Here is a 111,792-nt window from a genome sequence, read left to right on the forward strand (position 1 = left end):
CGGTCCAGGTCCACCCCCTGGGCCAGGAGCCGCAGGTTCATCGGGTAGCCGCCGAGGCCCGGCCAGCAGAAGACCGGGCTGCCGGGGCCGCCGTGCAGCGGCACCAGGCGGGAACCGGTCTCCGGGTCGCCGCGGTCGACGCGCGCGGCCAGGTCGGCCAGCTTCGGTGACTCGAAGATCACCTGGAGCGGCAGACCGGCGTCGAACTCCCGGTTGATCCGGTTGACCAGCGCGACGGCGTGCAGCGAGTTGCCGCCCGAGGCGAAGAACTCGTCCTGGACGGACACGTCCTCGTACTTCAGCATCCGGCCCCACTCGGCGGCCAGCCAGCGTTCCGTCGCCGTGGTGGGCGCGACGAACTCGGCGGCGCTGTGGATCGCGGCGACCTCCGGCAGCGCTGCCGTGGCCTTGGCGTCGATCTTCCCGTTGGCGGTCAGCGGCAGTTCGTTCACCACCACGACCCGGGCCGGGATCATGTAGTCGGGCAGGAACCGCGCGAGGTCGTCGCGGATCAGTTCCGCCGGACCCCGGGTGTGCACGGCGTCCTCGGCCATGCCCTCGTGCGCGGCCTGCTCGGTGCTGATCCGGCCGCCGACGAAGAAGTATGAGGCAGGCGCGGGCGGCGCTCCGGCGGCGGCGAGCAGATCGTCCAGGCGGCGGGCGGCCGGCAGTGGGTTGCCCGACTTGGAGGAGTAGCCGGAGGACATCAGGCCGATGCCCGCGGTGCGCTGGAGGCGGTGCAGCAGGGTGCCGAGGACGATGTAGTGCCGCCACGAGTCGGTGGCCCGGGAGACGGCGCTGATCCCGAAGGCGGAGCGCTCGTACACACTCTGGTTGATGGCGATGACGTGCCGCTTCTCCACGACCCCGGAGCCGGCCGGGTCGAGCCGTCCGGCCCGGTGGCGGTAGAGGCCCTCTGGCAGTCCCACCACCCGGTCCCCGTGGGCCTGGACGAACAGCTCGGCCTCGTCCGGCTGCTCCAGGTCCTGGTACGGGGTGATCTCGAAGGTGCCCAGGTACCGGTCGTCCTCGGCCGCGTCGAGCCGGTCGGCGACCGCCGGGTGGAAGCCCACCGGGGCGACGGCCAGGCCGAGTTCGGGCAGCACCTCCTCGAGGACGCCGAGCATATGACCGGCCTCGAACTCCAGGACCTCCAGGATGTTGTTCTTGTACACGGGCTCGATGGCCCGTGTCCGCCCGAGGAAGTGCACCCGCAGCACCGGCCGGGACGAGCCGTGGCCCGGGTCGCCGACGCGTACCAGGGTGTGGTCGGCGGGGTGGTGGTAGTAGACGCCGGACAGCCCGAACAGGCCGTCGATCTCCAGATACATCTGTGTGGCGTACAGGGCGCCGGGCGAGGCATAGGTGTACTTCGGCAGCAACCGTTCGTCGCTGCGGAACGGGCCGAACCAGCGCAGGACGCGGCCGAGTTCCGGCAGCGTGAGCTCGGTGAGCGGCCGGGGCGCGCGGGGCGTACGGCGGCGCGGGGAGAGCAGGGCGAGCACGTCGTCCGCGGTGACCGCGCCGCCGTCGTAACGGCGGTAGGTCTTGCGGGCGAAGGCCTCGCGGCGCTGCGCCCCGGTGGCCTGCCGGCCGGGCAGTTCGAGCACCGGGCGCCCGGCCAGTTCGGCGGGACCGCGCAGTCCCGGGTTGGACAGCTGGGCCCTGACCTGGACCTTGGACGCCTTGGACCGGTGGTGGGCGGCGTCGTCACGGCCCTGGTCCATCACCGCGGCGGTGCGCTCGTTCAGCTCCACTGCCGCAACGAGGGACTTGCCGCCGGTGCGGGGGTCGTCGGTGACGACGGCTGCCGCGCGCCGCACCCAGGTGTGCTCCTCGACCCGGGACGCCACCTCCTCCAACTCGACCCGGTAGCCACGCAGTTTGACCTGGTTGTCGGTTCTGCCGGTGAACTGGATGGTGCCGTCCGGGTTCCACTGGCACAGGTCGCCCGTACGGTACAGGCGTTCCGTCGGATTGAACGGCGAGGTGAGGAAGCGTCCGGCGGTCGCCTCCGGCAGGCCGATGTAGCCGCGGGCGACCTGGACGCCGCCCACGAACAGCTCACCGTTCTCGCCGATGTCGACGGGCTGCATGTTCTCGTCGAGGATGTAGCAGGTCACGTTGTCCGCGGGCACGCCGACCGGCAGGATCCCGGCCGGTGCGCCGTCGAGGGCGTCGGGGTCGATCCAGTGCGAGGTGGCGTTGATCGTGGTCTCGGTCGGGCCGTAGAGGTTGACCAGGGAGACGCCCGGAAGGGCCGTGAACAGCTCCTGGGCCAGCGTGCGGGTGAGGGCCTCGCCGCCGGAGAAGAGCCGGGTCAGGGAGGTGCAGGTGCCGAACTCCTCGGTGTCGACGAGGGCTTGGAGCAGGGTCGGCACGGCCTGGAGTGCGGTCACCTGGTGTGCGCGGACCATGGCGATGACGGCCTCGGGGTCCCGGAAGATACCCGGGGTTCCCATCACCACCCGCGCTCCGACGGCGGGCGCGAGGATCTCCCACTGTGCCGCGTCGAAGCTCATCGGCGTCTTCTGGAGAATGGACACCCCGGGGCCGAGGTGTCCGCAGTTGGCCAGCCAGCGCAACTGGGAGACGATGCTGCGCTGTTCGATCATCACCCCCTTGGGCCGGCCGGTGCTGCCCGAGGTGTAGATGACGTAGGCGAGATGGTTGCCGCGCGCCGCCGGCAGGGGTGCCGTCGGGTCCTCGGGGATGTCGTTGAGGTCGACGACGGTCGTGCCCTCAGGGGCCAACTGCCGCGCCTGCTCGCGCAGATGGGGCTGAGTGACGATCACCCGGGCGCCGGAGTCCTCGACCATGTGTCTCAGCCGGGCTTCCGGGTAGTCGGGCGAGAGCGGCAGATACGCGGCACCGGCGGTCAGGATGCCCCAGGCCCCGGTCATGAGGTCCGCAGAGGACTCGGTGTAGAGGCCGACGCAGGTGTCGGGCAGGACGCCGAGTCCGACGAGCCGGGAACCCAGCCGGTCGGCCAGGGACTTGAGCTCGCGGAAGGTCAGACTTCCGTCGACGGTGGTGACGGCCGTGTCGCCGGGGCGCAGTCCCGCCTGATGGGCGAGCAGGCCGCGCAGCGACGCGGGCTTGAAGGACACACCGGATATGGGTGCCTCGGTGTTCATGTGGTGATCCCCCCGAATCGTTGATGAGAGTCGATCAGACCCGGCTCGCCGCGCGTTCGGGCGGCGCCGGGTTGGGTCTCCGGTCTCGGCCTCTCGGCTGGGCGAGGACGACCGCGCCCACCACGGCGGCCGCGCCGAGGAGTTGGAGCGGGCGCAGGGTCTCGTCGAGGAAGAGGTAGCCGAGGACCGTCGCGCACAGCGGTGAGGCGAAGGACAGGAAGGAGGCGGCGAGGGCCGGCAGCCGGGACAGACCTCGGAACCACAGGACATAGGCGATGAGCGCGCCGATGACACTGAGGTAGAGGAAGCCGCCGACGTTGGTCCAGGTGAGATGGTCGGGCAGGCCCTCGCCGGCCAGGGTGACGGGCAGCAGGACAAGCCCGCCGACGGTGAGCTGCCAGCCGGTGAACGTCAGCAGTCCGACGCCCTCGGGACGGCCCCACCTCTTGGTGAGCACGATGCCGGAGGCCATGGACAGGGCGCCGAGGAGCCCGGCCAGGACACCGACGCCGTCGAGACCGGCGTGCGGCTGGAGCACGAGCAGGGCGACTCCGACGGCACCGACCAGGCAGGACACCAGGTGGACGGGCTGGATCCGGTCCTTCAGCAGCGCCGAGCCGAGCAGCAGCACGATCATCGGCTGGATCGTCATGACCAGCGCGGCCACTCCCCCGGGCAGGTGGTAGGCGGCCAGGAACAGCAGATAGAAGAAGGCGCCGATGTTCAGGACGCCCAGGACGACGGCCCGCCACCACCAGATGCCCCGGGGAAGCGTCCTGGTCATGAGCAGCAGGAGCAGTCCCGCGGGCAGGGCGCGCAGGGTGGAGGCCAGCAGCGGCCGGTCCGGTGGCAGGAACTCGGTGGTGATGAGGTACGTCGATCCCCAGACGGCCGGGGCGAGCGCGGTGAGGGCGGAGGTCGCGGCGAGGCGCTGACTGCTCACGTGGTGGCTCCGGAGTCGGTCGTCCCGAAGAAACGGTCGCCGAAGTCACCGATGCCCGGGATCATGAACGCGTGCTCGTTGAGCCGGTCCTCGATCGCGCTGGTGACGATCTTGACCTGCGGGCGCTCGACGCCCACCCGGCGCAGCCCCTCGGGGGAGGACAGGAAGTTGATCATGATGATGTGGTTCTCGGGCACCCCGGCCTCGCGCAGCACGTCGATCGCGGCGATCGCGGAGCCGCCGGTGGCGAGCATCGGCTCCAGCAGCAGTACGTGACCGTCGGCGATGTCCGCGGGCAGGTGCTGGTAGTACAGGTGCGGCAGCTTGGTCCGCTTGTCGCGCTGGATGAGGATCTTGCCGACGCGGATGCCTGGGTGGAGATAGCGCAGCTCGCCCTCCATGGCCTCGCCCGCCCGGATGACCGGCACCGCGCAGATCTTCGAGGCGAACTCAAGCCCCTGGTAGGTGGTGCCGACCGGCGTGGTGACGTCCTTCTTGGTGAACGGCAGGAGGTCGAGGCCGGCTTCGAGCAGCTGCCGGATGACGCGGCGCGAGTGGAAGACGAAGTCCTCCCGGGTGCAGCCCTTGTCCCGGATGATCGTGTGGATGGCGCGGAGCTGGTCGGTCTGCGGGAGCAGATGGACGTTGTGGCCCGTGGTCACGGCATGGGCTCCTTCGGGTCCGTTGGGTTCGACGGGTACGACTCGCTCGGCGAGGGCACGGCGAAGAGACGGGCGTCCGGGCCGGATCGCGGTCCGGACGCCCGCTTCGGTGCTGCGCTCAGCCGATCTCGTCGAATGCCCGGCGGGCCTCGGCGACGAACTTCGCGACCTTGGCACGGTCCTTGCGACCGTCGGGGCCCTCCAGGCCGGTGTGCGCGTCGACGGCGGCGGGTCGGACCGCGCGGATGGCGTCGCCCACGTTCTCCGGGTTCAGACCGCCGGCCATCATCAGCGGCTTGGGCGAACGCCGGACGAGTTCGGCGGAGACGTTCCAGTCGTGGGTGAGGCCGGTGGCGCCCTTGGCGCCGGTCCTCGGGTCGAAGGTGTCCGTGATGTACATGTCGACGAAGGCGTGGGTGTCGTCGACGAGCCTCAGCAGCTCCTCGGCGTTGTCCTGCTTGACGACGAGGGACTTGAGTACGAAGAGGTCCGGCCGGATCTCCTTGAGGCGGCGCAGCTGCCCCGTCTCCACGTCGCCGTGCAACTGCACGGCGACGACGCCGAGTTCGTGGCAGAAGTCGCTGATCTCCGTGGCGTCGGTGAGATAGCTGATGAGGACGCCGTCGTGCGGGGCGGCGAGGCCCTTGATGATCATCGCGGCGTCCTGCTCAGGAATGTCGTCCTTGCCGGACGGCAGACGCAGCGCGAAGCCGAGCCAGTCGGCGCCCTGCTCGATGATCATGTCCGCCTCGGCGGCGTCGATGACGCCTGCGACCTGGACGAGCTTGTTGACTGTGGTCACGAAGACCAACCCCCCCTGTTGGTGCGCGGTGTTCGCGCTTGGTTGTGATGTGGTGTCAGCGGCCGTACGTCTCGCTGAAGCAGGTCAGCGCGCGGTCCCTGCGCCCTGGGTGAAGCCGGCTCTCGGCCGGATGGCCCAGCGGCATGAGCAGGGCGATGTGCAGGTCGTCGCGGCCGTCGATGCCGATGGCCTTCTTGACCTCCCCCTCGTCCCAGCCGTTCATCGGGCTGGTGGCCAGACCCGCGGCCTCGGCGGCGATCATGAGGAAGGACGCGGCGATCATGGCGTCCTTGACCGCGTACTCCCGCTCCAGGCCCCGGCCCGCGAGGTCCTCGTAGAAGAGGCGGGTGTCGTCGGGCGAAGCTGCGGCGAACCGCTCGGACCACGCCCCACGATGCGTCGCGGTGTCCCACACGTCGCCGCGGTCCTCGCGCCAGGCGGCGGACTCGGCGACGAACACGAGCATCACCGGCGCTTCCTGCGGATGCGGCTGGCCGCCGGTGGCCGCGGTGAGCGCCCGGCGCCCCTCCTCCGAGGTGACGGTCACGACGGAACGGGCCTGCAGATTGAAGCTCGACGGCGCCTCCAGGGCCAGATCCACCAGCTCCGCGAGCAGCGCGCCCGGTACCGGATCGGGCCGGTAGTGGCGAATACTGCGGCGGGAACGGATGATCCGGGAAACGGTGGCGTGATCGACGCTCGATGCGTTCACGACCTTACCCCCTGACTTTTCGACGTCGAACTATCTGACACCGAGAAGCTATGTCATGAACTACACTTGCGTCAAACACTTCGCTGTCAAACTAAACCTGAACGGGAGGTGACCTCATGCGTGACTCCGTCGACGAGTTCATGGACCAGTGGGCCGCCCAGCGCACCGATCTCGACCTCGACGCCATGGGCACGGTCGGCCGCATCCTGCGGCTGTCACGACTGGTGAACGCCCGGCTCAAGGACTATTTCACGCAGTACGACATGGAGACGTGGGAGTTCGACGTCCTCGCCACCCTGCGCCGCAGCGGGCAACCGCTCACAGCCAAGGCGCTGGCCGGCAGCGTCATGATCGGCTCGGCCGCGCTCACCAACCGCATCGACCGGCTGGTCGCCCGCGGTCTGGTCACCCGCGAGTCCGTGCCCGGCGACCGGCGCAGCCTGCACATCGCCCTCACCGCCGAGGGACGCGACCTGGTCGACCGCACCGTGGAGGGACATGTCCAGAACCAGCTGAAGATCCTCGCGGGCCTGACTCCGGACGACCGCGAGGACCTCACCCGCGTCCTGCGCACCCTGCTGGTCTCGCTCGGCGACACCCGCTGAACCCACCGCACGCACAACACCTCGCCGCCGCCCGGCAGTTACGGGGCGGACGCCGACGAGGCAGACACGGGGCGTCAGTAGGCGACCGGCCAACCGGTGCTCCAGTTCAGCAGGTTGATGCCGAGCTTGGGGGTGCCGTTGTCGTTGCCGTCGTAGTAGTGGTACACGATCAGGTCGCCGTCGGAGTCGCTCATGATCGACTGGCCGCCGGGGCCGATGTACCGGCCGTGCGACTCCAGGACCGGGGTGCCGCCGTTGTTCGTCATCGCGACGCCGTCCTTGTCGACGTACGGCCCGGTGACACCGGTGGCCCGGCCGACCTTGACCTTGTAGGTCGAACTCGTGCCGGCGCAGCAGGTGTCGTAGGACGCGAAGAGGTAGTAGTAGCCGCCCCGCTTGACGATGTACGGCGCCTCGACGGCCTTGGTGCCGGTCGGGCGGGCGGCGATCGAGTACCGGGTGGTGTTGGAGGAGAGCTGCTTCCCGGTGCTCGGGTTGAGCTGGATCATCTTCAGGCCGGTCCACCAACTGCCGAAGGACAGCCACCACTTGCCGTCGCCGTCGACGAAGAGGTTCGGGTCGATGGCGTTGTAGTCGCTGGAGGTGGTGGAGGTGTACACCGTGCCCTGGTCGGCCCAGGAGCCGGGCAGGCCGGTGCTCGAAGTGGCCAGGCCTATCGCCGACTTGTTGGAGCCGAAGGTCGAGACGGCGTAGTACAGCAGGTACCTGCCGCCCTGGTACGAGATGTCGGGCGCCCACGCCTCGGTGGCGTACGACGACCACCAGCCCGGTTTGGTGGTGAACGCGTCGCTGCCCGCCGTGAACGCGGTCCGGTCGGTGGAGGTCCGGTAGCCGAGACCGCCGCCGGTGCCGTACAGCAGGTACCGGCCGGCCGAGGTCCGGATCATGGTGGGGTCATGGATGGTGGTGGCACCGGTGACGGTCCCCGGGTTGGGGTACGCGGAGGCCGTGCCCGGAACCAGGGCCAGCAGGAAGGCGACGGGAACTGCCAGAAGTGAGGTGCGGCGCACGCTGACGCTCCTTGAGTGGGGGGATGTTCGACATGTCGATCACCGATCAGAGCTTCGGACCGGACCGTAGAATCGAACCCCTTGCGCGTCAATGACCCGCGCGGCCCCAGGAGCCGCTGCCGGCCGGGGACTTCGCGTCAGTACCGTCCTCGGTACGGTTCAGCCGACCTGCTCGAAGACCATCGACCACCAGCTGTCCGGCTGTGCGAACGCGTACGGGTCGCGGGCCCTGAGGTACTCCACGAGCGTGTCCGTGTACGGTGCACGGTCCTGCGGCGCGGCCTGTTCCAGGTGCTTGGTGCGCAGTGCGAAGCGGTACAGGAACTCGACGAGGTCGGCGAGGGTGCGGTTCACGATCTCGGCGCGCGGCTCCGCGTCGAAGGACATGAGGATGACGTAGCCGCGGTCCATGTCGAGGCAGTACCGCATCGCGGGGTCGTCGGTGGGGCCGCCGAGGACGAGGATGTGGGTCTCGTCGCCGCCCGCGGCGACCGGCACCACGGTGAAGGGATCGGGCCCCTCGTCGGCGGTGTCGAGGGTGAACAGCACGTCGATGAACGCGGGCACACCGACGTCGCACAGCACCTCGGCGTCGGCCTCGGACAGTCCGCGTTCCTCGGCGACGGCACGGTCCAGCGTGACCACGCGGTCCGCACCGAACAGTTCCGTCATCTCGTCATGGGTGGCCATGCGTCCTCTGCTTCCCCTCGTACTCGGTGTGTTCGGTCGGCCTCTGTGTGTTCAGTCGGCGAGGCCGGCCCGCCGCAGCAGCTTCAGCCAGTCGTCGTACTCCACCAGCTCGTCGTCGACCAGGGCGAGCCGTTTGTACTCGTCGAACCTGGCCAGCCGATCCAGGAAGTACGCCTCCACACTGGGCGCGAGCTGGTCGAAGCGCTCCGCGTCGACCCAGTCCGCGCCCTCTTCCGGTGCGCCGAGGACGCCACCCGCGCGGTCGAGGAAGACCGGTGCCTCCTGGACCATCCCGACGCAGTAGAGCTTCTCTGGGGACAGGGGCAGCGGGGAGTCGACCACCGGCTCGCAGTAGAACTGGTGCTCCTCGGCCTCCTCCAGGCCGAAGAGCTGCACGGACGGCCCGCAGCTCGCGCCGTCCAGCACCCGGCAGAAGTCCAGGAACTCCCGCGGCACCCCGTCGGCCTCCGCGGCGGCGGCCGTCTCCTCGTCGATCGTCCCGCCGAGCGTGAACCCGAGTACGTCCGGGCTCTCCGCCAGCGCCGTCCGCAGGGCGTCCACGGTCGCGATCAGACGGGACGACGCCGGGCTCGCGCTAGTCATCTGGCCACCACTTGATGTCGATGTTGATCGGATTGCCGTCCGGAAGATCCTTGATCTGCGGACGTATCTGCTGCGTGCCGATGTCGTAGTTCGTCGTCCGGTCGAGCATCCGCAGGTTACGCCACGCGTCCGGACCACCTGTCTGGAGCTCGTTGACGTGGTCGGGCTGCATTTTACGGGCGGCCTGCGCGGCCTCCTCGGCGAACTCGGGGTCGTCCTTGTGGTTCCTGCGGATGAGCGCTTCCAGCGCGCCCTTGTACTTCGCGGTGATCTCCTTGTCGCGGTAGTCCTCGGTCCTGCCCTTGAACTTGAAGAGGCTCCCCTCCTCGCCGAGCCGCTGCAGGGCCCGCGCCTTCCGTTCGAAGGCCTGCTTGGGCATCCCGGGCTTCCACTCCAGGGTGACGGTGTGCGGGTCCTTGGTCGTGTCCGGCTGGTTCTTGCCGATCCCGCCGGCGTCACGGACGGTGTCCTGGTCGCGGGAGCGCTTGACGATGCTCTGGAGCATCGTCTCGATGTTCTTGTCGTTGCGCGCGTGGTTGTCGCCCATCGCCCGCACGCCCTTGGACACGTCCTGGAGGTGCTTGTGGAGCTGGTCCTCGGCCTCCTCGATGGCCTTGAGGATCTTCTCGGCACCGGTCTCGACGGCCGCCGCGAGGGCGCCCTTGCCGCGTGTCCGGTTCAGCCCGGCCCGGCTGCGGCGCAGGTGGGGGCGGGCGCCGGACTCGTGCTCGTCGGCCTGGGAGGTGATCCGGTCGGCGAGCCGTTCGTGCAGCTCCTGGTCGCTGCGCACGGTGTCGCTCACGCGGCGCCTCCCCCCTTCGCGCTGAAGGTCCCCGTGGTCCCCGTGGCGGCGTCCAGCCCCTCGGAGAAGCCCTCGCTGCCCGCGTGCAGGGTCTTTCCGGGGCTGTAACCGTCCTGCAGCCCCACGGCGTTGGCGCCGACCTGGATGACGAGGTCGGTGGCCATGTTGCCGAGCGCGGAGTAGACGGGCCCCATGGCGACGGACATGAGCTCCTCGACCAGGAGGTGCTCGGCCTCCTTCAGCAGCCGCCGCACGATGAGCCGGGTGGCCTGGGTTGCGCCGAGCGCGCCGACCTCGGACAGCCCGAGCGTGAAGGGCGCGGCGGCCTGGGCGGCGATGATCTCGGCGGCCAGGATGCCCAGTTGGACGATGGCGGCGACCTTGGCACCCGCCACCGCGATGGCGGCCCCGTCCAGGGCCACCGCACCGATGTCGGCCGCCTCACCGAGGCGCTCCAGATGTACGTCGCTGACCTTGCCCCAGTGCTGCTGGAACGCGGCGGTCGCGATGCCCTCGTTTCCTTCGAGGAACTCGCGCACGACACTCGTCGTCGCGTCCTTGCCCTGCCGCATCTGCGAGGCGAACGAACGCAGTCCGTCGGCCATGTCGCGGTAGTCGTCCTCGTCGACATTGGGCCACTCGACACCGATGAGGTCCAGCACCCAGGCCGCCTCGTCGGGCAGCACGACTCCCATCCCCGTTCCCCCTTCGCCTTGGCAGGACCATTTCAGGTCACGCGTGCGACGGCCGAACTTTACTACGGGAGGGGGGATTTGCTCAGGCTCCGGAAGGGAACGGGGCCAGTTCGCGGGGCGGGTGGGGCGGTTCCGGCTGATGAGACGGGGCATGAGCAGACCCGGTCGATGGAGGGGGATGAACGGGCCCCGGGTGCGGCGGCCGGAACTCGACTGTGACGTACGGGCCTTGGGGCACGGCGAGGGCCGGACCTCGGCGCTGACGCAGCGACCTTGGGGCGCTGGGCCGGGAACTCTGCGCTGACCGAGGACCCTTGCGGTACGAAAGCCAGAACTCAGCGGTTGCCGAAGGGACTTGCTGAACGGGATCCGCCAAGGCCTCTCGGTCCTCCCGGTCCGGAGTACCGCCAGGGCCCGGCTGAATCCCCGGAAGCCGCACGGGTCTCCGCGTCGGACCGTGACGCGCCCTGGTCTTCACCGTGCTCGCCCTCGGCACTCCGCGTACGCGCTTCCTGCCACTCCCCGAAGCGTTCGCCGGCCTCACGGGCCTCGGCGTCGGAACGCTGTTCCCCCGCGCGACGGACCTTGGCCGCCCCGGCGAACAGGGCGGTCGTGTACTCCGGGTCGGTGAAGGCCTGTTCCGCCGCGAGGTCGCCGCGCAGCACCCTGCCCGCCATCTCCCGCAGCTTCGGGTCGGGCCCGGTGCTCAGTGTGCGCAACGCGCGCAGCAGGCTGCGGGCCCGCTCCTCGTCCTTCGCGACGCCCAGCAACTCCCCCTGATCCACCTCACGCCCGTCCGCCACGCGAACCCTCCCCCTTCTTCACACCGGTCGCCCCAGTATCCAACAGCCGCCGGAGGGACGGGAGTCACCGTCGCCGACCGTGTGAGGACAGCGTGGCGGCGGTGGTGCCACTGGGCAGATCGACCTCGGCGCGCACCGTCTTCCCCGGCGGTGGCTCCCGGTCCCGCACCTCCCACCGGTCGGCGAGCGCGTCGACGAGGACGAGCCCGCGGCCCCCGTCACCGAGCAGCCGCATCGGCCGTACGGCGGGAAAGGGCTCGTCGCGGGTGTCGGTGACCTCGATACGGACACTGCCGGTGACGAGGGCGAGCCGCAGCTCGAAGTCCCGCCCGGGGACCCGGCCGTGGGTGACGGCGTTCGCGGCGAGCTCGGCGACGATCACGGCGACGGCGTCGGAGACCGGGGTGCCGTGCGGGATGCCCCAGTCGTGCAGCTGGTTCAGGGCGAGGTGGCGGGCGAGGCGGGCACCTCGCGGGGTGGGGCTGAGGCGCTGGGCGAACGTACGTACGGTAACCGGGGGTTGGTGGGGGTGAGGTGCGGTCATGGACCCAATCTGGGGTCCGGAAGGGCGCTTCACCAGGTGGGGCGCGCGTACGCTGCGGCAGCGTACGCGGTCACGGACTGGACAGTACGCGTGACGGACCGTGACCATGGGCGCGGGAGGTGACCGACTGTGGTCGATGGTGGCGGTGAGCCGGAGTCGTCGGACAGCATGCGGACGTTCGGGGCGGTGCTGCAAGCCCTGCGGGAGCATTCCGGGTTGAGCCGGGAGGAGTTCGGCGACCTGGTGGGGTTCTCCAAACACACCGTGGCGTCGGTGGAGTTGGGCCGCCGGATGCCGGATCTGGTACTCGTGGAGCGGGGCGAGGAGGCGACGGGGAACACGGGGGCGTTGCGGAAGTCGTTCCCGAAGCTGGCCCGGCAGCCGGGGTTGGCGGCGTGGTTTCGGCAGTGGGCGGGGCTGGAGGCGACGGCGATCACCCTGTACACGTATGAATGCCGGTTGATTCCAGGGCTGTTGCAGACGGAGGCGTATGCGCGGCAGCTGTTCACCGACGAACTCCCGCCGCTGGACGACGAACAGATCGAGGCGCAATGGGTCGCCCGGGCGGAGCGGCAACAGTTGCTGCGGGAGCGGCCGAACACCACATACAGCTTCATCATCGAGGAACACCTGCTTCTCCGTCGCACGGGCGGGACGGAGACGACGCGCAAACTGGTCGAACACCTGCTGGAGACATCCGAGTTGCGAAACGTCGAGATCCAGGTCATGCCATCGGTACGCGAGTCGCACGCCGGACTGCATGGCCCCATCCGCCTGGCGGAAACCTCGGAGAACCAGTGGTTCGCCTACAACGAGGGACAGTTGAGCGGCTTGTTGATCTCCGACCCGAAAGCGGTCAGTGTGCTCCAACGGCGGTATGCCAGGATGCGTTCACAGGCTCTCACCATCTCGGACTCCGTGAGCCTGTTGCAGCGGATGCGAGGGGACCTATGAGCACCAGTGAACTGGCCTGGTTCAAGAGCAGCTACAGCAGCGGCTCCGGTGACGACTGCGTCGAGGTCGCGCTCTCCTGGCGTAAGTCCAGCTACAGCAGCAGCGGTGACGGCGACTGCGTCGAGGTCGCCGCCTGCCCCGCCACCATCCACATCCGCGACTCCAAGAACCCGGACGGTCCCCGCCTCACCGCCTCCCCCGCCCCCTGGGCCGACTTCCTCGCCCACCTCACGAAGTGAGCGCGTCCCGCATCCTCTTGGCAGTGACCGCAGGGTCGTAGCCGTCGGGGACGCCCTCGACCAGGATGATGTCGGCTTCGATGTGCCGCGAGCGCAACGGGGCGATCTCCTGGTACGCGGCGGAGTCCCACCACGCCCGGGCCTCGGCGATTCCCGGGAAGCCGATGACGACCACGGGCCCTGTCCAGCCGCCCTCCCGCACCTCGTGCTCGGTGCCGTGCACCAGGAAGCGGCCGCCGTACGGCTCGAAGGTGCCGGTGATCCGCTCGATGTACTCGGCGATCTCCGGATGCGGTGCGACCTCACGCAGGTGGGCTATGGCGTAGGCGGTCATTGCTGTCCTCCTGGTCGGTGCGACTGGCTACGCCGGTGAGCCTGGCACGCTGCCGGACCGGGGTCGATGACCTCAGAGGTAACCGGCGTCCACGAAAACCGCCTCGCCGACCGTCGTACCCCCCGGGTACGTTCGCCCCGTGTGCCACTACGCCGAGACCTCGTACAAGCTGCACTACGCGTGCGTGTCCTGCCGCGTGGCGTTCAAGCGACACCCGGCTCGCGGCGGACACCGTTGCCCCAACTGCTCCCGGCCGATGGCCTGCGCCGGCCACGACTTCGCGGCACCCGGGCGCCGGGACGTCGAGGCGTGGACCGTGGTGGCCGCGGTCCTCGCCGCCGGGCTGCGCTACGAGGGCTTCGAGCCCTGCGGCTGCGGCCGTGAGCCGAGGTTCCGGCCCCGGACGCGAGCCCAGCTACGAGCGCGCCGCATCGTGGCGTCCCGGACCGGGACTCCCCTGGCCGACGTGCTGGAACGCCCGGACCCGCAGATCCCCGCGTGACCTGACCGCCGGGGGCCGCCCGCTCACCTCCATCCCGTGACGGAGGACGCGGGCGACCCCACGGCGGTGGTCAGCCAGGCGTCAGCCGACCGCTCGTTCCGGTCCCAGCGTGGCCTCCAACCGCTCCCTCCACCCCGCATCCGCGAGACCCGCCCCCACCAGCACGTCCCGCCAGTCCTCCTTGGCCAGCTGAACGGCGTCGAGGATCCGGTCCACCCGTCCCTGTCCGCACAGCAGGGTCGCGGCGGCGATCCGTTCCTTGTCCTCCTGATCCCCCCGGTCGGTCAGATGGTTGACCAGTTCGGTGAGGAGATCCCCGACCACCTCGCCCTCCCGACCGGGGAAGTCCTCGGCGATACGCCGTTCGACCCGCACGGTAAGCCCCATTCACCCTCCTTGTTGTCATACGCCCCGATAAGCTACCGCGTCCGCCCCGGAGCACCCGGCAACCTGTCTCGCAAGAAACTTGACGGTCCCGCACTTTGCCGAACCCACAGCTCACCGACAGCCACCGTCCTTGAGATGCCGTGTCCATGACAGACACCCCCATGAACGACGCCCCCATGAACGACACCGCCCCGCGGGACGCCGCCGACGCGCCACGCAACCCGATCGGCCGCCGGACCGTCCTGGTCGCCACCGGTGCCACGGCCGCCACCCTCGCCGTGGGCGCCGCCGTCGCCCGGACTCCCGCGGCCCGGGCGACGGACACGGCCGACACCGCCCCCGTCGCCGCCGCGGCGGTCTGCACCCTCACCAAGGAGATGACCGAGGGCCCCTACTACCTCGACGGACAGTACGTCCGCGCCGACATCACCGAGGGCAAGACCGGCTTCCCCCTCAAACTCGCCCTCACCGTCGTCGACGACGACACCTGCGCCACGATCAGCAACGCCCTCGTCGAGATCTGGCACTGCGACGCGCTGGGCGAGTACTCCGGTTACGTCGGCGCCAACGGCCACAGCGAGCCCGACAGCGGCACCTTCCTGCGCGGCGGAGTCCTGACCAACGCCAACGGGGTCGCCAACATCACCACGGTGTACCCGGGTTGGTACGTGGGCCGCTGCGTGCACATCCACGTGAAGGTGCACGTGAACGTCACGCTCACCTCCGACGGCTCCTTCACCGGCGGCACCGAACTCCACACCGGACAGCTCTTCTTCGACGAGACGGTCACCGCCAAGGTCGGCGCGCTGTCGCCGTACTCGGCCAACAAGGTCACCCGCACCACCCTCGCCCAGGACGGGATCTACGACGACCGCGGCGCCGCGTCCGGCCTCCTAACCCTCACCGCCCTCGGCAGTTCGCCCTCCGCCGGTTACACCGGCACGCTGACCCTCGGCGTCGAGCGCTGACGCGACGACTCATCCCCACGCGCCCTGGGCGACCGTAGGCCGCAATCACGGTGGCCCAGGGCGTGCGCCTCCGGCTTGATAACCTCCGCCTCCACGACGACGGGGAACGGGAGACGGGCGATGACGGAAGCTGGACCGGTGGGACCGGCGGGGCCGGCCGGGTCGGCGAGCGCTCCGGGAGCCTGGTCCGCGGGCATGCGGTCCGGCGTTCCCGTCGGGGGGCTGGTCGCCCTGGTCTCCGTCACCGCCATCGGCAGGGTGTGGGCGGACTGCGACACCGGCGTCAACACGGCGGCCAACAGTCTCGCCCTGCTCCTCCTCGCACCGCTCATCTGGATCGCCGCCGCCCTGCCCTGGGTCGTCCTGCACGGCACCCTTGGCAGGCGTCACCGCGGCGCGGCACTGGCCGCGGGGCTCGTCTTCACCGTGTGGTTCACCTGGTTCCTGGTGACCTGGCTCGGCATCCTGGACTCCTACCCGGACCCGATATGCCCGGGCAACGTCCCGCCCTGGTGGCCGAGTCACCTCCCCTCCTAACCGGCGGGGGCCGTCCGCCACCCCACCGGGTGGCGGACGGCCCCGTTCAGCTGTCCCGGCTCACTTGCCCGGGCACGGCTGCCACGCCATGTGGTACACGGTGCTGATGTCGCCGTCCGTCGAGTCCATCGTCATGAAGCTGACCTTGGACGGCGAGGAGGAACCCGCGTTGACGCGGATCTCCGTGTTGATGTTGAAGTTGCGCTGAACTCCACAGGGGGCCCAGACCAGTTGGGCCCAGTCGGTGGTGTCGGTCGCCTGCCAGTTGTCGTTGTAGACGCCGGTGAAGCTGTGGGTCTTGAAGGCCGTCTGCGAGGAGCCCTGGAAGTAGTACGAGGCTCTCTGCACGGCGCTCGCGCCGGACTGGAGTGCGGCGAAGCCGCGGTAGTCCGCCTGGGCGATGGCGTACGTGAAGCCCGACGGGACGTGCACGATCAGGTTGAGCTGGCAGTTCTTGCGGAACGCCGTGGGGTCGGAGTTGCCGCCGACCTGCGCGAGGTAGTCGCTGTAGGTGACCGTGAACGCGGTGTTGTCCTCGGAGACGGCGACGGCCGCCGTTCCCGCGGGACAGCCGGAGCCGTTCACCGTCGCGACGTTGATGACGATCTTGTCCGGGGGCGGGTCGACGAACCCGCCGGACGGGTTGTGCGCGGGCATCGCCGCGGTGACGAGGGCGGCGATGGCGCCGCCCAGGAGCAGTCCACTTGCCATGGGGGGTCTCTCCTCTGCGCTGAAGTGTTGAAGCGTGGAGAACCTGTGTGTTTTCTGTGGAGCACCGCGGCGATCGAATCGTAGGGAGCGCCCTGTGGCACAGCCAGGGCGAACTCCGGCCATTCACCCCGGCCCATTCACAACCCCACCCATGACGGGTGCCGCGCCACGCCCGAACTCGCTTGGAAACAGGGGTGGTTGAGCGCCACATCCCTCGGCTCTGGCGTCTCCGACGGGTACACGGCCACACTGACCGTCGGCGTCAACTCCGGCTGACCGGCGGCCCGTTCCGCACACACATGGGCGCGGCGTCCCGGCTGAGGCGCCACGCCCGCCCGGCGCCTCAGCCGCCCTCGACCTTCCGCAGCAGCCCCAGCAGCGTCTCCCGCTCCGCCTCCGCCAGACCCTCGAAGCACTCCGCGAGCACCGCGTCCGCCACCTCGTGACCGGCCTTCAGCACGCGCTCCCCCTCGACGGTGAGGTGGTGCTCGATACGGCGACCACGCCCAGGGCGCCGATCCAGCAGGCCCTGGGCCACCAGGCGTCCGGCGAGCGTGCCGAAGGCCTGCTCGGTCTGGAACGTCGCCGCCGCCAGCTCCCGCGCACTGGCGCCGGGCCGGCGGCCGATCGCCCGCAGCGCGTCCCACTGCGCGAGTGTGCTGCCGACGGACGCGAGGCGGTTGTCGAGCGTCCGGTGCTGGCGGTACTGGACGGCCTTCACGGCCCGCCCGAGGTCCTGCAGTTCAACGGCCATGCCCGTCAGCCTAACACCCTGACTAAGCTTGCTTATATAAACATCCTTAGTTATGGTTCCGGGCATGACGACGAACATCAGCACGAACACGATCACGACACTCACCGAATCCGGCCCCGCCACCGGCCGCCCCGTCCTCGTCCTGCACGGCGGCGGCGGTCCCGCGACCGTCGCCCCGATCGCCGAGCACTTCGCCCGGACCGCCTCCACCCTGCTGCCCACCCACCCCGGCTGGAACGGCACTCCCCGGCCCGACGACCTCACCACCGTGAGCGGCCTCGCCGCCGGCTACCTCCGCCTCCTGCGCGAGCGCGGACTGTCCGACGTCCTGGTCGTCGGCTCCTCGCTCGGCGGCTGGATCGGCGTCGAACTGGCCGCGGCCGACACGGAGGGCCTGATCAGCGGGCTGGTCGTGATGAACTCGGTCGGCATCGAGGTCGACGGCGAACCGGTGCGGGACTTCTTCGCCCTCGACGCGCGGGGCGTCGCCGAGTACGCCTTCCACGACTCCGAGCGCTTCTACGTCGACCCGGCGACCGTCCCGGCCGAGCGACTCGCCGTCATCCAGGGCAACATGGCGGCCCTGCGCGTCTTCTCCGGCGGGCCCGCCATGAGTGACCCCGCCCTCCGCCCCCGCCTCGCGGCCGTCACCGTTCCCACCCTCGTCCTGTGGGGCGAGAGCGACCGCATCGTGACGCCGGCCTACGGCAAGGAGTACGCCGCGTCGTTCCCGGACGCCCGCTTCGCAGTGGTGGCGGAAGCCGGTCACCTGCCCCATCTCGAACAGCCCGCGCGCACCTTCGCCCTGCTCGACGACTTCGCCGCGCGGACCGGGCGCAGCTGAGGTGCCGGGTCGGCCCGAGAGCGACCCGGACACCCGTGAGTCCTACGGGTTCTCCCAGGCCGCCGGCTCGGCCGCCAGCTGCCGCACCGGCTCGGGCAGCGCGTCCTGCGCGATGTCCGCGATGGTGACGCCCTCCAGGATCTTGCGGACGTTGGCCCGCAGGGCGACCCACAGCGGGAGCAGCGGCTGCGCGGAGCCCGTGTACTCCAGGCCGGTGGGCCGCTCGCCGCGCACCGACACGATGGGCCCGTCGACGGCCCGGATGACGTCCGCGACGGTGACGGCCGACGCCTCGCGGGCGAGCCGGTAACCACCGCCCCCGCCCCGCCTGCTGTCGACGATTCCGCCGCGCCTGAGGTCGCCGAGAATCCCCTCCAGGAACTTGTGCGGAATGTCCTGGACAGCGGCGATGGCCTCGGCTTTCACCGGCCCCGCGTCCTGCCTCACGGCAAGCTCCAGCACCGCCCGTACCGCGTAGTCCGCCCGTGCAGAGATCCTCATACGGCAATTGTGCGGCGTCCGGCCATAGAGAATGGCCACATCACAATGACCCCACCACTCACAGCACGGGCGAATCGGCCGGGCGGACGGGCCGGGGGCGGACACAAGGAACGGGCACGACCAGGAGGCGCTCCCTTGGAGCTGAGCAGACGTACATTCAGCGCCCTCGCCGGCACCGCGGCGCTCGGCTTCGCGCTGAGCGGCAGCGGTGGCGAGACCACCCGGGCGTACGCCTCCCACAGCGTGCCGACCGGGCCCGCGCCGGGCCCGCCCACCGCCGACCGGCTGCGGCACAAGGTCGGCTTCGACGAGTACTCGCTGCTGGTCGACGGCCGGCGCCTGGTGCTGTGGTCCGGCGAGATGCACCCCTTCCGGCTGCCCAGCCCGTCGCTGTGGCGGGACGTCCTGCAGAAGATGCGCGCCCACGGCTTCAACGCGGTGAGCGTGTACGTCGCCTGGAACTACCACTCCCCCGGCCCCGGCCAGTACGACTTCACGGGCGTCCGCGACCTCGACCTGTTCCTGCGCACGGCCACCGAGACCGGCCTGTACGTGATCCTGCGCCCGGGCCCGTACATCAACGCGGAGGTCGACGGCGGCGGCTTCCCGGGCTGGCTGACGGCCACCGCGGGCCGGGCCCGCACCTCCGACCCGACCTATCTGTCGTACGTCGACGAGTGGCTGGGCGAGGTCGACGCCATCGCCTCCCGGCACCTGTTCACCAAGGGCACCGGCACGGTCCTGCTCTACCAGATCGAGAACGAGTACGACGCCTTCGTCGACGAGCCCCTCGGTCGGGACTACATGTCCCACCTGTACAAGAAGGTGCGCGCCGACGGGATCGACGTCCCGCTGTTCCACAACGACAAGGGCAGGAACGGCTACTGGACGCCCGGCACCTTCAACACCGGCGGCCAGGAGCACGGTTGGCTGTACGGCTTCGACGGCTACCCGGTCCCGGCCGAAGTGCCGCCGGACTGGGGTCACTTCGGCGAGGGCGGGCTGAAGGGCGGGGCCACGGCCAGTCCCTCGACGCCCGGGTTCCTCCCGGAGTTCGGCGGCGGCTGGTTCGACCCGTGGGGCGGGGCCACCTTCGACGGCAAGGGATACGCCGAGGCACGGCGGACCCGGGACTCGGCCTACGAGCGGCGCTTCCAGCTCACCAACCTCGCCAACGGCATCACCGTGCACAACGTCTACATGACCTTCGGCGGCACCTCCTGGGGCTGGCTGCCCGCACCGCAGGTCTACACGTCGTACGACTACGGGGCGGCGATCGACGAGGCGCGCAGGCAGACCCCGAAGCTCGCGCCGACTCACCAGCTCGGCCAGCTCCTGCGTACCGTGCCGGACTTCGCCAAGCTCGACCGGGCGGACGCGGTCCGGGCCGCGGACGAGCGGCTGAAGGTGTACCACCTGACCAACCCGGACACCGGCTCCCATGTGTACGTCGTGCGCAACGACACCGACGCGCCGATCACGACCACGATCCCGGACGCCGGGATCGACGTGGCGTTCACCGTCGCCGCCCATGACGCCCGACTGCTCACCGCCAACCTGCAACTGGGCGTGCGCACGCTCAAGTTCGCCACCGCGCAGCCCATGATGTACCTCAGGGTCGGGCGGATGGACGTCGCCGTGTTCACCGCCCCGCACGGCGAGATGGCGCAGGTCCTGATGGAGTACCCGGAGGAGCCGCTGGTCTATCGGGGCGACGCGGAACCCGCGTGGAACTACGACCTCGGGATCCTGCGGGTCACCGCGCCCATGGGCGTCGGCGGACTGACCCGGGTATTCGTCGAGGGCGGTGGCAGCGAGACCCCGCTGCTGCTGGTCTTCGCCGACGACGCGACCTCGCTGCGGCTGTTCCCGCTGGACACTCCTACCGGCACGGTGCTGGTGTACGGCCCCTCGCTGGTGCGCGAGGCCACCCTGGACGGCACGACCGCCCACCTGACCGGCGACACCGTCGAGGCGACGGGCATGGAGGTGTGGGGGCCGCGCGGCATGGAGCGGATCACCTGGAACGGGCGCCCGCTGCGCACCTCCGCCACCCCCATGGGCAGCCTGCGGGCCGACATGCCGCCGACGCCGGGGCAGCTCCCGGTGCCCGCCGTGGGCGAGGTGCGGCTGCCCGCGCTGAGCGGCTGGCGGCGCCGTGTCGAGAACTTCGAGGCCGCCCCGGACTACGACGACTCCGGCTGGACGACGGCCGACCGCACGAGCTCGTACAGCGTGACCCCGGTCCCGGACGGCGGGCCGGTCCTCTTCGCCGACGACTACGGCTTCCACTACGGGGACGTCTGGTACCGGGGACGGCTGACGGACGCGGACGACCTGGAGTCGGTGTCCCTGGCGTACAGCACGGGCACGCAGGGACTGCTGATGGCGTGGCTGGACGGGAAACCGCTGGGCACGCACCGGATGCCGGTGCCGGACAAGGGCACCGCACGGAAGGGGAGTTGGGCGGCGAAGGCCGTCTTCGACGTACCGCCGGCCTCCGGAAGGTCCCCCCGGGTCCTGTCCGTCCTCGTACGGCGGATGGCGCACGACATGGACGGCGGGTCCGCCGACTCCCACAAGGTGGCCCGGGGGTTGACGGCCGTCACCTTCAAGGGCGGTTCCCCGAAGGCGAGTTGGCGCATCCAGGGCGAGTCGACACCCGACCCGGTGCGCGGGCCGCTCAACAACGGCGGGCTGTACGGGGAGCGCAAGGGCTGGCATCTGCCAGGGTTCGCCGAGAAGGGCTGGGAGGCGGCGGAGTTCCCCCGCGCCGACCGGCGCCAGGGTGTCACCTGGTACCGGACGACGTTCCGGCTGGCCGTCGACTCCGGTATCGACGCCTCCATCGGCCTCACCCTCGACGACGACCCGGAGCACGCCTACCGCGTCCAGATCTTCCTCAACGGCTGGAACATGGGCCAGTACGTCAACGACGTGGGCCCGCAGCACACCTTCGCCCTGCCGAACGGCATCCTGCGCACCCGCGGCACCAACACCCTGGCGCTGGTGGTGCTGTCCGACGGGACGACGGAGTCGGGGCCGAAGGACGTACGGCTGAAGGCGATGGGTGCCTCGGCCGGAGGAGTCCCGGTGACACCGGTGGACTCCCCCGGCCTCGGATCCGTCTAGGGGCGGTCGTCGCATTCCCGTCGTCCGCCCGGAGGGCGGGCCGCGCGGCGTCAGGTGCGTGCTCTCGGCGTGCCGGACGCAGGCCCTCGTACTGGTTGTACGTGGGTCTGTGGCCGGTGCGGCGAGAGGGCGTGCATGGCGTCGCGCGGCAGGCGGGAATGCGACGACAGCCCCTAGGCCAGCCGGATCACGTTCCAGGACAGCGGCTCCAGTACGGCGGTGAGGGTGCCGTCCTGGAGCGCGGTGCCCTCGGCCGGGTGCGGGGCGACCCGCTCGGGGGTGTCGAGGGTGTTGCGGGCGTCCGGGTCGGCGTCGGCGAGGACGCTGTGCTCGACGACGCTCGTCAGGTCGAGGCCGTTGAGGGCGACTTCGAGCGGCAGTGCCTCGCTCCGGCTGCGGTTGACCGCGAACACGGTGACCGAGCCGTCCTCGGCGCGGACCGCCGTGGCGTGCAGGAGGTCCGTCTCGCCGTACTTCTTCGTCTCGTGCGTCGGCGAGTCGACCCGCACGTCGAGGACCTCGCCCCGGCCGTACCGCGAGGCCTGGGCGAACGGGAAGAACGTCGTCTGGCGCCAGGCCGGGCCGCCCGGCTCGGTCATGATCGGGGCGATCACGTTGACGAGCTGGGCGAGGCAGGCGACGGTGACGCGATCCGCGTGCCGCAGCAGGGCGATGAGGAGGGAACCGAAGAGGACCGCGTCCAGGACGCTGTAGTTGTTCTCCAGGAGACGCGGCGCCTCCGCCCAGTCCCGCGTGCCGGAGTTCTCGATCTCGTGCCACTCCGAGATGTACCAGACGTTCCACTCGTCGAAGGAGAGGTTGATCTTCTTCTTCGACTTCAGCTTCGCGCCGATGTGGTCGGCGGTGGCGACCACGTTCTCGATGAAGGACTCCATGTCGACGGCGGAGGCGAGGAACGAGTCGACGTCACCGTCCTCGGGCTGGTAGTAGGCGTGCAGGGAGATGTAGTCGACGAGGTCGTACGTCTCCTCCAGGACCGTCGCCTCCCAGGCGGCGAAGGTCGGCATGGACTGGCTGGAGGAGCCGCAGGCGACGAGTTCGACGCCCTGATCGATCTGGCGCATCGCGCGGGCGGTCTCGGCGGCGGTCCTGCCGTACTCCTGGGCGGTCTTGTGACCGGTCTGCCAGGGGCCGTCCATCTCGTTGCCCAGGCACCAGAGGTTGATGCCGAAGGGGTCCTTGTCGCCGTGCGCGGCACGGAGGTCGGACAGGGCGGTGCCGGCGGGGTGGTTGGCGTACTCCTGGAGTTCGAGGGCCTCGGCGACGCCCCGGGTGCCGAGGTTGAGGGCCATCATGGGCTCGGCCTGGGGGCCGATCTTCTTCAGGAAGGCGATGTACTCGGAGAGACCGAAGCGGTTGGTCTCGGTGGAGCGCCAGGCCAGGTCGAGACGGCGGGGGCGGTCCTCGGCGGGGCCGACGGAGTCCTCCCACTTGTACCCGGAGACGAAGTTGCCGCCGGGGTAGCGGATGGCGGTGACGCCGAGTTCGCGGACGAGGTCCAGGACGTCGGTACGGATGCCGTCCTCGTCGGCGGTGGGGTGGCCCGGTTCGAAGATGCCGGTGTAGACGCAACGGCCGAGGTGTTCCACGAAGGAGCCGAAGAGGCGGGGGTTGACTTCGCCGATTTTGAAGGCGGGGTCGAGGGTGAAGCGGGCGGTGCTCATGTGGGCCTTTCGGGTTCAGATTCGTCTGCAGGTGGTTCGTGGCTGGTCGCGCAGTTCCCCGCGCCCCTAAACCGGTTCTGGCCAGCCGTTTCTTGTCCAGTTCAGTTTGTTCAGGCCCAGCTTCGGGGTGCCGTTGTCCTCTGCGTCGTAGAAGTGGTACGCCAGCCAGTCCTGGCCCCTTGCCCTGAACACCGACTCGCCTCCTGTGCCGACGTACCTGCCGTGGCCTGCCAGCAGCAGGTCGCCGCCGCCCTCCAGGAGCGGCTTGCCCGTGCTGTCCACGTACGGGCCGGTGATCGTCGTAGACCTTCCGACTCTGATCTTGTACGTGGAGTTCGCTCCCGCACAACAGGCGTCGTACGACGCGAAGAGGTAGTAGTAGCGGCCGTGCCGGACGATGGCCGGTCCCTCCACCGCGTACGGGGCGTCCGGGCGGGTGGCCAGGTGGTGGACGGTGGCGTCGGGGCGGGCCTTGCCCGTGACGGGGTCCAGCTCGACCATGCGGATGCCGGTCCAGTACGAGCCGAACGACATCCACAGCCGACCGTCCGCCCGGACGATCGCCGGGTCGATGGCGTTGAAGGAGTCGCTCGTCCCGGAGGTGAAGACCTTGCCGTGGTCGGCCCAGGTGCCGGGGAGGCCGGACGGGGACGTGGCCACGCCGATCGCGGAGTGGTTGGTGCCCCAGGACGAGACGGCGTAGTAGAGCCAGTACCGGCCGGCTCGGTACGACACGTCGGGCGCCCAGGGATCACCGGTGCCGTTGTACTCGTACCACCAACTCGGCGGCTCGGCGAAGGCGTTGCCCGCGTCGTTCCAGTGGCGCAGGTCCTTCGAGAGCCGGGCGCCGATCACGCCGCCGGTCGAGTAGGCCACGTACTGGCCGGACTTGAGCCGCAGGACGGTCGGGTCGTGGATGATCTGCTGGCCGGTGATCGGGAGCGGGTCGGGGTAATTCCCCTCGGCCTGGGCCGTGTTGGGGAGGAAGGCCAGAAGGACCGCCACCGCCACGGCCGTCATCGCTCTGCGCGCTCTCACTGGCCCGCCAATCCCGTGTGGGCCACGCCCGCCACGATCTGGCGTTGGAAGAAGACGAACACGATGATCAGGGGGAGGCCCGCCATGAGGCCGCCGGCCATGAGCTGGGCCCACTGGATGCCGTAGGAGTTCATGACGGTCGCGATGCCGTTCGGCATGGTCATCAGGTCGGGGTTGTTGGTCACCATGTAGGGCCACAGGAAGTTGTTCCAGGAGGCGATGAAGGTGAAGATGCCGACCGCCGCGAGGGAGGGCCGGGAGAGCGGCAGGACGATGGTGAAGAAGACCCGCCAGCGGCCCGCGCCGTCGATGAAGGCGGCCTCCTCCAGTTCGCGCGGGATGCCCTGGAAGAACTTGTAGAGGATGTAGACCATCGCGGCGGGCGCGCACTGGGGAAGGATCATGCCCCAGTAGGTGTCGACCATCCCCATCTGCTGGACCGTGGTGAACAGGGGGACGCCCAGGACGGCCGGGGAGACCATCAGGCCCGACATGACGAGACCCATGAGCGCGTTCTTGCCGCGGAACTCGGTGCGGGCGAAGCCGTATCCGGCGAGGGCGCTGACCGTCAGCACGACGGAGGTGACGCAGACCGACACCACCAGGGAGTTGACGAACCAGTTGCTGACGTTGCCGGTCTCCCACAGCGCCTTCCACGCCTGGACCGTCCAGGCCTTCGGCAGCCAGTGCGGGGGGATCTCGGCGGCCTCCGCCTCGGACTTGAGCGAGGTGAACAGGGCCGCGGCGATCGGCGCCAGGAAGACGGCGGAGACGGCGACGCCGATCAGGGTGAGCACGATCTGGCCGGGGGTCCAGGTACTGCGGGGCTTGAGGCGTATCTCGGTGCCGCTCATCGGGTGCCCTCCTCACGGGTGCGCAGCAGCCACATCCGCGCCAGGGCGACGACTGCGATGATCACGAAGAAGATGATGGACATCGCGGAGGCGTAGCCCACGCGGTAGCTGGTGAAGCCCTGTTCGAGGGTGTACTGGACGAAGGAGCGGGTGCTGACTTCCGGTCCCGGTCCGAAGTCCATCATCACGACGGCCTGGTCGAACAGTTGCAGCGAGGCGAGGATCTGGAGCGCGATCACCAGGCCGGTGATGTTGCGGAGCATCGGCAGCGTGATGTGAACCATGCGGTGCCAGGCGTTGGCGCCGTCCAGTTTCGCGGCCTCGTACAGGTGGCCGGGGATGCCCTGGAGGGCGGCGAGGTAGAGCAGGAAGCTGAAGCCGACCGTCCACCACAGGGTCTCGATGACGATGGCGGGCATGGCGTACGACTTGTCGGTCAGCCAGGGTGTGTCGAGCCCGAAGGTCTCGTTGACCAGGCCGATGCCCTGGGTGAACAGCCACTGGAACATGTTGGCGGCGACCGTCGAGGGCAGCAGGAACGGCACGAAGAAGCACAGCCGCCACAGCCACTTGCCGCGCTCGATGTGGTGGGCGAGCATCGCCAGCAGGAAGGCGAGGGCCGTGATGCACGGGACGACCAGCAGCGTGAAGTACGCGCTGTGGCCGAGCGCGTCCCACATCGCCTGGTCGTTCAGGGCCTCGCGGTAGTTGTCGAGGCCGACGAAACTCGTGGCGTCGCCGGAGATGTTGGCGTCCGTGAAGCTGAGGTAGACGCCGCGCAGCAGGGGCCAGATCACGAACAGCGCGAAGAGCGCCAGGAACGGGGCGACGAACCAGCCGCCGTGCTGGAAGCCCTGCTTGCGGCGGACGGTCGCCGTCGCGGTGGCGGTCCTGGCGCGTGCGCCCGTGAGAACGGTCTGAGCGCTGGTCGTCATGCGACGGCACCTCCCTGCGCGGCGGTCCTGCCGTCCATGGGGTTCTTCGAGGCGAGGAGCTTGGTGAGGTGGCTCTTCATCGTCTGCGCGACCTTGTCCGGCTTGGCGGAGCCCATGGTGGAGGAGACGACGACCGGGCCGAGGTCCTGGGCGAGGACGCCGGTGGAGCCCGCGAACCACACCTTCGGCTCGGTGGCCTGGTGGTCCATGGCGCTCGCGTACTCGTTCTGCGGGGTGAGCTTCTTGTACGCGGCGGTGGAGAGCGTCGGCGTGTACGCGGGGATGTGACCGCCGGCCGCCCACTGCAGGGCGTGCGTGACGACGTAGGCGGCGAGCTGGTGCGCGCCCTCGTTGGTGGCGCCGCCTCGGTTCGCCTGGTGGGGCAGGACGAAGGCGTGCGACTCGGCGTGGGTGGCCTGCTTGCCGAAGACGGGTGGCAGCGGGGTCGCGCCGTAGTCCAACTTCGCTCCGGAGAAGACGGGCACGGACCAGTTGCCCTCCCAGGTGAAGGGGGCGCCGTTGATGAACTGTTCGCCGGTGGGGGCGCCGGGGATGACGTACCCGTCGGTGACGTGTCTGCGGAGGAACTCCAGGACCTGGGTGGCCTTGTCGGTGTCGAAGAGGACCTCGGTGTTGCCGTCGTCGAACCACTTGCCGCCGAGCTGGGTGTAGAAGGCGACGAAGAACCACCACTGGAAGTTCTGGTCGTTGGTCCACAGGCCGATCGTCTGGAGCCCCTTCTTCTGGACGGCCTTGGCCTTCTTCAGGGCGTCGAACCACTCGTCGGTGGAGGTGACCGGGATCATCCGGCCGTCGTCGCCCAGGAGGTCCGCCTTCTTCAGCACGTCCTTGCGGTAGAAGCAGAGCTGGACGTGGATGTCGAGCGGGAGGGCGTAGAGCCTGCCGTCGATGACACCGCGCTTCCACAGCGCGGGGTTGTAGTCCTGCTCGCGCACGCCGTACTTGGCGAGGAGGTCGACGTCCCAGGGGTCCAGGAGGCGGCCGGGCGAGAAGCCGGTGACGCGGCCCATGTGCATGACGCCGAGGTCGGGTGCGCGGTTGCCGGCGGCGGCCATGGCGAGCTTGGTGTAGAAGGGGTTGCCCCACTGGAGGGTGGAGTCCTTGACGTCGATGTCCGGGTTGGCCGCACGGAAGGCGTCCAGCATCGCGATCATGTTCGCGCCGTCGCCGCCGCTGAAGAGGTTCCAGTAGCGCACCCGGGTGTCCGCGCCGGAGGCGAGCGCGTCGGCGCCGGTGCCGAGGGCCGCGAAGCCGAAGCTCGCGGCGACGGTCAGGCCGCCGGCCGCGGCGAGAAGTTGCCTGCGATTCAGGTCAGGTCGTCCCATTCCCTGCCCTATCTGTCCGAGATCTCGAATTGCGCTCGTAACTTCGAACGGACCGTAGGCAGGAAGCGCTTTCTAGTCAATGGGGTGCACAGCAAAATCGGATCGCGTGACGGGGACAGTTCAGGGCGCGTACTCTCGAACGGCCCGTCCTACGGCGGCGGGAGAGCCCAGGGGGTGGGATGGACATCGCGGGCGCGCGCAGAAGTGCGGCCCGGATCGCCTCGGCGCTGCGGCGCACCCGAGCGACCTCGGCCATGCGCGATCTGGTCACCCACCTCACCACCGCGATCCGTGCGAGACCCCGCCCCCCGGCCGGCGTGCCGGAGCTGTGCCGGGCCCTGTGCCAGGAGATGAGCGCCCGCCGCGGAGGCCGGCCCGTCGAGCTGCGCTTCGAGCGGTTCCCCGACGAGATCGCGGTCACCGGACTGTGGGTGGAGTTCCAGGACTTCGACCTGGTCATCGTGGAGGAGCGAGCCGAGGAGATGCAGCAACTGGTCATACTGGGCCATGAGTTGTGGCATCTGCACGCCAGGCACGCCCACCATCACACGGCCGCGGCGGACGTGCTCGCCGACCGGCCCGGCTGGAAGTCCGTCGCCCTGACCGTGGCCGCCCGCAACGGCTCCCGCGAGACGGACGAGGCCGAGGCGGACGACTTCGGGCACCGGCTGGCGGCGGCGTTCCGGCCGTTGGTGCCGGGGCCCGGCTCCCCGGTACGGCCCGACACCGTCCAGCGATCCCTCGGCTACCGCGGAGGCGGAGCGCGGTGACCCACCTTTCCCTGGCGCAGCACGCGGCCCCCTCCATCACCGGCCTGTACGTCTCCTTCTGGCTCCCCGGCCTGGTCCTCGCCGCCGCCCTGGTGATCAAACTGCCCAGCATCCTCAAGCTGTGGCGGGACCCGCTGCTGCGCGCCGTGGCCGGCCTGCTGCTGTTCGCCTGCGCGGTGTTCGTCTTCGCGGCCCCCAGCACCATCGCCTGGACGAACCGCGTCACCGGCGTCCCCAACATCGCCGCGCCCTGGGTGTACTCACTGCTCACCGCGCTCTGCGCGTCCTGGCTGCTGCTGGTGGTGCACTGGCGCAACGGCCGTGCCGAACGCAACGCCCGGACCCGGCGGGCGACCCGCTGGGTGGTCTGCGCGTACGCGGGTGTGGTCGTCCTGCTGTGGGTGCTGTTCGCGCTCGCCGACGTGCCCGTGGAGCAGATCCGGAACCTGGACACGTACTACGCCACCACGCCGTACATGCGGGAGATGATCCTTCTCTACCTGCTCGGGCACATGGTGGCCAGCCTGATCACCTCGCGCCTCGTGTGGAACTGGATCCGCACCGACGGCCTCGACGCCTGGCTGCGCTGGGGGCTGCGGTTCCTCGGGGCCGGCTTCGCGACGAACCTGCTGTTCAGCGTCGCCAAGCTCACGGCGGTCGGGGCCCGCTGGACCGGCCACGACCTGGACTGGCTGAACACCAACATCGCGCCGTCGGCCGCCTGCATCGCCGCCACGCTCGTCGCGGCCGGCTTCATCGTCCCGCACTCCGGCCAGTACCTGCACGAGCGCTGGCTGGTGCGCCGCCGCCACCGCGCGCTCAGGCCCCTGGCCCGGCTGATGCGGACCGTCGCGGGCAGCCGCGAACCGCTCGCCCTGCGTGCCACCCCCGAGATGCGGCTGATCCGCCGCGAGACATTCATCCGCGACGCCCTGCTCCAGCTGGCGCGCTTCCTCGACGAGGAGCTGCGCGTCCGCGCCCACCAGGCCGCCCTCGGCCTCGGCCTCGACCGTGGCCGGGCCCAGGCCCTGGCCGCCGCCGTGACGATCCTGGACGCCGTCGAGACCAGGCGGAACGACTCGGACGCCCCCGGCACGGGCGACACCGACACCCTCTACCTGTTGCAGGAGATCCAGGCCGTGTCCGAGGCCCTGCATCACACCGATGAGATCAAGGCGGTCCGCGCCGCAGCGGCCGTCCCGGCAGAGAGCATGTCCACGCATGAGTGAACGCCCCTCCCCCGCCTCGGTCGCCGTAGTCCTCGGGGGATCCCATACGGGCATGCTCGCGGCGGCCGCGCTGGCGGGCCTCGCCGACCGGGTCGTCGTGGTCGAGCGGGACGACCTGCCCGAGGAGGCCGCACCCCGCAGAGGCCTGCCCCAGGCGCGGCACGCCCACATGCTGTGGTCGGGCGGCGTACGGGCCATGGAGGAGCTGCTGCCCGGCCTCACCGGGATGTTCCTGGACGCGGGGGCCCGCCGGGCGCCCGTCACCACCGACATGGTCGCGCTCTCGGCGTTCGGCTGGTTCAGGCGCTGGCCCGAGTCCCACCACGTGATCCTGGTCGGCCGTGACCTCCTGGACGCGACGGTCCGGGCGCGGGTCCGCACGGACAAGCGCGTCGAGGTGCTCGGCGGCACCGAGGTGCTGGGGCTGACCGGCGACGCGCAGGCCGTCACCGGGGTCCGGGTGCGGGAGCGCGACGGTGGCGAACGGACCATCGAGGCGGACCTGGTCGTGGACGCGACCGGGCGGGGCTCCGGAGCGACCCGCTGGCTGGCCGGGCTGGGGCTGCCCGCACCGGAGTGCCGGGAGGTCGACTCCGGCCTGGCGTACGCGAGCCGCCTCTACCTCGCCCCCGAGGCCGCCCGCGGCGGTTTCCCCGTCATCAACGTCCAGCCCGACCCGCGGGAGCAGGGGCCGGGGCGAGCGGGTTTCCTGCTGCCGATCGAGGACGGCCGGTGGATCGTCACCCTCAACGGCACCCGCGGCGGCGAGCCCTCTCCCGCCGACGACGACTTCCTGCGGTTCGCCCGCGAGGAGCTGCGGCATCCGCTGATCGGTGACCTGATCGCCCGGGCCGAGCCGCTGTCCGGCGTCTCCTTCACCCGCACGACCGTCAACCGGCGGTACTTCTACGAGCGGATGTCCCGCTGGCCGGAGAACTTCACGGTGCTGGGTGACGCGCTGGCCGCGTTCAACCCGGTCTACGGGCACGGCCTCGCGGTGGGTGCGCAGAGCGCGCTGGCCCTGCGGGACCTGACGCGAAGACATGGGCTCGGAGCGGCCGGGCTGTCGCGGCGGGTCCAGAAGGCGGTGGCCCGGCCGGTCGGGGCGGCGTGGGACCTGGCCACCGGGCAGGACGTGTTCTATCCCGGAGCGACGGAGGGCGGGCCCACGGTGCGGGACCGGATCGTGTCCGCGTACGTGTCCCGGCTCATGTACACGGCCACCGGGAACGGGCGGGTCGCCCGCCGCGTGACGGACGTGACGTCACTGGAGCGGCGCGCGGAGGTGCTGCTGACGCCGGCGGTCGCGCTGGCGGCGGCGGTCGGTCCCCTGAAGCCCTCGCTGACCGAACCGCCGCTGACCGCCGAGGAGTTGAAGAAGGCGGGGCTGCAGTAGTCAGCCCGCGAAGAGCGGCTGCTCCAGCCCCTTGCCCGCCCCCGGCACCACGAGCAGCGAGCCCGCCACGGGGTGCGGGGCGGCCAGGCCCACCCGTGCCGTCGTGATGTACAGGTCGGTGAGGTCGGGGCCGCCGAACGCGCACGCGGTGACGCGCGGGGCGGGAAGGGTGATCACGCGGTCGAGTTCCCCCGCGGGCGTGTACCGCCGTACCGCTCCCCCGTCCCACAGCGCGACCCAGACACAGCCGTCGGCGTCGACCGTGAGGCCGTCGGGAAAACCGGCGCCGTCCTCGATTTCGGCGAAGGGGCGGCGGTTGCCGATACGGTCGTGGTCGTGGTCGAGGACGTCGACGCGGCGGGTGGGCGAGTCGACGTAGTACATGAGCCGGCCGTCCGGGCTCCAGCCGGTGCCGTTGCTGACGGCCACGTCGTCGAGGACGACGTCCACCGAGCCGTCGCCGCCGATCCGGGACAGGGAGCCGCCGCCCGGCGCCTCGTCGTAGCGCATGGTGCCCGCCCACAGGGAGCCGTCGGGGGCGACGGCCGCGTCGTTGGCGCGGCGGCCGGGGACCGGCTCGTGGTGCAGCCAGCGGAAGGTGTCGTCCGGGTCCAGCAGGGCCACGCCGTCCCGCAGGTTGAGGACGAGGCCGCCGCCCGCGCGCGGCTTGACGGCGCCGATGTGCTGGTCGAGGGTGCGGACCGTGCGACGGCCGGAGACGGGGTCGTAGGTGTGCAGGCGGGCTCCGAGGATGTCGATCCACAGCAGCCTGCCCCCGGCGGCGTCCCAGGTCGGGCCCTCGCCGAGGGTGGCCTCGGCGCGCACCGCGATCTCGTAGGTCATCAAAGGCTCCGGTGGCCGAGGCGCTCGGAGAGTTCGGCGGCGCCCTTGGCGGCGAGCTGCTCCAGTTCGCCGCGGCGCTCGTCGCTCCAGCGGATCATCGGCACGGAGATGGAGAGCGCGGCGACGACCTGCCCGGTGCGGTCGCGGACCGGGGCCGCCACGCAGGAGACGTCCGGGTTGGACTCCCGGTTCTCGACGGCGACACCGCGCTGCCGGATCTCGTCGAGGGCCTCGCGCAGGGCGCCGGGGTCGGTGATGCTGTTGGGTGTCATGCCGACGAGCGGCACGTCGTCCCGGATGCGGGAGGCGAGCTGCTGCGCGGGGAGGGAGGCGAGGAGCATCTTGCCGACGGAGGTGCAGTGGGCGGGCAGCCGGCGCCCGGCGGCCGACACCATCCGCACCGCGTGCGTCGAGTCGACCTTGGCGATGTAGATGACGTCGGTGCCCTCCAGGATCGCCACGTGCACGGTCTCGTCACAGGTCTCGGCGACGGACCGGGCGACCTGCTGGCCCTCGGCGGCGAGGTCGAGCTGCTCGGCGTACCGGCTGCCGAGCTGGTACGGCCGCACCCCGAGCCGGTAACGTCCCGGCTGACCGGGCACCTGGACGATGTACGAACGGGCGGCCAGTGTGGTCACCAGTTCGTGCACGGTGGTGCGCGGCAGCTGGAGCCTGCGCACGATGTCGGGGGCGGAGAGCGTCCCGTCCCCTTCGAGGAAGAGCTCCAGAATGTCGAGAGCCCGGGTCACGGCAGGTACGAGGCGTCCCACGACCAGCACCCTCCCTTTGCGTCTAGGCGTCTGCGTTCGATATTTCAACAGACGATCGGCATGACGAACACAGGCTATCGACATGCGGTTTCCCCAAGCAATGGGGCGACAGGTCAAGGCAGGTCATGAACTCCCCATCGCCCCGTTCCCCCGGGGAGGACACGGCTACGAGCTGCCGGGACTACTGTATGCGTGTGCGGCACATCACACTGAGTGGTGTGTCCTGGGGGATGTGGTTCCAGGGGGGATCTCGTGCACGAAATGACCAAGGGGTCGAACACTGCCCTGTCGGCTCTGAGTGAGAACGCCGGTTCGGTGATCGTGAGCCTGGGCTGGAGCAGCCCGACCGGTGACGGCGACGCGGACGTATCCGTCCTGTTGCTGGGCCCGGACGGCAAGGTCCGCGGCGACACGGACTTCTACTTCTACAACAACCCGGTGGCGGCCGACGGAAGCGTGCAGCTGCTGGACAAGACACCTACGGAGGACGGGAACGAGGACCGGATCGGCTTCGACCTGACCGCGGTTCCACCCGAGGTGACCCGCCTCGTCGTGGCCGCCAGCCGCTACGGCGGCGCCCACTTCGGCGAACTTGACGACCTCCGGGTGACCCTGTCCGACGCCGTCGGCGACAATCTCCTCCAGTTCAGGATCAGCGACGCCGGAACGGTGAGCGCGATCATCTTCGGCGAGCTCTACCGACGGGACGGCGACTGGAAGTTCCGGGCCGTCGGTCAGGGCTACGACTCGGGACTGGCGGGGCTGGCGACGGACTTCGGCGTCGACATCGACGACGACGCGGAGGCCGCCGAGGAGGACGTGGACGGCACGGCGCTCGCCGCGGCACCGGAACCGGAACCGGCCGCGAACGGCGAGCCGGCCGACCCGCCCCCGGCCTCGGCTCCCGAGCCGGGTCGCTCGGGCTCGCTGGACGCCGTCCCCGCTCCCCGCCGATCCGCCGACGAAGCCGCACCGACCGGACCTGCCGCCCGGCCCCGCACGGCCAAGAAGAGGGCAAGCCTGCCCGGCACACCACCGAAGTCCCTGGCGGAGAACGACTCCTGGAGGCCCGCCAGGCTCTTCCCGGTCTCCGCTCTCAAGAACGACCGGGACCGGGAGATGCGCGCCACCTCGGTGCTGTTGTCGGTGATGACCCAGGTACCGCGGTTCGGCAGGCGCCTCACCGCCGCGTTCGGGGCACCGTCCGGTCGCATGGAGACGTTCACCGAGGTCTCCCTGCCGCACGGCGACACCCCCCGGCGGCCCGACGGAGTGATCCGCATCGAGCGGGCCGGCAAGCTGTGGACGGCCCTCGTCGAGACCAAGACCAACGGCAACGCCCTCAAGGCCGACCAGGTGCAGGCCTACATGGACATCGCCGCCCGGCGCGGCTACGAGGCCGTGATCACGCTGTCCAACGACGTGGCACTGGAGGGCAGCCCACTGGTCGACGTCAAGATCGACCGGCGGCGCAAGCACCAGGTGGCGCTCTGGCATCTGTCGTGGGCCGAAGTGGCCCACCAGGCGCAGATGCTGATCCGGCACGAGGGCGTCGGCAACGCCGCGCGCACCTGGCTGCTCCAGGAGCTGCTGCACTATCTCCAGCACGAGAACTCCGGTTGTCACGGCTTCCAGAACATGGGCGCGGCCTGGGTGCCGGTACGCAACGGCATCAGCGACGAGACCCTGTGCCAGGGCGACCCCCGGGCCCTCGAAGTCGTCGAGAGCTGGGAGCGGCTCGTGCGCCAGGTGTGCCTCAGGCTCGGCGGCGAACTCGGGCAGAAGGTGCTGCCGGCCCAGCGCGCCAGACGCGGCACCGACCCCGGGACCCGCCGGGTGCAGCTCGCCGACCGGTTGTGCAGCGAGGGCAGGCTCCAGGCGGAGCTGCGCGTGGAGCGGGCACCCGGCCTGCTCACGATCGGCGCCGATCTGCGCACCGGCAGGCTGCGCACCTCGATCGAGATTCCGGCACCCGAGCAGGGTTATCCCCTCACCTGGGCCAAGCGTCTGATCCGCCGCCTCGCCGAGGCACCGGCGGACCTGCATGTGGAAACGCTGGTGGAAGGCCCGACGGGCGGCCCCCGGGGCACTCTGGAGCGGCTGCGCCCCGAACCGGCGGACATGCTGCCGAAGGGCGCCGCGACGATCACCGGCTTTCGGCTGTCCCTGCTCAAGAACATGGGGAGCAGCCGCGGCAACGCCGAGGCCGGCTTCATCCGCAGCGTCGACGATGCCGTGCAGCGCTTCTACACGACGGTGATGGTCCACCTGGACGGTCCCGTGGCCCGGCGGACGGGGGTGCAGGACCGGGCCCGCGTCTGAGACCCCCGCAGCGGTTCGCGTCTCATGCCAGTTCTCCGCGCAGCCGGCGTGCTCGTAACACCAGTTCCAGTTCGAAGCGGCGGTCCGGGTCGTCTATCTCGTCGCCCCAGAGTTCTCGGATCTGGCGGAGGCGATAGCGGACCGTCTGTGGGTGGACGCCCAGGCGGGCCGCCACTTCGGGTGCTCCGCCCCGGGTCTCCAGCCAGGCGAGCAGGGTCTGGGCGAGGCGGCGGCCGTGGGTGGGGCCGCAGTGTTCGAGGGGGGCCAGGCAGCGCAGGGCCAGGTCGTCCATCAGTTCCTCGGGCTGGAGCAGGACCAGGGCCTCGGTGTGTTCCGTGCAGTGGAGGACCTCGCCGGCGGGGAGCAGGTCGCGTTCCATCAGGCGTACGGCCGCCTCGGCCCAGCGCAGGGACTTCGCCGCGTCGGCGAGGGGGACCGGGGGGCCGATCGCGCCGGACCAGCCGGTCAGGGCCCGGTGCAGGAGTTCGTGGCGGCCCGCCGCGTCCGGCTCCGGTACGACCATGCGGGGCTGTTCGTAGTCCATGTCCAGGAGGACTCCCTGGCCCACCGCGGGGGCCACCGCCTCCCGGGCCGGGCGGATCAGGACGCCCACCGCGACCTTCCCCGGCAGGGGCCAGCCGATGCGGGCCGCGCGTTCCGTGAGGGCGTCGGCGGGGTCGCCCCGGTGGCGTTCGGCCAGCAGTAACTCCATCAGGCGGCGCTGGAGGCGCAGGCGTTCGCCCGCCTGGCGTGCGGCCGCCTCGGCGTAGCCGCGGACCGACTGGTCGACGAGGCCGTCCAGGTACTCGTAGCCCGCGTCGACGAGTTCGTACATCGCCGGGGGCGGGATCTCCACGCGCTGGCCGATGTCCGCGAAGCGGCGCCAGGCAAGGCGTACGCCCATGCGGTAGATCGCCTGGAGGGAGTCCAGGCTGCGGCCGTTCAGGCCCTCGCCCCTGCCGAACTCCTGGAAGACGCCCGGCGGGACCGTGGGGCGGCCCTCGGCCGTCTCAAGGTGCTGGACGAAGACCTCGATCGCGCGCCGGATGCCGACCAGGGCCATCGGCTCCCCCGACTCGTCGAGGACGACCGGCAGATGGGGGTACTCGCGGCGGATCTCGCGCAGGATCTCCTCCGCGAGGTCCGGCGCCTCGGCCAGCGCGATGGCCGCGAAACGCCGGACCTGGAGGCGGGGGACGTCGTGCCAGGCCGAGCGGGCGTGCACGACTGCCGGGCGGGCGGCCACGGGTCAACTCCCCTGGTCCGGCTGCTCGTAGGTGATCAGTGGCGTGTTGGGCTGCTCGGGCGTCGCCTCCAGCAGCGCGACGATGCCGAGCGCGGCACCGAGGGCGAGCAGTGCGGCGGCGACGACGGTCAGTGCGGCGGCGAGCAGTCTGGACATCGCTGGGGCAGCCTCTCTCGAGCGGCTCGGTCCGGCGTACATCCCCACCCGGAACCCGACCCGGAATCCCATCCGGTACCCACGCTGCCTGTCGAGCCAGTGTCGGCATGACACCGATGCCCCGTCAAGACATTGACACTCCGTCAAGAGACGCCTACGGTTCCCGGCCCTAAGAGCGACCTTGAGAGCGACCCGAACTCCGTCAACCCACGCCCCAGGAGTGTCCGGATGCGCCGTACAGCCTCTCCAATCTCCCTGATTCTGCTGGGACTCGGCACGTTTCTGCTGGTACTGGCGCCCCTGCTCGCGTGGTACGTGACTCCACGGGCGGCCCTGAACCCGATCAACATCGACCAGACCGCCGTGTACCGCGGCGAGGGCAGCGTCTTCGACACCGAACAGGTGAGAACCGTCCCCGACCAGCGCATCACCGTCACCCAGCGGGTGCGCGGCGACGTCGAGGACAGTGAGAAGAGCGACGGGGCCGCGGTGTGGGACGTGACGACCAGCGTCGACACCGACAAGTCGCTGCCGGCCGCCGATCCGCACGACGCGCTGGAGTTCGTCCCGCACCGGTGGGTCATGGACCGCAGGACGACCAGGCCGGTGCACTGCTGCGGGGAGAAGCCGTACATCGAGGGCGAGGCCTATCTGAAGTTCCCCTTCGACGTGCAGCGACGCTCCTACCAGTGGTGGGACAACTCCCTCGGGTCCACAGTGACGTTGCGTTACCAGGGTACGAAGAAGGTTCAGGGGTACACGGGTTACCGGTTCACCGGCACGGTCGCCCCGGCGAAGGTCGGGACACGGCTGGTGCCGGGCACGATCGTGGACGAGCCCGGACGGCCGCAGGTGCTGGCCGAGGAGTGGTACTCCAACCACGGCATCGAGCTGGTCGTCGACCGGCGCACCGGCCGGGTCGTCTACGCGCAGGTGGGTCCGAAGCGCACGCTGCGGGCTCCCGGCGCGAAGAAGGACGCCGTGGTCCTGCTGGACAGCCGGAAGATCGCGTTCACCACCGCGACCCAGAAGGAGGCGGTACGGCTGGCGAAGCGGGACAGTGGACAACTGCGAGCGGTGGGCGAGACGTTGCCGGTCGGGGCGGCTGTGGCCGGATTCGTACTGGCTGCCGTGGGGGGCGTTTTGGTGGTACGGGGACGCAGGCGCCCCGAGTCCACCGATATGAGCGATACGCCCGAGCCCGTTCTCACGATGTGACTGGACGTCAGCTCTAATAACGCCGGAAATTGTCACGCAGGTGAGTAGCCACGGCGAACGGGTGGGCGAAAACTGTGCCACCCCACCCGAGCACAACCCACTCACACCGCCCTCCTGGGAAGCTCTCAGTCCCCCCACAACCAGCCCGAAAGAGACCGCTGAGTTCCGCACCCTGAGACGAGTTGGAGCACCCATGCCCCAGCACGTGCCCCACCTGCTGCACACGTCGCCTCCCCAGGCGTCGCAGCGGCAACCCTCACCGCACAGCGCGCAGCACCACTCGGCGCTTCCCCCACCTCCGCGCCGAATCGTTTTTCTCGCCCACCGTGACCTCGGCAATCCGGCCGCCGGCGGCTCGGAGCTGCTCGTCGACCGTCTCGCCGACGGACTGACCCAACTCGGCCACCAGGTGACCCTGCTGTGCGGCGGCCCGGCCTCCTACCGGGACTACCGCGTCGTGTCGGCGGGCGGCGAGTTCGGCCACTACCTGCGCGCCCGCACCGCCTTCGCCCGCCAGGTCGGCGAGACCGACCTGCTGGTGGAGGTGTGCAACGGCATGCCGTACCTCGCACCCCTGTGGCACCGCGGCCCCACCCTGTGCCTGGTCAACCATGTGCACACCGACCTGTGGTCGATGCGGTTCGGCGGGGCCCTGGCCCCGGCCGCCCGGATCGGCCGAAGACTCGAGCACTGGGCGCTGGCCGGCGCCGCGGTCCGGGACCGGGGTCTGCTGGTCGCCGTCTCCCCGTCGACCGCCCACGCGCTGCGGGCGATCGGTGTCGAACGGGACCGTATCCGCGTCGTGCACAACGGGGTCGAGGAGCCGGGACCCCTCACCGACCGCTCTCCCGAGCCGCTGTTCGTGGCCGTGGGCAGACTCGTCGAGTACAAACGGATCGATCTGCTGCTGAGACTGTGGGAGCGGGTACGCCCCGTGACCGGCGGCCGGCTGGTGATCGTCGGGGACGGACCCGAACGGGAACGCCTGCAGCAACTCGCGGGCCCCGGCGTGGAGTTCACCGGGCATGTGTCGGAGGCGGAGAAGCACCGGCTGCTCTGTGCGGCCTGGCTGCTGCTGCATCCGTCCGCCGTGGAGGGCTGGGGCCTGGTCGTCACCGAGGCCGCGACCCGCCGCACACCGACCATCGCCTTCGACGTGCCGGGACTGCGGGACTCCGTCGTGGACGGGGAGACCGGAGTGCTCGCGCAGGGCGAGTCCTCGTTCGCCGCCGCCTGGTGCACACTCGCCCTGTCGGGGAACCGCCGGGCGGCGATGGGCAAGGCCGCCCGCGACCGGGCTGCCCGGTTCCGCTGGCATCGGACCGTCAGACAGTTCCGGGCCGTGGCCGCCGAGGCGGTGAGGGGCTGGGGACCGTGACGCGGCCTCGGGCGAAGGACCCCTCCCTCCGGCGTTCCCTGACGCTCTTCCGGGCCTTTCTCCATGAGCAGGACGATCCCGAGTCCTGTTACGCGCTCCTGGCCCGGGACGCCGTCGACCAGGTCGAGGCGTACGACGGGCCGGTCGCCGGCCGTACCGTCGTCGACGTCGGCGGCGGGAGCGGGTACTTCACCGAGGAGTTCCGCAGACGCGGCGCCCTGGCCCACCTCTTCGAGCCCGACGCGAGGGAGCTGGGAGAGAAACCGCCCGACTCCACCGTGATCGCCGACGGCTATCTGCTCCCCCTGCGGGACGGGGCCGCGGACGTCACCTTCTCCTCCAACGTCCTTGAGCACGTGGCCGATCCGCAGACCTTCCTCAGTGAACTCGTCCGCGTCACCCGCCCCGGCGGGCTGATCTACGTGTCGTTCACCAACTGGCTGTCCCCGTGGGGCGGTCACGAGTGGGCGCCCTGGCACTACCTGGGTGCCGAACGGGCCCGGTCCCGCTATCGGCGCCGTACCGGAAGGGCCGCCAAGCACACCCTCGGCGAGAACCTGTTCGCCGTGCACATCGGCCCGACCCTGCGGCAGGTGCGTGGCCGCGACGACGTCACGGTCGTCTCGGCGCGCTCCCGCTACTGGCCCTTCCTCGCGGAGACCGTCGTCCGGGCTCCCGGCATCCGTGAGGTCGCCACCTGGAACCTCCTCCTCATCCTCCGGCGGTGTCCACCATGACGACGTCCACGGTCCAGGCTCCTCCTCCGGCGGCCGTTCCCACCACCGCGGCCATGTCGGGCCCGCCGGAGGGCCCGCGGTCGCGGCGCTGGCTGCTGGGGTTCTGGGCCGTGGTCCTCGTGCTGTTCCTCGCGGTGCACCCGGGGCGGCAGACCTTCGACACCAAGCTGGGCGTCACCACGGACCCCGGGCGGTTCCTCGCCGATCTCGGACAGCTGTGGCACGACCAGGGCTCCTTCGGCGGGATCCAGGACCAGTACGTCGGCTATCTGTGGCCGATGCTGCCGTTCCACTGGCTGGGCCACGCCGTGCAGTTGCCGGTGTGGCTGGTGGAGCGGCTGTGGCTGTCGCTGGTCGTGTCGGTGGCCTTCTGGGGCGCGCTCAGACTGGCCGAGCGGCTGCGCGTGGGCAACGGCACGTCCCGGCTGATCGCCGCCGTCGCGTACGCGCTGTGGCCGACCTTCACCATCGTCATCGGCTCCACGTCCGCCGCCGCACTGCCCGGCGCCTTCCTGCCCTGGGTACTGCTGCCGCTGACGAACGAGCGCCACAGCGCCCGGATCGCCGCCCTGCGCTCGGCGCTGGTCATCCCGTTCATGGGCGGGGTGAACGCGGCCTCCACCCTGGCCTGTCTGCTCCCCGTCGGGCTGTACCTGCTCTCCCGGCCGCCCGGCCCACGGCAGCGCAAGCTGATCGCCTGGTGGGTGCCGGGCGTGATCCTTGCGACCGCCTGGTGGGTCATCCCACTGCTGCTGCTCGGGTTCTACGGCGAGAACTTCCTGCCGTACGTCGAGAACGCGCGGACCACCACCGAGACCATGTCGGCGACGGAGGCCCTGCGCGGAGGCGGGAACTGGGTCGCCTATCTGCACCTGGGACAGGCGTGGCTGCCGGCCGGCTGGACCGTGGCGTCCTCCGTGATCGTCATCGTGTGTTCGGCGTTCGCCGCCGGTCTCGGCCTCGCGGGCCTGGCACGACGGGACATGCCGGAGCGGCGGTGGCTGGTGCTGACCGTGCTGACGGCCGTCCTGGTGCTGCTCGCGGGATACGGCGGCGCGTTCGGCGCCCCCTTCCACGGGCTCGTGCAGGACTGGCTGAACGGCGGCCTCGCCCCGTTCCGCAACATCTACAAGTTCCAGCCGGGGCTGGCGCTCGCGCTGGTGCTCGGCCTCGCCCACCTGGTGGGGGTGGCCGCCGAACCGCACGGGGCGCGGCAGTTCAGAGGCCGCCGGTACGCCCCGCTGGTCGCGGCGGTCCTCGTCCTGCCCGGACTGATGTGGCCGTACCTCAACGGCTCGATCCTGAACCCGGGTTCCTTCCAGGAGCTGCCCAAGTACTGGCACACCACCGCCGACTGGCTGGACAAGTACTCCCCCGACTCCCGTGCCCTCGTCGTCCCGGCGACCGCGCACGGCATCTACACCTGGGGCTCCCCCATCGACCAGCCCCTCGACGTGCTCGCCGAGTCCCGCTGGGCGCAACGCGACTACGTTCCCTTCGGCACCCCGGGCAACCGGCGCGCGACGGACGCGGTCGAGCAGGCGCTGATGACGGGCGGCGACATCCCGGGACTGGCCGACTACCTGAGCCGGGCCGGGGTCCACTACGTCGTCGTCCGCAACGACCTCGACCCGGACCAGATCGGTGCCGTGTCGTCCTCGGTCGTCAAGCGGTCCCTGGAGCAGTCCGGCTACGAGCGGGTGACGGGCTTCGGGCCGCTCATGACGGGCGGTGTGATCGCGAACGACACCCCGCTCCAGATCGAGGGGCTGTATCCGCAGCAGCGGGCGGTGGAGATCTTCCGGCCGGTGGAGTCCTCGGGGGTGCCGCGGCCCGGACAGGCCGGGCTGCTGCCGGTCGCCGACACGGCCCAGGTGTCCGGCGGGCCCGAGTCCCTGCTCCCGCTCGCGGCCGAACTTCGGGGCCGGGCAACGGTGTTGACGGGCGACAACCACCCGGGGCTCGGCACCCCGCCGCTCCAGATCGTCGGTGACGGACTGCGGCGCGCGGACACCCGGTTCGGGCTCGTCAACGCGAACACGTCGTACACGTACACGAGCGATGAGCGCAACGCCTCCGGGGCCGCCCAGGACGCCGGGCAGAAACCGCACCAGATCCTGCCGTCGAAGGGCCTCGACCACCAGACGGTGGCCGAACTGCGCGGCGCCGACTCGGTGAGCGCGTCGTCGTACGGCAACTGGCTGTTCCATCTCCCGCAGTTCGACCCGGTCAACGCCTTCGACGGCAACCCCGACACCGCGTGGGCGGAGGGCGTGGCGGGCTCCCCCGACGGGCAGTGGCTGCGGATCGGGTTCTCGGATCCCGCCTACGACATGCCCTCGTCGTTCAAGGTGACGCCGTTGCCGCAGGAGAGCGTGCGGTCGGCGGCGACGAAGGTGCGGGTGGAGACGGAGAAGGGGTCGAAGACCAGCTTCCTGCGGGCGGACGGCTCCACACAGCGCGTCAAGGCCCCTGCCGGGGCGACGGGCTGGATGAAGCTGACGATCGTCGACTCGGTGGCGCGGCGGACCGGTCTCGCCGGTGCCGGGTTCTCCGAGATCGCCCTGCCGCATGTGCAGGTGACCCGGCTGCTGCGGCTGCCGACCGATGCGGACACCTCGGACTCCGCCGCCGAGATCGTCTCCCTGCACCGGGTGCCCGACCCGGCCGGGATCTCCCCGACCGGCACCGAGGCGGGCCTGCACCGCCGCTTCACGACGGCGGCAGCGGGAACGTACGCGGTACGGGCGAGCGCGGTGCCGGTGAGCGGGGAAGAACTCGACAAACTGCTGTACGAGGTCGCTCCGGACCAGCGCAACCGCATCACGGCGACCGCCGACTCCACGGCGGCCCTCGGCGCGGGCCTGTCCGCCCGCAACCTCACCGACGGCGACCTCACGACGGCCTGGATCGCGGGCGACCGCCCCACGATCCACCTCAGCTGGAACGGCAAACAGCCCATCTCGGAACTGGTGCTGGCACCCGCCGGCGGGCTGTCCACCCGACCCACCGAGGTGGACATCAGCTCGCCCGACGGCTCGACGGTCGCCGGGGTCGACGAGAACGGCGCGGTGCGCTTCCCGGCGATCACCACCGACCGCCTCGACATCACGATCACCAAGACGGCCCCGCTGGTCCTGCACAACCCGGTCGCCGACGAGGATCTGCAACTGCCGGTCGGGCTCACGGAGGCGTACCTCCCGGCCCTCGACCAGTACCGGACCCCGCAGCCCAAGGCCACCCGGACGTTCTCACTGCCGTGCGGACAGGGACCGGTGGTGGCGGTCGACGGAAAGCTGTACCGGACCGGTGTGTCGGGCCTGATCCGGGACCTGACGGAACGGCGGCCGGTGAAGGTGACGCTCTGTCAGGGCGACAGGTCCGGGGCCGAGTTGTCCCTGGCTTCCGGTGAGCACACGGTCGAGGGCGGGGACGCCGGGCCGCTCACCCTGACCGCGGTCACGCTGACCCGCGGCACGGTCGCCGAACCCACCTCACTCACCCGCGAGTTGCGGATCCGGGACTGGCTGGGCGACAGGCGCGAGGTGAGCGTGGGCTCGGGGGCGGCCTCGTACCTCACGACGTACGAGAACTACAACGACGGCTGGAAGGCCACGCTGAACGGGAAGTCCCTGTCGCCGGTCCGCCTCGACGGCTGGCAGCAGGGCTGGCGGGTCCCCGCGGGGGCGGGCGGCGCGGTAAAGCTGTCGTACGAGCCCGCGACGACGTACCACGGGGCGCTGATCGGCAGCGGGGTCGCGTTGGCCGTACTGGTCGGGCTCGTGCTGTGGCGCAGGCGGTCCCCGAACCCCGACGAGCCGCAGCGGGTGCCTCCGGCGCCCGGGGTGTGGCTCGGGGCGGTGGCGCTCACGCTGGTGGGCGTGGTGATCGCGGGCTGGTTCGCCCTGCTGGTCCCGGCGTTGGCGCTGCTCGCGTACCGGCGGCACGCGCTGCTGGTGCCGATCGCCTTCGTCGCCCTCGCGGGGGCGGGGATCGCCGCCGCCGTCGGGGCGGGCGAACCGGTGGGCGCGGGGCACGGGGCGTTCGGGCACGTGGCCCAACTGCTGGCGCTGATCGGGTTGTTCGCGGCGCTGGTGAGTGTGCGTGAGCCCGCGGAAGCCGCCGGTTCCGAGGCGCCGACACAGCAACTGCCGCCGGTCGAGGTGGAAAAGGGAAAGGGCGCAACGGCATGACGCCTCCCACGCGGATCCCGTTCCCGGTCGTGGACGAGGTGTCCCGCCACTGCCTTCAGGAGGAGGAACCGGAGACGGTCCACATCGAGGTGCACCTACCGGGACGGCTGGACCAGGCCCGGCTCCGGAAGGCGTTCACGGAGGCCCTGCACCGCCACCCGAGGATTCTGATGCGGGAGGCCCCAGGAAGTTGGTACCGCCGCCGCTACGAGTGGGAGCTGACGGAGGACCCGGACGTAGACGTGGTGAGCTTCCCGGAGCCGGGCCGGAACGCATTGCGGGACGCGAGGACGAGGGCCCTGACGGAGGCGCCCCCGCTGTCGCTGTCCCCACCGATACGGCTGGAGGTCGTGGAGGGAGCGGGTCCAGCAGAGGGCAGCGAGGCATCGGACGCAGTCGGCCTGCACCCACCTTTTCAGGGGCGCGGGGCTGTGCCGACAAGCGGCTCCGCCGCGGAGCGCGACAAGCCCCCACCGACCGGCACCCGAAAGACAACCCCTACCGTCCTCTTCCTGACCATCAACCACACCGCCCTGGACGGCCCCGCCTGCCTCCGCATCCTCGCCACAGCCGCAGAAATCTACGGCGGCAAGGACAACTCCCCGGCACCAGCCCCCACCCGCGCCCAAGAACCCCCCGCACCCCCCGACAACACCCCCTCCAACTGGACCCGCCCGGCCCGCGTAGCGCCCGGCGTCCCCGAGAAATCCCCCGGCAACGGTCTCCTCGTCACCGAACTCCCCCTCCCCCACCGCCCCAAGGGCTCCCCCTACACGATCAACGACCAGCTCATGGTCACCACGGCCCTGACCCTCACCCACTGGAACAGGGAACACGGCGCGACTCCCCGCCCCCTGCGCATCACCATGCCCGTGGACGACCGCCCCAGGGACACGACGATGCCGATAGGAAACGGCACCCGCCTGGTCGAAGTCCCGTTCTCACCCGACGAGTTGACGCATGCCTCCGCCGACATGCCCACGCTGCTGCACCGCACGGCACAACGCACCCGTGCCCTCAAATCCCTCCCCCGCCCCCAACTCGGGCACGGCGCGAGCCTGCTCACCGCCCCGGTCACCCCGGTGGCCTGGCGGGCGGCGCTCACCAGGGGCCTGCGCAGCGCTGCGGCGCCCTGGACCTCGACCACTCTGCTCAGCAACATCGGCCGCATCCCGTACCCGTTGGACTTCGGTGAGGAGGCCGGTCGCGCGCACGCCGTGTGGTTCTCGGCGCCCGCCAGGATGCCCCGCGGCCTCACGGTCACGACCGCGTCGACCGCGGGCCGGCTGCATCTGGCCCTGCGCTGGTCGCGGTCCCTGCTCAGCCACGGCGACGGCGCCCACCTCAGAGACCTGTTCGAGCACTGTCTGCACGCCACGGAGGTGGCCCCGTGAACACCACCGCACCCCCGCGCCGCAGCGGCCTGCGCGACTTCTACGAGGACCCCGCCGTACCCGTCGCCTCCGGCACCCCCCGCTCCCTGCGCCAGGCCCGCATGCTTGCCGCGGCCCTCGGCGCCCCCGGAAGGACCGGGCGCACCGTCCTCGACATCGGCTGCGGCGACGGCACCGCGGCCGCCACCGCGGCCCCCCTGCTCACCGGCCACCGGATCGTCGGCGTCGACTGGTCCCAGGACGCCCTCAAGCGCGCCCGGACCCGGCTGCCGTACGCCGTCCGGGGCGAACTCACCGGGCCCGGGCTGCCGTTCGCGTCCGCGTCCGTCGACGCCGTGCTGTTCAGCGAGGTCGTCGAGCATCTCGTCGACCCGGACGCCGCGCTGGACGAGATCCGCCGCATCCTGCGCCCCGGAGGTCATCTCATGCTGTCCACACCGAACCTCGCGGCCTGGTACAACCGCGGACTCCTGCTGGCCGGTGTCCAACCCGTGTTCTCGGAGGTCAGTCTGCGGGCGATCCACGGCAGGCCGGGACGGGAGGTCGTGGGGCATCTGCGGCTCTACACGGCGCGCGCGCTGCGGGAGTTCGTGGCCGCGGCCGGCTTCGACGTCGTACGGCTGGAAGGGGCGCCCTTCCACGGCGTGCCGCGGGTGCTGCGTGGCCTGGACCGGCTGGCGTGTGCCAGACCGTCGCTCGCGTCGATCCTGCTGCTGCACGCGCGGAAGACCTAGGGGGCCCGGGCCATGTGGTGGGGAGTGGCGGCGGCCCTGTTGGCGAACACCCTGTACAGCGTCGGATTCGTCCTGGAGAAACGGGCCCTCACCGCCCTGCCCGAGGTGTCGATCCGGCAGCCCGCCAAGCTGCTGGGGCTCGTCCTCAGGAGCCCGCTCTGGATCGGCGGTTCGCTGTCGCTGGCCGCCGGGTTCGGGGCGCAGCTCGCGGTCTACCGGACGCTGCCGATCGCGGCCGCGCAGGGCATCTTCGTGTCGGGCCTTGTGCTGCTGGTCCTGCTGTCGGCGCGGCTGCTGGGCGAGGAGACGACCGGGCGGGAGCGGTACGCCCTGGGCGCCATCCTCGCCGCGCTGCTCATGGTCGTCCTGTCCCTGAAAGAGGGGTCGGACCACGTCAGCCGGGACGCCCCGTACCCGTTGATCCTGCTGGTGTGCGTGCCGTCGCTGGCGGCGGGCGTGGGGCTGTACGGGGCCGCCGAGCGGCGCAGCCGGCACCGGCACCGGATGCCGACGACCGGCGTCGAGTACGGCGTGGCCGTCGGTCTGCTGTACGGGGTCAGCTCGCTCGCGATCAAGGGCGTGTCGAGTTACCTGTCGTCAACTGGATTCGGTGGCGCGGTACTTGAACTCTTGAGGTCCCCGTATCCGTATCTCCTGTTGTTCACCGGGGCGTTCGGTCTGGTGATGTCGCAGGCTGCGCTGCAGCGCTGCCGGGCCTCGCTGATCGTGCCGGTGTGCACGACGGTGACCTGCCTCTACACAGCGGTGCTCGGCACGCTCTCGTTCGGTGAGTCCCTGCCCCACGACCCGGTGCGGCTCACGCTGCGCCTCACGGGGACGGTCCTCGCCGTCGCCGTACTGCTGGCCATGCCCAAGCACGATCCGGCGCCCGAAACCCCCGTAGGTGCCAAGGAGTTGACGCCCCCATGAACCCCGACGACCCGCTGCTGGAAATCCTGGCCTGTCCGCTGGACAAGGGCCCCCTGCACCTCGTACCGCCCGACGGTTCGGCCTCGGCCGACGAAACCCTGTACAACCCGCGGCTGCACCGCCGCTACCCGGTCCTCGACGGCATCCCACAGCTGCTGCCGTCCTCCGGGGAGCAGGTCTCGGACGACGAGCACGAGGAGCTCCTGAAGAGGATGGCTCCGTGAGCCCCGGAGGAACCCCGTGAGAGGGACGGCTTCATGACGACCACGCTGGCGGCCCGGTTAGCGCCCTTCCTGCCCACCCGTCTGGTCGCGGCGGCCGCCCGGGCCGTCTACCCGCGCTTCGAGCCGGAGCTCGCGCGGCTGGACGAGCTGTGCCCGGCGGACTGCGGGACAGCGGTCGACGTGGGCGGCTGGTACGGGCCGTGGACGCGCCGGCTGGCCGGCCGGGCCCGGCAGGTGGTGACGGTCGAGCCGGTGCCGCACCTGGCCCGGCTGCTGACCTCGGCGGCCCCGGCGAACGTCCGGGTCGTCCAGGCCGCCGCCACGGACCGGCCCGGCATCGCCCGGCTGTGGCTGCCCCCGGACGACGCGGGCGACCGCGGGGTGTCCTCCCTGGTCCGGCGCGACATCCACGGCCGGGCACTGGACGTCCGCTGCGTCACGCTGGACGAACTGGTCCTGAAGGACGTCGGCTTCATCAAGATCGACGTGGACGGCAGCGAGCTGGCGGTGCTGCGCGGGGCGACCGGCATCCTCGCGCGCGACCGGCCCGCCCTCTTCGTCGAACTGGAGTCCCGTATCCAGCCGATCGCCCCGGTGGTGACCTATCTGTCCCTGCTCGGCTACGACGGCTGGGTGCTGCCCCGCGCCACCTGGGTCCCGCTGGCCGGCTTCCCCCTGGAGGCGCACCAGGAGACGGCCTCGTACGTGGTCGCCCAGGGCCTCCTGCGCCGGGTCCTGCCCTGTCTGCACCGCCCGCGGTACGTCAACTCGGTCCTCTTCCTGCCCGACGGCCGCCGCCCCGGTGTCAGTGCCGTGGAGGACGATGGGGGGCATGTCCTCCGGAAAGCCCCCGGCTAGCCCGTTCACCGTCCACGACTTCCAGCTGGTCCTGCTGCGCCGCATGGCCGACCACAACCCGGGCCCGGTGGAGGACGCCCGGCACCTCCTGGGCGTCTCGGTCGCGGACATGCGGGAGGCCAACAGACGGTGGCAGGCCATGGTCCGCTCCCCGCGCTCCCGTGCCGCCGCCTCCCGGTACCGCTCGGTCCTCGGCACCCCCGAGACCGTCCTCACCCGGAAGATCGGCGACCTGGAGTGCGAGGCCTGGCTCTGGCCCGTCCCGCTCTGGGCCGACCTCCGCTTCGAGGTGCTCCTCTCCCCGACCGGCGCGGTCTGGAACGAGTGGCTGATCCGCGCGCCGCAGGCCCCCGCCCCCGACCTGCGCACCCTCGCCGACCTCACCCCCTGGTCCTGCACTGTCGACGAGGCCGCCCGCGCCTTCGCCCCGGCCCGCCCCCTGGAGGGCACGGCCCCCACCCGCTGGGGCCTGGCGTTCACGGCACCGGACGCGGAGGGCGTACGGCGGGAGGTGACGGCCGAGTTCACCTGGGGGTTGCTGCAACGACTGACGGTGCGCTGACCGCCGTACCGGCCACGGTGCCGCCCGCGTACCCCTGTCCGTCGGCCCGATGACCGAGGTCCGGTACCGGGAGCGGCGACTGCCTACCGGGCGTTCAGGGCGGGCCCGGTGGCCCGACGTCGGGTGCCCACGAGTGTGGCCAGGTCGTCGGCCAGGGGGATCTCGATCGTGTCCAGGGCGGGGTGCTGCAGCCACTCCATGCGGGGTCGGTCCAGCGCACCTTCGTATCTGGGCGGCCAGTCCGTCGCCGGGGTGAAGTCGTCGATCACGATCCTGCCGCCCGGAGTGAGGAGACGGGCCGGGTCGGCCGGGGGGTCGTCGGGGGTCTTGCCGGTACCGCCGCCGTCGAGGACCAGCAGGTCGTAGGGGCCGTGGTCCTCGATGCGGCGCCAGTCGTCGTGGAGGATCCGCACGTCGGGACGGTCGGCGAAGACCTCCGCGGCCACCCGCGCCCGGCCCGGGTCCCGCTCGACGCCGATCAGCCGTACGCCTGCACGCGCTCCCGAGGCCAGCCATGCGAGGCCCACGCCGCAGCCGGTGCCCGTCTCCCCCACCCGGCCCCGGGCCCCGCCCGCCAACGAGTGCAGCAGACGGCCCTGTTCGGGACGGCAGGAGTAGGGAAACCCGTGGGCGCGGGCCGCGGCGAGCGCTCGGCCGACCAGCGGGGGCAGGTGGGGTTCGCCGTCGTACGCGTCCGTTCCGGAGATCGACATGGCTGTGATTGTGCCTCGCGGCGAGGACCGCACGGCTGCGCCCGCAGCACCGGCCGGAGCGTCACACCGCCGCCGACTCCACCACGTCCGCCACCACGCAGCTGACGTTGTCCGGGCCGCCGGCGGCGTTCGCGGCGTCGACCAGGGAGTGGACGGTCGCGTCCGGGCCGCAGGAAGCGGTGAGGAGGTCGCGGATGGTGGCGTCGGGGACCACGGCGCACAGGCCGTCGGAGCAGAGGAGGTAGCGGTCGCCGGGTTCGGCGTCGTGCAGTCGCAAATCCGGGGTGGCGGTGGTGAGGGCCTTGAGGAGCAGGGCGCGCCTGGGATGGGTCACGGCCTCCTCCGCCGTCAGACGGCCCTCGTCGATCAGCGACTGGACCACCGTGTGGTCGTGGGTGATGCGGAAGAGGGCACCATCGCGCAGGAGATAGGCCCGGGAGTCGCCGATGTGGACCAGGGCGAGGCGGGAGCCGGTCCACAGCAGGGCGGTCAGGGTGGTGCTGGTCTCGTCGCTGCCCGCGGCGACGTCCCGTACCGCCTCGGTCGCCCCGTGCACGGCGTCCGCCAGGAGGTTGAGGACGTTGCCGGCCGGGAGGTCACCGGTGTCCAGGAACCGCAGCGCCGCCACGGCCGCACTGCTGGCGGGGGCACCCGCCGGGCCGTATCCGTCGGCGACGGCGAGGAGGCGGGCGCCCGCGTAGGCCGTGTCCTGGTTGGCGGGGCGGACCAGGCCGGGGTCCGAGTGGGCGGAGTAGCGCAGTTCGAGCACGGGGGTGTCCTCCTTCGGTTCCGCCGTCAGCTCTTCGACGAGGAACGCGGCGAGGTCCCGTCGTACGGCCGTGTCCTTCTCCACCTGCGCCCAGTACGCGCGGACTTCACCGGCGGCGGCAGCGGGCGGCAGGGCGCACACGGTACGGATGCGGGCCAGCGGCATGCCGAGCCGCCGCAGCCACGCCACCAGCCGGGCCTGTTCCAGCTGGGCCGGCGCGTAGTAGCGGTAGCCCGTCTCCGGGTCGACGCGGGCCGGGCGCAGCAGCTCCAGCTCGTCGTAGAGCCGCAACGCCTTCGGTGACAGGCGGCACGCTCGCGCGAACGCCCCGATCGTCAGCCACTCCATACGGTCTCCTCCGTTGCTCGTCCTCGATGGTGGGGCTTCACCGAGGGGGAAGGTAAAGGGGGGCCGTGGTTTCCGCCGCGCCGGTTAGCCTGCCGGTCGAACCGTATGGGAAAGGAATCCGCTGTGCCCCGAGTCGCCCTCGTCACCTACGACCCCCGTCCGCAGCCCAGCAGGGACGCCGACCTGCCCGTACTGGTGGGCGCGCTGCGCGAGGCCGGGGCCGAGGCGGACGCCGTGTTCTGGGACGACGGCGACGTCGACTGGGCCGGGTACGACCTGGCCGTCATCCGGTCCACCTGGGACTACAGCTGGCGGGCGGCCGAGTTCATGGCGTGGGCCGAGCGGTGCGGCAGGGTGACGCGGCTCGCCAACCCGGCGGAGGTCGTGCGCTGGAACATGGACAAGCGGTACCTCGGGGAACTGGCGGAGGCGGGGGTGCCGGTGGTGCCGACCAGCTATCTCGCGCCCGGCGACCCGGTGGCGCTGCCCGACGGGCACGAGTACGTCGTCAAGCCCACCTCCGGGGCGGGGGCACGGTATGCCGCGCGGTACACACCCGGCCCCGGACAGCACAAGACCGCCGTACGGCATCTGGAACAAATGCACGCGGAGGGGTTCACGGCGATGGTGCAGCCGTACATGCGGAACATCGACGCGGGCGGTGAACGGGCGCTCCAGTTCTTCGGGGGCCGGCTCCTGCACGCCAGCCGCAAACGGGCCGTCCTCAGTCCCGACACGGCCTTCGACGCGGACAAGGTCGCCCACCCGGGCCTGGAGCCGTGGGCGCCGACCCCGGCCGAACGCGAGGTCGCCGAGCGCGCCCTGGCCGCCGTACCGAACGCGCCGGAACTGCTGTACGCGCGCGTGGACCTCGTCGACGGGGACGACGGCCGGCCGCGGGTGATGGAACTGGAACTGGTCGAGCCGAACCTCTTCCTGTTCCTGCACCCGGAGTCGGTACGGCCGGTGGTGGACACGCTGCTGGCGGCCGCACGGGGGTAGGGCCTGTCCGGCGGATCATGCCGGGCGGGCCCGAGCCCGTGTCGCTGCCGTCATCCTTCGTCCTCCGGTTCCCAGTCGAGCAGCCGGACCTTCGCGACCGTGCGGACATGACGGCGCATCGCCGAGGCGGCCTGGCCCGGAGATCGGGGCGGTCGGGATGGTGGCGGCGACGGCGGTGGACGTGAGCCCGGTCTCGACGAACGGGGCGCTGGTGCCGGCCGCCGCGCCGGACGTGGACCGCGAGCGTTTCTTCCGGCAGTTGATGACCTGCGGAGGCATCGTGGTGGCGGTGGTGCCCGCGGTGGTGTGGCTGGTGTTGGTCGTGCCTGGCTTCGGGTAGGAGCGCCAGGCGACAACAGGTTAGGAGTTGTGAAGCGTGACCTCTCTCTTCCCGGCCCTCAGGGGCACCGGCGCGGACCGGACCGCCCTGCGGTTCGGCGACCGCTCACTCACCTACGCGGAACTCGCCGACGCGAGCGGCGCACTGGCCGTCCGTCTCGCGCGGTACGACCGGGTGGCCGTCTGGGCGACCGCGGAACTGGAGACCGCGGTCGCCGTGGTGGCGGCGCTGGAGGCCGGTGTCGCCGCGGTGCCGCTCAACCCGAAGTCCGGGGAGAAGGAACTCGGGCACATCCTGGGCGACAGCGCGCCGGGCCTGCTGCTCGCCGCGCCGGGTGCGGAACTGCCCGCAGCCGTAGGCGACTTGGAGCGCGTCGACATCGACGTGCACGCCACCGGCGGCCCTGCGCCCGAACCCCGGGTGCAGGACGCCGACCCCGCCCTGGTCGTCTACACCTCCGGTACCACCGGCCCCCCGAAGGGCGCCGTACTTCCCCGCAGGGCCGTCGCCGCGACGCTGGACGTGCTCGCCGACGCCTGGCAGTGGACGTCGGGGGACGTCCTGGTGCACGGGCTCCCGCTGTTCCATGTGCACGGCCTGGTCCTCGGCATCCTCGGCCCGCTCCGCCGCGGCGGCTCGGTCCGCCACCTCGGCCGGTTCAGCACACAGGGTGTGGCCCGGGAGCTGAACGACGGCGCGACCATGCTCTTCGGCGTGCCGACGATGTACCACCGCATCGCCGAAACCCTCGCGGAGGAACCGGAGTTGGTGAAGGCGCTGAGCGGGGCCCGGCTGCTGGTCTCCGGTTCGGCGGCACTCCCCGTGCACGACCACGAGCGCATCGCGGCCGCGACCGGCCGCCGGGTCCTGGAGCGGTACGGCATGACGGAAACCCTCATGAACACGAGTGTGCGCGCGGACGGTGAGCCGCGTGCCGGGACCGTTGGCGTGCCGCTGCCGGGGGTGGAGTTGCGGCTGGTGGAGGAGGACGGGGCGCCGATCACGTCGTACGACGGCGAGACGGTGGGCGAGATCCAGGTGCGCGGCGCGAACCTGTTCACCGAGTACCTCAACCGGCCGGACGCGACGGCGGGGGCGTTCACGGCGGACGGCTGGTTCCGTACGGGCGACATGGCCGTGCGGGATCCGGACGGGTACGTGCGGATCGTCGGCCGGAAGGCCACCGACCTGATCAAGAGCGGGGGGTACAAGATCGGGGCGGGCGAGATCGAGAACGCGCTCCTTGAGCACCCGGGGGTGCGGGATGCGGCCGTTACGGGGGAGCCGGATCCGGACCTGGGTGAGCGGATCGTGGCGTGGATCGTCCCGGCGGAGCACCGGTCGCCGCCGTCCCTGCGGGAGTTGGCGGACCATGTGGCGAGCCGTCTCGCCCCGCACAAGCGCCCCCGGGTCCTCCACCTCCTGGCCGCCCTCCCCCGCAACGACATGGGGAAGATCATGAAGCGGGCGCTGCATGCCTGAGCGTCTGTCCGCCCGCGAGGTGATCGCCCTGGTCGCCGACGACTTCTCCGAAATCCCGTACCCCGTACGGCAGTCGAAGCCCGATGGGCCCCTCGCCTGGCAGGGGTACGACGCCTCGCGGGCCCGCGCCGCCGAGCGGACCGGCGAGGAGGAGTCGGCCGTGTGCGGTACCGCGCACGTCGAGGGCACCCAAGCCGTCCTGATCGCCTTCGAGTTCGGCTTCCTGGGCGGCTCGCTGGGCGAACGCACCGGGGATCGCCTGGAGGCGGCGTACACCTACGCCCGTGAACACCGCCTCCCCGTCGTCCCGTTGGTGGCCACGGGCGGCAGCCGTATGCAGGAGGGCATGCTCGCCCTGACCCAACTCCAGCGCGTGGCACGCCAGTCGGCGCTCACCCGGGAGGCCGGGCTGCCTCAGGTAGCGGTGCTGCGCGATCCCACCACGGGCGGCGGCTGGGCCACCCTGGGTGCGGGCGCCGACGTGATCCTGGCGCTGCCCGGCGCGCAGGTCGGTTTCGCCGGTTCCCGGGTCCGCCCCGCGGACGCGGACCCGGCGGCGTACACGGCGGAGGCGCAGGTGGCGGCGGGGGCGGCGGACGCGGTCGTCCGGCTGGAGGAGCTGCGGGGGACGCTGGGGGTGTGGCTGCGGCTGCTGACGTCCTCGTCGTCCGAGCCCGCCCCCGTGCCCCCGCCGCTCGGCGCCACCGGTCTCCCGGCCACCGGCTGGGCGGCGGTGCGGCGGGCGCGTTCCGCCGAGCGTCCGCGCGCGACGGTGTATCTGGACGCCTATTTCACCCGCCGCACAGCCCTGTCCGGCGACCGCTGCGGTGGCACCGATGCGGGCATGCTGTGCGGTTTCGGCGAGCACGAGGGCCGCACGGTGGCGTACGCGGCGCAGGCCGGCACGGCGACCCGGCCGGCCGGTTACCGCACGGCCACCCGCCTGATCCGTCTCGCGGACCGTCTCGGCATCCCCGTGCTCACCCTGGTGGACACCCCGGGTGCCGCGAACGACGCCGAGGCCGAACGGCAGGGCGCGGGCGCCGCGATCGCCGACCTGTTCACCACGGTGGCCGCCGCCCGCACCCCGATCACCACCCTCCTCATCGGCGAGGGCGGCTCCGGGGGCGCGCTCGCCCTGGCCGCGCCCGGGAACACGTACGCCGCGCCGGACAGCTACTTCTCCGTCATCGCCCCGGAGCTCGCCGCCGCGATCCTGAAGCGGCCGCCGGAGGAGACGGAGGCGACGGCGGACCAACTCCGGGTCCGGCCGCAGGATCTGGCGGAGCTGGGGGTGATCCGCGGAGGGAGCGAGCCGTCGGAGTCGGGCGGCTGACCCTTCATCACGACCTTTACGTCAGCCTTATTTCCGACATAAAGGACAAAAACCCCCATTCAGCGGCACCCCACCCGGCCCCCCAGAAAAGGCGCCCCCTCCCCCGCCCCCGCACGATGCCACTAAGCCCCGCCACCCGGCGCGGCCCACGGTCTGTGCTCTCGGGAGGACCTGCCATGACCGCCAGTCTGGAGCAGCTGCGCCGCTGCCATTTCGCCGTCGACCTCGGCGCGGCGAGGACCCGGGTGTACGTGAAGGGGGCCGGGCTCGTCGTCGACCAGCCGTCGGCCGCCGCCGTGAACACCCGTACCGGCGCGCTGATCGCGGTCGGCGAGTTCGCCGAGAAGATGACGGGCCGCACCCCCGACTACATCCGCGTCGTACGGCCCGTCTCCGGCGGGACCGTCGTCGACATCGAGATGGCCCAGCGCATGCTGCGCCACCTGCTAGGTGACAAGGTCCGTCGCGCCCTGCGCCGCAAGCCCCGTCTCCGGGCCGCCGCCTGCACCCCGCACGACGCCGACCCGCTGGCCCAGCGCGCGGCGATCGAGACCCTCGTCGGGCTCGGGGCGCGGCGCGTGGAGCTCGTGGACACCCTCATCGCCGCCGCCGTCGGCTGCGGGCTGCCGGTGGAGCGCCCCGAGGCGACCATGATCATGGTGTGCGGGGCCGCAGCCACCCAGGTCGCCGTGCTCTCCCTCGGGTCGATCGTGACCGCGGAGCGCATCCCCGTCGGCGGTGAGGCCGTCGATCACGCGATCGTCCAGCACCTGCGCCACGAGCACGAGCTGATGCTGCCCAGCCAGTCCGTACGACCGCTGCAGCTCGCCCTGTCCGGCAACGGCCTCACCTCGCAGGGCCCGGCCTCCACCGAGATCCACGGCAGGGACGTGGCCACCGGCCTGGCCCGTTCCGTGCAGGTCGACACCGCGGCCGTACGGGACGCGATCGAGACCCCGCTGACCGCCGTCCTGGACGGCATCGGCCGGGTGCTGCGCAACTGCCCGCCCGACCTGGTGGCCGACCTCGCCGACCGCGGGATCATGATGGTCGGCGGTTCCGCGCTGCTCCCCGGGCTCGACCAGATGCTGCGGCACGCCACCGGGATGCCGGTGCACATCGCCGAGCGGCCCGACGTCTGCGCCGTACAGGGACTGGGGTACATGCTGGAGGGCCGGATCGAGCCGCTTTCGCTCGACCCGCTGGCCACCTGAGACGCCGTAGCGAATGCCCGAACCTCCCCTGCCGCCCCTCCTCGAAGCCGTCCTCGGTGTCGGTACCGACCTCGACCTGCGCACCACGCTCCAGCACATCGTGGACAGCGCCGCCGAGCTGACCGGCGCCAGGTGCGCGGCACTGGACACGACGGATCCCGGGCTGGACGGGCTCAGCGCGATCCGCACGCCGGGGCCCGTGCCACCGCCGGCGGCCGGGATCAGCGTGCCGATCCGGGTGCACGACGGCGTCTTCGGCACCCTGCACCTCGGCGGCGAGGGCGCCTTCACGGCGGAGCACGAACAGCTCCTGCAGATCCTGGCGGACCGGGCCGGCATCGCGATCGGCAACGCCCGGCTCTACGAGGCCGCCTGCCGGCGCGAGCGCTGGATCGAGGGCGCGGCGGCCGTCACCACCGCGCTGCTCACCGGGGAGAGCGCCGCCGACGCCCTCATGACGGTCGCCGAGCAGGCCCGCATCCTCGCCGACGCCGCCGCGGGCGTCATCCTCCAGCGCACCCCCGAGGGCGGCATGGAGATCGTGACGGCGTCGACGTACGACGATTCCGGCGACGTCGTCGGCACGACCATCGAGCCGGGCAGCGCGGTACTGGAGCAACTCCTCGGCGGGGAACCGGTGTTCATCGCGGACTCGGCGACCGACCCCCGCATGACCACGCATGTACGGCACCGGTTCGGGCCCAGCATGATGCTGCCGTTGCAGGCCGACGGCACGCTGATCGGCACGCTCGCGCTCCCCCGGCGGCGCGGCGACCGGCCGTACACGCCCGTCGAGCGGCTGCTGGCGGTGCAGTTCGCCTCCCAGGCCGCCCTCGCCCTCGTCCTCGCCGACGCCCGGCACCAGCGCGAACGGCTCGCGGTGTACGAGGACCGCGACCGCATCGCCCGCGATCTGCACGACCTGGTCGTCCAACGGCTGTTCGCCACCGGGATGATGCTGGAGTCGGCCCAGCGCCGCTGTCCGGCCGCCGATGTCCAGGACAGCCTCGGGTCCGCGGTGGACGAGCTCCAGTCGACGATCCAGGAGGTCCGCACGGCGATCTTCACGCTCCAGCAGCCGCCCGCCGACGCCCCGACCGGCTTCCGCGGCAAGGTGCTCAGGGAGGCCGCGGGAGCGGCCGCACTGCTCGGGTTCACGCCGTCCGCCGTCTTCACCGGTGCCGTCGAGGCCCTCGTCCCCGAGCAGGTCGCGGCCCGCCTCCTCGCCGTCCTGCGCCGGGCCCTCGCGGAAGCCGCCCGCCGCCCCGGCGTCTCCCGTGTCGAGGTCACCGTCGACGCGACGGTGAGACTGCCCGACGGACGCGCCGGTGTACGGCTGACCGTGCACGACGACGGCCCCGTACCCCGCTCCGGAACGGCCGTGACCCCGCGCGGCTCCGGTACGACCGTCATGTGGCAGTCGCCCCTGTGACGGAGCCTCAGGCCATCTCCAGCGCACTGCCCTCGGGGCGGAACCGCTCCAGTCTCCGCGGCGGCACGATGCTCGGCAGCAGCATCTCCCACATCAGGGTGGTCTCCTCGGACAGGTCGGCCCGGCCGCTGAGGACCTGGGAGCTGAGCTGCAGCCCGGTCCAGGAGCCGACGATGAGCCGGGCCACCCGGCCCGGGTCCAGGTCCGCCTTCACGTCCCCGCGGCGCTGCGCCTGGACCAGGCAATCCCGGAAGAGTTCGATCCACCGGGTGTAGGGCTCGTGGACAATGCCCGTCCGGGAGCTCCGGTCGACGACCAGACGGATGCCGGCCCGCACCCGGACGTCCGCCACCAGCCGCCGCGCCATGGAGTGCACGGTGTCGATGACGGTCTGCACGCCGGGCTTGCCGGCCTCCGCGACCGGCTCCAGGGCGGCGAACTGCTCGGCGATGAGGGCCTGGGCGAGCTCCTCCTTCGAGCCGAAGTGGAAGTAGAGCGCGCCCTTGGTCACCCCGGCCTCCTTGACGATGTCGCCGAGTGACGTCCCGTGGTAGCCCTCGGCGTCGAATGCGCGGGCCGCCCCGTCGAGAATGGCCGACCGGGTGGTCTCCGCGCGTTCCTGCCTGACCATGCGCCCAACCCCTGCCTGTGTCGCGACGACTCTCATGATCAGTCTGCCTTCCCCGCTCCCGCAAAAACCAACCGACTGGTACTTTTCGCGGCTGTTCGGAGCAGTCCCCGGGGAAGCCGGCCGCGTGGGTATCGTCGGCGCGCACGCCGGGCGAGGCCGGGGCCGGGACTGGGGCATTCACGGCCCGCAGCGGCCGTCGGGTGTGCGGCTCTGCCGAATGCGTGCGTCTCAACCTGCCGGGCCCCCGTCAACAGGCGAACCAGCAGCGGACGGTGGTGCCGTCGGGTCCGGCGTGGACGCGGACGAGGTCGGCGACGAGGTTGACGATGAGCAGCCCGCGGCCGCCGCGCTGTTCCCGGGAGGCCGGCCGACGCCCGGCCAGCAGGTCGGTGAGCCGGCCCTCGTCGCGGACCTCGCACACCACGTACCCGTCCTCGGCCCACACCCGCAGCGCGCCCGCGCCCCCGCCGTGCAGCACGCTGTTGGTGGTCAGCTCCGCGGCGGCCAGCGCCAGGTCGTCGAGCCGGGGCCGCACCAGCCCGAACCGGGCGCCCGCCTCGGTGGCGAGGTGCCGGACCTCGCCGAGCACGTCGGCGACGAAGGCGTGGGCCGGCACGTCCGGCGCCGGCGGCAGCGGCAGCGGTTCGTTGTAGCGGGAGTGCACGGCCTCGAAGTCGTACCGTGCGCTCGGCCGCTCCCGCCCGGAGTCCGCGTCGACGACCACGGGGTGGGTGGCGTGGGCGTCGGCGACGACCTGCGGATCGAGCCGCCGGGTGTCGTACGGGCACAGGATGGTGACGTCACGGCCCCGGAAGGCGGCGTTGATCAGGGCCTCGTGCTGGACACAGGCGGGGTATTCGGTGGCCGTGCGTCCCGCCCAGATCGGTTCACCGACGATCGACACCCGGGTGCCGGGCGGCTGGGCGTCGGCGAAGGAGCGCAGCACGTTGGGGATGATCCGGCCCGGGTTGCGCCCGGCCTCCCGCATGTCGAGGAACCGCACGGGGGCGTCGGCGCCGATCTCCTCCTCCAGCAGCCGGAGGTTCTCGGTGGGCACGGCCACGGCCACCGGTTCCCCGGCGGCGAGCGCCTTGCGCACGAACGGCACCACACCCGCGACGTACTCGCGCTCGTCACGGTAGAAGAGCGCCGGATGCACGAACGGATCCGCGGCTTCGGTCACCGCGTTCACAGGGACGTCACCGCGCTCCCGCTCACCGGAAGACGGTGTTGTGGAGCTTTGTGCCGGATGTCCACGCCGACTCCTCACTGCAGGCCGGACTGCCTCTCCTCCGATACGTCTCCCCTCCGGAAACGTCTCTGCGCGTATGCCTGGACAAGACCGCGCCTACCCACGGCAGATGTCCGCCATGCCCCGCTGTGCGGGGTGTAGTCCTCAGGACTCCGGGCAGGCGGACCCCTGAACCGGCGGATCCCGCGCGGCCACACCCACGGCCGGGGCCGGGTTGCGGCGGTATTCGGTGACTCAACCTCGTGACGACTGTGGGGAGCAGCGAGGCGGACATGAGCTCAGCGGCACACACGTCGCTCGCAGGGCGACGGAACACCCTGACCGTCGAGAGCCGCCCGGACGGGGACCGGGCCGTGCTCGTCGTACGCGGTGAGCTGGTCCACGGCTGCGCGGACACCCTGGCCGCAGCCCTGAACGAGCTTCCGGACGGCATCCGCCGGGTCGACCTGGACATGGGCGGCGTCTTCTTCATGGACACGGGGGGAATCCCGTTCCTGGAAGTGCTCGACACCTACGGCCGCCGTCGCGGCGTGCCGGTGGCGGCGACCGGCTGGAGCGGCCAGCCGCGCAGCGCCCTGGAGATGGCCGGCCTGGATCCCGAGGATCCGCTGCACGGCCCCGGGACACAGCGGGAGCCCGTGCCGTCGGTGGTGGTCGCGGAGCGCACTCAGCAGTTGGACCTGCTGCGCACCGAGGTCGAGCAGCTCCGGCGGGCGATCGCCGGCCGCCCGGTCATCGACCAGGCGCGCGGGGTTCTGATGGCCACCCACGCCTGCTCCTCGGACCAGGCGTGGGACATCCTGCGGGAGGCCTCCCAGCTCTCCAACACCAAGCTGCGCGAGGTCGCCGCGGTGGTCACGGCCGGCGCCGAGGGCAGCGGCCCGCTCCCGTCGCCCGAACTGCGCCGGGCCCTGCGGACGGCGATCGACCGCTGCCTGAACTGACCTCGCCGTCGGCCGCCTTGCACACTGGCACCGGCACCGGCATCAGTACGGCAGCAGCCGTCCCGACGGGGTCCTGCGGTCGATCTCCGGCTGACGGGTGTCACGGGAGGACGAGGGCCGACGGCTGACACGAACACGGATCTGGCGGTTCATGGCGCCCTCCTGCGGGCCTGGATTGCTGTTCCCCGACACGGACCAGCCTCGTCCTTGAGACGCGCCCGCACATCGTGCCCACGGAGGCACCTGCCCTGCCTCCCCGGGACGACCGCGGCCTCTCCCGCTACTCCCGGGGGAGGACAACTACCCTCGGGAATGCCCGATCAAGCCTTTCCCGAACCACCATCCGGTCGCGCAGGCGGCGTACCCCGCCCCGACATTCATAGTCAAGTCTTCCTAATGAACGCTTGTGAGCTTGTGCGATGAGACCGATCATTGGCCGAATTCCGCCTGTATCGCTCATCCGCTGGAGCCCCTGGTGACCGCTGGCCCCCTCATATCCGAACCGGCCGGCGCGCCGACGGCAGCCGAGTCGGAACGCCAGAAGCTGCGCAAGCACTTCGGCCGCTTCGACATCCTGTTCTTCCTGCTGTGCACCATCGTCGGCGTGGACACCATCGGCACGGTGGCCGCCTCCGGCGCTGAGGCGTTCACCTGGCTGATCGTGCTGGCCGTGGTGTTCTTCGTCCCCTCGGCCCTGCTGACCGCCGAACTCGGCGCCGCCTTCCCCGACGAGGGCGGCCCCTACATCTGGACCAGCCGCGCCTTCGGCCGCCTGGCCGGTGCCGTCAACAACTTCCTGTACTGGATCACCAATCCGGTGTGGCTCGGCGGCACCCTCTCGGTCTCCGCCGTCACGGCGTTCACGACCTTCTTCAACGACGGCAAGGACCTGAGCACCCCCGCCTTCTACGTGTTCACCCTCGTCTTCGTCTGGCTCGGGGTGCTCGCCGCGATCCTCTCCTTCGACGTCGGCAAGTGGATCCCCACCATCGGCGCGTGGAGCCGCTTCCTGCTGCTCGGCCTGTTCACCGTCACCGTCGTGGTCTACGGCGTCCAGCACGGCCTGCACGGATTCGGACTCGGCGACTTCTCCCCGACGTACGCGGGCTTCGTCGTCCTGGTGCCCGTCCTGATGTTCAACTTCGTCGGCTTCGAGCTGCCCAGCACGGCGGGCGACGAGATGACCGACGCGCAGAAGGACGTGCCGTTCGCCGTGTTCCGCAGCGCCGGCCTCGCCGTACTGCTCTACGCCCTGCCGCTCCTCGGCATCCTGCTGGTCCTGCCCGTCAAGGCCATCACCGGCCTGGGCGGCTTCATCGACGCGATCCGCCAGGTCTTCACGGTGTACGGCGGCCATGTCGCCGGCGACGGCACCGCCACCCTCAGCGGTGTGGGCAGCGTGCTCGGGGACCTGGCCGCGGTCCTGTTCATCCTCACCCTGCTGTCCTCGGGCGTGACCTGGGTGATGGGCTCCGACCGCGCCCTCGCCGTCTCCGGCTACGACGGCGCGGCCCCGCGGTTCCTGGGGGTGATTTCCAGCCGTTTCGGAACGCCGGTCCGGGTCAACATCCTCAGCGGTCTGGTGTCCACGGCCGTCCTGGTCCTGGCCCACGAACTCACCAATGGCAGTGCGGCGAAACTCTTCGGCGCGGTCCTGGGGCTGGCAGTCTCCACCACCCTGGTCAGTTACCTGGGCATCTTCCCGGCCCTCGCGGTACTGCGCCGCAAAGCCCCGGGGGTCCCGCGTCCGTACAAGGCGCCCTTTCCTCTCCTCATCAGCATCGTGCTCACCGCGTTCGTCCTGTACGCCTGCGTGCAACTGGTCGCGCCGGGCGCCCCCACCCACTGGTTCAGCTCCGCCTACGCCCCGGACGGCTGGAGCCACGCCGAACGATGGAAGTACCTGCTGACGGAGTTGCTGCCGCTCATCGGGTTCATGCTCCTCGGCGTCCTGTTCTGGGTCCTGGGCAAGCCGACCCGTGCGGCCCGCCGCTGACGGGCGGACGGCGTCAGGAGAGGGGTCCCAGGATCTCCTGGGACTCGACGAGCCCCTGGTCGCTGGGGGCCCCGCCCTCGCCGAAGACGCGTGCGGCCTGCCGGGCCCGGAACTCCAGATGGGCTTCGGCGGGCTTGGCGTAGCCGTACCTCGCGCGGGCCTCGGCGGGGGTCAGCACTTCCTCGTTGCGGGGCGGGATGCCGAGTTTGACCGGGGCGATCACCGAGACCGTGGAGGGCGACAGCCTTTCCAGCAGGCGCAGTTCGACCCGGGGGTCGAGCCGGACGAGCGCGAAGGCCGTCTTCATCACGGGCACGATGAGCACGTCGAGGAGGCGTGACTGCCGGATGCCGGCCATCTCGCGCATCCAGCGCGGCATGGTGGCGATGGTCGCGATCCGCTGCGCCCTCGCCACGCCCGTGCTCAGCGGTTTCGCCCAGCGCGGGGTGGGCGGCAGGACCAGCTCGGTGGTGAGGAGGTGGTTCATGGCCTGCCGGGCGATGGGGCTTGCGGACAGGCGCGGCCGCATGCGTGCGAAGTAGGCCCGGACGCCGTCACGGGTGCGGGGGACGTCGTCGGGTGAGCAGGTCTGCAGTTCCGCGGCGACGGCGCAGGCCTCCCAGTACTCCGCCTCCTCCGCCGCGGTGAGCTTGCCGGGGCCGTACTTCTCGTAGGCGTAGAGGACGGAGTGCCAGCCGGTGAGCTGGATCCACAGCTGCGAGGCCGGGTCGTTGGCGTCGTAGGTGCCGTCGCCGTGAGGCAGGTGGCCGATCGCCTTGGAGTGCACCTTGACCAGGATGTCCGCGGCCTTGCACACCTCCCGTGAGCCGGCGAAGGCGACCATCGCGAAGTAGCGCAGGGTCCGGTCGTAGCGGGTGCGGGGTCGCTGGTAGATGCCCTGGGTGCGGTGGACGGCGGCCACCAGGGGCGGGTCGAGTTCCTCGACCACCACGGCCCGCTGGAAACCCACGGTCGGCGCGGTGGGGCAGCTCCAGACCTTCCAGACCACCGAGCCCGGGCCGAAGAAGCCGTAGTCCTCGTGCGGTTCGACCTCGCTGCGCTTCAGCTTCGTCATCCAGCCGCTCCCTGTGCTGCGCGGCATGGGCCGCCCCTTGATTACGACACTGCTGTCGTAAATTAAGACACGAGTGTCGTAAACTGCCAAGGTGTCAGCGTCCACGCATTCGGCAGACCGGCCGCGCAGACGGCGCCCCTACGCGCCGCGCGTACCCATCGGCGAGCGCCGCGAGCAACTCCTCGACGCCGCTCTCGCCGTGATCGTGAGCGAGGGCTACGAGCGGGTCTCCATCGACGCCGTGGCGAAGCGGGCCGGTGTCGCCCGGTCGGTGGTCTACGGCGCCTTCGACGACCTCGGCGCCCTGCTGCTCGCCCTGCTCGACCGTCAACAGGCGCGCGCCTTCACGCGGTTGCTGGCGACGGTTCCCGGCCCGGAGGAACTGCGCGACCCGGGCGGGTTCGCCGCCGAGACGGTGCGCCGGATGTCAGCGATGCTCCACGACGATCCGGACACCTGGCGGCTGATCCTGCTGACCCCGGGCACCATGCCCGCGGTGGTCCGCGACCGCATCGAGGCGGACCGGGAACGGTTCCGGCGGCGGGTGGAGGAGTGGATCTCCCTCGCCGCGGCCGGCCGGAGCGCACCCCGGCTCGACCCGCAGATCCTCGCCCACGCGCTCGTCGCCTGCGCGGAGCACTTCGGCCGCCTCGCCCTCACCGACCCGGGCAGGTTCACGCCCGAACGCCTCACCGACCAGGTGCGGTTGATCCTCGACACCGTCAACCCGCCGAGGGAACAACCGAGTTGACCCTCGCCTTCGTCCGACCGCCCGGAGTCGGGCGGCGAGGCGGCGTCGCGGGCCGGCAGGGCGAGCACCTCGCGTACAGCCGGTGGGGCGGGCAAGCCGCATGAGACTGCCGGTGACGCGAGGGGGGGTCGCGTCACCGGCGGTGGATCGGGGCGCCCGGGAGAGTGACTCGGGCTTCTACGAGGCGGTGATCAGCTCTGCCGGGCCTTCGTCGACAGTCGGTTGCGGAGCAGGGCGAAGGCCACCACACCCGCGGCCACCAGGGTGGACAGGACGACCTGGTCCCGGCCGCCGCCGGAGGCCGTGTCGGTGAGCATGTATCCGAGCACGAACACGATCAGGGCGATGGTGGCCCAGGTCAGGTACGGGAAGAGCCACATGCGGACGACGAGCTTCTCCGGCGACTCGGCCTGGATGATCCGGCGCATGCGCAGCTGCGAGAAGCAGATGACCAGCCAGACGAACAGGGCGATGGCACCGGAGGAGTTGAGCAGGAACAGGAAGACGGTGTCGGGCCAGGCGTAGTTGAAGAACACCGCGACGAAGCCGAAGACGACCGAGGCGAGGATCGCGGTCTGCGGCACACCCCGGCGCTTGGTGCGGCCGAAGGCGGCGGGGGCGTCACCGCGGCGGCCGAGGGAGAAGGCCATGCGGGAGGCGGTGTAGAGGCCGGAGTTCAGACAGGACAGCACCGAGGTGAGCACGATGAAGTTCATGACCTGACCGGCGTGCGCGATGCCCAGGGAGTCCAGGGCGGCGACGTACGAGCCGTCCTTGGTGATGGCCGGGGAGTTCCAGGGCAGCAGGGTCAGCACGACGAAGATCGAGCCGAGGTAGAAGACACCGATCCGCCAGATGACGCTGTTGGTGGCCTTGGTGACGGCACGCTGGGGGTCCTCGGACTCCCCCGCCGCCAGGGTGACGATCTCGCTGCCCATGAAGGAGAAGACGACCATCAGCACACCGGTGAGAATCTTGCCGGGTCCGTTGGGCAGGAAGCCGCCGTGCGCGGTGAGGTTGGACAGCCCCGCGGTGTCGCTGTGCGTGCCCGGCAGGATCCCGAAGACCGCCAGGAGGCCGACGCCGATGAACGCGGCGATCGCGACGACCTTGATCCCGGCGAACCAGAACTCGAACTCGCCGTAGGAGGAGACCGAGGCGAGGTTGGAGACGGTCAGCACGATCATCACGATCAGCGCCCAGGCCCACTGCGGTACGCCGGGGATCCAGCTCTCCAGGATCTTCGCGCCGGCGGTCGCCTCCACGGCGAGCACCACGACCCAGAAGAACCAGTAAAGCCAGCCGATGGAGAACCCGGCCCAGCGGCCGAGCGCGCGGTCGGCGTAGGCGGAGAAGGAGCCGGAGGTCGGGTTCGCGGCGGCCATCTCACCCAGCATGCGCATCACGAGCACGACCAGGGCGCCCACGAGTGCGTACGACACGAGGATGCCGGGCCCCGCGGCGGCGATGCCCGAGCCGGAGCCGACGAACAGGCCCGCTCCGATCACACCGCCGATCGCGATCATCGACAGGTGACGGTTCTTCAGCCCGGCCTGGAGACCGGCTTCCGCTGGGGGGTCTTCGGCGGTGGTGACCTTGCCGGGGGCGGGGGCAGGGGGACGTGTGGTCATCTCGACATCCAGGGGACTGGCGGGGACGGGGACGGTTCCGGCGGGACCGGACGGAGGTGGCCGTACGGATTCCGCCGGGCGTGGCCTGCGGGTGCCGGGTCAGGGGGCGGGGCCGGGTCGGGGGTGGCGATCACGGTCGCGGGGAGGGCATGGTGGATCACGGCCGCCGACCGGGGTCTGCTGCTTCGGTCGCCCGGTGACGCTCAGGAAAATAGTTCACGGCGATCAAAAAAAACAAGGGTGCCGTCGACGGACCGACGGCCTCCGCACGCCGCCCCGCGGCTCACCGGCGCCTCCCGGGCGACCCCTCGCGCCCCCGTCGACGTACCCCTCGAAGGCGCCCGGCGAGACGTGAATCCCCTGCTCAGGACCATGGTCACCCGGTCGCCCACCCGGACCCGTCCCCCGCTCGCGAACCGGCCGCCGCGAGGTCTTGTTTAACTGTTCACCTTGCTCTAATTTTTCCTGCATCGCGGCCCGCCACTCCCGGCGCGACCCCCGCGCCGTGCCGTGGCCCGGCTGCTGCGGGCTGCTTCGGACGAACCTCCTCCGACGTCCGCGCCCCCTGGGAGCCCCTGTGCACCACACCGTGCCACCGTCGCGGGAACCACCGGCGACCCCCGCCGCTCACCCCGGGCCCGCGCGAGACCGCGTCCCGGCGGGTCGGGCCGGGGTCCGGCACGGGACCTCGGCCGGGCCGGGACCACCCCCGCGACACGGGCTCCGGTGCGGCCGGCCGACGTCACGTGCCGGGCCCCGGGCCGACGCGCCGGACCGCTTCCGTCGCGGGCCGCGGCCGCGTTCAGCAGGCCGTTAGGGTGGCGTCGTGGTGAATGCAGCGGGCAAGTTCGGGCCTTACAACCAGCCGGGCCCGGCTCGGACGACGCCGGTCACCGGCGTGGGACACGCCCGCGCCCTGCCCGGCGGGGGCCAGAACGGATCCGACCTCGTCCGGTCGAGGATCGCGCTGCGGGTACGTCTGCGCTCCGTGCGGCCCGGGGACCGGCTCCCCGATGCCGGGGTCCTCGCCGAGGAACTGGGGATCAGCGAGATCACCGTCCGTCGCGCGCTGGAAGGCATGTGCCAGGACGGCCTGCTCGACCGCCGACGCGGACGGGCGGGCGGAACCTTCGTCGCGCAGGACTGGGACGCCGTCGTCGCCGTGATGCACGACGCCGAGGAGGCGGCCTCACTGGACGCCTTCCATCTGCTGCTCGAATGCGGCCTGGTGGCGCACGGCTCGGGCGAGGTCCCGGCCGGGCGTCTTGAGGGGCTTCGGGCACTGGTCGAGGAGACGGACCGGACCGACGACCCGGCGCACCTGGCCGAGTTGGAGGCCCGCTTCCACCTGGACCTCGCGGAGACCCTCGGCGGCGCCGGAATGCGCGAGTTCGCCGCCGACCTGCTCGGCCGGCTCTGCCTGCTGCTGCCCGTGCCGCACCCCGCGGCCCTCCGGGCACAGAACCTCTGCCACGCCGAACTGCTCGCCGAACTGGGCCGGGGTGCGACCGATCCGGCCGTGCAGGCGGTGAAGGCGCACCAGCGTTCCCGGCACCGCTGACGCCCGATCCGTCCGTCGAGGACCAGCACTGACCACTCCCCACGCACAAGGAGTTGCCGCCATGCCCGACCCCGGAGCAGGCCCGCTGTCCCCGCCGGGCCCCGTCGGCGGCGCGCCGCAGCGGCTGCGTGGCGGTGTCCTCGGCATGGCGGACATCGCCGCCGCCACGATGGCCAACGTCGGCCCGGCCATGAGCTTCTTCTTCGGTTTCGCCTTCCTGGCCACCACCGCGGGCGTGGCGTCACCCCTGACGATCGTCGCCGCGGGCATCGCGGTCGCGCTCCTCGGCAACACGCTGGCGGAGTTCTCCCGGGCGCACCCCTCGGCGGGCAGCTTCACCACCTTCGTGGGCAAGACCTTCGGACCGGTCAGCGCCGTGACCACCGCACTGCTGGCCGGGGTGGGCTACATCATCGCGATGGCCTCCGTCATCGCCATCTCCGGCGGGTTCGTGCAGATCACCCTGTACCACTACACCGGCGTGGACCTGCCGTGGATCATCTGGACGCTGCTGCTCACCGGGCTGGCCGTGGGGCTGATGCTGCGCGGGGTGGTGGTCTCCACCAAGTGGGCCGGTTACTTCTTCGGCGTGGAGATGCTGGTCCTGGCCGTCGTCTCGGTCGCGGCGCTCGTGGAACACCGCGGCTCCCTCTCCCTCGATCCCTTCCTGCCCAGCCACATCAGCCACGGCTTCAGGGGACTGGCGGCCGGATTCCCGCTGGCGGTGTACCTGTTCGTCGGCTGGGAGAACTCGGCCGCGCTCGCCGAGGAGACGGAGAACCCGCGGCGCAACGTCGGCCGCGCCGTGTTCTCCTCCATCGCGATCATGACGGTGAGCTACGTCGTCTTCGCCTACGCCACGGTGACCGGCTTCGGCTACGACGTGAACAGACTCGGAGCCTCCCCGATCCCCTTCGTCGAGGTGGCCCAGCACACCCTCGGCGCGCTGGCGTTCCTCACCTATCTGGGCGGCCTGACCTCCACCCTCGGTGTGCTGATCGCCGGCATCAACTCGCAGGCCCGCCTGGTGTTCAACGCCGGACGCGAGGGCCTGCTCCCGTCCTTCTTCGGCTACGTGCACCCCACCCGCCGTACACCGAACAACGCGATCGTCACCTTCGCCGTCACCGCCCTGGTGATCATCGGCGGCTGGGGGGTGGGCCATCTGCTGGGATCCGGCGGCGGCCCGATGGACCCGGTGGTCTTCTTCACCGAGTCCTCGACCCTCGGCACCATCCTGATCCTGCTGGTCTACCTCGCCTCGAACATCGCCCTGCCGCTGTACTACCGCAGGTACCGGCCGCAGGAGTTCCGGGTGGTACGGCACCTGGTGCTGCCCGCGCTCGGCACGCTGGCGATCCTGGTCCCGCTGTACTACCTCGCCAAGCCGGGCCAGCCGGGACCGTACAACTGGTTCCCCTACGCGGCGCTGGCCGCCCTGCTCGCCGCCGTCGGCTACGCGGCCCTCCTGGTCCGCCGCGACCCGACTCTCGCCGACCGGGTCGGGTCCGTGGTCGCTGACGTGGAATGAGCCCGGGCTGCACCGAAGGATCCACATGACGCGCCGACTGATCGGGACGTCCTGCTCGGTGCTCGTCGTGCCCGAGCAGGCCCCTGCCGAGTGGAGACGGACCGGGACATCCTGGTCGAGGACGGGGTGATCGCCTGGCTGGGCCCGGCGGGCTCCGGACCGGAGGCGGCCGGGGCGGAGACCGTGGACGACACGGGACTGCTGGCCGTACCGGGGCTGGTCAACGCCCACACGCACGGACCGATGACGCTGATGCGCGGCGCCGCCGAGGACGTGAGCGTGGAGGCCTGGTTCAACGAGCGGGTGTGGCCCATGGAGGTCAACTTCACCCCCGCCGACATCGGCCTCGGCGCGGAGCCGGCCTGTGCGGAGATGCTGCTCAGCGGGGTGACCACGTTCGCCGACCACTACTTCCACGCCGAGCGGATCGCCGACGCCGTCGTACGGACCGGAATCCGGGCCGACATCGCGCCGACCTACTTCAGCAGCCGGGGCCGCGCGGCCCTGGAGGAGAGCGCCGAGACCGCCGTAGCCCTGCACGGCACGGGTGACGGACGGGTCACCGCGTCGCTGGGTCCGCATGCGCCGTACACCGTCGAGGACGCCGATCTGGTCCGGCTCGCGGAGCTGGCCCGGGAGGCCGGCCAGGTGGCACCTTCGGTCAGCGAGACACCGGCCTGACCTCGCACACCGGGCGGGTGACCGTGGCGGCTTTCCTCGGGCGGGAAGGGCGCTGCGGTCACCGCCGTCGGCGAACATGTCGGCTTCGTTGACGGGTGACGGACGGCATTGACAACCGTGATCCACCAGGGTTGTCATGAGCACATGCTCCGACCTGCTGGGACCCCATGGGAACTCGCCCGCTGACCGGGCGGCACGAGCTTCTCGACCTCGTCAGGGCCGAGTCGGCGGCCCGCCCCGGAGTCCTCCTCCACGGCCCCGCGGGGATCGGAAAATCCACGCTCCTGACGGCCCTGACGGCCTCCGTGTCCGCCACCGTCCTGCACTGCGCACCGGCCGAGGACGACGCCCGGCTTCCGTTCGCCGGACTCGTCGACCTGTTCACGCGGGTGCCGCGGCACTGCCTGGAACCCCTCGCACCCGAGCCCCGCGCCGCACTCGACGCAGCCCTGCTGCACCACCCGGGCCCCGAGGACGGCCGGAGCCGGCTCGCGCTGCGCGTCGCCGTCCTCGACACCCTGCGCGCCCTGGCGTCGACAGGCCCCGTTCTGCTGGTCGTCGACGGCGTGCAGTGGCTCGACGAGCCGACGGCCGAGGTGCTCGCCTTCGCGGTACGCCGCCTCGACGGAACCGGCATCCGCGTGCTGGCCGCCGAGCGCGTGACCGACGGCGGGCAGCCCGAAGGACTGCGCTGCTGCCCGCCGGGCACCCTCGAACTCGCCGTGCCGCCCCTGACGGACGCCGAGGTGGCGAGCCTCGTGCGCACCGACCTCGGCACCGACCTGCCCCCGGCGGCGCTGCGGACGGTCCAGGAGATTGCCGCCGGAAACCCTTTGTACGCCCAGGAGTTGGGGCGCGCGGCCCTGGACGGCGGCGACGTACCACCGAGACTGCGCGACCTCGTCCTGCACCGGGCCCGCACCCTCCCGGAGCCCGCCCGCCTCACCCTCCTCGTCGCGAGCGCCGCCGACCGCCCGGGCCTCACCGTGCTGCGGGCCACCGGGCTCCCCGACCCGGTCGCCGACCTCGCGGCCGCCGAACGGTTCGGCGTCGCGACGGCCGACGCCGACGGGACCGTACGCTTCCGGCATCCGCTGATCCGGGCCGCCCTCTACGCCGACGCCCCGCACAGCGCCCGCAGACAGGCGCACACCCTGCTGGCGCGGGCCGTCGCCGATCCCGTGGAGCGGGCCCGGCACCTCGCCCACGCCCATCCGTACGAGGACGAGGACACCGCCCGCACCCTGACGTCCGCGGCCGGGACCGCGCGTCAGGGCGGCGCACCAGGGACCGCCTTCGAACTGGCCTCGCTCGCCGCCCGCCGCACGCCGGGCGACCACCCCGCCGACCGCGCGGGACGACTGCTGGCCGCGGCCGAGTACGCCTGTGACGCCGGACGGCTGGAGGAGGCGGGCGAGGCCGCCGGGACCGTTCTCGCCGAGTCGGACTCGGCGCGCCTGCGGGTGCGGGCCCGGCTGATCCTGCTGCGCAACGCGGGCCAAGCACTGGAAGGCGCGGGCGACTTGATCGAGGAGGGCCTCGAAGACGCGGCGGGCGACCCGGAGTCGCAGGCCCGTCTGCATCACTGGGCCGCCGTACGAGGCCTGTTGTGCGGGGAGCTGGAGGCCGCGGACCGGCATGCCCGGCAGGCGGCACGGGCGGGTGACACGGACACCCGCATCGGAGCACTGGCGACCCTCGCCCGGGTGCGCTCCCTGGCCGGTGACCCGGTCGCCGCGGACGCCGCACTCGAAGCCGCCCTGACCCTGAGCGGCGGCACCGACGGCGGCCCGGACAGCTGGCGGCTGATCCGGATGCGGGCGATCCTCGCCCTGGACTCCGACCGGGTGACCGAGGCCCACGGACAGCTGACCCGACTCCTCGCGGCCATCGGCGAGTTCGCGGGCGTCGAGGACGTCCTGGCCACCCTGGTGGCACTCACCCGGGCCCAGGTGCGCGCGGGGTACTGCCGGGAGGCGCTGCACACCGCGGACCGCTGCTCGCGGGCCCTGGCCGAGGCGGGCGTACAGGCCGCTCCGGCGCTGTACGCGGCGGCGCTCGCGGCGACCGCGGGCGGCAGCGTGCGCGAGGCCCGGGAGCTCGCCGGGCGGGCGGTGCGCGCCTCGGAGGCCGACGGCGACCGGCTGTTCCTGGTGCGTGCGCTGGCGGTGCTGGGGCAGGCCGAACTGCTCGGCGGCGACCCGCTGGGCGCGGCGGCCGCCGTCGAGGCGCTCCAGCGGGTCAGGGAGCTCAGCACGGCGATGAGCGCCGCCGACCCTCCGTTGCTGCACTGGTACGCCGACCTGGCCGAGGCGCTGGTCGTGCTGGGCGAGAACGACGAGGCGGGGGCGGTGGTCCGCGAGGCCTACGCCCGGGTGTCCGCCGCCACGCCGGACAGCGTGCCGGCCGCCCTGGAGCGGGCGGAGGGCCTTCGGGAGGCGGGGCTGGGCCGGGCGAAGGAAGGGGCCGCGCGTCTGCGTGCCGCCGCGGACCGGCTGCGTCAACTCCCCCTGCCCGTCGAGCTGGTGCGCACCCTGATCGCCCTCGGCGCGGTCGAGCGCCGCTCGCGCCGCAGGAGTACGGCGCGCACGGTCCTCGGTGAGGCCCTGGAGACCGCCACCCGGATCGGCGCCGCCCCGCTCGCGTCCCGGGCCAGGGACGAGCTGGCGCGGCTGGACGCCGTGGAGCGCGGGGGCGAGGCCGGCGGGCCCGAACTCACGCCCACGGAAGCCAGGATCGCCGCGCTGGTCGGCGGCGGGGCCACCAACCGGGAGGTCGCCGCCGAGCTGTTCATCAGCGTCAAGACGGTGGAGGGGGCCCTGTCGCGGGTGTACCGCAAGTTCGGGGTGCGCTCCCGTACCGCGCTCGCGCACGCGATGGCCGTGGCCGTCCTCGCGACCGGCGCGGCGGCCGTCGACCTGGCCGACGACGACCAGGCCCCGCCGCTCACCCACGCGGTGACGGTCAGTCAGGCGGTGCGGGTCCGCGTTCCCCGCGTTCTCGCCACCCGCCGCGGGCGTGACATGCGCAGTTAACACGTGACGCAAGGGTTCCCCCGCTTATGGGGGTGGGGCTGGTGTTCCTACGGTGAAGCCGTTCCGCTTCCGGGACATCCCCCCACTCTCCGGAGGACCACAGTGAAGTCTCGTCTGAAACTGCTCGGTCTGGTCACCGTGCCGGCCCTGCTCGCCGCGGCCGTCCCCGCCGCCTACGCGGCGAACGCCGCGGTGCCGCACACCACCCGCGCGGCCGTCGCAGGAGACGTCGTGAAGGGCCTGGGCAAGCAGGCGAAGCGCACCGGTTCGGTCGCGGCCGGGAAGCGGATCCCCGTGGCGATCAGTCTGGCCCCCAGAGGGGGCACGGCGCTCGACACCTTCATAGCCAAGGTCAGCGACCCGCACTCGTCCTCCTACGGCCACTACCTCTCCAAGGCGGGGTTCGCGGCCCGCTTCGGCCGCACCGACGCCGAGGTCAAGCAGCTCAAGGAGTACCTGCGGGAGCAGGGCCTGACCGTCGGCAAGGTCCACTCGGGCAACCTCCTGGTCGACGCCACCGGCACCGCCGCCCAGCTGCAGAAGGCCTTCGGCACCAGGCTGTCGACCTGGAAGGACAAGGCGTCCGGCCGCTCCTTCTACGCCAACGACAGCGCACCGACCCTGCCGTCCGGTATCGCCTCCCTGGTCAGCGACGTGGCCGGCCTCAACAACCGCGTCCAGCTCCACCACCAGGCCACCCCGCACACCGTCGCGCCGCGCAACGGACCGGGCGGCGGCTACACCCCGGCCCAGCTCAAGGGCGGCTACAACGTCTCCGGCACGTACACCGGCAGCGGCCAGAAGATCGCGCTGCTGGAGTTCGACGGCTTCCAGCAGGCCAACATCACCAAGTACGACACCAACTACAGCCTGGGCTCGCCCACTCCGACCGTGTCCAAGGTGGACGGCGGTTCGGGCGCGCTCGGTGACGGTCAGGTGGAGGTCGAGCTGGACATCGAGGTCCTGCACGCGATCGCCCCCAAGGCGAACGTCACCGTCTTCGAGGGTCCCAACTCCGACGCCGGTGAGGTCGACACCTACCAGGCCATCGTCGACAGCGGCATCCCGACCACGTCGATCAGCTGGGGCGCCTCCGAGAGCGCCCGCACCACCTCCAACATCAACGCCGTGGACGCCGTCTTCAAGGCGGGCGCCGCTCAGGGCCTCGGCTTCTACGCGGCCTCCGGCGACGACGGCTCCGACGACGCGGGCGACGGCACCACCACCGTCGACTACCCGGCCAGCGACCCGTACGTCACGGGCGTCGGCGGCACCAAGCTGACGGTCACCTCGGCGAACGCGTTCAGCAAGGAGGTGGCCTGGTCCGGCGGCGGTGGCGGCAAGTCCTCCGTCTTCAAGATCCCCAGCTGGCAGACCGCGGTGCAGAAGACCGCGGGCGGCGGCTTCCGCCAGGTGCCGGACGTCTCGGCGCACGCCAACCCGAGCCCCGGCGTCTCGATCTACTCGCAGGGCTCCTGGTCCGCGGTGGGCGGCACCAGCGCGGCGGCCCCCGAGTGGGCGGCGTTCGCGGCCCTCTACAACCAGCAGGCAGCGGCGGCGGGCAAGGCCAACCTCGGCTTCGCCAACCCGGCCCTCTACACCGCCTCCGGCACCGGCTTCCACGACATCACCAGCGGCAGCAACGGCGCCTACTCGTCCGCCACCGGCTGGGACTTCACCACCGGCTGGGGCTCGTACAACGCGGCCACGCTGGCGGCCAAGCTGCTTGGCTGACGCCGAAGCCCGAACAGCCCGTGGGTCACGCCGTGCGCCTGAACAGCGCACGGTGTGACCCATGTCGCGTACCGGACCGGCCGACGGCTCCTCCTCGAACGTGATGACTCGGCATGTGCACGGAGCCGTGCAGGAAAGTCCGGGGCCCGGCACGCCATCCGATCCGGGGCAGGGGGCATGACGAACGGTCAGGGCATGGCCGGTCGACCGGTGCACATGGGTGGTCGCCACCGAATGCGCCGTCCAACGGCGTGCCGCAGTTCAGCCGGCTCCGCGAGTGCCACGGCCCACTCACGGCGAAGCCGCGCCGGAGGCTCTGGTCGAGGCGCGGTCGGTGGGAGTGGCCCGCTGTCGGCGTCGAGCGAACATCGACGGCCTCGGCCCTACGCCGACACCGCGACCACGTGCTTGCCCACGACGCCGCCGCGCTCGAACGCCTCGTGCGCCGCGGCGATGTCCGCGAGCGGGTACACGCCGTGCACGACAGGTCGTAGCGCACCCGACGTGACGTGGCCGGCCAGGTCGCGCAGCACCGCGGAGTCCGGATTGGCGCTGAAGGTGCGGATACGGCGGGAGCCGTACACGCTCGACGCGGCGATGGCGGCCAGGGCGGTGGCCGACAGGCCGACGGTCACCATCCGGCCCCCCTTGGTCAACCGGCGTCGGTAGCAGTGCAGTTCCGAGCCGACGGTGTCGACGACGACGTCGAACGGTCCGATCCGGTCCGAGGTGGTGGAGCCCTGGTCGAGGACTTCGTCGGCACCGAGATCGGTGAGCAGCGGGGCGTGGCGGTCGCGGGCCAGCGCGGTCACATGGCCACCCAGCGCGTGCGCCAGTTGCACGGCGGCGGTGCCGACGCCGCCGGCCGCGCCCCGCACCAGGACCCGTTCCCCGCCCGCGAGGTGCACGCTGTCGCGCAGCGCGATCAGCGCCGTGGCGCCCGTCACGACCAGGGAGGCCGCGTCGGTCGGTGAGAGGTCCGCGGGGGCGGGCGCGATCCGGTCCGCGGGGACGACGACGTACTCGGCCGCCCCCGCGGTGGTGTGCCGCTGACGGGGATGCACCATGCCCCACACCCGGTCCCCCGCCCGGTAACCCTCGACATCGGCGCCGGTCCCGACGACGACGCCCGCGAAGTCCAGCCCCGCCCCGATCGGGAAGCGGCGCCCCGACACCATCTTCAGCTCCCCGGCGCGGACGATCACATCGTGTCCGTTCACGCTGGACGCCTCGACCGAAACCAGGACCTCGCCTGCACCGGGAGCGGGGCGGTCGACCTCGTTGATCCGCAGGACGTCCGGTGCACCGTAACTCGTGATCTGCGCGGTCCTCATGTCGCTGTTCCCTCCGTTGTCGGCTGCTGCGGGACCGATACTGGTGCCCGCTCGCCGCATCACGGTCGTTCGCCTTTTCCTGGGACCGGCAGACCCACCCTCCCGTGCGGCGCCGGAGGCATACTGGCGCCGTGACCGACTCCCCCCTCGCGCCGGCCGACGATCCGCGACGCGAACTCGCCGAATTCCTGCGGACCCGCCGAACCCGGCTGCGGCCGGAGGACGTCGGCCTCGAACCCGGCCCGAGGCGGCGCGTCGCCGGGCTGCGGCGCGAGGAACTGGCCCTGCTGGCAGGGGTGAGTTCGGACTACTACCAGCGCATGGAGCAGGGACGGGACGTGCGTCCCTCCGAACAGGTCCTGGACGCCCTCGCCCGCGCACTCGACTTCTCTGCCGAGGAGACGCGCCACCTGCACAGCCTCGCCGCCGCCGCGCGCACACCGGCCCGTGCCCCGCGCCGGTACGAACCCGAGGAAGTACCGGACACCACACAGCGGTTGCTGCGCACCATGCCCTCGCCCGCACTGGTCGTCGGCCGCTACCTGGACGTACTGGCCTGGAGTCCGCTGGCCGGCGCGCTGCTCGGCGAGTTCACCCGGCTGCCTGTGGCGGAACGGAACCTGCTGTCCCTCCTGCTGCACCCGGAAGCCGACCAGACCTGTCCGGAACGGGCCGCCACCGTCGCCGAGCTGACCGGGATGCTGCGCGCCCAGGTCGCCGCCGATCCGGGGCACCCGCGCGCCGTGGAACTCGTCGGTGAACTCGCCGTCCGCAGCGACGAGTTCGCGGCGCTGTGGGCCCGCCACGACGTGCTGGAGACGACGCGCGGCCGGATGCGCGTCGACCACCCGCTGGTCGGGGAGCTGAACCTGGACTGGGACGCCTACCCGCTGCCGGGAACTCCCGGCCCGATGATGGTCGTCTACACCGCCGTCGAGGGCGGCCCCGACGCCGAACGGCTCCAGCTGCTCGCCGGCCTGCTGGACGCCCCCTGACCCCAGGCGGGACCCGTCGCACGGGTTCTCCCGGACGGCGCGCATCCCGCCTGCCGGTGACCGCCTGACCGCGCACGACACCGCTCGCCGCATCCGGCGGGCCACGCTCGCCCCGGCCCCGCGCGAGTGCGCGCCCCGCGGTGTGGCCTCCGCCGCAACTTGGCGGCCGCGATCCCCCGCGGGGGCAGGCAGCCGGCGACAGCCTGGCCGATCGGACCGGCGGTCCGGACGATCGGCCGTCGCGGTGACGTGGGAGGCGCGCCTAGCGTCCTTGTGACCAGGCCACCGCGCTGTGAGGGGAACGCTGATGGAACAGCAGGAGATGACCGGAGCCCACGCCGACGACGGCACAGCCGTGATCGGGGCGGCAACGGAGTTCGAGCCGGACGTCATGGACCTGCTCGTGGAAACACTGCGCCGTGCGGTCAGGTGCGAGTTGCCGGTCGTGGGGACGGACACCCTGCTCGGGGAGCTCGTGTCCGGGGGCACTGACGCCGGTGAGGCGCTCGCTCCCGGGATGCGGAGGTCAGGGTCGCTCAGTGGTCTCATCGCCGGCCGGGCGGGCCTCGGTTGGGTGAGCGACGACGAGGTGCGCGGTGTGCCGGTCACAGCCGGCACCGGTGAGGTCGCCCAACGGGGGGCCGATGAGAAGGAGATCGCTGCCGCCTGGCGTGAGGCCCGGTGGCGTCACGGCCTCGGTGTGCGCGGATCGGCCCCGGAAAGCGGCCAGGTGGTGCCCGGGATGACCGGAGCGCTGCACGCGTGTCTGCTGCTCGCGCTCAGGTCGGCCCGCGCCGAGGGAGTGATCTCCGTGCGCTGTCGGCATGTTGCCCGTGCCCTGCTGGAACTGCCGGGCAGCCGGGCACGGGAGGCCATGACGCTGCAGCGACTGGAACTCTCCGCCGCGGCAAGGGCGTTGGATGCGGTGGACGCGAGCGCCTCGGCACGGACCGAGGGACCGGAATCCCGCGGCGTCACCCTTCTCCGACGAGCCGGAACGCTGGGCAAGAGCGGTAACCGCCTCACCCGCGCCGTGACTTCGTGGACCGCCGGAAGCTCCGTGAACGGCTCACCGGTCCTGTTCGCGGTGTCCGTCGAGGCAATGCGGCAGGCCGTACGGAACGGGCGCGCCTCGGTGGAACCGCTCGATCTCCTGCTCGGGACACTGGCCCTGGACCGGGCCCTGTTCCTGGCCGGGCGCTCGCTTCCCGCGAGTCTGGCGAAGGCCAACTCCGCCCCGGCCCTGATGCGTCGGCACGGGGTACGGCAGTCCTCTCTCGTATCCCTTGCCTGGACGAACGACCCGGCTCCCGTGGGCACTTCGGCTCCGGTAGTCCCTGCCGCAGGTGTTCCCGAGAGCGGCACGGTACGTCCGTCCGCCGCCGCCGACCGGGTCATGGCGGTGGCGCGGCTGTCGGCCGCTGAGCACGGCTCGCCCACGGTCGGCACGGTCCACCTGCTGACCGCCCTGCTCGACGCGCCGGCGTCGGACCCGGACGCCCACGCCACGGTCGTACGACTGCTGACCGCCGCCCAGGTCGATGTCGCCGCGTTGCGGCGGGAGTTGAGCCTTGGGCTGGGCGCATGACACCCGGGGTCCGGCGCGCGACAACCGCCGTCGTGACTACCGTCTCTTCCGAAGGAACCGCTGTGACGAGCAAAGGGAGATCGTGAGTCAGGCGTCCGAAGACACAGGGCTGTCGAGCCCGTCCGTACGGCTGTGGCGCACGCTGACGGGTGCGCCACGGTGGCTGCGCCATGAGGCGGCCGCGAGCTGGCTCTCGGTGCGTGCCGCCGAACGCCGTACGGTCGTCGTCGAGTCACTGCTGTGTGCCCTGACGGCGGCCTTCTGTCTGACACCGCTGCTGCTGGCACCCCCGCACCGGCCGGCGGCGGCCGTCCTGGAGGCGTTGTGGGCGACCCTGCTCGTGCCCGCTCGGCGCGGGCGGCCGATCGTCGCGGTCCTGGGGTCCGCTCCCCTGGTCGTGGGTGACAACGTGTGGACGCTGGCGGTGGCGCCGCTGGTCGTCCTGTCCGCCACCCGTCGTATGGGGCCGCCGCGGCGTGTGTGGCAGCTCGTCGGGGTGGCCTGTGCCGCCGTCGGCGTGCTGACCGTCGCCCGCGTTCTGTTCCGGCCCGGGGACCTGGCGTCGGAACTGGCCGACAACGCGGTTTCGGCGGTTCTGCTGCTTGTGCTGCCCGCCCTGGCAGGAACCCTGTGGGGTCGGCGGCGGCCCCTGGTCAGCCTGCTTCGGGAACGCAACGCCTATCTGGAACAGGCCCGCGCACTGACCGCCGCGACGGCCCGGCTGGAGGAACGGACCCGGATCGCGGGCGAGATGCACGATCTCCTGGGCCATCGGCTGAGCCTGATCTCGGTGCACGCCGGGGCGCTGGAACTCGCGGCCGCGCGGCAGGCACCCGCCCTCGTCGGGCAGGCCGAGCTGTTGCGCACGACCGCCGGTACGGCCATGGGCGAACTGCGCGAGATCCTCGGCGTCCTGCGGTTCGAGGACATCACGGATCCGACGGGCAGAGCCGCGGACGAGACGGGGACGCGGGAGGACATCAGCGCTCTGGTCACCGAATCCCGGCGGACGGGCAGCGTCGTCGAGCTGGACTGGTCCCTTCCCGATCAGGCCGAGGTGGGACTCCGTGCACGACAGGCGATCCACCGAGTGGTCCGGGAGGGGCTGACGAACGCGCTGAAGCACGCGTCCGGCGCGCCCACCGGGGTGGCGGTCAGGGGCACGGACAGCGGGATCGAGGTGTCCGTCACCAATGAGGCACCCCGCGCGGCGGGCCGGTCCCAGGGAGGAAACCACAGCGGTCTGGCCGGCTGCCGGGAGAGGATCTCCTTGCTCGGCGGCACGTTCGAGGCGGGTGCCCTGCCGGGCGGTGGCTTCCGCATGGCGGCCTGGCTGCCGACTCGGGGCAGCGGCATGCACGAACACTCCGTGCTCCCGGGGGCGGCGGGCCGGGGTTCTCCCGAACCCCTTCGGGGCACGGACCTCCTCGTGGCCGACGGCACCGAACCGAGAGGGGCGCGTGCCCCGCTGCCGGACGAGATCCTGACCTGGCCGCGGGTCCTCGGATCGGGCTGCCTTGCACTGCTCGTGGTCCTGCCGACGGTCGCCTTCCTGATCCTGCTGCTGGCGAACGCGGCCCTGCGCTGAACGCCCCTGGGAACGGCTCTGGGATGAACGGCCCTGGGGCGAGCGGCTCTAGGATGAGCTGATGATCCGAGTCCTGGTCGCCGACGACGAGGCGCTGATGCGCGCGGGAATCCGGCTGATCCTGGAGAACGCCGGGGACATCGAGGTGGTCGCCGAGGCGGGCGACGGCCGGGAGGCAGTCGAGACTTGCCGGGCCCAGGTCATCGATGTGGCCCTGCTCGACATCCAGATGCCGTCCAAGGACGGCATCGCCGCCGCGGAGGACATCGCCCGGCTCTCCCCCCGTACCTGCGTCGTGATGCTGACGGCGTTCGGTGAGGAAGCGAGCGTGACGCGCGCCCTGCGCGCCGGGGCCAGTGGTTTCCTCCTCAAGGACACCGGCCCCGCCGAGCTGATCCGATCCGTGCAACTCGCCGCGAGGGGCGAGCCGGTACTGGCTCCCCGGATCACCCGTCAGCTGCTGGAACGGCACGTGCGGTCCGGCCGGGACACCGAGGCCGCCCTGCGCAGGACCGAGGAGCTGACCCCGGCCGAACGGGATGTGCTGCGACTGCTCGGGACGGGCCTGTCCAACGCGGAGATCGCCGACCAGCTGTATCTGAGCGCCGGCACGGTCAAGGCGCACATCAGCCGGATCCTCACCCGCACCGGCTGCGCCAACCGCGTACAGGCCGCCGTCCTCGCGCACGACGCCGGGCTGCTCGACGACCGCTGAACCGGCCGGACCGACGTCCACGCACCGGGTCAGCGGCTGATGCGGTTCTTCCTGGCGAGGGTCCGACTCGTCGTCAACGGCGGCTCCGTCATCCGGACAACCGGCGCCACCGTCTGACGATGTCCCGCAGAACCCCGGAGCCGACGCGGGTCGGCAAGTGTGATGCGCAGGAGGCTATTTGGAGAAGTCCTGCGTCATCCAGACGGTCCCGTTCGCGTCCCGGACCACCGAGATGCCGACGTGCGCGAACGTGGAACTGAGGATGTTGCGCCGGTGGCCGTCGTTCGGCGGCTGTTCGGCGAGCATCTGCTGGGTGAGGTCGACCGCCGCCCGGGCGATGGCTTCACTGTCGGCGCTGACGCCGTCGGACTCACCGATGTTCTCGCCCGCCGCTGTCCACTTCACGCCCGCGGCCGTCTCCCTGGCCCCCAACGCGGCCTCGCCCGGGCATTGGTGGGACAGACCGCATCCGCCGGCCATCACGGCGGTGTGCGCGGCGGCACTGCGGTTCAGACCGTCAGTGATCGAGTAGTCCGGCAGACCGGCCGTCTCCCGGGCCTGGTTGATCGTGGTGAGCACCTGCTGCACCGGGTCGGCTTCGGTGGTGGTACTCGGGGTGGGGCTGGGCTGCGGAGTCGTCGCCGAGGGGCTCGGCGACGGCGTACCGGCGCCGGCCACCGGCTCCAACTGCCACTGCTGGTTGTCGCCTCCGGTGTCGTGGTACTGAATGATCGCCGCACCGTCCGCCGCGGAGGCGGACATGACGTCCAGCACCTTGCCGCTGTTGCGCGACACGATCTTGACGGCACCGCCGGTCACGTCATCGATCTGCCACTGCTGGTTCGCGGCTCCGGAGTCGGTCCCCTGCTGGACCGCGGCGAAGTCCGCCGTCGAGGCGTCCTCGACCTCCAGCACCTTGCCACTGTTGTGGTTGACCAACTCGTAGTAGCCGTCGCCAGTGGATTTCAGCCGCCATTCCTGGTTTTTGCCGCCGTTGTCCTGATACTGGATGACCCCCGCACCGTCTGCGATGGAATTCCCATTTACGTCCAGCGCCTTGTCGCTGTGCACAGATATCAGGTGGTAGTAGGTGGCGGCATCAATCGTCGCCGCCTCCGAACCGGGCTGGGAGAACAACAGAAAGGGCCCCAGGACAGCGGGTACGCCGATCAGCAGTCCGGTCGCGGTCCACCTCCGCCGATGACGCCCACGGGCCGGCCCGGCCGCTGCTGCGCCCTGCCGGTCCGGGCTTTTGTCACTCATATCGCTCATGCGACAGATCTCCTTGATCACAGGTTCTTCCGTGCGACGACCGACGACCGCCCCCACAGCCCGTGCCTTTCTCAGGGCGAGGCCACCGGATCTGTCTTCGGTGGTAGCCGATTCGAAAAAGGTTGCCGCTCGGTGCGAATGACTGTCCGCCGAAATGACTGTCCGCCGCAGGCGATGTCTCCGCGACTTCGGCCGGAGATTCAGGGGTGGTACACGCGAATGCCGAAGCGCCGCCGGCCTCGCCGTAAGGCGAAGCGCGACGGCGCTGACGGTTCGTTGCTCGATTCAGTGAACGGGGGGAAACAGGTGCGGGTGTCAGCTCCTGGCCCACTGCTGGTTGGTGCTGCCGTTGCAGTACCAGACGTCGACCGACGTGCCGTTGCCGGTGCCCGCTCCGGCGGCGTCCAGGCAGAGCGCCGGGTTGGCGACACTGGTCACGGAGAGGTCGGCGTTCACGTTCCACTGCTGTGCCGCCGCACCGGTGCAGTCGGTGATGACCACGGGGTCACCCGCCGTGGCTCCGGTGCCTCCGACCGTCATGCACTTGTTGCCGTAGACGGTGAGCTGCTTGTCCGCGTTCAGGTTCCAGGTCTGGTTGCCGCCGGCGTTGCAGTCCCACAGGTCGAGCTGGGTGCCGTTGGTCGTGCTGAAGCCGGGCACGTCGACGCAGCGGCCCGAGCCCACTCCGCGCAGGACCTCACCGGGAGGCGCGGGCGGCAGGTCGTTGACGGGCGGGGTCTTGCCGAAGCCGTAGCCCCAGCGCAGCAGCGCGACTCCGGTGGCGCTGTTGTCCACCAGGTTGCCCTTGGAGTCCAGGGACTCGATCGAGTAGGAGTCGCCGAAGCGCAGCCCCGGCCAGTACACGAGCCCCATCCCCTTGCTGCGGGCGGTGTTGGCCACGGCCGCGAGGTACGAGGTGTAGATGTTGCCGTTCCACGCGCCGTAGTTCAGGCCGATGGTCATCGGGGAGCCGGCCTCGTCGATGATGGTCCGGCCGGTGTACTTGCCGAGTCGGGCTTCGAGGTCGGCGGTCCAGTCGGACTGCTTGGTGTAGCTGTTCCAGAAGCCGTAGAAGTGCAGCGACAGCAGCGTTCCGCGCAGTGCGGGGGCCGCGCCTACACCGGTGACGTTGTCGTTGTAGCCGGTGCCGCTGATCACGACACGGCCGCGCGGGACGTCCTTGTGCCGGCCCAGCCAGCCGCTGGTGACGGACACCCACTGGTCCAGGGTGTAGCCGTGCGGCTCGTTCATCGGCTCGAAGTAGACCCGCGGGTTGTGCTTGTACTCCCGCACCACGGTGTTCCACATCTTGGTCCAGGCCGCCGTGTCGTCGACGAACCCGTCCTTGCTGGAGTCGGCCTCCCAGTAGCTGACGATGACCTTGTCACCGCTGGCCGTGGCCGCGTCGATCGTCGCCCGGTACGACTTCCACCAGGTGGTGCCCACGGACGCCGGGTTGATCGGCAGTCGCAGTGTGTTGGCGCCCAGGTTCTTCTTGAATCCGCCCACCATCTTCTCGGTGGTGCGGTACACCGTGCGGTAGCTGTCGGTCACCTTCAGCCCGCTCGGCACGACGGCGTCACTGGCGTAGTTGTCGCGCGGGTCCGCCCAGTTCACGCCGCGGAAGTCACTGGTACCGCCCTTCGGCGCGGGCTTCCCCTGCACCTGCGAGGTGGCCGACCTCTCGGGGGCCTGCTGGGCGAGGGCGGACCCGGGGGCGGTCAGCACCATGAGCGTCGCGCCGAAGCCGGCCATGAGCACACTGGCCAGTCTTCTCGACCTCGTCGGGGTCTTGGTCATGTCGTTCTCCAGTGACGGAAATCGCGGAGGGCGGAGTGCGGGTTCGTCACCTGAGCCGAGTCCGGGTCAGTGAGGAACCAGGGTCCGGATACGGGTGTTCGGACCCGCGTGAACCGGCCATGGTTACGTAACCATGGCCGGACACTGGCACGTTGCCCGCCCTGGTGACAAGACCTGTGACGCTTCCGAAATGCCACCGACTTCTGGCCGGACCCACCCGGAGCGGTACATCGGCCGGTCGAAGCCGAGGACACCCGGAGCGGGAGCCGTGGAGCCACTGCGGTACCTGGCCGCGAACCGAGACCGGCTCGGCCGGGACCTGGACGGCAGCCCAAATCCGCGCGAGGGAAGGTCGATGACCAATAACCTACAATTAACAATCCATGGAAGATAATTCTTCGGAAGAGGAGTAATGGCTGACCTGAAGCGGCTGTACCGGGAGCTGGTCTCCATGGAGATCGAGCTGTGGAGTGGGATCGAGGGGCGGTTGCGGGCCGAGTACGGCCTGCCGCTGACCTCGTTCGAGGTGCTGCACCTGCTGTTGCGCCGGCCCGGGTCACGGATCCAGGACATCGCCGAGGAGTTCTCCATCACGGTGGGCGGCACGAGCAAGGTGGTCGACCGTCTGGAGTCGGCCGGCCTGTGTGCACGGCGTGCCAATCCGGACGACCGCCGTTCCTCGATCGTCGAGCTGACGCCCGAGGGACGGAAACTGGTGGACGGAGCACTGAGGGTTTTCGAGGACGAGCTGGAACTGCGGATCGGGTCGGTGATCTCCGAGGAGTCCGTGCGCGAGGTGACCGCGGTCCTCGGCACGTTGCGGGCAGCCGGACGGGCCCTGGACGCGGAGCGGAAGGCCGCCGGGCAGACGCCGGCGGCGCACATGCCGGCGCCGAAGCAGCGCGGCCGGCCGGCGTCGTGAGTGACGGACTGCGAAGTACCCGTGGGCCGATGGGGCCGGACGCCTGAGTTCGTCCGGCCCGCCCTGACGGCCCCCAGGTCGGTCGGCGATGCCGCCGAAGGCGATGACCTTGTCGATGCGCCCGCGGACGAGGAGGTTGCCGGGGCCACCGTTGCGCGCGGCGTACTCCTCGGCGCGCTCCTCGCCCATGTAGCGGGCGCCGAGGAGGCCGCCCCAGCGAAGCATGCCGTCGGGGGCCTCGGAGATCTCGGCGCGTCCCTGGAGCAGGACGAAGGCGTACGGTGGCCGGTCCTCGTCGACACAGAGGGCGAACCGTCCGTCGCGGGCGAGGTTGCGGCCCTTGACACCGTTCTTCTCCGTGGTGAGCACCATGTCGTCGCCGTCGAGGAGGAACCAGACCGGTGTCACGTGGGGGCTGCCGTCGGCGCGGACGGTCGACAGTTTGCCGGTGCGGGTGCCGTGCGTGACGAACGCCCGCCACTGCTGCTCGGTCATCTTCCTCATGGGGTGCCTTTCACCTCGGTACGGATCGCGGCTCGTGGGTGCCCCGGGACCGGGTCAGCCCCGGGACACCAGGGGCTCAGCCCCAGAAGGCGTCTTCGGCGGCCGGGTCTTCGGAGAAGAGCCACATCTCGGCGATCCTGCCGCCCGCGATACGCAGGAGGTCGACACCACTCATGCTCATCGACGTGTCGCCGCGACGGCCGCTGAAGTGGATGGTGGCCGTGACGAGATCACCGTTGGCCATGAACGTGTGGATCGTGTCGATGGCGAAGGTGCCCTGGCTGGCCTCCATCATCCCGCCGAGCATCTGGAAAACGGCTCCCTGGCCCTTGTGCTCACCGGAGAACCGGTTGGCGCCGGGCTGGTGCCAGACGATCGCCTCGTCGAGGAGTTCGCCGAGGGCGGCCATGTCTCCCGTCTGCACGGCCTGGAAGTAGGTGCGGGCGATGTCGATGTTCGTGCTGGTCATGGGGCTTGCTCCTGGGGTGCGTTGGGCGGGGTGGCGGCTGTCGAGTGAAGCCGAGAGGGGCGGCCGGGCCGACGGGGCCGAAGCGGTGGAGTCGAGGGTGGGGTCGGTGACGAACCCGAGCCCGCCGTACTCCCGCTCACGGTGGCCGGACCGATGTAGAGACGGACAGGGTTCTTCGCCGGTCACGCCGGCGCCGGGCATCGCGGACCTCCAGGTGTGGAACGGGGAAGCGCAGCCCGCAGAGGCCGGTCACGGGGCGGGCGCGGAGAACACGCCGAAGTGGTTGCCCGCCGTGTCCTGCAGCCGGGCGAAGGGGAAGCCCGCGGAGTCGGAGACCGGCGCCATGAGCACCTCGGCGCCCAGCTTCCCGGCACGCTCGACCGTTACGGCGACGTCCTGGACGACGACGTAGAAGATCGCGTGGTCGGCGAAGTCACCCTGCGACTCCCACACACCGCCCGCCGGCTGCTGGGCGCCCGGCGTCATCACTGAGTGATACGTGACGCCCGGGGTGCCGGCGTTGAGGACGTACTTGCAGTCGAAGAGCTCGCTGTAGAACTCCTTGACCTTCTCCGGCTGACCGGTGCCGAACTCGAACCAGGCGACCGAGTTGAAGGGGGGAACGGTCATGACACTCACTCCTCACGCCCCGCAGGGCGACATGGGTGACTCTCCGCGGCAAAGGGCTGCGCATCGATCCGGCATCCAGCCAACCATTTCCATTCCATGGAAGCAACTTCCGTAGATTATTGTTCCATGGGTACGGGTTCGGGGTCGGTGGTCTTGGGGCGATCGAAGCCCTGCCCCAGCTCGCCACCGACCTCGGCACCGTCCTTGGCGCCGACCCGGAGGCGGTCGAGTGGCGGCGTCAGGAGTTCGAGGCTCACCGAGCGTCGCGTACGCAGGCCTGGCCAGACCTCCGCCAACCGGTTGACCTCGGTGGCGGGTCAGGTATCGCTCTTCGAGGCGGCTGGGACGATTCGCCCATGGCACCCGGAGAGGGCATTTCTGAGAGCGCTGCGACAGCCCGACTCGTTTTGCTGACACTTGCCGCCGGTCAGTTCCTGATGGCGCTCGACAGCTCTGTCATGAACGTCTCGATCGCGACGGTGGCCGACGACGTCGGCACGACGGTGACGGGTGTCCAGGGAGCCATCACGGCCTACACCCTGGTCATGGCGATGCTCATGATTCCCGGCGGCAAAGTCGGGGCGCTGATCGGCCGCAAACGCGCCTTCATGATCGGCTGCGGCGTCTACGGCTGCGGTTCCCTGACCACGGCACTCGCACCGAACCTGCCGGTGCTGCTGCTCGGCTGGTCGTTCCTCGAGGGAGTCGGAGCGGCGCTCATCCTGCCCGCGATCGTCGCACTCGTCGCCGGCAACTTCGCCGCCGAACGCCGTCCCGCCGCCTACGGACTCGTCGCCGCCGCAGGGGCCGTGGCCATCGCGCTCGGGCCGCTGATCGGGGGCGTCGCGACAACGTACTTCTCCTGGCGCTGGGTCTTCGCCGGCGAAGTCCTGGTGGTGCTCGGCGTCCTCGTGCCCGCCCGCCGTATCACCGACGCCGCGAGCGACAAACGTCCTCGCATCGATCTCGTCGGCACGATGCTGTCCGCTCTGGGACTGGGAGCCTTCGTCTACGGCGTACTGCGGTCCAGCGAATGGGGCTGGTTCACGCCGAAGCCCGACGCGCCTTCGTGGCTCGGCGTTTCCCTTGCCGTGTGGCTGATGCTGGCAGGTCTGCTCCTGGTCTGGCTCTTCCTCCGCTGGGAAGCCCGCGTTGTGGAACGGCACGGGGAGCCGCTCATCGACCCGGCCATGCTGCACAACAAGCAGCTCACCGGCGGGCTGACGATGTTCTTCTTCCAGTACCTCGTGCAAATGGGCGTGTTCTTCGTCGTACCGCTCTATCTGTCGGTCGCCCTGGGCCTGTCCGCGCTCTCGACCGGTGTCCGCATCCTGCCGCTCTCGCTGCCGCTGCTGGCGGCCGCGGTCCTGATCCCGCGTCTCTTCCCGGACGTCTCGCCGCGGCGGGTGGTGCGGCTCGGGGTACTCGCGCTGCTCGCGGGCGCGGTGGTCCTGATGGCCGCGCTCGACACGGATGCCGGTGCCGCAGTCGTCACCGTCCCCCTCCTGCTGATCGGGCTCGGCATGGGAGCGTTGGCGTCGCAGCTCGGTTCTGTCGCCGTGTCCGCGGTGCCGAACGCGCAGAGCGCGGAGGTCGGCGGCGTGCAGAACGCCGTGACCAACCTCGGCGCATCGGTGGGCACGGCACTCGCCGGGTCGATTCTGATCGCCACGCTCACGTCCTCGTTCCTGACCACCGTGGACCAGGATCCGGCCGTCCCCGCCGACGTCAGGAGCCAGGCTGCCGTCGAGCTCCAGAGCGGCGCGCCCTTCCTGTCGGACGCCCAGCTCGAAGCCGCCCTCGCCGAAGCGGGCACAAGCACCGAGGTGACTCGGGCGGCACTCGACGCGAACGCCGACGCCAGGATCGACGGTCTGCGCGCCGCCCTCGCCATCCTCGCCCTCACCGCTCTTCTGGCGATGTTCTTCACCCACAGAATCCCGAAGACGCAACCCCGTTCGACGGGGTCCTAGTACGACGGACCGGGATCGGGAGCGGGATCGGAGGGGCGGCTCCCTCACAGGCTGTCCCGTCCCGGGCTGTCCCGTCCCGTCCCGTCGCCGGGAACGCTGTCGGCCGAGATGCCTGCCGGTGCGGAGTGTGGAACGGTGGGATGGGCGCGGGGCCCCGGTCCGGGGCAGATGCTCCACAGGGCCGCTGCGCCCAGGAGGTGGCGTCATGGCTGACCAGGCGGCTGCAGCACCTGCGGTCCGACCGGCGCCGGCTGCTGCCGCGGTACCGGATCGTCGACATGGCCCGCAGGGTCGGCGGCGTCGGCCCGCTGCTCGGCAGGAACGACGAGGCTCCGCTGCTGCTCCAGGCGAAGGAAGCCGACCGGTCGGTGCCGACCCCGTACGCGGGGCGAGCGCCCACGATCACCACGGCCAACGGGTCGTCTCCGGGCGGCGTCGTCTCCTGCGGGTGGCCAACGACATCTTCCTCGGCTGGGAACGCCTCACAGGTATCGACGGGCGCCAACGCGACTTCTGCATCCGCCAGTTGCGGGACCGGAAAGGCATCGCCGAACCGCAGCTCATGGTCCCCGGGGACATGCGCGCCATGGGTGAACCCTGCGGCGCGGCTCTCGCCCGCGCCCGCTCCGGAGACCGCATCGGCATCGCCGCCCACCTCGGCACCGGCGATGCCTTCGACCGGGCGCTCACCGAAGCCGTACACGTCGGCCGAGTTCCCCGCGAGGCCCCGTAACGCACACCAGAGGCAGCAGGAGGACGACTATGAACGACAACCTGGATCTGGCCTACGACTATCCGCTCCTGGGCGCGTTCTGGACGCTGATGTGGATCTTCCTGTGGGTCCTGTGGATCATTCTGCTGTTCCGCGTCATCGGGGATGTCTTCCGCGACGACTCGCTCAGCGGCTTGGGGAAGACAGGATGGACCTTCTTCTTGATCGTCATGCCGTTCCTCGGCATCTTCGTGTACCTGATCGCCCGGGGCCGCGGCATGGGCAGGCGCGAACAGGAGCACGCCAGGGCGCGGCGGGACGAACTCGACGCGTTCATCCGGGAAACCGTCGGAAGCACGGGCACGGGCGATGCGGACGAGCTGATCAAGCTCTCCGAGCTCAAGAACAAGGGTGAGATCACCGAGGCGGAGTTCCAGCACGCCAAGCAGAAGGTCCTGACGTCCTGACGACGCCGTTCACTGCTCGCGTGATGCGGGGCGCTCGGGTACGGGTGCGCCCTCGCGCAGGTCACGGGTGCCGGCCGCGGCTCGCTGGTGCCAGCGGCCGTACCGTTCGGCGAGGGGTGCGGCCGAGACGCCGTGCAGGAGGACGCTGAGACCGACAGTGATCGCGACCACCCTGCCCAGCAGCTCCACCCCGGGGACATGTTCCTCCACCACGAGCAACGCCAGCACGACGGATGCGAGACCGCGCGGCCCGAACCACCCGACGTACACCACCGTGAAGGGCCGCAGCCCGCTCCCCAGAAGCGAGAGGGCCACCGGCACCATCCTGACGACGGTGAGACTGAGCACCGCGTACACGACGATCCGCCCGCTCAGGTGCTCCAGCGCGGGACCGAGCAGCACCGCCCCGAAGATCAGGAGGCTGATCGACGCGAGCAGCCGTCCGAGGTTCTCGGCGAACTCCGCTGTGCGGTCCGGGTCTTCCCGCTCGGCACCGGCCCGGTGGCGACGCAGGGCGAACCCGAAGGCGAATCCCGCGACCCAGGCGGCGATGAAGCCGCTGCCGTCCGTCACGACGGCGAGTCCGTACGACGCTGCCGCGACGGCCGGCGGGTAGACCTGCCGCCACTCCCACGTAACCCATCCCCTGGCCCGGGACCACTGCAGCAGCCGACCGCCGAGTCCACCGACCAGCAGACCCAGCACGGTGCTCAGGACGAGAGCGCGCCAGAGGACACCCGTCACGCCCTCCTCCGCGTACCGCGTGCCCGGGACGGCTGCCAGGAACAGGACGAAGAAGGGCAGCACCATGCCGTCGTTCAGGCCGCTTTCGACATGCAGACCGTGACGTACGAGCGCCGGGCCACGGGGACCGGAGCCGGCGGTCCTTTCGAGGGCCGTGTCGTCGGTGGGGACGAGGATGGCGCCGAGGAGGGCGAGCTCCCACACCGTCAACCCGGGCAGCAGCAGCCAGGCGAGCAGCCAGCCCGCTCCGAGGCTCAGCGGCAGTCCGATGCCCAGCAGACGCCCCGCCAGAAACCCGCCGGTCACCAGGTCCCGTCTGCGGACCGTCATGGCATCGGTGAACAGCACCACTGTCAGGGTGGCTTCGAGGAGCGCGATGATCGGTTCGGCGTCGCGCTTCAGGTCGACGATGCCAAGCACAGCCGGCCCGACGAGGATCCCGGAACCGACGAACACGATCGCCGCCGACAGCGGCGTCGAGGACAGCCGACGCGAGCACAACCCGTACGCGGCGGTGACGCCCGCGACGGCCACACCGGTCCAGGCACCGCTGCTCATGCTCTGACCCTCCCGGATCCACCCGCCGTCCGCGCGAACGCGCCGATGGCCTCCTTCTACAGGCAGGCGAAGGGCTGCCTGCAGGAACGGCGGGGCGCAGTCGCCCGTACGGCCCACCCGGTCGGGCCGACTCGCCGTGGAGCGGCGGACATCGGAGGCGGACGATCCCCAGGTGCCGTGGAGCCCGCACGACCGGCCCGCATCAGCCGTCCGAGCGCCGAGCGGGTCGGTCCGTCGCGCGGTGGGTGAACCCGCGGGCCGTACGGCGAAGTCCTTTTCGCCTGCCGCGGGTGACCTACTGGCTGCCGGATGCGTAGGACGTGCCGGCCTGCTGAGCGGCGTTCCCGCACTTCGATCACAGCTGAAAAGCTTCGGGGACTGATTGGGGGTGCATGTTAGGGTTGAATGAGATCTTTCGAAGGTCGACTCACGGGGGAATTACGGTGACGGAAATTCCTGATGGAGAGCAGCCGCCCCGTCTGGCGCTGCATCTCATGGCTGCCATCCAATGCAGCGTGGCATTTATGATCGCCCTCAACCTGCTGGCATCACATCCACGACCCTGGCAAATCATCGGATTCCTGACCACTCTGCCACTGGTCGGCGCCGTGCAGGTCATACATTGCGCACCCGCCACCGTACGGTTACGCGAGCGCTACGGAAAATTGACCCTGATATTACAGGCCCTGTTGACCTTTATACCAACGATGTTTTTCGGCCTTAATTGGGTGGGACTCTCGGGCCTGTTGGCCGGTTCGATCCTGCTGGTCCTCGAGCCACCTCTGTCCGTAGGACTATTCGCTGCCGTGTGTATCGCAGCCAGCGGCATCGCCCTCCTCTTCGGGAGCCGCATTTTCGGTGCGTCCTGGCTGGTTGTTTCGATATTGATGATCGGCACGATGATCTACGGTCTCGGCCGTATCGCCGAACTCGTGGCCGAATTGCATCGGGCCCGCGGCGCGGCGACCCGGCTGGCCATCGAACAGGAACGGCTCCGGATGGCCCGGGACCTGCACGACCTGCTCGGCTACAGCCTGTCCGTCATCACTCTCAAGAGCGAGCTGACCGTCCGGCTGGTGGGATCGAGCGACGACCGGGCCCGGAGGGAACTCCTCGAGATCCTGCAGACCTCGCGCCAGGCGCTTTCCGATGTGCGTTCGGTGTCCCGCGGTTACCGGCACATGCGGATCGCCGACGAGACCGCTTCGGTGCGGGGTGTCCTGCTCGCGGCGGGCATCGAGGTGTCCATGGACCTGTCCGTGAGCGGTCTCCCCGTCGACAGGGAGACGGTTCTGGCCACGGTTCTGCGCGAGGGTGTGACCAACCTGCTGAGGCACAGCCGGGCGAAACGTTGCCGCATCGTCCTGCGCGAGGTGGACGGCGGCGTACGCCTCACCGTCTCGAACGACGGGGTCGTCCCGGGCTCCGAGAGCACGAACCGGCAGGGCGGCGGGCTGGACAACCTCACCGAGCGGTTGACACGAGTGGGCGGCCGGCTGCGCGCGACCGCGGATCCGGACGGCTGGTTCTACCTGGTCGCCGAATGCCCGACCGGTCCCCGGCACGGCGCGGGGTCAGTCGATCCAGCCGGCGTCGCGGGCGATCCGTACTGCGTCCAGACGATTGCGGGCACCCAGCTTGGTCACCACAGAGCTCAGGTAGTTCCGGACGGTGCCGACGGCGAGGTGGAGCTTGGCCGCGATCTCCGGGACCTCAGCACCTTCCGACGCAAGTGACAGGACGTCAGACTCCCGCTGGGTCAGCGGCTGGTCGCCGCGCTGCCAGACGGTGAAGGCGAGCCGGGTGTCGATCACCCGCTGACCGTCCGCCACCTTGCGTATCGCCGCGGCCAGTTCCGACGGCGGGGCGTCCTTGAGCAGATAGCCGAAGACCATCGCCTCCATCGCCCGGCGCACCGTGCCGGGCTGGTCCGTGCCGGTCAGCATCAGGGTCCGGCACTCCGGCAGGTGTTCATGCAACTGGGTCGCGGCCGCGATGCCGTCCACTCCGGGAAGGCCCACGTCGATCACGGCGACGTCGGGGCGGTGCGCCAGACCGGCGGAGAGGACCTCGCGGCCGTCGGCGACCTGCGCCACGACGCTGAGGTCCTGCTCCATCTCCATCAGCGCCACCAGCGCCCCTCGCACCATCCCCATGTCCTCGGCGAGCAAGACGCGAATCACCCAGACCTCCCCGTTTCCCGCAGCCCTGACGCTCCCGTTGTCACTCAGTGTCCGTGGCATCTACCGCACGGCACAATAGGGCCCGGTGCCGTGCGGGAGCGCAACGCTCCGCCGGGCCGCGCGCGGGACTCCCGGCACCGGGTGCCGGGGACACGGCCCGGTGCGTTCCGGGTTCGAGCCGTACTCGACCCGCTGCGGCAAGGGTCGTACCGCAACCGGACCCCGCGACGACCGCGGCAGCCCTCGGGAGGCCCATGTGATGACACCGCGTGCGACATCCGACGAACAGCAGGGCCACGCGGCCCCGGACGACACGCGTCTGGAGGAAGTGGCGGACGGCGTCTTCGCCTACATCCAGCCGGACGGCGGCTGGTGCCTGAACAACGCGGGCCTCGTCGTCCACGACGGCAGGGCGGCGCTCGTCGACACCGCCGCGACCGAAACCCGGGCCCGCCGCCTGCGCGAGGCCGTGCGCGGTGTGACGGCGGCACCTCCCGGCGTCCTGGTCAACACCCACTTCCACGGCGACCACACCTTCGGCAACTTCGTCTTCCCCGAAGCGCTGGTCGTCGGCCACGAACGGACCCGCAGCGAGGCTCTGGCGGCCGGGCTGCACCTCACCGGTCTGTGGCCCGAGGTGCGCTGGGGCGCCCTCGAACTCGCGCCCCCGGCCCTCACCTACCGCGACGGCGTGACCCTGCACGTGGGCGAGGTGCGCGTCGAGGTGCTGCACCCGGGACCGGCGCACACGACCGACGACTCCGTCGTCTGGCTTCCCGACCAGAAGGTGTTGTTCACCGGAGACATCGTCATGTCGGGTGTCACGCCGTTCTGCGCGATGGGATCGGTCAGCGGATCGCTCGCCGTCCTCGACCGGCTGCGGTCGCTGGGCGCCCGCACCGTGGTGCCCGGCCACGGCCCGGTCGCGGGCCCCGAGGTGTTCGACGTCACCGAGAGCTACCTGCGGTGGGTTCAGGCGACGGCACGGCAGGGCATGGCCGCGGGACTCAGCCCCCTGGAGGCCGCCCGCGCCTGCGACCCGGGCGACTTCGCCGGGCTGCGCGACTCCGAGCGGCTACTGCCCAACCTGCGCCGTGCCTACGCGGAGGCGCAGGGTGCGGTTCCGGGAGCGCCGCTGGACATCGGGGCCCTGTTCGCCGAGATGGTCGAGTTTCACGGCCGGCTGCCGACCTGCCGGGCCTGAGGGTTCCACACCTCGAACTCCCCCTGGTGATAGAGCACGGGCGACCGCGGCAGCACCTCGGCCCCCTCCACCCGGCCGATGAGAATCCAGTGGTCGCCCGCCTCCACCGTCTGTACGACGACGCACTCGGCGTACGCCAGCACGGCGTCGACTAGGACGGGGGCGCCGCCCGCGACGGCCGACGGCATCCACCGCAGCCCGGCGAACTTCCGCTCGGAGCGGCCCGCGCAGACCCGGGCCGCCTGCTGTCCGCCGTCGGCCAGCACGTTCACGACGAACGCCCCCGATGTCAGCAGGGCGTCCAGGGTGTGCGACTGCTTGTCCACACAGACCAGCAGCAGGGGCGGCCTGGCCGACACGGCCGACACCGCGTTGCAGGTCAGTCCGCGGGGTCTGCCGTCCGCGTCCATCGCCGTGACGATCGAGACCATCGTCGGAAACGAGCCGAACAGTTCTTGAAAGCGCGTCACATCCACGGCCATGCCGTCTCACCTCACGTCGGTGGGTCCGGAACGTCGACGACCCTTTCGGCCGCTGCTGGAACCCCGCTGGACCGCCCCTGGAGGACGGCTGCGGTCCACCCGCCTTCGACCCAGTGTCCAGTCGGTCGCCGGAGAGTCGGTGCCCGGACGGACACACCGTCCGGGCGCCGAACAGGAGGCATCCGATGACGACCGCTCAGGAAAGGCCGCCGGCCATCTCGCCCCAGCGGCGACTCGTGGCGGAACTGCGCACCATCCGGAGTCAGGCGCGGCAGGGCCCAAGTGAGAAGGCGACCGAGGCGCAGCACGCCAAGGGCAAGCTGACCGCGCGGGAGCGCATCGACGTGCTGCTGGACGAGGGATCGTTCACGGAGATGGAACAGCTGCGGCGGCACCGCGCGGTGGGCTTCGGCATGGAGACCAAGAGGCCCCGCACGGACGGCGTGGTGACCGGCTGGGGGACGGTGCACGGCCGGCCGGTGTTCGTGTACGCGCACGACTTCCGCATGTTCGGCGGCGCTCTCGGCGAGGCGCACGCCGCCAAGATCCACAAGGTCATGGACATGGCCATCGCGGCCGGGGCCCCGCTGGTCTCCCTGAACGACGGCGCGGGTGCCCGCATCCAGGAGGGCGTGGTGGCGCTCGCCGGCTACGGCGGCATCTTCCGGCGCAACACCAGGGCCTCCGGCGTCATTCCGCAGATCAGCGTCATGCTGGGCCCCTGCGCGGGCGGAGCCGCGTACTCCCCGGCTCTGACCGACTTCGTCTTCATGGTCCGCGACACCTCGCAGATGTTCATCACAGGACCGGACGTCATCCAGGCGGTGACAGGGGAGAAGGTCGGGCAGAACGCCCTCGGCGGCGCGGACGTGCACGCCGGCACCTCCGGCGTCTGCCACTTCGCCCACGACGACGAGCAGACCTGCCTCGAAGAGGTCCGCTACCTGCTGTCCCTGCTGCCGCAGAACAACCGCGAGCACCCGCCGGCGGCCGAACCGGCCGACCCCGCCGACCGGCGGTGCGAGGCGCTGCTGGACCTGGTGCCGGCGGACGGAAACCGACCGTACGACATGACCCGGGTGATCGAGGAGATCGTCGACGACGGCGAGTACCTGGAGGTCCACGAGCTCTGGGCCCGCAACATCGTCTGCGCACTGGCCCGGCTGGACGGGCGGGTCGTCGGCATCGTCGCCAACCAGCCGCAGGTGCTGGCGGGAGTGCTCGACATCGAGGCGTCCGAGAAGGCGGCGCGGTTCGTGCAGATGTGCGATGCGTTCAATGTCCCGCTGGTCACCCTGCTGGACGTGCCCGGGTTCCTGCCGGGCGTGGGTCAGGAGCACGACGGGATCATCCGGCACGGCGCGAAGCTGCTGTACGCGTACTGCAACGCCACCGTGCCGCGGATCTCCCTGGTGCTGCGCAAGGCCTACGGAGGTGCCTACATCGTGATGGACAGTCAGTCCACCGGGGCGGACCTGACCTACGCCTGGCCGACGAACGAGATCGCGGTGATGGGCGCCGAGGGCGCGGCCAACGTCATCTTCCGGCGCGAGATCGCCGCGGCCGACGACCCGGACGCCGTACGTGCCCGACTGGTCAAGGAGTACAAGGCCGAGCTGATGCATCCCTACTACGCCGCCGAGCGGGGCCTGGTCGACGACGTCATCGACCCGGCCGACACCCGCGAGGTGCTCGCCCGGTCCCTGGCGATGCTGCACACCAAGCACGCCGACCTGCCCGTCCGCAAACACGGCAACCCGCCCCTCTGATTCTGACGTTCCGTCAGAAATCCCTGGTGAGCGGCGGTTTGTGAGGAACTCACGTGCCGGGTGAGGTGTTCACGCCGGAGTCGTGACGTGTGCACTGGGCCCCGTGAGGCACTGAGTGACAAGCTCGGCTACGACCGAACACGACATGAGAACCTGACGCGAATGGGGGCACTCTCGGTGAACATCGAGGTGTTGGGACAGTTCTCGGTCCGCGAACGCGGCCTGTCGATCGTGCCGAGCGCCGGAAAGCCCCGGCAGATTCTGTCCCTGCTGACGCTGCGTGCCGGGCACTTCGTCCCGGTGCCCACACTGATGGAGGAGGTCTGGGGGAACGACATCCCGCGCAGCGCGCTGACCACCCTGCAGACCTACATCCTCCAGCTTCGCCGCAAGATCACGCGGACGCTGCCGCCCGGCTCGGACCTGTCCGCCAAGGACGTTCTGGTCACATCGCTCGGCGGGTACAAGCTGGCCGCGCCCCTTGAGACCTTCGACCTGCGGGAGTTCGAGCGGCTGGCCGCCCGCGGCGGAGCCGCCCTGGAGGCGGGGGACGCGCGTGCCGCGTCCATCAGCCTGAGCCGGGCACTGGCCTGCTGGAAGGGTCCGGCGCTCGCCGACGTTCCGGTGGGACGGGTGCTGGAGATGGAGCTCCTCGGCATCGAGGAGAGCCGCACCCAGGTGCTGGAACGGCGGATCGAGGCCGATCTGCGGCTCGGCCGGCACGCCCCGCTCCTCGGCGAGCTGCGGACCCTGGTGGCCCGCCACCCCATGAACGAGAACCTGTGCGCCCTGCTGATGATCGCGCTGTACCGGTCCGGCAGCGGCTGGCGGGCGCTCTACGCCTTCCGCCGACTGCGCGAGACCCTCACCGAGGAACTCGGCGTGGAACCGTCCTCCCGGCTGCAGCGACTGCACCAGGCCGTACTCAGCGGCGACCCCGCACTGGAGACACCCGACTGGGAACGCCCGGGCCGCCTGGCCGGCTGAACGCCGGGCGGCCAGGCCGCCGAACTGCCGGATCACCGGCTCGCCAGCCGCCTGGACACCACGCCGCAGGGCCGTTGAGGCGCTGAGCCGCCAGACCGCTGAGCCGCCGCGCTGCCGGGCCGCCGCGCTGCTGGAGCACCGGGGCGTCGGGCTGCCGGGCCGTTGGGCTGCCGGTGCGCCGGACCGCTGGGATACCAGGCCGCCGGGCTGCCGGGCCGTCAGGTTGCTGGGGCCGCGGGCGCGCCGCGCTGCTGGAGCACCGGGCCGCCGGGCTGTAGAGCCATCGGGCTGCCGGGTCGTTGGGCTGCCGGTGCGCCGGACCGCTGGGATACCAGGTCGACGGGGCTTCCGGCCCGTCAGGTTGCCGGGTCGCCGATGCGCCGGACTGCTGGAGCACCGGGCCGCCGGGCTGTAGAGCCATCGGGCTGCCGGGCCGTTGGGCTGCCGGTGCGCCGGACCGCTGGGATACCAGGTCGGCGGGCTTCCGGCCCGTCAGGTTGCTGGGCCGCCGGCGCGCCGGGCTGTTGGACCGCCAGGCCGCCGCGCTGCTGGGGCGCTGAGCCGGCACGTCGTCGGGGCACCGGGCAGCCAGGCCGTCGAGCCGTTGCGCTGTGGGGGCGCCCCGGGTCGCCGGGGTGTCGGTCGTGGGGTGGGGGCGGGGGTTCCAAGAACACGAACTCCCGCCCCCGTCCCCTCCGGTCCTCAGAACATCTGGTCGTGTGTGACCAGCCTCGACCTGGTGAGGATGCCCTCCTCGCCGGCCACCAGCACGTCGTGCACGACGCAGCTCGGCGCGATCTCCGGCTTGCCGCCCGGACGGACCGTGACCACCAGCGCGTAGACCGTGGAGCGGATCGTGCCGTCGGGCTGCCACTCCAGGGCGATGTGGTTGAACCAGTGCCGGCGCTGGACCGGATCGTTCTCGAACCGGCGGTGGAACTCGACCAGTTCGGCGACGATGCCCGGCCGGGTGACCGCAGGCGTGGCACCCGGCGAGTGCTGGAAACTGCCGTCCTCCGTGAAGGTCGCGGCGTAGTCCGCGAACCGGCCGGCGTCCAACGCCTGCATCTGGTGCGCGTAGAAGTGCTGGACCTGCGAGTACAGGTCGGTACGGACCGGGGTGGCGGTCATCGGCTCCTCCAGGGCTCCGGGTGCGAACGGCTGATGCCGCACCCACCGTGTCCGGCCCGCCTAGAGGGCAGCTCGAAGGACGGTACGGCGCCCACCGGATCCGCGATTCCGCCGTCCGCCCGGCTCCATCCGCCTTCCACCCCGCCTCTAGTCCCGCCGGTCAGTCTCGGTCCGCAGGACGCGCAGGCCCCGCAGGGGGCGGGCCGTCGTCGAGGACATGCAGGGAGGCAGCATGACGGAGGCAGTGCGGCCGGTGGCATTGGTGACCGGCGCCACCAGCGGGATCGGCCTGGAGATCACCACCCGGCTGGCGAGCCGCGGCGCGAGCGTCTTCATCTGTGCCCGCCGCTCCGAGGAACTGACCGCCGTGGTCAAGGAGTTGCGGGACAAGGGCCTGGAGGTCGACGGAACCGTCTGCGACGTCGCCGACCCCGAGCAGATCCGGGGGTACGTCCGTGCCGCCGTCGAACGGTACGGCCCGGTGGACATCCTCGTGAACAACGCGGGCCGCAGCGGCGGCGGCGCCACCGCCGAGATCCCCGACGAACTGTGGCTAGACGTGATCAACACCAACCTCAACAGTGTCTTCCTCATGACCAAGGAAGTGCTCACCACCGGCGGCATGCTGGACCGCGAGCGCGGCCGGATCGTCAACATCGCGTCCACCGGCGGCAAGCAGGGAGTCGTCCACGCCGCGCCCTACTCGGCGTCCAAGCACGGAGTGGTCGGCTTCACCAAGGCCGTCGGCCTGGAGCTGGCCCGCACCGGCATCACGGTCAACGCGGTCTGCCCCGGCTTCGTCGAGACGCCGATGGCCGCGCGGGTCCGCGAGCACTACGCGGCCATCTGGGGCGTGGACGAGCAGGAGGCGCACGACCGCATCACCACGCGCGTGCCGCTCGGCCGGTACGTGGAGCCACGCGAGGTGGCCGCCATGGTCGAGTACCTGGTCGGCGACGACGCGGCCGCCGTGACGGCCCAGGCGCTCAACGTCTGCGGCGGACTGGGGAACTACTGATGACCGTCGCACGGGTCGCACTCGTCACCGGCTCCTCCTCCGGCATCGGCGAGGCCGTCGCCCTGCGCCTCGCCGCCGAGGGAATCCGCGTCGTCGTGAACTCCGCGCGTTCGGTGGAGGCCGGTGAGAAGGTCGCCGCCGCCCTGCCCGACGCGATCTACGTACGGGCCGACGTCTCGGACGAGGCCCAGGCCCGGCACCTCGTCGACTCCGCCGTCGCACACTACGGGCGGCTCGACATCCTGGTGAACAACGCGGGCGTCTCCCGTCCCGTACCGCACGCCGACCTGGCGGCGGCCACACCCGACCTCTGGCGGGAGATCCTCGGCCTCAACGTCATCGGCACCTGGCAGACGACGGTCGCCGCGATGCCGCACCTGGCCCGGACCGGTGCCGGATCGGTGGTCAACATCTCCTCGATCGCCGGCAGCCGCCCGGCGGGCAGTTCGATCCCGTACGCCGTCAGCAAGGCGGCGATCGAGCACATGACCCGGCTGCTGGCGAACGCCACCGGGCCCGAGGTCCGTGTCAACGCGGTCGCTCCCGGCCTGGTCGAGACACCGTGGACACAGGGCAAGGACTTCTTCGTGCCGATCGCGCAGAAGGTGCGGGAGAGTACGCCGCTGCGCCGGGTGGGCCGGCCCGAGGACGTCGCCGAGGCCGTGCTGGGCCTGGCCGACGCCGCGTACACGACCGGGCAGGTGCTGCTCGTGGACGGCGGCGCGCACCTCATCTGACGAGGTGTGCGTTCCGGAAGAGTGAAGAGTCCGGCGAGATCCGGGATCCTCCGAGGGAGTTGACGATGCGGCTTGCGGCGAATCTGGTCTACCAGGGGGCGGGCGAACTCGCCCGTGCCGCAGAGACTCTGGACTACGGGCTCGTGCTGGCCCCGGAGGGCTACCGGTCCGACGCGGCCAGCGTGCTGGGCCTGGTGGCGGGTCGCACCGAGCGGATCGGCCTGGCGTCCGCCGTCATGCAGATACCGGCGCGCCCGCCGGGACTCGCCGCGCTCACCGCGGCCACTCTGGACGCGCTGAGCGGCGGCCGGTTCCGGCTGGGCCTCGGGGTGTCCAACCCCGATGTCTCGGACGGCTGGTACGGGGTGCCGTTCGGCCGGCCGCTGGAGCGGACCAGGGAGTACGTCGACATCGTCCGGCAGGCTCTCGGTGGCGGCCCCGTGACCTACCGGGGCCGGCACTTCCAGCTGCCGGCCGACGGCCGTGACGGGGCGCCGCTGCATGTGCTGACCGAGCTGCCCAGGTCACGGATCCCGGTCTACCTGGCGGCGGTGGGGCCCCGCAGTCTGCGGCTCGCGGGTGAGATCGCGGACGGCTGGCTGGGGGTGTTCACTCCGCCCGAGGCGGCGGCCAAGGCCGTCACCGAGATCCGTGCGGGCCGGGAGGCGGCCGGGCGGGACATGACCGGCTTCGAGATCCTGCCCAGCCTGCCCGCGTCGGTCGCGGACGACGTGCCCACCGCGGTGGACGCGTTGCGCGGCCAGTACGTCTACCTGCTGGGCATCGGCGACCCGGCGCACAACTTCTACTGCGCACTCGCACGCGAGATGGGCTACGCCCGTGAGATCGAGGTCTTCCACGAGCGGCTGGCCGACGGCGACCGGGCCGGTGCGGCGGCCGCGCTGCCCATGGACTTCATCGACCACACCTCGCTCGCCGGCCCGGTGCCCCGGCTCGCCGACCGGATGCAGGCGTACGCGGAGGCCGGCGTGACCACCCTGGGCGTCATGGTGTCCGCCGCGGCGACGTCCCTGGACGGGCGGCTGCGGATCCTGCGTGCGGCGGCGGAGGCGCTGGAGGTGTCGGGGGTCGGCGACTGACCCGGGGTGTGACACGCATGAACGGACAGCGCCCGGGCGGGCGTGGGAGGCGGAGGCACGGTGGCGTACACACGGCACAGCGGTACCGGCGTTTCGACGGACGGCCAGGACGAGGCGGTGTTCACCGACGAGTTCCGCCCCGCGGGACCGGACCGGGAACAGACCGGGCTGCCGCCGGCATGGCTCGCCCGTCCCGCGGCCGGCCTGGCCACCGGGGACGGGATCGCCCGGGTCACTCCGCAGGGCCTGGTCGTGGCGCCGCCGGGCCGCGATCCGGCGACCGGCCGGCCCCGGTTCGCGGCCCCCACGTCCTCGGATGCCGCGAGCCACCTGCGCTGGGTCGCCTTCGCAGGCACCGCCACCCCACCGGGCTTCGCCCTGCGCGACGGGTCGGTACTCACCGCTCAGATGGAACTCGCGGCGGAGATATACGGCCCGGCCGCGCGGGTGCCCGAGGGCGGGCCGGTGAGCGGGTCGGGCGTCGCCGACACCCGTGCGGGAATGGGCGGGATGCTCTGCGTGGACCTCGGCTCCGGCCTGGTTCTCGACTTCCTGCTCACCAACGACCGGGTCTGGGTGCTGTACGAGCGGCTCGGCCGGCCCGGCACCGGCCACGGCACCTTCACCTACGAGATCCCGGTCGCCGAGCGTTCGCCGGACCGCCGCCATCGGTGCGCGGTACGGGTCGACCGGGCCCGCGGCACGGCGGTGTGGTCGCTGGACGGCGAGGAGGTCCTCGCGGTGCCGGACCTGGGCCGCCGCCTCCCGTCCCGCTCCGCCCACCTCACCCGGTCGGCCGACGGTCCCGAGGAGAGCGTCCGGCCCGACCGACTCGCCCTGGGCATCGGCCTGTTCAGCGAGATCCCGGAGTTCTCCGGCGTACGCGTGACGGTGCGCCGGGCCACCGTGTCGCGCTCCGCCCCCACCCGCTGACACCGCGAAACCCGCCCTCCTCCCGTATCGCCGGTGAGGAGGGCGGGTTTCGCGTCGTACCGCCCCTCAGGTCTCCCGCTGTGCCGCCAGCACCGCCTGCGCGTAGGCCGTCGCCGCCGGTTCGAAGCGCAGCACCAAGTGGCTCACCGCCGCGCTGACGTCGCGCCAGCCGCGTTCGAACGGACTTCCCTCGACCTGCGCGGAAGTGCCCGCGGCCCTGAACAACTGGTCCGCCGCGGCCAGCAGCAGCTCCGCGGCGAGTGCGCAGTCCCTGCCCCCGCGCGCGGTCGCCAACGGGTCGAGCGTGCCCGCGTCGGCCGCACGCGCGGTGCGGTCCAGGAGCAGCTCGGCCCCGTCCACCTCCCCCGCGGCGCGGGCCAGTACCCCGTGCCGGAGCGCGTTCTCCGCGAGGCGGGGATCGCCACCGCCGGTCGCCGTGATCCTGGGCGCGGCCCAGCGGGTCCACTCGGCCAGCAGCGCCCTGGTGGCGCCCAGCACCGGCGCCGCGAAGGACAGGCCGTTCACCGCCTTGAGCGGCACCCGGGTACAGGTGGTGGGCCCGTCCGGGCACTCGCCGTCCAGCACGGCCGCGCGGGTGCACACCCGGTGGTCCGGGACGTACACGTCGTCCACGGAGAGGGTGTTGCTGCCGGTGCCGCGCATCCCGACGGTGAACCAGGTGTCCCGTATCGCGTACGCCTCGCGCGGCACCGCGAAGTAGCGCGGTACCTCGGCACCGTTCTCCGCGGTGCGGGCGCACACCAGGGCCCAGTCGGAGAAGTCGACGGCGCTGACGTACGACCAGGTGCCGGTCAGTCGCCATCCGCCGGCCGCCCGCTCCGCCCGGCCGAGCGGCATCAGTGCGCCGACCAGCAGTGTGTCCGGGCCGTCGGACCAGATCTCGCCCTGTCCCTGACGGGGCAGATGCGCGGCCATGCGCGGTACGGTCGCGGCCAGGGCGGCGACCCAGGCGGCGGAGGTGCATCCCTCGCCGACCCGGGCGACCGCGGTCAGCAGGTCGGCGAAGGTGCCCTCGGCACCGCCCCAGCGGGCCGGGACGAAGTGCCGGCCGAATCCCGCGTCCGCGACCGAGCGGACCACGTCGGGGTGGAGCCGCCGCTCCCTGTCCGCGTCGGCGGCGTGCTTGCCCGCCAGCGACGCGAGGTCGCGGGCGCGCTCGGCGAGCGTGGGCGGGGCGGTCGGCGCCGTGACCGCCCGGGTCTGTCCGTCGTCGGACATCAGGCACCGTCCCCGCCGGCCGGCAGCGATCGCCGGGACGAGGCCGCGGCGGCGATCACGAGGCCGCCGAGCAGGCTGACGTTCTTGAAGAACTCGTTGCGTTGCATACGCCGTCGCGCCGGATCCGCCTGACGCCAGAAGGCGTGCACGGTCAGTGTCGTCGGCACCAGGCAGGCGATCAGCGTGCCGCCGCCGAGCATCGGCGCGATGCCACTGCCCAGGGCCAGTCCGCCGACGACCATGCCGGTGGCGGTCGCCCGGGTGGCGGCCTCGGGCAGCGGAACGCCGTGCTGCCGGGCCAGTTCGGGCAGCGGGCCCGGTTCGCGGAGCACGCCGTAGCCGCCGGCGACGAAACTCGCCGCCAGCAGTGGCCGGGCCAGTCGGCTGATGAGCTGGGGTCCTTCAGGCATGGGCCGCCTTCTCCTTAGCGTTCAGCGATGCGTCTCTCGGGTCTCCGGTTCACGGGCTCTGCCGCCGGCGCGCCAATCCCTGGGCAAGGCTTCCGGCGGGTTCTCGAAGAGCGCTCGAAGACGGCTCGCACTCCGTGCCGGCGGCTCATCTCAAGTCGGATTCGAGCGGTGGCGGTGACGCTGGCCGCGCGGCGCACGGGCGTTCCGCGGCGCAGCACTCCGGCTGACACCGGCTATCCGAGGAGACCGTGATGACGGCAGACGACAAGCGATGGATCCTGGTCCTGGGCGCAACCGGCCGCCAGGGCGGCAGCGCCGCCCGGCATCTGCTGGACCGGGGCTGGACGGTGCACGCGCTGGTGCGTGACCCCGACAAGCCCGCCGCCCGGGAACTGGCCGCCAAGGGCGCCGTGTTGGTGCCGGGCGAGTTCGACGACCGGCAGGCGGTGCGGTCGGCTCTGGCCGGCGCCCACGGTCTGTTCACGGTGTTCACCCCGACCCACGGCAACGGCCTGGACGGTGAGGAGCGGCACGCCCGGCTGTTCGCCGAGGAGGCCGGCCGGGCCGGTGTCCGGCACCTCGTGCACAGCTCCGTCGGCGGCGTGGAGAAGCCGGGAGGCGTGGGCTGGCGGGAGACCAAGCTCCGCGCCGAGCAGGCGATCGGCACGGCGGGCGTGCCCACCACCTTCCTGCGCCCGGTCTACTTCATGGAGAACTTCCTGGACCTGCCGCCCGAGCCCGACGCGGACGGCACGCTGGTGTTCCGCCGCGCTCTGTATCCGCACACCAAGCTGCAGGTGATCGCCTCCCAGGACATGGGCCACTTCGTCGCCGACGCGTTCGACGACCCGGATTCCTTCGTGGGGCGCAGCCTGGAGGTCGCCGGTGAGGCGCTGACCGGGCCGGAGATCGCGGACGCCTTCGCGGCGCACACCGGCCGCCCGGCCCGCTACGAGTTCATCCCGCTGGAGGAGCTGGCCAAGAAGGACGTCTGGATGGCGAAGACGTTCGAGTGGTTCAACGACATCGGCTACCGGGCCGACATCCCCGCGCTGCGGGCCGCCCACCCGGACCTGCTGACCTTCGCCGACCTCCTGCACCGCAGCGGCTGGACGCCGCCGAGCAGGTGAGGGGGCGGCAGATGGAAACAATCGGTTCCGTGGAGACGGCGGCGCAGTCGCGCCGCCCCGCCCTGCCGACCCTCACCGGAATGCGGTTCGCCGCCTCCGGAATGGTCTTCTTCTCGCACGCCTTCTTCATCCTGCTGCCCGCGAGCTGGATCTCGGGCACCGGCCCGGGTTTCTGGTGGAGCGCCGCCGGTTCGACGGGTGTGTCGTTCTTCTTCGTGCTCAGCGGCTTCGTCCTGACCTGGTCGGCGCGGCCGGGCACCACGGCACGCGCCTTCTGGCGGCGCCGGCTGTGCAAGATCTACCCCACCCATCTGGTGACCGCGCTGGCGGCGGTCGTGCTGATGCTGGGGTTCGGCGACGCGTTCACCGCGGGGCAGCTGGTGCCCAACCTGCTGCTCGTGCAGTCCTGGATCCCGCGGTACGACGTCCTCACCGGCATCAACCAGGTGAGCTGGTCGCTCTGCAGCGAGCTGCTGTTCTACGCCGCGTTCCCGTTCCTGCTGCCGCTGGTGAACCGGCTCTCCGTGCGGGCGCTGTGGTGGGGTGCGGCGGGCGCCGTGCTCGCCGTGTGGTGCCTGCCGGTCGTCTCCGCGCTCTTCCTCGACGACGGCCCGCATCTGTCGCCCCGTATGGACTACTCGGTCACGCAGCTGTGGTTCGTGTACTTCTTCCCGCTGGCGCGGGCCTTCGAGTTCGTGCTCGGGATGTTCCTGGCCCGGCTGGTGGTCCTCGGCCGTTGGCTTCCGGTCGGGCTCGGGCCGGCCGCGGTGCTCTTCCTCGCCGGTTACGCCGGTGCGCTGTACGCCCCCGGCCAGTACGGCACGGTCGCCCTGACCGTCGTGCCGCTGGCCCTGCTCATCCCGGCCGGTGCGGCCGCCGACCTGAGCGGGCGGTACTCGCCGCTGCGCGGGCGGGTGGCCGTCTGGCTGGGCGAGGTGTCCTTCGCTCTCTACATGGTCCATCAGCTGGTGCTCAGTTACGGCACCCGGGCGATCGGGTTCGGCACGGGGCTGTCCGGCTGGCAGGCGGCGGGGCTCAGCCTGCTGTTCCTGGCCGCCTGTCTGCCGGTCGCCTGGCTGCTGCACTCGCTGGTCGAGATGCCGGTGATGCGGCGCTGGTCCCGCCCCCGCCGACCCGCGGCCGTGGCGGTCCCGAGGGACCTGGGAACCGTGCCGCGGTCCGAGCGGACCACGGCACCCTCGTCGGACACCGCGTGAGCGGGGCGACGCGACCGACGGCCCGCTCAGGCCGTACCGACCTCGTCCACGGCGGGCCGCCCGCTGTCCTCGGCTGACACCGTGCCCTGTTGGCGGCGGCTGCGCTCGACGGCCGCCATCAGCAGGGTCGGCAGCACGGCCAGTACGGCGGTGCCGAGCACCCACCAGAACGTGGTGCCGAACGCCGCCGCCTGGTCGGACGGCCCGGTGCCGCCGGCCAGGTGCCGCTGGAGCACCACGACGAACACGGCCGTGCCCATGGAACCGCCGATCCGCTGCGCCATGTTGAGCTGCGGTGTCGCGTCGTTGATCTGACCGGGGTCGAGAGCCTGGAAGGCGGCCGTCATGGCGGGCATGACGGACAGGCCGATGCCCAGGCCCCGTACCACCATGGCCAGGCCGAGCAGCCAGTACGAGGTGTCGGCCCCGATGAGCACGAACGGCACGCTGGCGACCACGCTGACCGCCGCCCCGATCACACAGGTGAGGCTGCCGATCTTCTCGAACAGCCGGCTCGACAGGCCCATGGCGACGGCGGCGCCGATGCCCTGGGGTGCGAGCAGCAGGCCGGTCGTCGAGGCGTCCTCGTGCCGGACCACCTGGTAGTAGAGCGGCATGAGGATCATTCCGCCGTAGGTGGCCGCGCCGAAGACGAAGGTCACGAACGAGGCGGAGCCGAACAACCGGTCGCGGTAGAGCCGTACGTCGAGCAGCGGATGCCGCACCCGCAGGGCGCGCAGCACGAACGCGGCGGTCAGCGCCAGGCCGGCCAGGAACGAGCCGAGCACCTGGACCGAGCCGAGCCCGTGGTCGCTGCCCGCCTCGGACAGTCCGAAGGTGATGCCGACCATGCCAAGCGAGACGAGGATCAGCCCGGTCATGTCCAGCGGCCCGGGGTCCTCCCCCCGCCGGTCGGCGGGCAGCAGGCGCAGCGCGAGGGCCAGACCGGCCACACCCAGCGGCAGGTTGATCAGGAAGATCCACTGCCAGCCGGCGTGATCGACCAGCAGGCCGCCGACGGTGGGGCCGAAGACCGGGGTCAGCACCATCGGGATGCCGACCGCGCCCATCACCCGGGCCAGCCCCTGCGGCCCGGCCGCCGTGACCAGGATGATCTGCCCGGCCGGGATCATCATGCCGCCGCCGATGCCCTGGACGGTCCGGGCGGCGATGAGGGCCCAGGCGGTGTCGACCAGTCCGCAGGCCACCGAGGCGAGGGTGAACAGCAGCAGCGACGCCACGTACAGGCGCCGTGGGCCGATCTTCCGCGCGGCCCACCCCGTCATGGGGAGGACCGCCGCCTGGGCGAGGAGGTAGGCGGTGACTACCCACTGGATGGTCCGCAGGGAGCTGTGCAGCGCCGACGACAGCGAGTCGAGGGCGACGTTGACGATGGTCGCGTCCAGGAAGGCCAGTACGGCGCCGACGAGCACGACGATCACGGCTCGCCGTGCCTCGGGCGTCAGTCCCGGCTGTTGCGTCGCGCGGTCCGGTTCATTGCTGGGGGAAGCTGTCACACCAGCAGTCTCAACCGGACGTTCTCCTCTGTCAAACGACTGGTTGATTAAGGCGGGAAGTTGGCTGATTCAGTCAGGTGTGTGGTTGATACGTTTGCTAGGCTGGAGCCCATGAGCCCGACGACCGGCCCCACGGCCGAGGAGACCCCACCGGCGGCGAGCGGACGGCAGGGGTCACGCCGCTCCCCCGCCCCCGAGGAGCGGCAGCGGGACGCCGAGCGATCCCGCAGGGCGCTGTGCGAGGCAGCCCTGGACGAGTTCGCCGAGAAGGGCTTCGCGGGCGCCCGCGTCCAGGACATCGCGGCCCGCGCAGGCGTCAACAAGCAGCTGATCAACTACTACTTCGGCGGAAAGGAAGGGCTCTACCACGAGATCCAGCGCGGCTGGGCGGAGCACGAGACGGTCTTCGCCGACCCGGACCTGCCGCTGGAGGAGATCGCCAGCCGCTACCTGGGCGCCGGCCTCGCGGACCCGCGCCCGGCCCGGCTGCTCATCTGGCGGGGCCTGACCGGCGAGTCGACGGCGGACACGTACGACGACGCCACGCTCGGCCAGGACGTGGCCAACCTGGGCAACGCCCAGGAGCGGGGCGAGATCGCCGACGACCTCGACCCCGGTTTCGTCCGGCTGGCGCTCATGGGCGTCATCCTGGCCCCCATCCTGCTGCCGCAGACGGCCCGTCAGGTGACCGGTCTGGAACCCGGCTCACCGGAGTTCACCGAGTCCTACGGCGAGCAGCTGCGCCGGCTCGTTCGCCATCTCGGAGCCACCGCACCGCGGTTCCCGGAAGAAACCGTGACCGAACCCGACGAGGGGAGCGCCCGATGACCGCGCCGTTCAGCGAGGCGGAACTGAGCTATCTGGCCACGCAGGGACACGGCCGCCTGGCGACGGTCGGCCCGTCCGGCGAGCCGCAGAACCGTCCGGTCAGCTTCGTCCTCGACACGGACACCGGCACCGTCGACATCGGCGGCCCGAACCTCGCCGCCAGCCGCAAGTTCCGCAACATCGAGGCGCACCCGGAGGTCTCGTTCGTCGTCGACGACTTCGCGCCCGCCGGGAGCACGAACTCCCCGTTCCGCGGCCGGGGCATCGAGATTCGCGGCCGTGCCGAGGCGCTGCGCGACCAGGCTCCGCCCAACCCGTACTTCAGCGGCGAGTTGATCCGCATCCACCCGGCCCGCGTCGTCGCGTGGAACCTCGACCCCGACGTCCCGGGCGTGCACGCCCGGGACGTGGCGACGGACGCCGACTGACACCCGTACCCGGTGACGGGGGCCGGCCGGCGTGGCACTGCGGTGTCACCAGTCCTGTCGGGTCAGGTCCGCGAACCGGGCCAGCCTGGCGATCTCGGCGTCCGCGCCGCCCGCGCCGCGCCGGTTGGACAGCGAGACGTGCGTGGCCCCGGCGTCCCGCCAGGTGGCGAGGCGTGCGGCCCACTCCTCCTCGGGCACCAGCTGCAGCGGGATCCGCGCCTCGATCCCGAAGGCCTCCTCGTCCCGGCCGTGCCGGGCGACGAGTGCGCGCAGTTCCGCGACGACCTTCATCCCGGCCTCCATGTCCCGCATCAGCGGCCCGAACATCCTGAAGCCGTCCGCCAGTCGCGCCATCCGGTCCAGGACGGCGGGCCGTGGCACGCCTCCCCCGGCGAAGTCGCCGCCGCCCATCCACACCGGCAGCCGCCGCGCGGGGCGGGGGTTGAGCGCCACGTCCCGCAGCTGCACCAACTCACCGCCGTAAGTGACCGCCGGCTCCTCCCACAGCAGCCGCATCGCCGCGATCTGTTCCTCGATCAGCCGGCCGCGGACGGCCGGATCCACGCCGAGGGCGCGGACCTCCTCCCGGTTCCAGCCGACGCTCACCGACAGCCTGAGCCGCCCACCGGACAGGATGTCCACCTCGGCGGCCTGCTTGGCGGCGAGCGCCACCGGCCGCTGCGGCAGCAGGACGGCGGCGGTCAGCTCCACCCGGGAGGTGACCGCCGCGAGATAGGCGGCCTGGGTGAACGACTCGCGCCAGGGCGCGCACGGGGAGATCTCGGAGGGCCAGTCGTCCGTCCGGGCCGAGAGCACATGCTCGCCGAAGCCCAGATGGTCGTAGCCGAGATCCTCGAACGCCTGGGCGTAGTCGCGGAGTTCGGCCGGATCGTCGAAGTACGGCAGATCACCGCCGACCCGCAGCCGACGCCGAGCCGGGCGGTCGGCGACGGCAGCCGGGTGGGTCTTCTGCCGCTGATCACCAGTCACTGGGAACGACCTCCGTTCGTCGGGTGCGGTGGTGCCGCACGTCCGCCGTCAGGCTGGCCGAGGGGACTCGACCGGGGCTCAAGCATGGCTCGTGCACGGCGGCCCGTACGAGGCGCGCTCCCGCCCGGCGGCGGCTTTCGGCCGCTTCCAGTGGAAGTCGAGCGGCACCTGACACAAGTGGACGGCGGCCGGCATCCGGCGGCCAGACGGAGACCCGGCATACCGGGACCCGACACAGGGAAGGGAAGGGGAGCGCGCATGGGCGAGCTCGACCAGACACGACTCGGCAGCACACCGCCACAGGGTGACGGACGCCGGCTGCCCGAGGGCGTCGGACTGACGGCGGTCGGCGTGGCGCTGGCCCGGGCACGCGAGAGCGCCCGCGAGGACCGGCTCTTCGACGACTCGTACGCCAAGGCGTTCGTGGACGCGGTCGGCGACGAGACGGTCGCCGGCATGAAGGTGTTCGGCGGCTACATCGCCCTGCGGACCGCGCTGTTCGACGACTACCTGCTGGCCGCGGCCCGGGGCGGCTGTACCCAGGTGGTCATCCTCGCCGCCGGCCTGGACACCCGCGCCCTGCGGCTCGACTGGCCTGCCGGAACCCGGGTGTTCGAGATAGACCTGCCGGATGTCCTCGACTTCAAGTACGACGTCCTGGGCGAGGCCGCCGAGCCCGCCGGACGCGCACGCACGACCGTCCCGGCCGATCTGCGCGAGGACTGGGGCGCCGCCCTGGCGGACGCCGGATTCAGTCCACAGGCGCCGACCGCATGGCTCGCGGAGGGACTGCTGCCGTATCTGACCGAAACCGACAACGACCGGCTCGTCGACCGGGTCGGCGAGCTGTCCGCGCCCGGCAGCCGGCTCGGCATCGAGGTCGTCAACCCCACCACCACGTACCGCGGTGACGTCAGCGGCTTCAAGCGCATGCAGTCCTCGATCAACGCCCCGTGGCGCTCCACCCAGCCCGATCCGTCAGGTTGGCTGATCCGACACGGCTGGCGGCCGGCCGACGCCCCGACCATGGAGGAACTGCACCGGCGCTACGGACGAGAGGCCCTCCTCGACGCCCGCACCGGTACCGGTGCGGGCGGACTGGTCACCGCCGTGCGGGAAGGGTGACGGGATGGCCGCGCCCACCACGGCCGCCGCGACGGTCGCGTTGACCTGCCAGGTGTACACCGAGCCCGCCGGTGACACCCATGACATCCCCTACCGCCTCGGTTTCGCCGTCACGGCCCCCGAGGCGGTGCGTCCCGGCGAGTCGTTCACCATCGCCGTACAGCCTGAACCGCTCACCTTCAGCCCCCGGTTCAGCAGCCTCGTCCGGGACCTGCGGCTGGGCTTCGTGCCTCCACGGGGAGCGGACGCGAGCGGCGGCGCCCTGTCCGGAGGCAGCGGCCTCGGCGACACGGAGCCGTACACCGAAGAGGCCGGCGGTGCGCTGCTGCTGCACGCTCCCGGGCCGTTCGTGTCCGGTACGGCCTTCACCCTGCCGTGCCTGACCTGGACGGCGACCGCCGGGCCGGGCGGCGTGGTCGAGGTCGTGCTGGGCGGCCCGGACGGCACCGGACCCGCATGGGGATATCGCTGGGAACAGCCGTCGAAGGGCATGAACGGCGTCGTCACAGGCCTCCTTGACGGGCCCGCCCTGCTCGCCCGGACCCGCGTCACGGAAGGCTGAACGGCAAGGGCCCCGGCGGTGGTTCATCGCCGGGACCCTCGCCTCGCTCCTCTTCCGCTACCGGACCGGCGCCTCCTGCCCGGCGGCGTGCGACAGCGTGGTGCGGCTGTTGTCGCCGAGCAACTCCCGCACATGCCGCCGCGCGTCGGCGGTCGTGCGGCCCCTCCCCAGTACCCGGGACACCGCCTCCGGGTTCAGGGCCACCGTGTGGCTCGCGGTGGCGAACGGCCCGTCCGGTCCCTCGCCGAACGTCCACAGCCCGCTGTGCCCGAGCAGCAGCTCCGGGGTGACGACCTGCTTGTACGCGATCCACTCCGGCCGCCGGCACACCCGTACCGAATGGGTGGTGTGGGTTGAGCCGTC

Annotated in this window: 102 protein-coding genes and 5 pseudogenes (2 of these 107 only partly in view); 58 read left to right on the forward strand and 49 right to left on the reverse strand. The window is 71.4% G+C overall.

The features are described from left to right. From ACZ48Z_RS08565 to ACZ48Z_RS08585, 5 genes are all read right to left on the reverse strand, one after another. Window positions 1–3,137, reverse strand: partial view of a non-ribosomal peptide synthetase gene (locus tag ACZ48Z_RS08565; protein ID WP_468735053.1) — the 5' portion only. The gene continues 691 nt to the left of window position 1, outside the view; 3,137 of the gene's 3,828 nt are visible here — the first part of the coding sequence; the start codon lies at window positions 3,135–3,137; its stop codon lies beyond the left edge, outside the window. 34 nt (window positions 3,138–3,171) lie between these two features. After that, complete coding sequence (locus ACZ48Z_RS08570; RefSeq protein ID WP_468735054.1) at window positions 3,172–4,080, reverse strand: EamA family transporter; 909 nt, start codon at window positions 4,078–4,080, stop codon at window positions 3,172–3,174. Then, window positions 4,077–4,742 carry a uracil phosphoribosyltransferase gene (gene upp, locus ACZ48Z_RS08575; RefSeq protein WP_468735055.1) on the reverse strand — a complete coding sequence of 222 codons (666 nt, stop codon included), beginning with the start codon at window positions 4,740–4,742 and terminating at the stop codon, window positions 4,077–4,079. The genes ACZ48Z_RS08570 and upp overlap by 4 nt, the downstream gene beginning before the upstream one ends. A gap of 118 nt (window positions 4,743–4,860) precedes the next feature. Further along, window positions 4,861–5,544, reverse strand: a complete 684-nt coding sequence (locus ACZ48Z_RS08580) for a phosphoribosylanthranilate isomerase (RefSeq protein WP_468735056.1) — start codon at window positions 5,542–5,544, stop codon at window positions 4,861–4,863. A gap of 55 nt (window positions 5,545–5,599) precedes the next feature. Next, entirely contained in the window at window positions 5,600–6,256 is a 657-nt protein-coding gene (locus ACZ48Z_RS08585) for a nitroreductase family protein (RefSeq protein ID WP_468735057.1), read from the reverse strand. Between the two features lie 116 nt (window positions 6,257–6,372). On the opposite strand from ACZ48Z_RS08585, the gene ACZ48Z_RS08590 reads away from it, so the two are divergent. Continuing rightward, on the forward strand, window positions 6,373–6,861 hold the full coding sequence (locus tag ACZ48Z_RS08590) for a MarR family winged helix-turn-helix transcriptional regulator (protein ID WP_468735058.1): 489 nt from the start codon (window positions 6,373–6,375) through the stop codon (window positions 6,859–6,861). Window positions 6,862–6,935: 74 nt separating this feature from the next. Here ACZ48Z_RS08590 and ACZ48Z_RS08595 read toward each other — a convergent pair whose 3' ends face one another. From ACZ48Z_RS08595 to ACZ48Z_RS08625, 7 genes are all read right to left on the reverse strand, one after another. Further along, window positions 6,936–7,892, reverse strand: a complete 957-nt coding sequence (locus ACZ48Z_RS08595) for an arabinan endo-1,5-alpha-L-arabinosidase (RefSeq protein WP_468735059.1) — start codon at window positions 7,890–7,892, stop codon at window positions 6,936–6,938. Window positions 7,893–8,051: 159 nt separating this feature from the next. Further along, window positions 8,052–8,582 carry an SUKH-4 family immunity protein gene (locus ACZ48Z_RS08600; protein ID WP_468735060.1) on the reverse strand — a complete coding sequence of 177 codons (531 nt, stop codon included), beginning with the start codon at window positions 8,580–8,582 and terminating at the stop codon, window positions 8,052–8,054. Window positions 8,583–8,633: 51 nt separating this feature from the next. Next, window positions 8,634–9,185 (reverse strand): hypothetical protein, encoded by a 552-nt coding sequence (locus tag ACZ48Z_RS08605; protein WP_468735061.1) that lies wholly within the window; start codon window positions 9,183–9,185, stop codon window positions 8,634–8,636. After that, window positions 9,178–9,987, reverse strand: coding sequence for a hypothetical protein (locus ACZ48Z_RS08610; protein ID WP_468735062.1), 810 nt, complete (start codon window positions 9,985–9,987; stop codon window positions 9,178–9,180). Before ACZ48Z_RS08610 ends, ACZ48Z_RS08605 begins: the two co-directional genes overlap by 8 nt. Continuing rightward, window positions 9,984–10,682: a WXG100-like domain-containing protein gene (locus tag ACZ48Z_RS08615; RefSeq protein ID WP_468735063.1), complete on the reverse strand. Its 699-nt coding sequence runs from the start codon at window positions 10,680–10,682 to the stop codon at window positions 9,984–9,986. The genes ACZ48Z_RS08610 and ACZ48Z_RS08615 overlap by 4 nt, the downstream gene beginning before the upstream one ends. Before the next feature lie 335 nt (window positions 10,683–11,017). After that, window positions 11,018–11,485 carry a hypothetical protein gene (locus tag ACZ48Z_RS08620; protein ID WP_468735064.1) on the reverse strand — a complete coding sequence of 156 codons (468 nt, stop codon included), beginning with the start codon at window positions 11,483–11,485 and terminating at the stop codon, window positions 11,018–11,020. A 64-nt stretch (window positions 11,486–11,549) separates the two neighbouring features. Beyond that, on the reverse strand, window positions 11,550–12,029 hold the full coding sequence (locus tag ACZ48Z_RS08625) for an ATP-binding protein (RefSeq protein ID WP_468735065.1): 480 nt from the start codon (window positions 12,027–12,029) through the stop codon (window positions 11,550–11,552). A gap of 168 nt (window positions 12,030–12,197) precedes the next feature. Here ACZ48Z_RS08625 and ACZ48Z_RS08630 point away from each other — a divergent pair, with 168 nt between their 5' ends. Both ACZ48Z_RS08630 and ACZ48Z_RS08635 read left to right on the forward strand, forming a co-directional pair. Then, entirely contained in the window at window positions 12,198–12,983 is a 786-nt protein-coding gene (locus ACZ48Z_RS08630) for a helix-turn-helix domain-containing protein (protein ID WP_468735236.1), read from the forward strand. After that, window positions 12,980–13,222: a DUF397 domain-containing protein gene (locus ACZ48Z_RS08635; RefSeq protein ID WP_468735066.1), complete on the forward strand. Its 243-nt coding sequence runs from the start codon at window positions 12,980–12,982 to the stop codon at window positions 13,220–13,222. The genes ACZ48Z_RS08630 and ACZ48Z_RS08635 overlap by 4 nt, the downstream gene beginning before the upstream one ends. On the opposite strand, the gene ACZ48Z_RS08640 is transcribed toward ACZ48Z_RS08635, so the two are convergent. Continuing rightward, complete coding sequence (locus ACZ48Z_RS08640) at window positions 13,212–13,556, reverse strand: DUF1330 domain-containing protein (RefSeq protein ID WP_468735067.1); 345 nt, start codon at window positions 13,554–13,556, stop codon at window positions 13,212–13,214. The genes ACZ48Z_RS08635 and ACZ48Z_RS08640 overlap by 11 nt on opposite strands. A 139-nt stretch (window positions 13,557–13,695) precedes the next feature. Here ACZ48Z_RS08640 and ACZ48Z_RS08645 point away from each other — a divergent pair, with 139 nt between their 5' ends. Then, window positions 13,696–14,058, forward strand: coding sequence for a hypothetical protein (locus ACZ48Z_RS08645; RefSeq protein WP_468735068.1), 363 nt, complete (start codon window positions 13,696–13,698; stop codon window positions 14,056–14,058). An 81-nt stretch (window positions 14,059–14,139) separates the two neighbouring features. Here the strand turns inward: ACZ48Z_RS08645 and ACZ48Z_RS08650 are convergent, their stop codons facing one another. Continuing rightward, window positions 14,140–14,445: a hypothetical protein gene (locus ACZ48Z_RS08650; RefSeq protein WP_328747009.1), complete on the reverse strand. Its 306-nt coding sequence runs from the start codon at window positions 14,443–14,445 to the stop codon at window positions 14,140–14,142. A gap of 176 nt (window positions 14,446–14,621) precedes the next feature. Here ACZ48Z_RS08650 and ACZ48Z_RS08655 point away from each other — a divergent pair, with 176 nt between their 5' ends. Both ACZ48Z_RS08655 and ACZ48Z_RS08660 read left to right on the forward strand, forming a co-directional pair. Beyond that, window positions 14,622–15,413, forward strand: a complete 792-nt coding sequence (locus ACZ48Z_RS08655; protein WP_468735237.1) for an intradiol ring-cleavage dioxygenase — start codon at window positions 14,622–14,624, stop codon at window positions 15,411–15,413. Between the two features lie 120 nt (window positions 15,414–15,533). After that, complete coding sequence (locus ACZ48Z_RS08660; RefSeq protein ID WP_468735069.1) at window positions 15,534–15,950, forward strand: hypothetical protein; 417 nt, start codon at window positions 15,534–15,536, stop codon at window positions 15,948–15,950. A 60-nt stretch (window positions 15,951–16,010) separates the two neighbouring features. Here the strand turns inward: ACZ48Z_RS08660 and ACZ48Z_RS08665 are convergent, their stop codons facing one another. Beyond that, window positions 16,011–16,661: a DUF4360 domain-containing protein gene (locus tag ACZ48Z_RS08665; RefSeq protein ID WP_468735070.1), complete on the reverse strand. Its 651-nt coding sequence runs from the start codon at window positions 16,659–16,661 to the stop codon at window positions 16,011–16,013. Window positions 16,662–17,004: 343 nt separating this feature from the next. Next, window positions 17,005–17,415, reverse strand: a complete 411-nt coding sequence (locus ACZ48Z_RS08670; protein WP_468735071.1) for a MarR family winged helix-turn-helix transcriptional regulator — start codon at window positions 17,413–17,415, stop codon at window positions 17,005–17,007. 64 nt (window positions 17,416–17,479) lie between these two features. On the opposite strand from ACZ48Z_RS08670, the gene ACZ48Z_RS08675 reads away from it, so the two are divergent. Then, window positions 17,480–18,259 carry an alpha/beta fold hydrolase gene (locus ACZ48Z_RS08675; RefSeq protein WP_468735072.1) on the forward strand — a complete coding sequence of 260 codons (780 nt, stop codon included), beginning with the start codon at window positions 17,480–17,482 and terminating at the stop codon, window positions 18,257–18,259. 42 nt (window positions 18,260–18,301) lie between these two features. On the opposite strand, the gene ACZ48Z_RS08680 is transcribed toward ACZ48Z_RS08675, so the two are convergent. After that, window positions 18,302–18,760, reverse strand: coding sequence for an RrF2 family transcriptional regulator (locus tag ACZ48Z_RS08680; RefSeq protein ID WP_468735073.1), 459 nt, complete (start codon window positions 18,758–18,760; stop codon window positions 18,302–18,304). A gap of 135 nt (window positions 18,761–18,895) precedes the next feature. Between ACZ48Z_RS08680 and ACZ48Z_RS08685 the strand changes: the two genes are divergently transcribed. Then, complete coding sequence (locus tag ACZ48Z_RS08685) at window positions 18,896–21,892, forward strand: glycoside hydrolase family 35 protein (protein ID WP_468735074.1); 2,997 nt, start codon at window positions 18,896–18,898, stop codon at window positions 21,890–21,892. Window positions 21,893–22,065: 173 nt separating this feature from the next. On the opposite strand, the gene arfA is transcribed toward ACZ48Z_RS08685, so the two are convergent. From arfA to ACZ48Z_RS08710, 5 genes are all read right to left on the reverse strand, one after another. Beyond that, window positions 22,066–23,577 (reverse strand): arabinosylfuranosidase ArfA, encoded by a 1,512-nt coding sequence (gene arfA, locus ACZ48Z_RS08690; protein ID WP_468735075.1) that lies wholly within the window; start codon window positions 23,575–23,577, stop codon window positions 22,066–22,068. A 66-nt stretch (window positions 23,578–23,643) separates the two neighbouring features. Beyond that, window positions 23,644–24,597 carry an arabinan endo-1,5-alpha-L-arabinosidase gene (locus ACZ48Z_RS08695; protein ID WP_468735238.1) on the reverse strand — a complete coding sequence of 318 codons (954 nt, stop codon included), beginning with the start codon at window positions 24,595–24,597 and terminating at the stop codon, window positions 23,644–23,646. Window positions 24,598–24,611: 14 nt separating this feature from the next. Beyond that, entirely contained in the window at window positions 24,612–25,469 is an 858-nt protein-coding gene (locus tag ACZ48Z_RS08700; protein WP_468735076.1) for a carbohydrate ABC transporter permease, read from the reverse strand. After that, on the reverse strand, window positions 25,466–26,404 hold the full coding sequence (locus tag ACZ48Z_RS08705) for a carbohydrate ABC transporter permease (RefSeq protein WP_468735077.1): 939 nt from the start codon (window positions 26,402–26,404) through the stop codon (window positions 25,466–25,468). Before ACZ48Z_RS08705 ends, ACZ48Z_RS08700 begins: the two co-directional genes overlap by 4 nt. Continuing rightward, window positions 26,401–27,750, reverse strand: coding sequence for an extracellular solute-binding protein (locus ACZ48Z_RS08710; protein WP_468735078.1), 1,350 nt, complete (start codon window positions 27,748–27,750; stop codon window positions 26,401–26,403). Before ACZ48Z_RS08710 ends, ACZ48Z_RS08705 begins: the two co-directional genes overlap by 4 nt. 179 nt (window positions 27,751–27,929) lie before the next feature. Here ACZ48Z_RS08710 and ACZ48Z_RS08715 point away from each other — a divergent pair, with 179 nt between their 5' ends. Genes ACZ48Z_RS08715 through ACZ48Z_RS08725 form a run of 3 tightly spaced genes read left to right on the forward strand, consistent with a single transcriptional unit; the run spans window position 27,930 to window position 31,145 of the window. Then, complete coding sequence (locus ACZ48Z_RS08715) at window positions 27,930–28,520, forward strand: toxin-antitoxin system, toxin component family protein (protein ID WP_468735079.1); 591 nt, start codon at window positions 27,930–27,932, stop codon at window positions 28,518–28,520. After that, window positions 28,517–29,749 carry an MAB_1171c family putative transporter gene (locus tag ACZ48Z_RS08720; RefSeq protein WP_468735080.1) on the forward strand — a complete coding sequence of 411 codons (1,233 nt, stop codon included), beginning with the start codon at window positions 28,517–28,519 and terminating at the stop codon, window positions 29,747–29,749. Before ACZ48Z_RS08715 ends, ACZ48Z_RS08720 begins: the two co-directional genes overlap by 4 nt. Continuing rightward, complete coding sequence (locus tag ACZ48Z_RS08725; protein WP_468735081.1) at window positions 29,742–31,145, forward strand: NAD(P)/FAD-dependent oxidoreductase; 1,404 nt, start codon at window positions 29,742–29,744, stop codon at window positions 31,143–31,145. The genes ACZ48Z_RS08720 and ACZ48Z_RS08725 overlap by 8 nt, the downstream gene beginning before the upstream one ends. Here the strand turns inward: ACZ48Z_RS08725 and ACZ48Z_RS08730 are convergent, their stop codons facing one another. Together ACZ48Z_RS08730 and ACZ48Z_RS08735 are read right to left on the reverse strand one after the other, a co-directional pair. Next, the gene (locus ACZ48Z_RS08730; protein ID WP_468735082.1) at window positions 31,146–31,988 is read right to left on the reverse strand and encodes an SMP-30/gluconolactonase/LRE family protein; all 843 of its coding nucleotides are present in this window, start codon (window positions 31,986–31,988) and stop codon (window positions 31,146–31,148) included. After that, a complete protein-coding gene (locus ACZ48Z_RS08735) occupies window positions 31,988–32,758 on the reverse strand; it encodes an IclR family transcriptional regulator (protein WP_468735083.1) in 771 nt (256 codons plus the stop codon). Before ACZ48Z_RS08735 ends, ACZ48Z_RS08730 begins: the two co-directional genes overlap by 1 nt. Before the next feature lie 261 nt (window positions 32,759–33,019). Between ACZ48Z_RS08735 and ACZ48Z_RS08740 the strand changes: the two genes are divergently transcribed. Then, window positions 33,020–35,080: a TerD family protein gene (locus tag ACZ48Z_RS08740; RefSeq protein WP_468735239.1), complete on the forward strand. Its 2,061-nt coding sequence runs from the start codon at window positions 33,020–33,022 to the stop codon at window positions 35,078–35,080. Between the two features lie 22 nt (window positions 35,081–35,102). On the opposite strand, the gene ACZ48Z_RS08745 is transcribed toward ACZ48Z_RS08740, so the two are convergent. Then, window positions 35,103–36,326: a PucR family transcriptional regulator gene (locus ACZ48Z_RS08745; RefSeq protein WP_468735084.1), complete on the reverse strand. Its 1,224-nt coding sequence runs from the start codon at window positions 36,324–36,326 to the stop codon at window positions 35,103–35,105. Between the two features lie 3 nt (window positions 36,327–36,329). Further along, window positions 36,330–36,482, reverse strand: coding sequence for a hypothetical protein (locus ACZ48Z_RS08750; RefSeq protein WP_020136392.1), 153 nt, complete (start codon window positions 36,480–36,482; stop codon window positions 36,330–36,332). 228 nt (window positions 36,483–36,710) lie between these two features. Here ACZ48Z_RS08750 and pgfA point away from each other — a divergent pair, with 228 nt between their 5' ends. The 10 genes from pgfA to ACZ48Z_RS08800 all read left to right on the forward strand — a co-directional run bounded on the left by pgfA (window position 36,711) and on the right by ACZ48Z_RS08800 (window position 48,710). Continuing rightward, complete coding sequence (gene pgfA, locus ACZ48Z_RS08755) at window positions 36,711–37,700, forward strand: cell envelope lipid trafficking protein PgfA (RefSeq protein ID WP_468735085.1); 990 nt, start codon at window positions 36,711–36,713, stop codon at window positions 37,698–37,700. Between the two features lie 193 nt (window positions 37,701–37,893). Beyond that, entirely contained in the window at window positions 37,894–39,078 is a 1,185-nt protein-coding gene (locus tag ACZ48Z_RS08760; protein WP_468735086.1) for a glycosyltransferase family 4 protein, read from the forward strand. Beyond that, entirely contained in the window at window positions 39,075–39,815 is a 741-nt protein-coding gene (locus ACZ48Z_RS08765; protein ID WP_468735087.1) for a class I SAM-dependent methyltransferase, read from the forward strand. The genes ACZ48Z_RS08760 and ACZ48Z_RS08765 overlap by 4 nt, the downstream gene beginning before the upstream one ends. Next, complete coding sequence (locus tag ACZ48Z_RS08770; protein WP_468735240.1) at window positions 39,812–44,008, forward strand: DUF3367 domain-containing protein; 4,197 nt, start codon at window positions 39,812–39,814, stop codon at window positions 44,006–44,008. Before ACZ48Z_RS08765 ends, ACZ48Z_RS08770 begins: the two co-directional genes overlap by 4 nt. Beyond that, window positions 44,005–45,402, forward strand: a complete 1,398-nt coding sequence (locus tag ACZ48Z_RS08775) for a condensation protein (protein WP_468735088.1) — start codon at window positions 44,005–44,007, stop codon at window positions 45,400–45,402. The genes ACZ48Z_RS08770 and ACZ48Z_RS08775 overlap by 4 nt, the downstream gene beginning before the upstream one ends. Continuing rightward, complete coding sequence (locus tag ACZ48Z_RS08780; protein WP_468735089.1) at window positions 45,399–46,136, forward strand: class I SAM-dependent methyltransferase; 738 nt, start codon at window positions 45,399–45,401, stop codon at window positions 46,134–46,136. Before ACZ48Z_RS08775 ends, ACZ48Z_RS08780 begins: the two co-directional genes overlap by 4 nt. Before the next feature lie 24 nt (window positions 46,137–46,160). Beyond that, window positions 46,161–47,066 carry a hypothetical protein gene (locus ACZ48Z_RS08785; protein WP_468735241.1) on the forward strand — a complete coding sequence of 302 codons (906 nt, stop codon included), beginning with the start codon at window positions 46,161–46,163 and terminating at the stop codon, window positions 47,064–47,066. Beyond that, window positions 47,063–47,290 (forward strand): Trm112 family protein, encoded by a 228-nt coding sequence (locus ACZ48Z_RS08790; protein WP_468735090.1) that lies wholly within the window; start codon window positions 47,063–47,065, stop codon window positions 47,288–47,290. Before ACZ48Z_RS08785 ends, ACZ48Z_RS08790 begins: the two co-directional genes overlap by 4 nt. Window positions 47,291–47,323: 33 nt before the next feature. Next, window positions 47,324–48,148: an FkbM family methyltransferase gene (locus ACZ48Z_RS08795; RefSeq protein WP_468735091.1), complete on the forward strand. Its 825-nt coding sequence runs from the start codon at window positions 47,324–47,326 to the stop codon at window positions 48,146–48,148. Then, complete coding sequence (locus ACZ48Z_RS08800; RefSeq protein WP_468735092.1) at window positions 48,114–48,710, forward strand: hypothetical protein; 597 nt, start codon at window positions 48,114–48,116, stop codon at window positions 48,708–48,710. Before ACZ48Z_RS08795 ends, ACZ48Z_RS08800 begins: the two co-directional genes overlap by 35 nt. Window positions 48,711–48,793: 83 nt before the next feature. On the opposite strand, the gene ACZ48Z_RS08805 is transcribed toward ACZ48Z_RS08800, so the two are convergent. Next, on the reverse strand, window positions 48,794–49,423 hold the full coding sequence (locus ACZ48Z_RS08805) for an O-methyltransferase (RefSeq protein ID WP_468735093.1): 630 nt from the start codon (window positions 49,421–49,423) through the stop codon (window positions 48,794–48,796). A 61-nt stretch (window positions 49,424–49,484) separates the two neighbouring features. After that, window positions 49,485–50,540, reverse strand: a complete 1,056-nt coding sequence (locus tag ACZ48Z_RS08810) for a MerR family transcriptional regulator (RefSeq protein WP_468735094.1) — start codon at window positions 50,538–50,540, stop codon at window positions 49,485–49,487. A 123-nt stretch (window positions 50,541–50,663) separates the two neighbouring features. Between ACZ48Z_RS08810 and ACZ48Z_RS08815 the strand changes: the two genes are divergently transcribed. Beyond that, the gene (locus tag ACZ48Z_RS08815) at window positions 50,664–51,542 is read left to right on the forward strand and encodes an ATP-grasp domain-containing protein (protein WP_468735095.1); all 879 of its coding nucleotides are present in this window, start codon (window positions 50,664–50,666) and stop codon (window positions 51,540–51,542) included. A gap of 50 nt (window positions 51,543–51,592) precedes the next feature. Here the strand turns inward: ACZ48Z_RS08815 and ACZ48Z_RS08820 are convergent. Then, window positions 51,593–51,688, reverse strand: a pseudogene (locus tag ACZ48Z_RS08820) (GntR family transcriptional regulator); the annotation flags it as partial. On the opposite strand from ACZ48Z_RS08820, the pseudogene ACZ48Z_RS08825 reads away from it, so the two are divergent. From ACZ48Z_RS08825 to ACZ48Z_RS08845, 5 genes and pseudogenes are all read left to right on the forward strand, one after another. Further along, window positions 51,682–51,882, forward strand: a pseudogene (locus ACZ48Z_RS08825) (SLC13 family permease); the annotation flags it as partial. The pseudogenes ACZ48Z_RS08820 and ACZ48Z_RS08825 overlap by 7 nt on opposite strands. A 36-nt stretch (window positions 51,883–51,918) precedes the next feature. Continuing rightward, window positions 51,919–53,364: an acyl-CoA synthetase gene (locus tag ACZ48Z_RS08830; protein WP_468735096.1), complete on the forward strand. Its 1,446-nt coding sequence runs from the start codon at window positions 51,919–51,921 to the stop codon at window positions 53,362–53,364. Continuing rightward, a complete protein-coding gene (locus ACZ48Z_RS08835) occupies window positions 53,357–54,700 on the forward strand; it encodes a carboxyl transferase domain-containing protein (RefSeq protein ID WP_468735097.1) in 1,344 nt (447 codons plus the stop codon). The genes ACZ48Z_RS08830 and ACZ48Z_RS08835 overlap by 8 nt, the downstream gene beginning before the upstream one ends. Before the next feature lie 176 nt (window positions 54,701–54,876). After that, window positions 54,877–55,914, forward strand: a complete 1,038-nt coding sequence (locus ACZ48Z_RS08840) for a rod shape-determining protein (protein ID WP_328747044.1) — start codon at window positions 54,877–54,879, stop codon at window positions 55,912–55,914. A gap of 13 nt (window positions 55,915–55,927) precedes the next feature. Beyond that, window positions 55,928–57,346, forward strand: coding sequence for a sensor histidine kinase (locus ACZ48Z_RS08845; RefSeq protein ID WP_468735098.1), 1,419 nt, complete (start codon window positions 55,928–55,930; stop codon window positions 57,344–57,346). A gap of 7 nt (window positions 57,347–57,353) precedes the next feature. Here the strand turns inward: ACZ48Z_RS08845 and ACZ48Z_RS08850 are convergent, their stop codons facing one another. Both ACZ48Z_RS08850 and ACZ48Z_RS08855 read right to left on the reverse strand, forming a co-directional pair. Next, complete coding sequence (locus tag ACZ48Z_RS08850; protein WP_468735099.1) at window positions 57,354–57,977, reverse strand: ScbR family autoregulator-binding transcription factor; 624 nt, start codon at window positions 57,975–57,977, stop codon at window positions 57,354–57,356. A gap of 247 nt (window positions 57,978–58,224) precedes the next feature. Beyond that, complete coding sequence (locus tag ACZ48Z_RS08855; protein ID WP_468735100.1) at window positions 58,225–59,160, reverse strand: anti-sigma factor RsbA family regulatory protein; 936 nt, start codon at window positions 59,158–59,160, stop codon at window positions 58,225–58,227. A 341-nt stretch (window positions 59,161–59,501) separates the two neighbouring features. Between ACZ48Z_RS08855 and ACZ48Z_RS08860 the strand changes: the two genes are divergently transcribed. After that, complete coding sequence (locus tag ACZ48Z_RS08860) at window positions 59,502–60,173, forward strand: ANTAR domain-containing response regulator (protein WP_468735101.1); 672 nt, start codon at window positions 59,502–59,504, stop codon at window positions 60,171–60,173. Between the two features lie 475 nt (window positions 60,174–60,648). Then, window positions 60,649–62,169, forward strand: a complete 1,521-nt coding sequence (locus ACZ48Z_RS08865) for an APC family permease (RefSeq protein ID WP_468735102.1) — start codon at window positions 60,649–60,651, stop codon at window positions 62,167–62,169. Between the two features lie 13 nt (window positions 62,170–62,182). On the opposite strand, the gene ACZ48Z_RS08870 is transcribed toward ACZ48Z_RS08865, so the two are convergent. Then, window positions 62,183–63,244, reverse strand: coding sequence for an oxygenase MpaB family protein (locus tag ACZ48Z_RS08870; protein WP_468735103.1), 1,062 nt, complete (start codon window positions 63,242–63,244; stop codon window positions 62,183–62,185). Between the two features lie 91 nt (window positions 63,245–63,335). Here ACZ48Z_RS08870 and ACZ48Z_RS08875 point away from each other — a divergent pair, with 91 nt between their 5' ends. Further along, window positions 63,336–63,995: a TetR/AcrR family transcriptional regulator gene (locus tag ACZ48Z_RS08875; RefSeq protein WP_468735104.1), complete on the forward strand. Its 660-nt coding sequence runs from the start codon at window positions 63,336–63,338 to the stop codon at window positions 63,993–63,995. A gap of 191 nt (window positions 63,996–64,186) precedes the next feature. On the opposite strand, the gene ACZ48Z_RS08880 is transcribed toward ACZ48Z_RS08875, so the two are convergent. After that, window positions 64,187–65,626, reverse strand: coding sequence for an amino acid permease (locus ACZ48Z_RS08880; protein WP_468735105.1), 1,440 nt, complete (start codon window positions 65,624–65,626; stop codon window positions 64,187–64,189). 826 nt (window positions 65,627–66,452) lie between these two features. Between ACZ48Z_RS08880 and ACZ48Z_RS08885 the strand changes: the two genes are divergently transcribed. From ACZ48Z_RS08885 to ACZ48Z_RS08905, 5 genes are all read left to right on the forward strand, one after another. Then, complete coding sequence (locus ACZ48Z_RS08885; RefSeq protein ID WP_468735106.1) at window positions 66,453–67,187, forward strand: FadR/GntR family transcriptional regulator; 735 nt, start codon at window positions 66,453–66,455, stop codon at window positions 67,185–67,187. A gap of 61 nt (window positions 67,188–67,248) precedes the next feature. Continuing rightward, entirely contained in the window at window positions 67,249–68,718 is a 1,470-nt protein-coding gene (locus ACZ48Z_RS08890) for an APC family permease (protein ID WP_468735107.1), read from the forward strand. A gap of 90 nt (window positions 68,719–68,808) precedes the next feature. Next, window positions 68,809–69,399 (forward strand): amidohydrolase family protein, encoded by a 591-nt coding sequence (locus ACZ48Z_RS08895; RefSeq protein ID WP_468735108.1) that lies wholly within the window; start codon window positions 68,809–68,811, stop codon window positions 69,397–69,399. Between the two features lie 167 nt (window positions 69,400–69,566). Then, window positions 69,567–72,434 carry an AAA family ATPase gene (locus ACZ48Z_RS08900; RefSeq protein ID WP_468735109.1) on the forward strand — a complete coding sequence of 956 codons (2,868 nt, stop codon included), beginning with the start codon at window positions 69,567–69,569 and terminating at the stop codon, window positions 72,432–72,434. Window positions 72,435–72,536: 102 nt separating this feature from the next. After that, window positions 72,537–74,168 carry a S53 family peptidase gene (locus ACZ48Z_RS08905; RefSeq protein WP_468735110.1) on the forward strand — a complete coding sequence of 544 codons (1,632 nt, stop codon included), beginning with the start codon at window positions 72,537–72,539 and terminating at the stop codon, window positions 74,166–74,168. Window positions 74,169–74,551: 383 nt separating this feature from the next. On the opposite strand, the gene ACZ48Z_RS08910 is transcribed toward ACZ48Z_RS08905, so the two are convergent. Beyond that, on the reverse strand, window positions 74,552–75,502 hold the full coding sequence (locus ACZ48Z_RS08910) for an NAD(P)-dependent alcohol dehydrogenase (RefSeq protein WP_468735111.1): 951 nt from the start codon (window positions 75,500–75,502) through the stop codon (window positions 74,552–74,554). A 131-nt stretch (window positions 75,503–75,633) separates the two neighbouring features. Here ACZ48Z_RS08910 and ACZ48Z_RS08915 point away from each other — a divergent pair, with 131 nt between their 5' ends. The 4 genes from ACZ48Z_RS08915 to ACZ48Z_RS08930 all read left to right on the forward strand — a co-directional run bounded on the left by ACZ48Z_RS08915 (window position 75,634) and on the right by ACZ48Z_RS08930 (window position 80,388). Further along, window positions 75,634–76,497: a helix-turn-helix transcriptional regulator gene (locus ACZ48Z_RS08915; RefSeq protein WP_468735112.1), complete on the forward strand. Its 864-nt coding sequence runs from the start codon at window positions 75,634–75,636 to the stop codon at window positions 76,495–76,497. 307 nt (window positions 76,498–76,804) lie between these two features. After that, window positions 76,805–78,085, forward strand: coding sequence for a hypothetical protein (locus ACZ48Z_RS08920; protein ID WP_468735113.1), 1,281 nt, complete (start codon window positions 76,805–76,807; stop codon window positions 78,083–78,085). 82 nt (window positions 78,086–78,167) lie between these two features. Then, complete coding sequence (locus tag ACZ48Z_RS08925) at window positions 78,168–79,673, forward strand: sensor histidine kinase (RefSeq protein WP_468735114.1); 1,506 nt, start codon at window positions 78,168–78,170, stop codon at window positions 79,671–79,673. A 61-nt stretch (window positions 79,674–79,734) separates the two neighbouring features. Then, on the forward strand, window positions 79,735–80,388 hold the full coding sequence (locus tag ACZ48Z_RS08930) for a response regulator (RefSeq protein WP_468735115.1): 654 nt from the start codon (window positions 79,735–79,737) through the stop codon (window positions 80,386–80,388). 174 nt (window positions 80,389–80,562) lie between these two features. Here the strand turns inward: ACZ48Z_RS08930 and ACZ48Z_RS08935 are convergent, their stop codons facing one another. Both ACZ48Z_RS08935 and ACZ48Z_RS08940 read right to left on the reverse strand, forming a co-directional pair. Next, window positions 80,563–81,660 (reverse strand): RICIN domain-containing protein, encoded by a 1,098-nt coding sequence (locus ACZ48Z_RS08935; RefSeq protein ID WP_468735116.1) that lies wholly within the window; start codon window positions 81,658–81,660, stop codon window positions 80,563–80,565. 315 nt (window positions 81,661–81,975) lie between these two features. After that, window positions 81,976–83,460, reverse strand: a complete 1,485-nt coding sequence (locus ACZ48Z_RS08940) for a ricin-type beta-trefoil lectin domain protein (protein ID WP_468735117.1) — start codon at window positions 83,458–83,460, stop codon at window positions 81,976–81,978. Window positions 83,461–83,872: 412 nt separating this feature from the next. Between ACZ48Z_RS08940 and ACZ48Z_RS08945 the strand changes: the two genes are divergently transcribed. Next, window positions 83,873–84,382, forward strand: coding sequence for a MarR family winged helix-turn-helix transcriptional regulator (locus ACZ48Z_RS08945; RefSeq protein WP_468735118.1), 510 nt, complete (start codon window positions 83,873–83,875; stop codon window positions 84,380–84,382). A gap of 81 nt (window positions 84,383–84,463) precedes the next feature. On the opposite strand, the pseudogene ACZ48Z_RS08950 reads toward ACZ48Z_RS08945, so the two are convergent. The 4 genes and pseudogenes from ACZ48Z_RS08950 to ACZ48Z_RS08965 form a co-directional block, all read right to left on the reverse strand. Continuing rightward, window positions 84,464–84,886, reverse strand: a pseudogene (locus tag ACZ48Z_RS08950) (PPOX class F420-dependent oxidoreductase); the annotation flags it as partial. A 76-nt stretch (window positions 84,887–84,962) separates the two neighbouring features. Next, window positions 84,963–85,355 carry a nuclear transport factor 2 family protein gene (locus ACZ48Z_RS08955; RefSeq protein ID WP_468735119.1) on the reverse strand — a complete coding sequence of 131 codons (393 nt, stop codon included), beginning with the start codon at window positions 85,353–85,355 and terminating at the stop codon, window positions 84,963–84,965. Window positions 85,356–85,604: 249 nt separating this feature from the next. Continuing rightward, a complete protein-coding gene (locus ACZ48Z_RS08960; RefSeq protein WP_468735120.1) occupies window positions 85,605–85,985 on the reverse strand; it encodes a VOC family protein in 381 nt (126 codons plus the stop codon). Between the two features lie 116 nt (window positions 85,986–86,101). After that, window positions 86,102–86,242 (reverse strand): hypothetical protein, encoded by a 141-nt coding sequence (locus ACZ48Z_RS08965; RefSeq protein WP_468735121.1) that lies wholly within the window; start codon window positions 86,240–86,242, stop codon window positions 86,102–86,104. Window positions 86,243–86,341: 99 nt separating this feature from the next. Here ACZ48Z_RS08965 and ACZ48Z_RS08970 point away from each other — a divergent pair, with 99 nt between their 5' ends. From ACZ48Z_RS08970 to ACZ48Z_RS08980, 3 genes and pseudogenes are all read left to right on the forward strand, one after another. Continuing rightward, window positions 86,342–87,958, forward strand: a complete 1,617-nt coding sequence (locus ACZ48Z_RS08970) for an MFS transporter (RefSeq protein WP_468735122.1) — start codon at window positions 86,342–86,344, stop codon at window positions 87,956–87,958. Between the two features lie 230 nt (window positions 87,959–88,188). Further along, window positions 88,189–88,691, forward strand: a pseudogene (locus ACZ48Z_RS08975) (DUF2252 family protein); the annotation flags it as partial. A 29-nt stretch (window positions 88,692–88,720) separates the two neighbouring features. Then, window positions 88,721–89,137, forward strand: coding sequence for an SHOCT domain-containing protein (locus ACZ48Z_RS08980; RefSeq protein WP_468735123.1), 417 nt, complete (start codon window positions 88,721–88,723; stop codon window positions 89,135–89,137). 9 nt (window positions 89,138–89,146) lie between these two features. Here ACZ48Z_RS08980 and ACZ48Z_RS08985 read toward each other — a convergent pair whose 3' ends face one another. Then, window positions 89,147–90,439, reverse strand: a complete 1,293-nt coding sequence (locus ACZ48Z_RS08985; protein ID WP_468735124.1) for a cation:proton antiporter domain-containing protein — start codon at window positions 90,437–90,439, stop codon at window positions 89,147–89,149. A gap of 998 nt (window positions 90,440–91,437) precedes the next feature. Here ACZ48Z_RS08985 and ACZ48Z_RS08990 point away from each other — a divergent pair. Beyond that, window positions 91,438–91,608 (forward strand): annotated as a pseudogene (locus ACZ48Z_RS08990) (histidine kinase); the annotation flags it as partial. 405 nt (window positions 91,609–92,013) lie between these two features. Here ACZ48Z_RS08990 and ACZ48Z_RS08995 read toward each other — a convergent pair. Continuing rightward, entirely contained in the window at window positions 92,014–92,622 is a 609-nt protein-coding gene (locus tag ACZ48Z_RS08995) for a response regulator transcription factor (RefSeq protein ID WP_468735125.1), read from the reverse strand. Window positions 92,623–92,881: 259 nt separating this feature from the next. Here ACZ48Z_RS08995 and ACZ48Z_RS09000 point away from each other — a divergent pair, with 259 nt between their 5' ends. Then, window positions 92,882–93,826 carry an MBL fold metallo-hydrolase gene (locus ACZ48Z_RS09000; protein ID WP_468735126.1) on the forward strand — a complete coding sequence of 315 codons (945 nt, stop codon included), beginning with the start codon at window positions 92,882–92,884 and terminating at the stop codon, window positions 93,824–93,826. Here the strand turns inward: ACZ48Z_RS09000 and ACZ48Z_RS09005 are convergent. Further along, window positions 93,796–94,308, reverse strand: coding sequence for a flavin reductase family protein (locus tag ACZ48Z_RS09005; protein ID WP_468735127.1), 513 nt, complete (start codon window positions 94,306–94,308; stop codon window positions 93,796–93,798). The two genes, ACZ48Z_RS09000 and ACZ48Z_RS09005, sit on opposite strands and share 31 nt — an antisense overlap. A 185-nt stretch (window positions 94,309–94,493) precedes the next feature. Between ACZ48Z_RS09005 and ACZ48Z_RS09010 the strand changes: the two genes are divergently transcribed. Together ACZ48Z_RS09010 and ACZ48Z_RS09015 are read left to right on the forward strand one after the other, a co-directional pair. Then, window positions 94,494–96,077 carry an acyl-CoA carboxylase subunit beta gene (locus tag ACZ48Z_RS09010; protein ID WP_468735128.1) on the forward strand — a complete coding sequence of 528 codons (1,584 nt, stop codon included), beginning with the start codon at window positions 94,494–94,496 and terminating at the stop codon, window positions 96,075–96,077. Between the two features lie 177 nt (window positions 96,078–96,254). Further along, window positions 96,255–97,064: an AfsR/SARP family transcriptional regulator gene (locus ACZ48Z_RS09015; RefSeq protein WP_406465584.1), complete on the forward strand. Its 810-nt coding sequence runs from the start codon at window positions 96,255–96,257 to the stop codon at window positions 97,062–97,064. Window positions 97,065–97,766: 702 nt separating this feature from the next. Here the strand turns inward: ACZ48Z_RS09015 and ACZ48Z_RS09020 are convergent. Beyond that, window positions 97,767–98,195, reverse strand: coding sequence for a nuclear transport factor 2 family protein (locus ACZ48Z_RS09020; RefSeq protein WP_468735129.1), 429 nt, complete (start codon window positions 98,193–98,195; stop codon window positions 97,767–97,769). A gap of 232 nt (window positions 98,196–98,427) precedes the next feature. Here ACZ48Z_RS09020 and ACZ48Z_RS09025 point away from each other — a divergent pair, with 232 nt between their 5' ends. The 4 genes from ACZ48Z_RS09025 to ACZ48Z_RS09040 all read left to right on the forward strand — a co-directional run bounded on the left by ACZ48Z_RS09025 (window position 98,428) and on the right by ACZ48Z_RS09040 (window position 101,983). Further along, window positions 98,428–99,213, forward strand: a complete 786-nt coding sequence (locus ACZ48Z_RS09025) for a 3-oxoacyl-ACP reductase (RefSeq protein ID WP_468735130.1) — start codon at window positions 98,428–98,430, stop codon at window positions 99,211–99,213. Beyond that, window positions 99,213–99,950, forward strand: a complete 738-nt coding sequence (locus ACZ48Z_RS09030; RefSeq protein WP_468735131.1) for an SDR family NAD(P)-dependent oxidoreductase — start codon at window positions 99,213–99,215, stop codon at window positions 99,948–99,950. Before ACZ48Z_RS09025 ends, ACZ48Z_RS09030 begins: the two co-directional genes overlap by 1 nt. A 65-nt stretch (window positions 99,951–100,015) precedes the next feature. After that, window positions 100,016–101,050: an LLM class flavin-dependent oxidoreductase gene (locus tag ACZ48Z_RS09035; RefSeq protein ID WP_468735132.1), complete on the forward strand. Its 1,035-nt coding sequence runs from the start codon at window positions 100,016–100,018 to the stop codon at window positions 101,048–101,050. A gap of 60 nt (window positions 101,051–101,110) precedes the next feature. Beyond that, window positions 101,111–101,983 carry a DUF6081 family protein gene (locus ACZ48Z_RS09040; protein ID WP_468735133.1) on the forward strand — a complete coding sequence of 291 codons (873 nt, stop codon included), beginning with the start codon at window positions 101,111–101,113 and terminating at the stop codon, window positions 101,981–101,983. A 66-nt stretch (window positions 101,984–102,049) separates the two neighbouring features. On the opposite strand, the gene ACZ48Z_RS09045 is transcribed toward ACZ48Z_RS09040, so the two are convergent. Both ACZ48Z_RS09045 and ACZ48Z_RS09050 read right to left on the reverse strand, forming a co-directional pair. Further along, a complete protein-coding gene (locus ACZ48Z_RS09045) occupies window positions 102,050–103,222 on the reverse strand; it encodes an acyl-CoA dehydrogenase family protein (protein WP_468735134.1) in 1,173 nt (390 codons plus the stop codon). Continuing rightward, window positions 103,222–103,632 (reverse strand): DoxX family protein, encoded by a 411-nt coding sequence (locus ACZ48Z_RS09050; RefSeq protein ID WP_468735135.1) that lies wholly within the window; start codon window positions 103,630–103,632, stop codon window positions 103,222–103,224. The genes ACZ48Z_RS09045 and ACZ48Z_RS09050 overlap by 1 nt, the downstream gene beginning before the upstream one ends. Before the next feature lie 251 nt (window positions 103,633–103,883). On the opposite strand from ACZ48Z_RS09050, the gene ACZ48Z_RS09055 reads away from it, so the two are divergent. Both ACZ48Z_RS09055 and ACZ48Z_RS09060 read left to right on the forward strand, forming a co-directional pair. After that, entirely contained in the window at window positions 103,884–104,762 is an 879-nt protein-coding gene (locus ACZ48Z_RS09055) for an NmrA/HSCARG family protein (protein ID WP_468735136.1), read from the forward strand. Window positions 104,763–104,773: 11 nt separating this feature from the next. Beyond that, a complete protein-coding gene (locus tag ACZ48Z_RS09060; protein ID WP_468735137.1) occupies window positions 104,774–105,979 on the forward strand; it encodes an acyltransferase family protein in 1,206 nt (401 codons plus the stop codon). A gap of 26 nt (window positions 105,980–106,005) precedes the next feature. On the opposite strand, the gene ACZ48Z_RS09065 is transcribed toward ACZ48Z_RS09060, so the two are convergent. Next, window positions 106,006–107,496 (reverse strand): DHA2 family efflux MFS transporter permease subunit, encoded by a 1,491-nt coding sequence (locus tag ACZ48Z_RS09065; protein ID WP_468735138.1) that lies wholly within the window; start codon window positions 107,494–107,496, stop codon window positions 106,006–106,008. Between the two features lie 111 nt (window positions 107,497–107,607). Here ACZ48Z_RS09065 and ACZ48Z_RS09070 point away from each other — a divergent pair, with 111 nt between their 5' ends. After that, window positions 107,608–108,324 carry a TetR family transcriptional regulator gene (locus ACZ48Z_RS09070; protein WP_468735139.1) on the forward strand — a complete coding sequence of 239 codons (717 nt, stop codon included), beginning with the start codon at window positions 107,608–107,610 and terminating at the stop codon, window positions 108,322–108,324. Then, window positions 108,321–108,752, forward strand: coding sequence for a PPOX class F420-dependent oxidoreductase (locus ACZ48Z_RS09075; protein ID WP_468735140.1), 432 nt, complete (start codon window positions 108,321–108,323; stop codon window positions 108,750–108,752). The genes ACZ48Z_RS09070 and ACZ48Z_RS09075 overlap by 4 nt, the downstream gene beginning before the upstream one ends. 45 nt (window positions 108,753–108,797) lie before the next feature. Here ACZ48Z_RS09075 and ACZ48Z_RS09080 read toward each other — a convergent pair whose 3' ends face one another. Beyond that, window positions 108,798–109,742, reverse strand: a complete 945-nt coding sequence (locus ACZ48Z_RS09080; RefSeq protein WP_468735141.1) for a TIGR03619 family F420-dependent LLM class oxidoreductase — start codon at window positions 109,740–109,742, stop codon at window positions 108,798–108,800. A gap of 258 nt (window positions 109,743–110,000) precedes the next feature. On the opposite strand from ACZ48Z_RS09080, the gene ACZ48Z_RS09085 reads away from it, so the two are divergent. Continuing rightward, a complete protein-coding gene (locus ACZ48Z_RS09085) occupies window positions 110,001–110,867 on the forward strand; it encodes an SAM-dependent methyltransferase (RefSeq protein WP_468735142.1) in 867 nt (288 codons plus the stop codon). A gap of 4 nt (window positions 110,868–110,871) precedes the next feature. Continuing rightward, the gene (locus tag ACZ48Z_RS09090; RefSeq protein ID WP_468735143.1) at window positions 110,872–111,429 is read left to right on the forward strand and encodes a hypothetical protein; all 558 of its coding nucleotides are present in this window, start codon (window positions 110,872–110,874) and stop codon (window positions 111,427–111,429) included. A gap of 57 nt (window positions 111,430–111,486) precedes the next feature. On the opposite strand, the gene ACZ48Z_RS09095 is transcribed toward ACZ48Z_RS09090, so the two are convergent. Further along, window positions 111,487–111,792: the end of an aromatase/cyclase gene (locus ACZ48Z_RS09095; protein WP_468735144.1), read on the reverse strand. 642 nt of this gene lie beyond the right edge of the window; the window shows 306 of its 948 coding nt (coding positions 643–948); the start codon falls outside the window, past its right edge; its stop codon occupies window positions 111,487–111,489.

It is taken from the genome of Streptomyces sp. NPDC031225, from assembly GCF_055570355.1.

Bases quoted from the DNA above. Each gene is read 5' to 3' on its own strand.
- ACZ48Z_RS08590 (WP_468735058.1), top strand. From the start codon at position 6,373: ATGCGTGACTCCGTCGACGAGTTCATGGACCAGTGGGCCGCCCAGCGC.
- ACZ48Z_RS08600 (WP_468735060.1), bottom strand. From the start codon at position 8,582: ATGGCCACCCATGACGAGATGACGGAACTGTTCGGTGCGGACCGCGTG.
- ACZ48Z_RS08605 (WP_468735061.1), bottom strand. From the start codon at position 9,185: ATGACTAGCGCGAGCCCGGCGTCGTCCCGTCTGATCGCGACCGTGGAC.
- ACZ48Z_RS08615 (WP_468735063.1), bottom strand. From the start codon at position 10,682: ATGGGAGTCGTGCTGCCCGACGAGGCGGCCTGGGTGCTGGACCTCATC.
- ACZ48Z_RS08625 (WP_468735065.1), bottom strand. From the start codon at position 12,029: ATGACCGCACCTCACCCCCACCAACCCCCGGTTACCGTACGTACGTTC.
- ACZ48Z_RS08630 (WP_468735236.1), top strand. From the start codon at position 12,198: ATGCGGACGTTCGGGGCGGTGCTGCAAGCCCTGCGGGAGCATTCCGGG.
- ACZ48Z_RS08635 (WP_468735066.1), top strand. From the start codon at position 12,980: ATGAGCACCAGTGAACTGGCCTGGTTCAAGAGCAGCTACAGCAGCGGC.
- ACZ48Z_RS08640 (WP_468735067.1), bottom strand. From the start codon at position 13,556: ATGACCGCCTACGCCATAGCCCACCTGCGTGAGGTCGCACCGCATCCG.
- ACZ48Z_RS08650 (WP_328747009.1), bottom strand. From the start codon at position 14,445: ATGGGGCTTACCGTGCGGGTCGAACGGCGTATCGCCGAGGACTTCCCC.
- ACZ48Z_RS08655 (WP_468735237.1), top strand. From the start codon at position 14,622: ATGAACGACACCGCCCCGCGGGACGCCGCCGACGCGCCACGCAACCCG.
- ACZ48Z_RS08660 (WP_468735069.1), top strand. From the start codon at position 15,534: ATGACGGAAGCTGGACCGGTGGGACCGGCGGGGCCGGCCGGGTCGGCG.
- ACZ48Z_RS08665 (WP_468735070.1), bottom strand. From the start codon at position 16,661: ATGGCAAGTGGACTGCTCCTGGGCGGCGCCATCGCCGCCCTCGTCACC.
- ACZ48Z_RS08670 (WP_468735071.1), bottom strand. From the start codon at position 17,415: ATGGCCGTTGAACTGCAGGACCTCGGGCGGGCCGTGAAGGCCGTCCAG.
- ACZ48Z_RS08675 (WP_468735072.1), top strand. From the start codon at position 17,480: ATGACGACGAACATCAGCACGAACACGATCACGACACTCACCGAATCC.
- ACZ48Z_RS08680 (WP_468735073.1), bottom strand. From the start codon at position 18,760: ATGAGGATCTCTGCACGGGCGGACTACGCGGTACGGGCGGTGCTGGAG.
- arfA (WP_468735075.1), bottom strand. From the start codon at position 23,577: ATGAGCACCGCCCGCTTCACCCTCGACCCCGCCTTCAAAATCGGCGAA.
- ACZ48Z_RS08695 (WP_468735238.1), bottom strand. From the start codon at position 24,597: ATGACGGCCGTGGCGGTGGCGGTCCTTCTGGCCTTCCTCCCCAACACG.
- ACZ48Z_RS08700 (WP_468735076.1), bottom strand. From the start codon at position 25,469: ATGAGCGGCACCGAGATACGCCTCAAGCCCCGCAGTACCTGGACCCCC.
- ACZ48Z_RS08705 (WP_468735077.1), bottom strand. From the start codon at position 26,404: ATGACGACCAGCGCTCAGACCGTTCTCACGGGCGCACGCGCCAGGACC.
- ACZ48Z_RS08710 (WP_468735078.1), bottom strand. From the start codon at position 27,750: ATGGGACGACCTGACCTGAATCGCAGGCAACTTCTCGCCGCGGCCGGC.
- ACZ48Z_RS08715 (WP_468735079.1), top strand. From the start codon at position 27,930: ATGGACATCGCGGGCGCGCGCAGAAGTGCGGCCCGGATCGCCTCGGCG.
- ACZ48Z_RS08725 (WP_468735081.1), top strand. From the start codon at position 29,742: ATGAGTGAACGCCCCTCCCCCGCCTCGGTCGCCGTAGTCCTCGGGGGA.
- ACZ48Z_RS08730 (WP_468735082.1), bottom strand. From the start codon at position 31,988: ATGACCTACGAGATCGCGGTGCGCGCCGAGGCCACCCTCGGCGAGGGC.
- ACZ48Z_RS08740 (WP_468735239.1), top strand. From the start codon at position 33,020: ATGACCAAGGGGTCGAACACTGCCCTGTCGGCTCTGAGTGAGAACGCC.
- ACZ48Z_RS08750 (WP_020136392.1), bottom strand. From the start codon at position 36,482: ATGTCCAGACTGCTCGCCGCCGCACTGACCGTCGTCGCCGCCGCACTG.
- pgfA (WP_468735085.1), top strand. From the start codon at position 36,711: ATGCGCCGTACAGCCTCTCCAATCTCCCTGATTCTGCTGGGACTCGGC.
- ACZ48Z_RS08760 (WP_468735086.1), top strand. From the start codon at position 37,894: ATGCCCCAGCACGTGCCCCACCTGCTGCACACGTCGCCTCCCCAGGCG.
- ACZ48Z_RS08770 (WP_468735240.1), top strand. From the start codon at position 39,812: ATGACGACGTCCACGGTCCAGGCTCCTCCTCCGGCGGCCGTTCCCACC.
- ACZ48Z_RS08775 (WP_468735088.1), top strand. From the start codon at position 44,005: ATGACGCCTCCCACGCGGATCCCGTTCCCGGTCGTGGACGAGGTGTCC.
- ACZ48Z_RS08790 (WP_468735090.1), top strand. From the start codon at position 47,063: ATGAACCCCGACGACCCGCTGCTGGAAATCCTGGCCTGTCCGCTGGAC.
- ACZ48Z_RS08795 (WP_468735091.1), top strand. From the start codon at position 47,324: ATGACGACCACGCTGGCGGCCCGGTTAGCGCCCTTCCTGCCCACCCGT.
- ACZ48Z_RS08800 (WP_468735092.1), top strand. From the start codon at position 48,114: ATGGGGGGCATGTCCTCCGGAAAGCCCCCGGCTAGCCCGTTCACCGTC.
- ACZ48Z_RS08805 (WP_468735093.1), bottom strand. From the start codon at position 49,423: ATGTCGATCTCCGGAACGGACGCGTACGACGGCGAACCCCACCTGCCC.
- ACZ48Z_RS08810 (WP_468735094.1), bottom strand. From the start codon at position 50,540: ATGGAGTGGCTGACGATCGGGGCGTTCGCGCGAGCGTGCCGCCTGTCA.
- ACZ48Z_RS08835 (WP_468735097.1), top strand. From the start codon at position 53,357: ATGCCTGAGCGTCTGTCCGCCCGCGAGGTGATCGCCCTGGTCGCCGAC.
- ACZ48Z_RS08840 (WP_328747044.1), top strand. From the start codon at position 54,877: ATGACCGCCAGTCTGGAGCAGCTGCGCCGCTGCCATTTCGCCGTCGAC.
- ACZ48Z_RS08845 (WP_468735098.1), top strand. From the start codon at position 55,928: ATGCCCGAACCTCCCCTGCCGCCCCTCCTCGAAGCCGTCCTCGGTGTC.
- ACZ48Z_RS08850 (WP_468735099.1), bottom strand. From the start codon at position 57,977: ATGGTCAGGCAGGAACGCGCGGAGACCACCCGGTCGGCCATTCTCGAC.
- ACZ48Z_RS08860 (WP_468735101.1), top strand. From the start codon at position 59,502: ATGAGCTCAGCGGCACACACGTCGCTCGCAGGGCGACGGAACACCCTG.
- ACZ48Z_RS08870 (WP_468735103.1), bottom strand. From the start codon at position 63,244: ATGACGAAGCTGAAGCGCAGCGAGGTCGAACCGCACGAGGACTACGGC.
- ACZ48Z_RS08880 (WP_468735105.1), bottom strand. From the start codon at position 65,626: ATGACCACACGTCCCCCTGCCCCCGCCCCCGGCAAGGTCACCACCGCC.
- ACZ48Z_RS08890 (WP_468735107.1), top strand. From the start codon at position 67,249: ATGCCCGACCCCGGAGCAGGCCCGCTGTCCCCGCCGGGCCCCGTCGGC.
- ACZ48Z_RS08900 (WP_468735109.1), top strand. From the start codon at position 69,567: ATGGGAACTCGCCCGCTGACCGGGCGGCACGAGCTTCTCGACCTCGTC.
- ACZ48Z_RS08910 (WP_468735111.1), bottom strand. From the start codon at position 75,502: ATGAGGACCGCGCAGATCACGAGTTACGGTGCACCGGACGTCCTGCGG.
- ACZ48Z_RS08920 (WP_468735113.1), top strand. From the start codon at position 76,805: ATGGAACAGCAGGAGATGACCGGAGCCCACGCCGACGACGGCACAGCC.
- ACZ48Z_RS08930 (WP_468735115.1), top strand. From the start codon at position 79,735: ATGATCCGAGTCCTGGTCGCCGACGACGAGGCGCTGATGCGCGCGGGA.
- ACZ48Z_RS08935 (WP_468735116.1), bottom strand. From the start codon at position 81,660: ATGAGCGATATGAGTGACAAAAGCCCGGACCGGCAGGGCGCAGCAGCG.
- ACZ48Z_RS08940 (WP_468735117.1), bottom strand. From the start codon at position 83,460: ATGACCAAGACCCCGACGAGGTCGAGAAGACTGGCCAGTGTGCTCATG.
- ACZ48Z_RS08945 (WP_468735118.1), top strand. From the start codon at position 83,873: ATGGCTGACCTGAAGCGGCTGTACCGGGAGCTGGTCTCCATGGAGATC.
- ACZ48Z_RS08955 (WP_468735119.1), bottom strand. From the start codon at position 85,355: ATGACCAGCACGAACATCGACATCGCCCGCACCTACTTCCAGGCCGTG.
- ACZ48Z_RS08960 (WP_468735120.1), bottom strand. From the start codon at position 85,985: ATGACCGTTCCCCCCTTCAACTCGGTCGCCTGGTTCGAGTTCGGCACC.
- ACZ48Z_RS08970 (WP_468735122.1), top strand. From the start codon at position 86,342: ATGGCACCCGGAGAGGGCATTTCTGAGAGCGCTGCGACAGCCCGACTC.
- ACZ48Z_RS08980 (WP_468735123.1), top strand. From the start codon at position 88,721: ATGAACGACAACCTGGATCTGGCCTACGACTATCCGCTCCTGGGCGCG.
- ACZ48Z_RS08985 (WP_468735124.1), bottom strand. From the start codon at position 90,439: ATGAGCAGCGGTGCCTGGACCGGTGTGGCCGTCGCGGGCGTCACCGCC.
- ACZ48Z_RS09000 (WP_468735126.1), top strand. From the start codon at position 92,882: ATGACACCGCGTGCGACATCCGACGAACAGCAGGGCCACGCGGCCCCG.
- ACZ48Z_RS09005 (WP_468735127.1), bottom strand. From the start codon at position 94,308: ATGGCCGTGGATGTGACGCGCTTTCAAGAACTGTTCGGCTCGTTTCCG.
- ACZ48Z_RS09010 (WP_468735128.1), top strand. From the start codon at position 94,494: ATGACGACCGCTCAGGAAAGGCCGCCGGCCATCTCGCCCCAGCGGCGA.
- ACZ48Z_RS09020 (WP_468735129.1), bottom strand. From the start codon at position 98,195: ATGACCGCCACCCCGGTCCGTACCGACCTGTACTCGCAGGTCCAGCAC.
- ACZ48Z_RS09025 (WP_468735130.1), top strand. From the start codon at position 98,428: ATGACGGAGGCAGTGCGGCCGGTGGCATTGGTGACCGGCGCCACCAGC.
- ACZ48Z_RS09030 (WP_468735131.1), top strand. From the start codon at position 99,213: ATGACCGTCGCACGGGTCGCACTCGTCACCGGCTCCTCCTCCGGCATC.
- ACZ48Z_RS09035 (WP_468735132.1), top strand. From the start codon at position 100,016: ATGCGGCTTGCGGCGAATCTGGTCTACCAGGGGGCGGGCGAACTCGCC.
- ACZ48Z_RS09045 (WP_468735134.1), bottom strand. From the start codon at position 103,222: ATGTCCGACGACGGACAGACCCGGGCGGTCACGGCGCCGACCGCCCCG.
- ACZ48Z_RS09050 (WP_468735135.1), bottom strand. From the start codon at position 103,632: ATGCCTGAAGGACCCCAGCTCATCAGCCGACTGGCCCGGCCACTGCTG.
- ACZ48Z_RS09055 (WP_468735136.1), top strand. From the start codon at position 103,884: ATGACGGCAGACGACAAGCGATGGATCCTGGTCCTGGGCGCAACCGGC.
- ACZ48Z_RS09060 (WP_468735137.1), top strand. From the start codon at position 104,774: ATGGAAACAATCGGTTCCGTGGAGACGGCGGCGCAGTCGCGCCGCCCC.
- ACZ48Z_RS09070 (WP_468735139.1), top strand. From the start codon at position 107,608: ATGAGCCCGACGACCGGCCCCACGGCCGAGGAGACCCCACCGGCGGCG.
- ACZ48Z_RS09075 (WP_468735140.1), top strand. From the start codon at position 108,321: ATGACCGCGCCGTTCAGCGAGGCGGAACTGAGCTATCTGGCCACGCAG.
- ACZ48Z_RS09085 (WP_468735142.1), top strand. From the start codon at position 110,001: ATGGGCGAGCTCGACCAGACACGACTCGGCAGCACACCGCCACAGGGT.
- ACZ48Z_RS09090 (WP_468735143.1), top strand. From the start codon at position 110,872: ATGGCCGCGCCCACCACGGCCGCCGCGACGGTCGCGTTGACCTGCCAG.